The organism is Novosphingobium anseongense (assembly GCF_037482895.1).
GTDB classification, from domain to species: domain Bacteria; phylum Pseudomonadota; class Alphaproteobacteria; order Sphingomonadales; family Sphingomonadaceae; genus Novosphingobium; species Novosphingobium anseongense.
Map to the genome: position 1 here is coordinate 1,011,405 of NZ_JBBHJZ010000001.1, position 113,109 is coordinate 1,124,513.

A 113,109-nucleotide genomic window follows, 5' to 3' on the forward strand; every position below is an offset into this window, starting at 1 on the left:
TCAGCCTTATTGCCATCCACAAGCACGGCATTCCCAACGTCTTCACCGACGAGGTTCTCGCCGAAGCCCAGGAGGCGTCGAAGCTGCCGCTGTCGCAAGAGCGGCGCGAGGATCTGCGCCATCTGCCGATCGTCGCGATCGACCCTAGCGACGCGCGCGACCACGACGACGCGATCTGGGCCGAACCCGACGGCAAGGGCGGGTTCAACGCGCTCGTCGCGATCGCCGACGTCTCGTTCTACGTCCGCCCCGGCGGCAAGCTCGACGCCGAGGCGCGCAAGCGCGGCAACTCGTGCTACTTCCCCGACCGCGTCGTGCCGATGCTGCCCGAAGTGCTCTCGGCCGACGTCTGCTCCTTGCGCGCGGGCGAGGATCGCGCCGCCATGGCCTGCCACCTGTCGATCGACGCCGAGGGCAAGATCAAGGACTGGCGCTTCACCCGCGCGATCGTGCGCATCGCCGAGGTCATCGCCTACGAGGAGGCCCAGCGCCGCATCGACGAGAACGAGGCCGGCGAGAACCTCAAGAATCTATGGGCCGCCTGGGGTGCCCTGACCAAGGCGCGCAAGGAGCGCGATCCGCTGGCGCTCGACATGCCCGAACGCCGCGTCATGCTCGACGAGAACGGGCGCATCGCCGAGATCCGCCTGCGCGAGGCGCTCGACGCGCACCGTGTGGTCGAGGACTTCATGATCGCCGCCAACGTCGCCGCGGCCAAGGCGCTCGAGAGCAAGGTCGCGCCGGTCGTCTATCGCCTGCACGAGCCGCCGACGCGCGAGAAGCTGGTCGCGCTCAAGGACTATCTGTCGACTTTCGACAAGAAGCTCGCGCTGGGCCAGGTCATCACGCCGAGCCTGTTCAACCGCCTGCTCAAGGACGTCGCCGACGAGGCCGAGAAGGCGCTGATCATGGAAGCCGTGCTGCGCAGCCAGACCCAGGCCTATTACGGTCCCAAGAACCTCGGCCACTTCGGCCTGTCGCTGGGGTCCTACGCACACTTCACGTCGCCGATCCGCCGCTATGCCGACCTTCTGGTCCACCGCGCGCTGGTCGACGCCTTCGCGCTCGAGCAGCCGGCGCCCCCCAAGAGTTCTTCAGGGGGCTCCATTCCCGACACCTCGGGCCTGTCCGACCGTGACCGCTCGGACCTCGTCCGCGTCTCCGAAGCGATCAGCGCCGCCGAGCGCCGCGCGATGGAGGCCGAGCGCGAGACGATCGACCGCTATGTCGCGGCGTGGCTCTCGGCGCGCGTCGGAGAGGTCTTCGAGACGCGCATCACCGGCGTACAGAAGTTCGGCTTCTTCGCCACGATCCTCGGCCTCGGCGGCGACGGGCTCGTCCCGGTCTCGACCCTGGGCGACGAGCGTTTCTTCTACGACGAGAAGGCGCAGGTGCTCGTCGGCGAGCAGAGCCGCACGACCTATGCCATGGGCCTGCGCCTGCGACTGCGGCTGGCCGAAGCCAATCCGCTGACCGGCGCGCTCAAGTTCGAACTCGAGGAAGGCGGCTCGGCCCCGATCGAGCCGCGTGGCCGGCGTTCGGCGCCAGCGCCCAAGCGCAAGGGCGGCTTCATCGTCGGCCCGCGCGGACGCCCGGGGAACATCCGGCACCAGGGACGCAAGCGGAAATAGCGGTGGGGTAGCCGAAAGCCTCAGCTCACCCGATCAATGTCCTCGGCGCTCAGCGAGCCCGGGATGACGAACATCGGGCAGGGCAGGTGCGAGAGGTGGCTGGTAAAGTGCTGGACCAGCGGCCCCGGACCACCGTCCTTGGCGGCGCCGAGCACCAGCGCCGAAACCTCGGGATGCTCGGCCAGATAGTCGCGGACGACCTTCTCGGCTTCACCCTGGATCACGGCGATCACCGGCATGCGTCCGCTTTCCGACAGCAGGCTTCCGGCGGCCGACGTGGCCAGTGCCTCGGCGCGCGATCGCGCTTCTTCCTCGATCGTCGCCTGGACGCCGGCGAAGGCGTTGAACGGTTGCGGTGCGACCACGGCGACCAGATGCACGGTACCGTCGGTCTTCGCCGCGCGGCGCGACGCAAAGCGCAGCGCGCTTAGCGCTTCCTCGCTCTCATCGATCACCACCAGATAGACGCGCATTCTAATAGCCCCCGCGGGTTCTCGATATCCGCCATAGCGACGATCTGTGCAAGGACCTTGCCCTGTCCTGGCATTTTGGCCAAGGACAGGACGAAGCATCGCCGAGGACCTCCCCACATGCCGATCGAGATCAAGATGCCCGCGTTGTCGCCGACGATGGAAGTCGGCAAGCTGGCCAAGTGGCTGGTCAAGGAGGGCGACACGGTCCAATCGGGCGACATCCTCGCCGAAATCGAAACCGACAAGGCGACGATGGAATTCGAAGCCGTCGACGAAGGCACGATCGCCTCGATCGCCGTGGCCGAAGGCACCGACGGGGTGAAGGTCGGCACGGTCATCGCCACCCTGACGGGCGAGGACGAGGGCGCTGCGCCCGCCGCCGAAAAGAAGTCAGAAGCGGCACAGCCCAAGGCCGCTACCGAAGAACCCAAGGCTACGGCCGAGCCGGAAAAAGCGCCCGAAGCGCCCAAGGCCGAAGCCAAGCCCGCATCCACCGCATCGCAGACCCAGGAGGGACGTATCCTCGCATCGCCACTCGCCAAGCGCCTCGCCGCCGAAAAGGGCGTAGACCTTTCCGGCCTGACCGGTAGCGGCCCGCACGGCCGCATCGTCAAGGCCGACATCGAAGGCGCCAAGGCCGGCACCGTCCAGGTTTCAGCTGGCAAGCCCGCGAACGATCAGGCCGCTGCGCCCGCCTCGAGCGCGGCGCCTGCCGCAGCGCAGGCTCCGGCCGCTGCCGCCAAGCCCGCCTCGGTCGACATGGCGCCCGAAACGCGCAAGCTGCTCGACGACCGCATCCCGCACACGGTCGAGAAGCTCTCGGGCATGCGCAAGACGATCGCCAAGCGCCTGACCGAATCGATGCAGCAGGCGCCGCACATCTATCTCACCGTCGACATCCAGCTCGACAAGCTGCTCGCGCTGCGCGCCGAACTCAACGACGCGCTCAAGAGTCAGAACGTCAAGCTCTCGGTCAACGACATGCTGATCAAGGCGCTGGGCAAGGCGCTCGTGGTCGTGCCCGAGTGCAACGTGACCTTCGCCGGCAACGAGCTGATCCGCTACAGCCGCGCCGACGTCTCGGTCGCCGTGTCGATCCCGGGCGGGCTGATCACCCCGATCGTCCAGGACGCCGACGGCCGCAGCCTCTCCTCGATCGCCACGGCGACCAAGGACCTGGCCGAGCGCGCGAAGTCGGGCAAGCTGCTGCCCAGCGAGTACCAGGGCGGCACCGCCTCGATCTCGAACATGGGCATGATGGGGATCAAGCAGTTCACCGCGGTGATCAATCCGCCGCAGTCGACCATCCTGGCGATCGGCGCGGGCGAGCAGCGCCCCTATGTGATCGACGGCGCGCTCGGCGTGGCGACGGTTATGTCCGCCACGGGCTCGTTCGACCACCGCGCGGTCGACGGCGCCGACGGCGCGCGCCTGATGGCCTCCTTCAAGGAATTCGTCGAGAAGCCGCTGGGGATGCTGGCCTAAGTGGCCGCTGCTCCCCAGTCGCCCCCGACGGCAGATCCCGTCATCCGCGTCTCGGCCATGCCGGCCGACGCCAATGCCTACGGCGACATCTTCGGCGGCTGGCTGATGAGCCTTATGGACAGTGGCGCCGGGCTCATCGCCGCGCGATATTCGCACGGGCGCGCAGTGACCGTGGCGATGGACGGCATGCAGTTCCACGCCCCGGTCAAAGTGGGCGACGAAGTTTCGGTCTACGGCAAGCTGGCCAAGGTCGGCCGCACGTCGATGGCCATCCAGATCGAGGCCTGGCGGCGTGACCGTCACCAGGAAGAGAGCATCAAGGTGACCGAGGCGGTCTTCACCTTCGTCGCGATCGACGAAGCGGGGAAACCCCGGCAGGTCAAACAGGAGAAGTAGCAACGTGTCCGATCAATACGACGTCATCGTCCTCGGTTCCGGCCCCGGCGGCTATGTCGCCGCGATCCGCGCGGCGCAGCTCGGGCTCAAGACCGCGATCGTCGAGCGCGAGCTGCTCGGCGGCATCTGCCTCAACTGGGGCTGCATCCCGACCAAGGCGCTGCTGCGCTCGGCCGAGGTGTTCCACCAGATGAAGCACGCCAAGGACTATGGCCTGGCCGCCGAGAACATCAGCGCCGACCTCGAAGCGATCGTCAAGCGCTCGCGCGGGGTCGCGGCCCAGCTCAACAAGGGCGTGACCGGGCTGATGAAGAAGAACAAGATCGACGTGCACATGGGCACGGGCAAGATCACCGGAGCGGGCAAGCTCGCGGTCGAAGCCGACGGCAAGACCACCGAGCTGTCCGCCAAGCACATCATCGTCGCCACCGGCGCGCGCGCGCGCGAGCTGCCCAAGAAGACGGGCAAAGCCGACGGCAAGCGCATCTGGACCTATCGCCACGCGATGACCCCGCCCGAGAAGCCGACCAAGCTGCTCGTCGTCGGTTCGGGCGCGATCGGCATCGAATTCGCCTCGTTCTATAACGACATCGGCGTCGACGTGACCGTGATCGAGATGATGGACCGCGTGGTCCCCGTGGAAGACGCCGACGTTTCGGCCTTCCTCGACAAGGCGCTCAAGAAGCAGGGTATCAAGATCCTGACCTCGGCCAAGCTGGAAGACATCCAGCCGGGCGCCGACTCCGTCGCGGTCAAGATCAAGGACAAGGACGGCAAGGTCACCGACGAGACCTTCAGCCACGTCATCGCCGCGATCGGCATCGTCCCCAACATCGAGAACATCGGCCTCGAGGACGTGGGCGTCGAACCCGACGAGCGCTTCAACGTCAAGGTCGATCCCTACGGCCGCACCAACGTCAAGGGCATCTGGGCGATCGGCGACGTCACCGCCGGCCCGTGGCTGGCGCACAAGGCCAGCCACGAGGGCGTCACCGCCGCCGAGGCGATCGCGCAGGAGCTGGGCAACAAGGACGTCCACCCGCACGCGCTCGACCGCCGCAACATTCCGGGCTGCACCTACTGCCACCCGCAGATCGCCAGCGTCGGCCTGACCGAGGTCAAGGCCAAGGAAGCCGGCTACGAGCTCAAGGTCGGCACTTTCCCGTTCATCGGCAACGGCAAGGCGATCGCGCTCGGCGAGCAGGAGGGTTTCGTCAAGACGGTGTTCGACGCCAAGACCGGCGAACTGCTCGGCGCGCACATGATCGGCCACGAAGTCACCGAGCTGATCCAGGGCTATGTCGTCGGCAAGACGCTCGAGACCACCGAGGCCGAGCTGATCCAGACGGTGTTCCCGCACCCGACGCTCAGCGAAATGATGCACGAGTCGGTGCTCGCCGCCTACGGCCGCGTCATCCACATGTGAGACATGGTGCCCTCCCTCGTAGCGGGGGAGGGCGCCGGTCGTTCAGCCGATCCGGCACTGCCGCACGATATGCTCGAACACGGCGACGTGGAGCGGGCTGGTGAATTCGCAGCCGACGGCCTCGTCCTGCAGCCAGCGAATTTCGGCGTTCAGTATCTCCAGCCCGGGGATGCGGATGCGCAGCGGCGTGCCGCGCTTGGCGTCGGGCATGCAGGCAATCCGGAAGCCGGCCTGGGAAATGTCGTCGAGCTGGGCGCGGGTCCACGGTCGCGCGCCCTGGCGTACCTCGCAGGACAGACTCACTTCGGCCCGCTCCGCAAAAGCGCGCGTGCAGCCGAGATCGGACGATATGGACTCGTGTTTCACCGCTGGACTCCCTCCGTCCCCGATAGCCGCCGGAGGTTTCGAAGCGGTTAGCGACTAGAGCGCCGCGACGAGGCCGATCGTATCGTGATCGAGCATCGCCTGGCTCATCCGAGCGGTATTGGCGGTGTTGACCGTCTCGGGCTGATATTTCGATTCGGTCGTCATCCAGATGAAGTGGCCATAGACGAGGAACACGCCGTACTGGTGCATCGCCTCGTCGAAGCTCGGCGGGGTCACGCCGTTGGCGGCGAGCGCGTCGAGATAGTGCCGCACCAGCGCCCCCTCCCAGTTGCGCCGATCGGCAAGGTCGATCGAGGCGGAGATATGATACGACACCTCGAGCATCGCCGGCCCGGTGCTGGCGAGCGTATCGAGGAAGCCAGGCGTCCCGTCGGTATCGATGTAGAGGTTGCCCAGGTGGATGTCGCCGTGCAGCACGCAGTGCGGCAGGGTCTTGCTGAAGGCGACGACCTTGCGCCAGGCCTCGAGCATCCAGCCATGGTCCTTGAAGCGCTCGGCCACGGCGACGCCGCGCGGCAGGCCAAGGAACCGTGCCCAGTTCGCCGGCGAGGCCTTGTCGTCGAAGAAGCCCGCCATGACCTCGAAGAAATCGACGAGATCGGCCCACTTGCCGCCGGGCTTGATCGCCGCGCTCTCCCAGGTCTTGGCATGAAAGGCCGCCAGCAGGGCCAGCCGCTGCGCGACCTGCTCGTGGCTCTGCGGCCGGGTCGCGTGGCACCATTCGACACCCTTGGCGACGAGGTCCTCCATGATGATGATGCCCTGGCGCGCTTCGGGATCGAAGTCGGCGAAGAAGCAGCGCGGGTGGGGCAGGGGCACTTCGGGATAGATGTCGCGGTAGCCGCGCACCTCGCGCAGATGCATGTGATCGAGCTTGCGCGCGTGCTCCTCGAACCCGCCCTTGACGATGATGAGCTCGGGAATGCCGGCGGCGATCGCAGCCTCGTCGCGGGTAAGCCGCAGACGGATCTTCGAGCAAGTAGTGAAAATAGTGTCGACCACCTCGGCGCCGGTGATCGTAACTCCCGGCGTGCGCTGGCGTAGCGCCCGGGTCAACCATGCGGCGGTCACCCCCTCGACCGTGACGGGCAGGGGGAAGTAGCTGGCGGCGGACATAGCCTCTCCTCGGTTCCTTGTCGCGGACGATCCTATGGATTGGCGCGCCCGAGCGCCAAGACGATCCTTGGAACGAGCGGCTTGCGCGTTCTTGCTTGGGTGTCCCCAACCTGTCGAAGCGATTCAGGCCGACGAAACATTAGGAAGCGCAGGACGTTGCTCCGATCACTAATGACCGAAGGAGATGAATGATGCCTCGGACAACAAAGACGGTCGCAAGCTTTCTCGCGCTCGCACTGCTCGGCACCACGCCGGTTCTCGCGCAGGCCAGCTGGCAGAACAACCAATCGAGCTGGCAGAACCGCGGCGGAGGCTGGGATCGCGACGCTTTTTGGCGCGATGCCCCCAGCGACCTGCGCCAGCGCGTGGAATTCCTCCAGCAGCGCATCGATACGGGCGCGCGTGACGGCTCGTTGACCCGCAGCGAGGCGCGCGACCTCAACCGCCGGCTCGATCCCATCCGCCGTGACGCCCGTCGCAGCAACCTGAACGGCTCGCGGCGCGACGCGCTGCAGGCGCGAATGGACGACATCAGCCGTCAGATCCGTTGGCAGCGCCGCGACGGCGACGACCGCTACGGCAACCGCGACGGCTACAATGACGATCGCTTCCGCACCGATTATGATGCCTCGCGCTACTATCGCGACGACGCGCGCTATCAGGAACGTCGTCTGGGCAACAACGACGAGGTCTATCGCGGTTCGGACGGACGCTATTACTGCAAGCGCAGCGACGGCACGACCGGCCTGATCGTCGGCGCGATCGGCGGCGGCGTGCTCGGCAACGTCATCGATGGCGGTCGCAACCGCGTCGGTGGTACGCTGATCGGCGGTGCGCTGGGTGCCTTGCTGGGCCGCACCGTCGACCAGAACAGCGCCAACAGCGACGTTCGCTGCCGCTGAACTTTCTTCCGTGCTATTCGAAGGCCGGCATCCTCGCGGTGCCGGCCTTTTCGTTTCGTCGCATCGCTTCAGCAAATTCTGTTGACCATCTCCTCAGCTTCCCGTTCAATCTCCCTGCAACTGGGGAGGGGCGATATGGCTGACAGGCCATGGCTTGTGATCGATCGGATCCGCCGAGGGCGCAGTTCCAGCCCGCCGGCCGGCACCTCACGACGGGGGAGGTGAGGCAGAGCCGGGCCGATGCCACTGACCGCATCCCCTCATGACTAGAGCCTTGCGCCAGATCGCAATGGCACTGTTGCTGGGCCTGGCCACATTCGCCGCCGTTACCGCTTCTATTGCCAACATCGGTTCCCATTCGTTTCCTGTCGGCTTCTGGGTGGCGAACGGCATTCCGCTCGCCGTGCTCCTGCGGACCGCGCGCGCGCGCTGGCCGTTGCTGATCGCCGCGGCCGTGGCCGGTGATTTCCTGGCGGGCTTACTCTTCCGGCCTCACGGCCTGGGGCTGAACCTGTTCTCCTGCATCAGCAACGTCGGGCAGTACCTGCTGATCGCCGCGGTGCTGCGCGCGCGGTTCGGCTCCTACTTCGATCTGCTCCACGCGCGTCAGGTCCGCTGGCTGCTCATCCTCAGCATTCCCGCGACGGTGGTGAAGGGCGCGATCCAGGTCCTGGGCGGCGTGCTCATCGCCCGTCCTTCGGCCGTGCTCGAAATACCAGTCGTCTGGTTCCTGTCCTGCATGCTCGGTCTCTTCGTGCTCTCGCTGCCGCTGCTGGCAATTGCGAGTGCACCGGCGACCCGTCAGGCGCGGTTCGATGTCCTCGGCGTGATCGTGCTCGTGGGCGTGGTCGGACTCGGCTTCGCGATCTACGGCCCGCCGGCTTTCCCGGCGCTCTATCTGCTGATGCCACCGCTCATGCTTCTCGCCTGGCGCTATGGATTGCTTGGCGCGGGGATCGGCGCGCTGGTGAACAACGTGCTCGGATGTGTGCTGGTGGTCAGCACCAGCGGCATCGCCACGCGGCTGATGGCGGCCGGCTACGACGCCAGTGGCGTCGGCATTTATCTCGGATTGTTCTATAACGCCGCAATCCTCATCAGCCTGCCGGTCGCAGTCGCCCGCGCCCAGCAGAAGTCGACCGAGGCGGCGCTGGCAGCGGCGCTGACCGCCGCCGAGCGCCGCGCCGCGCAACTGGCCGACAGCGAGGCCGCGATCCGCCGGAGCCAGGCAACCCTCCAGCAGTCGGAACAGCGCTTCCGCACCATCTTCGAGCGCGCGCCGTTGGGGATCGCGCTGGTCGATCCCGAGACCAACCGCATCCTCGACATCAACCCCAAGTTCGAGGCCATCGCGGGCTGGACGCGCGAGGCCGTGCTCGATCAGTCCTGGCCCGACATCACCGACCCCACGCTCCTGCGCGAAGAGGCCGAGAAGGCTGCGCGCATCGCCAATGGCGGGGGGCCGAGCTTTCAGATCGAGAAGTGCTACACCCGCGCGGACGGCGAAGCCGTGTGGATCAATCTCGCGGTCACCCACATCACCATGCCGGGCAGCGACACAGGCCGCTTCCTCGTAATGATCGAGGACATCAACGAACGCAAGGCGCTGCAACAGCAGATCCATGCCGTGCAACGACTGGAAGCCGTGGGCCAGCTCACCGGGGGCATCGCGCACGATTTCAACAACCTGCTGACTGTGATGATCGGCAGCAGCGAGGCGCTGGCGGACGAACTCGAAGATCCCGAACAACGCGAACTGGCACGACTCATCCTCGACACGGCCGAGCGCGCCGGCGAACTGACCCGCGGTCTCCTCGCCTTCGCCCGCCGCCAGCCGCTCTCGCCGGGCGCTTTCGACGTCAACCGTCTGCTCGAGAACTGCGAGCCGCTGATCCGACGGACGCTCGGCGCCAATCTCGCGTTCTCGATCGACACGGCTCCGGGCGCCGGCACGATCTTCGCCGATCGCGCCCAGACCGAAGCCGCGGTCCTCAACCTCTGCCTCAATGCCCGCGACGCCATGCCCGACGGCGGACGCCTGACCGTGACGACCGGCCGGACCGTGCTCGACGACGAATTCGTCCGCACCCATTCGGGAGCGCCGACCGGCGATTTCGTCATCATCTGCGTGAAGGACACCGGTACGGGGATCCCGCCCGAGGTGCTCGATCGCATCTTCGAGCCGTTCTTCACCACCAAGGAAGCGGGCCGCGGCACCGGCCTGGGGCTGAGTATGGTCTATGGCTTCGTCCAGCAGTCGCACGGCTATATCGACGTGGAGACGCGCGAAGGCGAGGGTACCACCTTCTCGCTCTACCTGCCGGTCGCGCATACCCGGGCGTCCGCCGAGGATGCGGCCGCGCCCGATGCGATCCGCGGCGGCACCGAGACGGTGCTCGTGGTCGAGGACGACGGCATCGTCCGTCGCCACGTGTGCAACCAGCTTCGCGGGCTCGGCTACGATGTCATCGAGGCCGAGGACGGCGCCGACGCGCTCGCCGTGCTCGAGCGCCAGCCGGCGATCTCGCTGCTGTTCACGGACGTCATGATGCCGGGGGGGATCAGCGGGATCGAACTGGCCGACAGTGCGCGGACTCTTCTGCCGCAGCTGAGCGTGCTGTTTTCCTCGGGCTATTCGGACGAAGTGCTCAGCGAATCCGGCCATGCGATCGACCGCACCACGCTTCTGCCCAAGCCTTATTCGCGGCGAGATCTGGCCGAAAAGATCCGCGAAGCCATCGACAAGGCCGTCTGATTTTCGGTCACCCCGTCCTGCCGGCGGGAAATTGGCAAGCCCGCTCGATTGTGGCACAAACCGATTCATGAACCTGGTGGTAACCATGACACCCGAGGCCTTGCCCGAAGCGACCAGCATCAGCCTGAGCCTGCCCGAGACCATGTCCTTCGAGGAGTGGGAAGCGGTCGGCGCCGAACTCGCCAACCGCGCCAAGAAGCTCAACTGGTGGATCGGCGACTGGTGGGCCGCCGGGCATCATCGCTACGGCGACCGTGCGCGGCTCGCGGCGCGCGGGCTGTTCGGCAAGGAGTTCAAGACGCTCGCCAACATTGCCAGCGTCTGCCGCGCTTTCGAGCCCGATCGCCGGCGCGAGCAACTCAGCTGGTCGCACCATGCCGAGGCGGCGGCACTTTCGCCCAACGCCGCCGACATGCTGCTCGACCTGGCCGAGCGCGACAAGATGTCGAAGGCGCAGGTCCGCGCCGCGGTCACGACGATCCGCGGCGGCTCGGCGGCACGATCGGCGTCGGCCGAGCTCGCCGGTCTCTACCGCGCCTACAACCGCCTCTCGCCCGAACTGCGCATGGAGGCCGCGCGCGCCTTCGCCGCTTTCGCCGAGAGCGGCGACGAGATCGATCCCGATACGGGCCATGCGAGAGCCGAGCCGGAGCCCGAACCGATGGTCGATGCGGCGTTCGAGACCGCAGCCGAGCCGGCGCCCGAGTTCGCGCCACCGGCGGCGGCAGACGTGATCCTGGATCACGATGCCATCGCCGCACGCACCGTGCCCGAGGAACCGTCGGAAGATGCGCAAGCGCCGGACGAAGACGTGCTCGACCTGTCGCTCGATGCGGCCGACATGATCGTGATGCCGCTGGCCGAAACCGATTCCATCCCGCCGGCCGCCGATGACTGGGATGCCCCCGACGCGTTCGCCCCCCCGGCCAGTCCTTCCGGCGAAGCCCCGGCGGCAACGTCCCCCCTCGATTTCGCAGACAGCGGTTCGGTCCTCGATCTCGACGAACTCGCCGCCGACCCCGAAGCGCCGCGCGACCTGGTCCTCGAGGAAGAAACCGCATCGGCCGGCGCATCCGAGGCAGTGCTCGTGCTCGAAGGCACGGCCGAAGCGCCGCACGACGGCTACGACGCCTTCGCATCACCGGCGACGGTCGAAACCGCACCGCTCGCGGGAGTTTCGGAAGCCGTGCTCGATCTCGAAGCGCTTGGCGTGCCGCTGCCCGATCATGCGCCCGAGCCCGTGCTCGACCTGGCGAGACTCGACGCGGGCGACGGCGTACTCGATCTCGGCGGCATGACGCAGGACCGGCCCGAACCGGTGCTCGATCTCGGAGAGACCGCGAAGACCGACGAGGACGCGGAATTCTCGCCGCCCCGCTGATCGAGCGGGTCTGGCGGACAGGGTGGGATTCGAACCCACGGTGAGCTTCCACCCACGGCGGTTTTCAAGACCGCTGCCTTAAACCACTCGGCCACCTGTCCTTGCATTTCGGCGCATAGCCGGAATGCGGCAAAGCGCAAGCCACCCGGCGCGATGGCGCGACCGACCGTCGCATCGGATCGGCTTTCGACAGCTGATCGGCCTGCCCGGCATTCACAAGCCCCGGGGCCTGTGCAACAGTCGGCGGCGATGACCCTGCGCCGTTTGTATTCTATCGCCGCCTCGCTCGCGCTCGCCCTGTCCGCCGGCTCGCCGGCCGTCGCGCAGAACGCCGGCGATGCTGGCTTCCAGGCCTATCTGCAACTCCTGGCGGCGCGTGCCCGCGCCGAAGGCGTGAGCGAACCGACGATCGCGCGGATGACCGCGGGGCTGACCGTCAACCCGCGCGTCGTCCAACTCGACCGCGCGCAGCCGGGTGGACCACCATCGGCCCGGCCTTCGCCTTTCGCGCCCTATCGTCGCACCCATGTCGATGCGGGCCGGATCGGCGCGGGACGCGCAATGTTGCAGCAGGTCTCGGGCCTCCTGCCGCGGATCGAGGCGACCTATGGCGTACCCGGCAAGATGCTGCTGTCGATCTGGGGCCACGAGACGCATTACGGCTCCTATACCGGCGATTTCGATCTGGCGCGTTCGCTGGCGACGCTCGCCTACGAAGGTCGCCGCCGCGATCTCTTCGCCGGCGAATTCATCGCCGTGCTCAAGATGGCCGACCGCGGCGTTCCGCGTGATCGGCTCAAGGGCTCCTGGGCCGGCGCCTTCGGGAACCCGCAGTTCCTGCCCAGCGTCTATCTGACCACCGCGGTCGACGGCGATGGCGACGGCCGTCCCGACATCTGGTCGAGCCGCGCCGATACCCTGGCCTCGATCGCCAACTATTTCCGCAAGGCCGGCTGGCGCACGGGCGAGCCCTGGGGCGTCAGCGCCGCGATCCCCGCGAGCTTCGACTGGACGCAGGTCAGCAATCGCCTCGTCTCGCCGACCTGCCCCGCAGTCTATGCGCGCCATTCGGCTTGGAAGACCGTCGCCGAATGGCGTCGGCTGGGGGTAACGCCGGTCGGCGCGATCGGCGACCAGACGCTCGCCGCGCTGTTCCAGCCCGACGGCCCCGGCACGCCCTCGTGGCTGTTAACCGGGAATTATAGGGTCATCCTCCAGTACAACTGCTCGAATTACTACGCTTTGTCGGTGGGGTTGCTAGCAGATGAGATCGCCCGTTAACCATGCGCTTCCGCTGGCCCTCGTCGCGGCGCTCGCCGGTGGCGTGGCCGCCTACGCCAAGCAGAGCCCCGCGCCGGTTCCGGTCAGCGGCCCCGCGGCAGACTATCCCGTCGTCGTCGGCGATCCGTTCCAGGTCGGCGGCGCGACCTTTACCCCCGAAGACCGCCTGAACTACGATGCGGTCGGCTATGCCGACGTGGGCGCCGCAGGCGGCACGGGCATCTCGGCCGCGCACAAGACGCTGCCGCTGCCCAGCTATATAGAAGTCACCTCGCTCGAGAGCGGCAAGACCATTCTCGTGCGCGCCGAACGTCGCGGACCGATGAACGACCGGCTGATCGAGCTCTCGCCCGGCGCCGCCGCGCAGCTCGGCCTCGCCGGCAGCGCGCGCCCCGCCGTGCGCGTGCGCCGCGTCAATCCGCCCGAACAGGAACGCGCGATGCTGCGTTCGGGCGGCCGCGCACCGGAGCGGATGGAGACTCCCAAGGGCCTGCTCGACGCACTGAACCGCAAGCTCGCCGCGGGCACGAACGCGCTTTCGCCCAAGCCGGCGGTGGCGCCGGCCAGCGCGACCCCGGCTCCAGCCGCAACGGCCACGCCGCGTTCGGCTCCGAGTGCCACGCCGCGTCCGCTCCCAAGCGCCGCGCCGAAGCCGAGCCCGACGCCGAAACCGAGCCCAACCCCCAAACCCACCGCGACGCCCGCGCCGGCGGCTCCGGCTCCCGCGCCGACGACAGCCGCCGCGCCGCGCCCGGCCGCGACAGGTTCGCAGATCGTCCAGGTCGCGGCCTTCTCCACGCAGGACCGCGCCAATGCCGCCGCTGCCAAGCTCGGCGGCCAGGTCAGCCCGGCCGGCCGTGTCTGGCGTGTCCGCCTCGGCCCCTTCGCAACGCGGGCACAAGCCGATGCCGCGCTGGCGAAGGCCAAGGGCGCGGGGTATAGCGATGCTCGAATCCAGCGCGCCGACTGATTGACTGCAATCGCGCCGCGCGGGAGATCGTGCACCGGAGCGTGATTGTTGCGAAGATCCCTGGCCATGTTGCTCGTTCCGGCGCTGATCGCGATGCCGGCGGCTGCGAGGATACCGACGCCGCCCGAAGAACTGGCCAATATTCCGGTCGCCCTGTTGGTCGACATGAATTCGGGTCGCACGCTCTACGCACGCCAGCAAGACCTGCGCTTCGTGCCCGCCTCGATGGCCAAGGTGATGACCGCCTATGTCGCCTTCGAGGAAATGGCCGCCAGTCGGCTCCCATCTGACCGCCAATTCGCCGTGAGCGATGCCACCGCGCGCCAGTGGAATGGCCGCGGTACATCGATGTATCTGAAAGGCGGAGATCAGATCACCGTCGATGCCTTGCTCCATGGCGTCGCCACGGCTTCGGCCAACGATGCTTCGGTGGTTCTTGCCGAAAGCCACGCGGGCGACGTGCCGCGCTGGTGCGCGCTGATGAATCGCGCTGCGCAGACGCTTGGCATGAGCGGTAGCCATTTCGCCACGCCAAACGGTTGGCCCGACAAGGGCGCGACCCATGTCACCGCACGCGATCTCGTCACGCTCGGCGAAGCGACGATCACGCGACATCCCGATCTATACCGCCGCTACTTCGGCCAGAAGCGGATGACCTGGAACGGAGTCGAACTCACAAGCCACGATCCTACCGTCGGGGTGGTCCGCGGCGCCGACGGCATCAAGACCGGGCACACCAACGAAGCCGGCTACAATTTCCTCGGCTCGGCCGAGCGCGATGGCCGCCGCCTGATCATGGTGGTCGCCGGCGCGAAGAGCGAAGCCGAGCGGGCGAAGGCCTCGCGCGCGCTGCTCGAATGGGGTTTTTCCGAATGGCACGATCGCCCGCTGTTCGCCAAGGGCGCATCCGTCGGCAAGGCCGTGGTCCAGGCCGGCGACGCGCGCGATGTCCCGCTGGTCACCTCGCGTGCGCTCGCAGCCACCCTGCAGAAAGGTGAGAGCGGGCCCATTTCGCTGACCGTCCACTACCGCGGTCCGCTCGTCGCGCCGATCGCCAAGGGTGTGCAGGTCGCCGAGCTCGAAATCCGCGCCGGTAACGCGCCGCCAAGCCGCCTGCCGCTCTACGCCGCTGTCTCGGTGGACAAGGCTGGGCCGCTTGACCGGCTGGTGAACGGTGTCATGGGACTGTTCTCATGATCGCAGGCAAATTCATCGCGCTCGAAGGCGGGGAAGGGGTGGGCAAGTCGACCCAGACCCGGCTGCTCGCTGATGCCTTGCGTGCACGCGGCATCGAAGTCGTCGTCACACGCGAGCCCGGTGGCACGCCGGGCGCCGAGATCATCCGCGGCCTGCTGCTCGGGCTCGACGGCGAGGGCTGGAACCCGCGCGCCGAGGCGTTGCTTTTCGCTGCCGCGCGCTCGGATCATGTCGAACGCCTGATCCGCCCGGCCTTGTCCCGCGGACAATGGGTCATCTGCGATCGTTTCCTGGATTCGAGCCGCGCCTATCAGGGCGGCGGCAGCGGTCTGTCCGATGAAGACATCGGCGAATTGCACCGGATCGGCAGTCAGGGACTGTTGCCGGACCTGACCCTGCTGCTCGAAGCACCGCCCGCGGTCGTCGAAGCCCGCCTGTCCGCGCGCGACACCGGCGGCAGCGACCGGATCGGCGGGCGCGAGCCCGCCTATCACGCGCGCGTCGCACAGGCCTTCGCCCAATTCGCCGAGAGCGAGCCCGCGCGCTTCGCCCGGATCGACGCCGCGGGCAGCGCCGATCAGGCCCATGCCGCGGTCCTGTCCGCACTGTCTCCTCTGTTGTCCGCCTTATGACACCACGGGACAGCGGGCTTTTGGGCCATGACGGCGCCTGGCGCGAATGGACAGCCGCGCTCGAATCCACGCGCATGCACCACGGCTGGATCCTCGCCGGACCCAAAGGTCTGGGGAAGGGCATGTTCGCTCGCGCGGCGGCGCGCGCGCTCGTTGCCGAGCCCGGAGTGCACCAGCCCGAGGGCGCGCATCCCGACATCCTGCTGCTCGATCCGCTGCCCGCAAACGACGACGAGGAGAAGAAGCGCGACGAGGGCAAGCCCTACCAGACCAAGCGCAACATCTCGGTCGACCAGATCCGCCGCATGCAGAGCCGGCTCGTCACGCGCCCGACCCTGGGCAGCCGCCGCGCGGTGATCATCGATCCGGCCGACGGGCTCGAGAAGGCCTCGGTCAACGCGCTGCTCAAGAGCCTCGAGGAGCCGCCGGCCGGCACCTATTTCCTGCTGGTGACGCATCAGCCGGGCCGTTTGCTGCCGACGGTGCGCTCGCGCTGCCGGATTCTGCGGTTTCCCGCACTCGACGCCGCCCAGGTCGACGCCGTGCTGCGCCGCGAGGAGCCTGCAGCCGACAGCGCCACGCGCGCCGCCGCGGTCGCCGCCGCCGCCGGCTCGCCAGGTGCGGCGCTGGCCTTCGTCGGGCGCGATCTCGGCCCGTTGCACGGGCTGATGCAGCGGATCATGCGCGAGGGCGATCCCGGTTTCACCTTGCGCGGCGCGCTTTCGGAAGCGATCGGCGCGCGGCCGGACCGCGATCGCGTGCTCGCCACGCTCGATCTGGCGCGCGCGACCCTGGCCGAAGACCTCGCCTCGGCGCCGCGCCCGCGCCAGCTCAAGCTGATCGCCGCGCACGAGGCGGTCACCCGGCTCGCGGGTCAGGCGCCGACCTACAATTTCGACCCAGGCCTGCTTATCATGGAGATTGGCGGGTTGCTGGCCTCGGCCGCCGTGCCTAGAGAGGCGGCAACCTGAAAACTTGAGAGATCGCACGCGCCCCATGGCCGAACCCTATTACCTGACGACCGCCATCAGCTATCCCAACGGCAAGCCGCACATCGGCCACGCCTACGAGGCGATCGCGGCCGACGTCATGGCCCGGTTCAAGCGTGCGCAGGGTTTCGATGTCCGTTTCCAGACCGGTACCGACGAGCACGGCCTCAAGATGGCGCAGAAGGCGCGCGACCTGGGCATTACCCCCAAGGCGCTGGCTGATGAAATGTCCCAGCATTTCATCGACATGTGCAATTGCCTCGCGGTGTCATACGATGTCTTCCTGCGCACCAGCGAAGACCGTCATCACAAGGCCAGCCAGGCACTGTGGCAGCGCATGGAAGCCAGCGGCGACCTCTATCTCGACCGCTACGAGGGCTGGTACTCGGTCCGCGACGAGGCCTATTACGACGAGAGCGAACTGACCGCAGGGGAAGGGGGCGAGAAGTTGTCTCCCCAAGGCACCCCGGTCGAGTGGACCGTCGAGGAATCCTGGTTCTTCCGTCTCTCGAAGTACGCCGACCGGCTGCTCGCGCTCTACGACGACAATCCTGCGTTCCTGCTGCCCGACAGCCGCCGCAACGAGGTCGCGCGCTTCGTCGAAGGCGGACTGCGCGATCTTTCGGTCTCGCGCACGAGCTTCGACTGGGGCGTCAAGGTGCCCGGCAGCGACGGCCACGTCATGTACGTCTGGGTCGACGCGCTGACCAACTATCTGACAGGCCTCGGTTTTCCCGATGACACCGCGGACATGGCCAAATGGTGGCCGGCCGACCTGCACCTGATCGGCAAGGACATCGTCCGCTTCCACGCGGTCTACTGGCCGGCCTTCCTGTGGAGCGCCGGGCTCGAGCTGCCCAGGCAGGTCTTCGGTCACGGCTTCCTGCTCAACCGCGGCCTGAAGGAATCGAAGTCGCTCGGCAACGTCACCGACCCGGTCGAACTGGCCGAGCGCTACGGTGTCGACACCTTGCGCTACTTCCTCCTGCGCGAGGTCGCCTTCGGCCAGGACGGCTCCTATTCGCCCGAGGCGATCGTCACGCGCGCCAATGCCGAGCTGGCCAACTCCTTCGGCAACCTGGCGCAACGCTCGCTGTCGATGATCTTCAAGAACCTCGACGGCCAGTTGCGCGCCGATTGCGAAGTTGCGCCTGCCGATCAGGCCCTTGCAGAGGCGGTGCAGGGCGGAATCACCGCGTTGCAGACCCATTTCGATGCGCTTGCGTTCAGCGATGGCCTGGAAGCCTGGATGAAGGCCGTTTTTGCCTGTAATCAGTACGTTGACGAGCAGGCGCCGTGGACTTTGCGCAAGACCGATCCCGCGCGCATGGCCGCCGTGCTGATGACGCTGTTCCGCTGCGTGCGCGACCTGGCCATCGCCGTGCGGCCCGTCGTGCCAGCCTCGGCGGACAAGTTGCTCGACCAGATAGGCGTCGCTGCGGACCGGCGCGACTTCGCGGCGCTGGCCAATTCCGCCTGGTTTGCCGATCTCGTCGCGAGCGGCTTCGTGGTCTCGCAACCGGTCGGCGTGTTCCCGCGGCTCGAACTGCCAGCCGAAGACGCCTGATGCTGATCGATTCGCACTGCCATCTCGAATACAAGGGCCTCGTCGAGGACCAGGCGGGCGTCATCGCGCGCGCCAGGGAGGCCGGAATCGGCGGTTTCCTCAACATCTCGACGCGCCAGCGCGAATGGGACCAGGTGATCGCCACGGCCGCGCGTGAGACCAATGTATGGGCCAGCGTCGGCATCCATCCGCACGAAGCCGACGCCCACGCCGATCTCGGCGCTACGGCGCTGCTCGAGGCCGCGGCGCATCCCAAGGTCGTCGCCATCGGCGAGACCGGGCTCGACTACTATTACGACCATTCGGACCGTGAAACCCAGCAGGGACTGTTCCGCACACACATCGGCGTCGCGCGCGAAACCGGGCTGCCGCTGATCGTGCACACGCGCGACGCCGAAGACGACACCGCGCGGATCCTGGCTGAGGAGATGGAGCAGGGGGCCTTTCCCGCGCTGATCCACTGCTTCACGGCCTCGGCCCATTTCGCGCAACTTGTGCTCGACCTCGGGCTCTACATCTCGCTTTCGGGCATCGTCACCTTCAAGAACGCCAAGGACCTCCAGGAGGTCGCCGCAAAACTTCCCGCCGGCAGGATCCTCGTCGAAACCGACGCGCCGTTCCTCGCGCCGATCCCGCATCGCGGCCAGACCTGCGAGCCGGCTTTCACGGCCGACACCGCGCGCTTCGTCGCCAAGTTGCGCGGCGAGGACCCCGCGGAACTGGCCGAAAACACGACGCGCAACTTCTTCGAACTGTTCTCCAAGGCGAAGTTGAGCGAGGTTGCGCCGTGAAGTTGCGCATGCTCGGCTGCGGGACTTCGACCGGCGTGCCGAGGGTCGGCGACGTGCCCGGAGGCGATTGGGGGCTCTGCGACCCGAACGAGCCCAAGAACCGCCGCACACGCGTTTCGATCGTCGTCGAGAGCAACGACGGCCGCCGGATTCTCATCGACACGTCACCCGATCTGCGGGCGCAACTTCTAGCCAACGGCATCGAGAAGCTCGACGCGGTGTTCTGGACGCACGACCATGCCGATCACGTCCACGGCATCGATGACCTGCGGCCGATGCGCTATGGCCGCGGTGGGCCGCTGCTCGGCTATGCCGCCGACGAAACCGTGCGGCGGCTGCGCCAGCGCTTCTCCTACGTCTTCGCCGGAGAGCACGGCTATCCGACGATCGTCGAGCTCGACAACCTCAGCCGCCTGCGCATGTGCGTCGGCTTTGGCGTCTCGTTCTGCCAGATGCCGCACGGGCCGGCGCAGTCGACCGCCTATCGCTTCGAGGCCGACGGCGCCTCGATCGGCTATGCCACCGATTTCAGCGCGGTCACCGCCGAGATGGTCGCGCTGTTCGATCGCTGCGACATCCTGGTGATCGACTGCCTGCGCCGCGAACCGCATCCGACGCACGCGCACCTGGGCATGGCGCTCGAACTGGCCGAGGCCGCGCGCGTGCGCCGCGCGGTTATGACGCATCTCGACAAGTCGATGGACTATGCCGAGCTGAGCCGCGAAGTGCCGCCGTATGTGGAGGTCGGCTACGACGGGCTGGAGCTCTCGGCATGACCGCGGGCCTGGTCGTGATGCTGCTCAGCGCCACGGCCGCCTTGTTCCTGGCCGTGCGCGGCTTGCAATCGCGTGGGCTTAGCTTCGAGAACAAGGCCGTGATGGCCGTGGTCTGGATCGCGATCATCACCGCGCTGGCTTTCATCCTCGGGCGTTTCGCGGCATGACCCCTGCGAGGGCGCCGTTTGTCCAGCCTCAATTTAACATAATATATATTATCATTCCAACATGACCCAGAACCCGCAAACTCCCCTCGACCGCCTGCTCGGCATCATGGCGCGGCTGCGCGATCCGGTGAAGGGCTGCGAGTGGGATCGCGCCCAGGACTTCGCCTCGATCGCGCCCTATACGATCGAGGAAGCCTACGAGGTCGCGGACGCAATCCAACGCCAGGACCTGCGCGCGTTGCGCGACGAACTCGGCGATCTGCTGCTCCAGGTCGTATTCCACGCGCGCATGGCCGAGGAAGCCGGACACTTTGCCTTTCAGGACGTGGCTGCGGCGATTGCCGGCAAGCTCGAAGCACGCCATCCACACATCTTCGGCGATGCCGCCGACGACGGCCAGACGCAGAAGCGCCGCTGGGAGGAATTGAAGGCCGCGGAACGCGCAGCCCAAGGTGCGACGAGCGCGCTCGATGGTGTTGCCATGGCACTGCCGGCGCTTATGCGAGCGGAGAAGCTTCAGAAACGAGCTGCGAGGGTCGGCTTCGACTGGCCCGATCCCGCCGGTCCGGCAGCCAAGGTCGTCGAGGAGATGTCCGAACTCGCCGAAGCCGATGAAAGTTCCCGCCAGCAGGAAGCTGGCGACCTTCTGTTTGCCGCGGTCAATCTCGTACGCGCCTATGGCATCCCGCCGGAGGATGCGCTGCGCGACGCCACTGACAAATTCGAGCGTCGGTTTCGCGCGATGGAAATGATTGCCAAGGCGCGCGGCGAGGATTTCGCCGAGATGAAACTCGATCGGCAGGAAGATCTATGGACCATCGTGAAGGCGCAAGAACGGCAAAAATAGAAATCGAACGACTCGAGCAGCAAATCACCACGCCCAATAGGCTTTAAAATCGCCCCAGAGGCACTCTGCAGCGCCAACAGACCTTAAACCGCACTCGCCCAGCCAAGCGCTCGTCACGGCGCCTCACAGGGCCCCTACAGGCGAGAGTACCGCCCCATCTCGCGTGGCGAAAGTCTCACCTTGACACGGATCGAGGGACCCTCCTCCGCCTCACCGGCGGAATCTTCGGCCAGAACCTCGCCATGAGCATGCAGCCAGGCGAGCCTCTGCCCTTCCCCGGCGGGAAGCACGAAGCTGTAAGTCTGGGCGTCGGACGTCAACAGGCGGCTGACGGTCTCGAGCAGGTCGTCGCAGCCCTCCCCGGTCAGCGCCGAGACCGGAACGATCGCTTCTTCGGACTCGTGAGCCATGATCTCCCGGAGCTCCTCGGCGCGATCTGGGGCGAGCAGGTCCCACTTGTTCCAGACCTCGACGATCGGCACGCGCAGCGCCTCGGGATCTTCCTGCTCTATCAGGCCAAGATCGGTCAGAACGGCGAGCACCTGATGCTTCTGCGCCTCGGTGTCAGGGTTGGCGATGTCGCGGACATGCAGGATCACGTCGGCGCCGGTCACTTCCTCGAGCGTCGCGCGGAACGCCGCGACGAGCTGGGTCGGGAGATCCGAGATGAAACCCACGGTGTCCGACAGAATGGCCTTGTCGAGACCGGGCAGCCGCACCGCGCGCATCGTCGGGTCAAGCGTGGCGAACAGCAGGTTTTCGGCCATCACCGAGGCGCCCGTCAGGCGGTTGAACAAGGTGGATTTACCGGCGTTGGTATAGCCGACCAGCGCGACCACGGGCCAGGGCGCCTTTTCGCGACGGTCGCGGTGAAGGCCGCGCGTGCGACGGACCTGGTCCAACTCGCGGCGCAACTTGCCCATGCGGTCGCGGATCATGCGGCGATCGGCCTCGATCTGCGTCTCGCCCGGCCCGCCAAGGAAGCCGAAACCGCCGCGCTGGCGCTCGAGGTGGGTCCACGAGCGCACGAGCCGACCGGCCTGGTAGTCGAGATGCGCGAGTTCGACTTGGAGCCGGCCTTCGGCGGTCGCTGCGCGCTCGCCGAAGATTTCGAGGATCAGCCCCGTGCGGTCGATGACCTTGCGCTTCAGCTTTTCCTCGAGGTTGCGCTGCTGGATCGCGGTCAGCGCGCCGTCGACGATGACCAGTTCGGCCTCGGACTGCGTACAGGCGATCGCGATGTTGCCGACCTGGCCTTCGCCGAACAGCGTGGCGGCACGCGCTTCGCGGATCGGGATGATGAAGGCGTCGACCACTTCGATACCGATCGCGGCGGCAAGGCCCTTGCCCTCTTCGAGCCGGGCCTCGGCATCCTGCGCCGGGCCCGAAACCCCGGTGCGCCCGCGGAATTGCGGGCAGACGACGACCGCCCGCGCGCCGCGGGTAACCTCGCCTTTCAGGTCCTCTTGTCCCATGGGTTTCTGCGAGGTCAGCCCTCGTCGTCCTCGTCGTTTTCACCGGTCAGATCGACCGGCGTGACCGGCTGGATCGTCGAGACCGCGTGCTTGTAAGCGAGCTGGACGTAGCCTTCGCGCTCAAGCAGCATGCAGAACAGGTCATAGGCGGCGACGCGGCCCTGGAGCATGACGCCGTTGACCAGGAACATGGTCACCTGCACGCCCGCATTGCGGATGCTCGACAGGAATACGTCCTGAAGCAGCCGCTGCTTCTTGCTGCCATCGGCACCCGCGCCGAACTGACGCGCGTCGATCGGCGTCGACGGCATGATCGTAGAGATCGCGTGCTTGTAAACGAGCTGCGACTGACCGTCGCGGCGAAGCAGGATCGAGAAGTTGTCGAACCAGGTGACGATGCCCTGGAGCTTGACGCCCTTGACCAGGAACATGGTGACCGGGGTCTTGTTCTTGCGCAGCAGGTTCAGGAACTGGTCCTGCAGGTTCTGCCCCTTACCGTTCCCGCTGGCGGGAACAACCGGCTGTTCCGACGCGGGCGGCGTCGGCTTAGGGCGCGCGGAAAGCGTACGTCCTGTCATCACTTTCTCCTTTTCTTGGCGGCCGCTTATGCGGTCCGCAATCTGGTCCGGCTTGCTGCCGGACCGTTACTGAGACGGAATTCGTAGACTTTTGCTGCGACTGCGTAAACGCCAAAGATTGCAGCCGCGCTACGCCCTCAGATCACGCGGTCATATCCTCGTCCTCGAACGCGCCTTCCCGCCGTTCGGCCATGCCGAGCAGCTTCAGTTTGCGATGCAGCGCAGAACGCTCCATGCCGATGAACGCGGCGGTCTTCGAGATGTTGCCTGAAAAACGCCGGATCTGGACCTTGAGATATTCGCGCTCGAAGGTCTCGCGCGCCTCGCGCAAGGGCACGCCCATCATCGCCGACATCAGCGAGTCGCTCTGCAGCCGCCCGCTGAGGATTTCCGGCGGCAACATGTTGGACTCGATCCGGTCGAGCTTGTCGCGGGGCGTCAGGATGATCGTGCGCTCGACCACATTGCGCAATTGCCGCACGTTTCCGGGCCATTCGTAGGCCTGGAGGGCGGTCATGGCCTCTGCGGTGATCTCAGGCGGCATCACACCCTGCTCGTTGGCGTAGCGCGCAAAAAAGTGGTTCACGAGGCCGGGGATGTCGTCGCGCCGCTCGGATAGCGCCGGAACCGTGACGGGAACGACGTTGAGCCGGTAGAACAGGTCTTCCCGGAAGCGCCTCTCGGCGATCTCGCGCTCGAGATTGCGCGAGGTCGAGGACACCACCCGCACGTCGACGCGAAGCTGCCGGTGGCCGCCCACCCGCACGAAGGCCTGCTCGGTCAAAACCCGCAGAATCCGGGCCTGTGTCGAGAGCGGCATGTCGGCCACCTCGTCGAGATAGAGTGTTCCGCCATCGGCCATTTCCAGCAATCCGGGGCGCACCAGACTGCCGTCGGTCTCCTCGCCGAACAGCTCCTGCTCGAAGCGTTCGGGCGTGATCCGCGCCGAATTGACGCTGACGAAGGCATTGCCGGCGCGCGGGCTCCAGGCGTGGAGCATGCGGGCTGCCACCTCCTTGCCGACGCCGGCCGGCCCGGTGATCAGCAGACGGCTGCCGGTGTTGGCGACGCGCTTGAGCGTGGCGCGCACCTGATTGATCGCCGACGAGTTGCCGGTGAACTCCTCGACGTTCGAGAAATCCTGGCGCAACCGCGCGTTTTCGCGCCGAAGCCGCTCAGTTTCCGTAGCCTTTCCAACGAGATGCAGCAGGCGCTCGGCCTCGAAGGGCTTTTCGATGAAATCGACCGCGCCGCGGCTGATCGCGGCCACGGCGGTATCGATGTTGCCGTGGCCCGAGAAGATGATCACCGGCAGATCAGGCTCGCGCACCTTGAGCGCGTCGAGCACTTCGAGCCCGTCCATGGCGCTGCCATGCAGCCAGACGTCGAGCAGCACCAGCGACGGACGCCGCTCGTCGACCGCGTCGAGCGCGGACTGGCTGTCGCCGGCGGTGCGGCAATCGTAGCCTTCATCGCTGAGCACGCCGGCGACGAGCTCGCGAATGTCGCGTTCGTCGTCGACGATCAGGATATCGAGCGCCATGATTCCTCCAAGTGCTTGTAAATATTCATTCTGCCGCCTCCGATCCGCGCCGCTGGGCCAGCGGATCGCAAGCAAATCTCATCGTCACGCGAGTGCCCCCACCCCCTTCGATCGCGGTGAAGCTCATGTCGCCGCCATGCTCTTCGACGATCTTGTTGACGATCGCGAGGCCGAGACCTGTCCCCTTCTCGCGCGTGGTCACATAGGGCTCGATGATCCGCTCGCGATCCTGTGGCAAGCCGATGCCGTTGTCCTCGATCGCCACGACGACTGTCTCGCGGACATTCGCCATGGTAACCGCGATCATGCCCCGGAAATCGGCGCTTTCGGCCTTGGCCTTGGCTTCGATCGCCTCGACGGCGTTCTTGAGGACATTGGTCATCGCCTGACCGAACTGGTGGCGATCGCAGGCGATGGTGGTGATCGCGTCTTCCGCCGAAAAGCGGAAATCGATGTCCGGCCGCGACACTTCCTGGAGGAACAGCGCCTGCCGCGCGAGGGCGACCGGATCCTCGGAGCGGAAAACCGGCTTGGGCAGCCGCGCGAAGGACGAAAACTCGTCGACCATCTTCCGCAGATCGCCGACTTGGCGGATGATCGTGGCGGTGAGTTCCTCGAACAGCGGCCGATCGGTCTCGATCTGCTTGCCATAGCGGCGATTGAGCCGCTCGGTGGCGAGCTGGATCGGCGTCAACGGGTTCTTGATCTCGTGGGCGATGCGCCGAGCGACGTCGGACCAAGCGGCCTGGCGCTGATCGAGCAACTGGCGGGTGATGTCCTCGAAAGTGACCACGGGGCCGCGCGCGTCGCGGCTGACCTTGACCGCGAGAGTCAGCAGGTCGCCGCCCTTGGCGTACTGGATGATACCGCTGGACAGCTCCGATTCCACGACGCTTGCGAGCTGCGGGGCGATTTCGGCCAGCGAAAGCCCCAGCGGGCCGGGCGCGGCACTTTCGAACAGCAGCTTCTGCGCCGTGCTGTTCATCAGCAGCACGTTCCCGGCCTCGTCGAGCGCGACGATACCCGCCGTGACCGATTCCAGCACGGCCTCCATGAAGGCGCGACGTTCCTGGAGCTGCTCGTTGGCCGACACGAGATCCTGCGTCTGCCGCTCGATCTGCGCGCTCATGCGGTTGAACGCGCGGTTGAGCAGGCCGATCTCGTCGGGACCGGTGCGCCCCTCGACGCGCAGCGCATAATTGCCCGCCCCCACGCGTCTGGCCGCGTCCACGAGTTCGTAGAGCGGCTTCACCTGGCGATCGGCGAAACGCAGCCCGAACCAGATCGAAAGCCCCACGAGCGCTAGCGATGCCCCGAACAGCGCGACGTTGAAGCGCAACTGGAGCACCCTCGCCCGGCTCGTCAGCACCTCGTAGGCGCGCACGATGTTCTGCGCGCGTTGTCCCTGGGTAAATGCCAACAAATCCGAGCTTCTGGCCGTGTAGAGATAGATCCCGGCGCGCCTGTCTATCGGTGTCACAGCCTCGATCTTGTTGGCGTTGGCGTTGATCACCATCGCTTCGCCGCCATCGATCCGACGCAGCACGTCGGGGCTGATGCGCGGACGCTGGTTGTTGCCTTCGGGATCGACGATCGCGGCGGTGCGCAGTTCGCCGTCAGCACCTTTCTGGACGATGGCGGACTCGTTGAGCTTCCGGTTGACCACCTGATACGAATAAAATTCCGCAAACGTGCGGCTGGCGGTGGATTCGGCGCTGAGGAAGACGCGCATATCCTCGGCCATGGCCACCGATTCGTAGCCGACATCGCGCTGCGTCTGCTCGTAATAGCCGCGTGCGAGCTTGTTGGCGTTTTCGAGCAAGCCGCGCGAATTGTCAGAAAACCAGAATTCGACGCCCGATTGGAACAGCCAGGAGGCAAAGACGACGACGAGAAGCGTCGGCACGGCGGCTATGAGCGAGAAAATGAAGACCAGACGCACGTGCATGCGCCCGGTACCGCCGATCGTCTCTGCGGCCCGTCTGAGGGCCATACGGCGGCCGATCAGCACCAGAATGGCCATGGCGGGCACCAAAGTGCCGATCAAAAGCGTCGCCGTCAGATCCGACGGCAGCAATTGCCCCTTTTTCGCCTGGGATTCCAAGGCGATCCAGGTCGTCACGGTCATGATGAGGAATGCGACGACCGAAACGACTTCCATCACCGCGAAGAAGTTCGCGCGGCGCGCTGCGACCTGGGCACGCCGCCACAGACGCTGCCAAGGCCGATTGCGCGAGGATGGTTCGGCGGTCATCGTTGCAACCTTACAACACTACTGTTGCCCCGCGGCAAGAGTGTTTTCCACCGATGGGGCGCAAACGCCGACCGGATCAGCCGCGCCGGGCGAATTCTTCGGGATCGAGGGCCAGTTCGCCGAGCCGCTTGCGCAAGGTGTTGCGATTGATGCCGAGTTGCTGCGCTGCGCGGACCTGATTGCCACCGGTTTCCCGCAGAATTTCCGCAAAAAGCGGGCGTTCGAAAGCGGCCAGCGCGGCGTCGTAGACGGTTCCTGACACCGGGCGTACTTCGGCGAGCCAACGACTGACCGCGGTGTCAATCGCATCGCCCTCGCCCGGCTCGGCTGGCGCGGGACGCATCTGATCGAGCAGCGGTTTGAGATTGGCGGCGTCGATCGTGTCCTCGCGCGCCAACAGCGCCAGGCGATATACGAAATTGCGCAGTTCCCGGACGTTTCCGCGCCACGACTGACGGCTGAGCAGATCGGCGGCGTCGCCCGACAGTTGGCGGCGGGGCAGCCCTTCGGTAGCAGCGGCCTTGAGGAAATGCCGCGCCAGGGCCGGAATGTCGTCGGTCCGTTCGCGCAGCGCGGGTAAGGTGATCGGGACGACGTTGAGCCGATAATAGAGATCCTCGCGAAACTGGCCTGCGGCGATCAGCGGTTCGAGATCCTTGTTGGTGGCCGCAACGATGCGGGCGTCGACCTTGACCTCCTCGCGGCCGCCGACGCGGCGTATCGAGCCTGACTGCAGCGCGCGCAGCAGCCGCGTCTGCGCCTGCATCGGCATATCGCCGATCTCGTCGAGAAACAGCGTGCCGCCCTCAGCTTGTTCGAACTTGCCGAGATGACGCGCCACGGCGCCGGTGAAAGCGCCCTTTTCGTGGCCGAAAAGCTCGGATTCGATGAGTTCGGCGGGAATCGCGGCGGTGTTGACCGCGACGAAAGGCCCATCGCGACGACCGCCCAGTTGGTGGATCGCCTCGGCCACCAATTCCTTGCCCGTGCCGGATTCGCCGAGGATCAATACGGTCAGGTCGTTGCGCAGGACCCGCGTGATCATGCGATAAACGGTCTGCATCGCCGCACTGCGGCCCACCAGAGGCAGCCCCTCGCCGATCGCAGCATCCTCGACGCTTTCGGGGGAAGCCGCCCCTGCACCGACCGCCTGACGGACGGTCCGCGCGAGTTCGTCGATGTCGAAAGGCTTGGGGAAATATTCGAAAGCGCCCGTGTCGCTGGCACGCACCGCCGTATCGAGCGTGTTCTGCGCCGACAGAATGATGATCGGCATGGCGGGGAAGCGCTCGTGGACCGCACCCAGCGTTTCGATCCCGTCGCCGTCCGGCAGCATGACATCGGTGACAAGCGCCGAAAACCGGTGCTCGGCAAGCAAATTGTCGCGTGCGCCAATCGTCTCGCAGTGCACAACCTCGAAACCCTCGGCCTCGAGCGCGGCGGTGATGACGATCGCGATCGAGGCATCGTCCTCGACGAGCAGAACGGTCATTTGCCCTCACCTCCCTCGCGGTTCATGCTCTCTCGACGCCTACCACGCGGCTCGCTGGCCAGCGGCAGATGCAGGCGGAAGTGCGTCCAGCCCTTGGCATCGTCGCGTTCGTGGCTGATCCGGCCGTTCATGTCGCGCACGAGCTTGCGCACCAGCGCCAGGCCCAACCCCTGCCCCGTCTTTTTCGTGGTCACAAAGGGATCGAAGATGTGTTCGCGCATTGCCGGATCGACGCCCGGGCCGTTGTCGCTGACACGCAGCTCGATAGGCAGCCGCACGGGCTTGCCCGAATGGCTCGAATGGAGCTGGAGACCGCTGGCGAAGCGTGTCCGGACGATGACCCGCGGCTTGGCCGCGCCACTCGAGGCTTCCCGCGCGTTCGCGATCAGGTTGATCAGCACCTGGACCAGGCCGTCGGGCGAGCCGAGCACGGGCGGCAGCGAGGGGTCGAATTCCTCCTCGATCCGCGCGCCCTTCCCTCCGGCAGCATCCATGACGGCCACGGCGCGCCGCGCTGCCTCGTGGAGATTGCAGGGCTCGACCGGCGCCAAAGTTTGGCGACTAAGCGTCTGCATTTCATCGATAAGCTTGGCGATCCGATCGACCTCATCGGCGATCAGCGTGGTCAGGGCGCGCTCCTTGTCGCCGACCTTGCGGCCCAGCAACTGCGCCGCACCGCGGATTCCCGCGAGCGGATTCTTGATTTCGTGGGCGAGGATCTCGGGCGCGCGCAGAACGGTATTGTCGGCGCCGCCTGCCGCCTCGCCCAGAGCTTCGGCATTGGTGTCGTGCAAGGTCACCATCTGCCAGCCCGGCTCATCGACGATCGGGGTGACCGTGACGTCCAATTGTCGCGAGCCATGTCCCGGGACAACGACGTTGACCTCGCGCGCAGAAACCGGTGTCTCGCTGTCGTTTATGCGGGTTACGAGGTGCGGCTCGAAATCGAGCAGGTCGGTCAGGCAGCGGCCGACCAGACGGCGCAGGCTCTGGCCGAAGAATTGCTCGGCTGCGGGATTCGCCGCGGCGATCTCGAGCCCCGGCGCCAGCATGACGATCGCCAGCGGCAGGCTCGCGAGCTGGCGATAGGCGTCCGGCGCCCCTCCGACGAGCGCCTCGTTAGGGCTCATGCCGCCTGTTGCTGGACGAGGGGGCGATCGAGCAGCGGGCCGTAGAATTCTCCGAGCATGCGCACGACCTCGGCCGCGTCGTCGACGAAGTTGACCTTGTTGCGGAATTCAGCCGAACCCGGCAGGCCCTTCGTGTACCAGCCGAGGTGCTTGCGCGCCATCTTGACGCCCGTGTCGGCGCCATAGTGCGCGAGCATTCCCTCGTAGTGCTCGAGGATCAGTGCGTACTGTTCCGCCAGCGTCGGGTCGGCCACCGCAGCGCCCGTCCGCAGCCAATGCATGACCTGGCCGAGCAGCCAGGGTTTGCCGTAGGCGCCCCGCCCGATCATCAGCCCGTCGGCGCCCGACTGGTCGAGCGCCCTGGCGGCGTCCTCGATCGTGCAGATGTCGCCGTTGACGATCACCGGCAGCGAGACCGCATCCTTGACCTTGCGCACGAAGGCCCAGTCGGCCTCGCCCTTGTACATCTGGTTGCGCGTGCGACCGTGGACCGTGATCAGCTTGGCGCCCAGATCCTGCGCGATATGCGCGAGTTCGGGGGCGTTGAGGCTGTCGTGGCACCAACCCATGCGCATCTTGACCGTGACCGGCACCGACACGGCCTTGACCGTCGCCTCGATCAGTCGCGTCGCCAGCGGCAGATCGCGCATCAGCGCCGAGCCGGCGTCGCCGCTGGTCACCTTGCGCACGGGGCATCCCATGTTGATGTCGATGATCGCGGCGCCCTTCTGCTCGGAAAGCTTGGCGGCCTCGGCCATCTCGTTCGGGGTGCAGCCGACGAGCTGCATCGACACGGGCTCTTCGATCGCGTCCCAGGCGGCCTTCTGGATCGACTGGCGCGTCTCGCGGATGGCCGCGGGCGAGGCGATCATCTCGGTCACGTTGAGCCCCGAGCCGAAGCGCCGCACGAGCTTGCGGAACGGCAGATCGGTGACGCCAGTCATCGGCGCCAGGATCACCGGGCAATCGACGGTGACGGGACCGACCGAAATCGGCTTCAGAACGGGCGGTGTCGGGAGCAAAGCGTGTACCTGCCTAAAAAACAGGCAGCACATAGGGAATTGCTCTCGCCGCGGCAAGCCTCTACCCGCCGGCCATGTCCGCAAGCGAGGAATTCCGCCCCACAGCTGCCGTGGTCGTCGCCGCCGGCGCCGGGCTGCGTGCGGGTCAGCCACTCCGCAAGCAGTTCGCGCCCTGGCGCGGCAAGCCGGTGGTTCGCCATTCGGTCGAGGCCCTTCTGGCGGCCAATGTCTCGCCCGTCGTGGTCGTGATTCCTCAGAATGCCGAAGAACAGGCTGAAACCGCGCTGGCCGGGCTCGACGTCCTACTGGTAACCGGGGGACAGACGCGACAGGAATCGGTGCGGCTCGGGCTCGAGGCGCTCGAAGCCGCCGATCCCGCGCTTGTCCTCATCCATGACGCCGCGCGGCCACAGCTAAAAGCCCCGGTCATCGGGCGTTTGCGGGAAGCCCTGGCCGATCACGCAGGCGCCATTCCCGTCTTGTCCGTGGTGGACAGTCTCACCCATGTCTCTGGTGTCATGATGGGACAGCCCGCCGATCGCGACGCCGTGCGGCGGGTGCAGACTCCGCAGGCCTTCCGCTATCCCGACATCCTCGCCGCGCACCGATCGTGGACCGGCGCGCCCGATGCCGGCGACGATGCGCAGGTCGCCCAGGCTGCGGGTATTGCCATCACGCTGGTCGAAGGAGACGAAGCCCTGCACAAGCTGACCTTTGCCTCGGACTTCCCGACCAGCCTCCCACCGGTACGGATCGGCACGGGTTACGACGTCCACCGCCTGGAAGACGGCGAGGCGCTGTGGCTCAACGGCATTCGTATCGATCACCACCAGGGGCTCGCCGGCCACAGCGACGCCGACGTCGCGATCCACGCGCTCGTCGATGCTCTGCTCGGCGCGATCGGCGCTGGGGATATCGGCCAGCACTTCCCGCCAAGCGATCCGCAATGGCGCGGGGTCTCGTCCGACCGATTCCTGGCCCATGCCGTCTCGCTCGTCGGCGAAGCGGGCTACGCGGTGGGCAATGTCGACGTTACCATCATATGCGAAGCGCCGAAGATCGGGCCCCATCGCGAGCCGATGCGCGCGCGGCTGGCCGAATTGCTCGGCGTTGACATCGGCGCGGTAAGCGTCAAGGCCACGACGACCGAGAAGCTCGGCTTCACCGGCCGCGGCGAAGGGATTGCCGCGCAGGCGGTCGCCTGCCTCGTGCGAATGGAAGGATGATCCCGATGCGTCGTTTCACAGCCATCGCCGCAGCCGCGCTGACACTGACGCCCGCGCTCGCGCAGGCGGCAGAGCCGCCCTGCCTCTCGCCGGGCGAGTTCACCGCCCTCGCCGAATATGCCCTGCCGAGCATGATCAACGGCACGACCCAGCGTTGCACCTCGACGCTCGGCGCCAATGCCTATCTGCCACGACAGGGCGCGCAGCTCGCACAGCGCTATGCCGAGCGCCGGCCCGCAGCCTGGCCCCGTGCCAAGGCGGCCTTCCTCAAGCTGAGCCCGACGATCAACCCGCAGGCCGACGAACTGATCCGCACGATGCCCGACGCCTCACTGCAGCAGATGCTCGATCCGCTGCTTGCCGGCATGGTCAGCCAGCAGGTCCCGCTCGACCGCTGCGGATCGATCGACCGGCTGATCGGCCTGCTTGCGCCGCTGCCCGCGCAAAACACTGCCGAACTGATCGCACTCGCGGTCGGGCTCGGCGCGAAGAGCGGACGTGCCAAGCTCGGCGCGATCAACATCTGCGCCGCCTGATCGCCGGAACGCACGTCATGTATCGCCATGCTCGTCCGCTCATCGCGGCCCTTGCGCTGATTTCGACGGCTTCGGCCCAGGCTGCGCCGGCCCCCGCCTGCATAGCGCCGGCGGAGATGCGCGGGATGATCGGCTATTTTCTGCCTGAGGTGATCACGGAAGTGACCAGCAACTGCGCAGCACACCTGCCGACCGATGCCTATCTGCGCGCGGGACTGCCACGCCTCTCTAGCCAGCTTTCCGATGCGAAGACGCGCAACTGGCCCATCGCCAAGGCCGCCTTTCTCAAGATGAGCCGCGGCAGCGCCGACGAGAAGCGGTTCGCCAGCCTTTCGGACAGGGCCCTGCGGCCTATCGTCGACGCGGCAATGAGCGAGAAGATGAAGATTTCGATCAGCCCCGCGTCCTGCGGCGAGGTCAACGACATCACCGAGGCACTCGCTCCGCTCAATGCGGAGCAGACGGTCAACCTGCTCGCGACGATCCTGAGCGCCGTCGCACGCAAGGATAGCAAGATGCGCAGCTGCCCGCGGGAGACACTATGATGAGCGACAGCCTGCTTCCCGACGACATCGTCGAACTCGCACGCCGGGTGGTGGCCGAAAACGTGGCCGCCGGCCGCACGGTCGCGTTGGCCGAGAGCTGCACCGGTGGACTGGTCAGCGCCGCGATCACCGAGATCGCCGGCTCGTCTGCCGTGCTCGACCGCGGCTTCGTAACCTATTCGAACGAGTCCAAGCGCGAGACGCTGGGCGTCGCCGGCGACATTCTCGACACCTTCGGCGCGGTCTCGGTCGCGACCGCCTGGGCCATGGCCCAGGGTGCGCTCAAGCACTCTGGCGCCGACGTCGCCGTGGCGATCAGCGGCATCGCCGGCCCCGACGGCGGCAGCGAGATGAAGCCGGTAGGTACCGTGGCCTTCGCGCGCGCGGTGCGCGGCAGCGAGGAGGTCAACGCCGAGGAACGCCAGCTCGACGGATCGAGCCGTGCCGCGGTGCGCCGCCAGGCGACGATCGTCGCGCTCGAACTGCTGTTGCCCGAGCCGCCGACCGAAAAGTAGTGAATTTACGTAAGGGTCAGGCGGCGCTGGTCGTGCCGGCGTCGCCGTAGAGCACGGCTGCTCGCGTCTCGAAGGCGGCGACCATCTTGCGGAAGGCACGGTCGAGGTACTGGCCGGCCAGCTTCTCGAACAGCGCGTTGCGGAAGGTGAACTGCACCGAGAAATCGACCTCGCACTCGCTCGGCCCCAGCGCGCGGAACTGCCAGCGGTTGTCGAGATCGCGCAAAGGCCCGTCTATATAATGCACGCGCAGTTCGCCAGGACGGTTCTTCTCGACGCGCGAGGTGAACTTCTCGCGGATCGCCGAGAAGCCGATCAGCATGTCGGCGACCATCTCGGTGCCGTCGTCCGAGCGCACCCGCGTCGCCATGATCCACGGCAGGAATTCGGGATAGCGCCCGACGTCGGCGACGAGATCGAACATCTGCTCCGCGCTGTAGGGGAGCTGCCGGACTTCGTGAATGCCGGGCATCAGACGATACGCGTCTTGGCCAGTTGCGCTTCGCGCGCGGCGCGCATCTGGCGGAAATCGTCGCCCGCGTGATAGCTCGATCGGGTGAGCGGGCTGGCCGCCACCTGGAGGAAGCCCTTCGAACGGGCGATCGCGCCATAGGCACCGAAGGCCTGCGGCGTGACGAATTCCATGACCTTGGCGTGACGCTGGGTCGGCTGCAGGTACTGGCCCATCGTCAGGAAGTCGATGTCGGCGCAGCGCATGTCGTCCATGACCTGGTGAACCTCGAGCCGCTCCTCGCCGAGCCCGAGCATGACGCCGGACTTGGTGAAGATCGACGGATCATGGCGCTTGACCTGCTCGAGCAGCCGCAGCGAGGCATAGTAGCGCGCACCCGGGCGGATCGTCGGATAGAGCCGCGGTACGGTCTCGAGGTTGTGGTTGTAGACGTCGGGGCGCGCGGTGACGATCGCCTCGACCGCCCGCTCCATCTTGTTGCGGAAGTCTGGCGTCAGAATCTCGATCGTGGTGCTCGGCGTCATGCGACGCAGCGCCTCGATCACCTTGACGAACTGGCTGGCGCCACCGTCGGGCAGATCGTCGCGATCGACCGAGGTGATGACGATATGCTCGAGCCCCATCTTGGCCGCGGCTTCTGCAACGTGCTCGGGCTCGCTGGCATCGACCTTGCGCGGCATGCCGGTCTTGACGTTGCAGAAGGCGCAGGCGCGCGTGCAGACGTCGCCCAGGATCATCACCGTGGCGTGCTTCTTGGTCCAGCACTCGCCGATGTTCGGACAGGCGGCTTCCTCGCAGACCGTGTTTAGGCCCAGATCGCGCATGAGCTGGCGCGTTTCGCCATAGCCTTTGGAGGTCGGGGCCTTGACGCGGATCCAGTCGGGCTTGCGCTGGCGTTCGGGCTGCCCATCGGGTCGCTGCGGGGGGACGCTGGAGAGGTCGTTCATCGCGCCCCAGATAGGGCCTTGTGCGCCCCCTTGCCAGTGGCAAAGTTCAGTACCAATAGGCGAAACATGACCCAGCACACCACACCCGAGCTCGCCCACCTGATCGACGGCTATCGGCGCTTCCGCCAGACCGGCTGGGCGCGGCGACGCGAACGCTGGGATCAGCTCAGCCAGTCGCAGGAACCGCAGGTGATGGTCATCGCCTGTTCGGACAGCCGCGTCGATCCCGCGCAGATCTTCGACGTGGACCCTGGCGAGATCTTCGTCGTGCGCAATGTCGCCGCGCTGGTGCCGCCGTTCGAAACCAGCCCCGGCATCCACGGCGTCTCGGCCGCGCTCGAATTCGCGGTGCAGGTGCTCAAGGTCAAAGAGATCGTGGTCATGGGCCACGGCATGTGCGGCGGCTGCAAGGCCGCGCTGAACCAGAGCCTGCGCGGCGCCCCGCGCGGCGAAGGCGGCTTCATCGCCGACTGGATCGGCCTGTTCGACGAAGCGCGCGATGAAGTCGCCGCGCAATACGGCACCGAGGGCCGCGACGCCGAACGCGCGATGGAACAGGCGGGCGTCAAGGTCAGCCTGGCCAACCTGCGCAGCTTCCCCTGCGTGCGCAAGGGCGAGCGCGAAGGCACGCTCAAGCTGCGCGGCGCCTTCTTCGCGATCTCGGACGGCCAGCTCCACGTGCTCGACGAGGCGGCCGGGACCTTCGCACCGGTCGAATAGGCCCCTCGCCGACGCCCGATAGCGGCAAGGCAACAACGAAAAAGGGCGACGGTTTCCCGTCGCCCTTTCTTTTTGCGGTCTGGCGCAGAGCTTACTGTGCGGTGGCGACCGGCGCGGCGGCCCCGCCCTTCGAAGCGGCATAGGCCGACCACAACTGCGCGATCGGCTTGCGCGGTCCCTGCACCTTGGCGAAGGTCGCCTGGGCTTCGGCCGTCTTGCCCAGATCGGTCTGGGCGATACCCAGACGCGTGAGCACGCGGTTCGGGTCGGCCGGCGACTTGGCCAGCGCGATCGTATAGAAGGCCTCGGCCTTGGCAGCGTCGGCATAGCTGAGGAACGTGTCCGCCGTGGCGTTGACACTCACCGCCGATGCGTTTGCCGCACGGGCCTCGCGTTCGTACTGCGGTAGCCTGGCCCGGTCGGCCGAAGCCGCGGCGTTGGCGATCTGCCGGTATTCGGCAACGTCGCCCGCGCCGATCTTACCCGATGCGATACCGGCCTCGATCACCTTGAGCACTTCGCCCGGAAGCGCACGCGCATCGGCGTTCTCGATGTATTCGAGATAGTCGTTGCGCGTCGTCATCGCCCCGGAGCGCGACATCAGGCGCATCAGGTCGAGGTTCTCCTGCTTCTGGTAGCTCGAGAGCTGGCGCACCACGTTGATCGAATTGCTCCAGGCACCCGCCGAGGGATAGTAGCGCACGAGCTCGATCGCGAGCTCGGTCGCCGGGGCGGCCTGCTTCGTGTCATAGGCGGCTTGCAGCGCGGTACGGATCGAGGTTTCGCTCGGCTTGGTGCCGGCGGCCTTGGCCGCAGCGATGTCGCGCTGCGCCATCTGCAGCGGTGCCGCGGTGTTGCCCGTGCGCTTGTAGGCATCGGCCAGCACGCGATCGAGCAGGCCCTGCTGGTCCTGATAGCCCGAGGCCTTGGCTGGCTCGAGATACTTAACCGCGCCGGCATAGTCCTGCTTCTGGTAGGCGGTGACGCCGGCGAGAAACTGGACCTGTCCGGCCATCGCCGGCTGGAGCACACCGCTGTCGATCATCAGGACCAGGCCCTGATGCTGAAGTGCGATGTCTTCGGTGAGCACGCCATAGGTGCGCGTCATCTCGCCGAGCTTGAGCTTGTCACCGGGGGTCGAGGCGGCGGCGGCAGCGGCATCGAGCTTGGCTTTGGCCCCGCCGAGCTCGGTATCGAGCTGCGCGACCGCAGCGGCCTTGGCCTGGGCGTTGGTGCCCGCGGCCTTGACTGCCTGCGCGCCAGCCGGCGGCGTCTTCGCAGCGTCGGCCAGCGTCTTGTCGAGCGCGGCAGCCGCGGCGGCGAAGGGCTTGGAGAATTCGATCTTCGGCCCCGATGGCTCGGTCTTCTTGGCGGCCAGAGCCGGCTGCGCGACGAAGGCGCCGGCCGAAACGCCCAGCGTCAGCGCGAGGCCGAGTGCAGTGCGCGAGAACAGAGTGCCACGTTTCGCGGTGGTGTTCCGGATCATCTTCACGTCTCTCCTTGAAAGCAGCAGCGGGGGGAGGAGGTCCGCCGCACCTGTGTGAAACTTCCGCCTGCGCTGATGACGTCGAAACGTCGGCTTGGCAACCGGTCTGCCGCTAGCGGGATACCGCTGAACGGCGATTTAATCCCATTTGTCTCATCCGTTCATATTCAGCGCGGGAGGTGTGGAAAACCCCGCATTCGCGGGACCTCGACGTACGCTTCGGCTGGCATTCCCCCACCCCTTCGCCTAGGGCCGTGCGATGACATTTCCCGGCAACAAAGCAAGCTAACCCGGCGTGAGCGAAGACAGCCAGATTCCGGAGAACCCACACCCCCTGGGTGAGTTCCAGCGCGTCGACATCGTCGACGAAATGAAGACCAGCTATCTCGACTACGCGATGAGCGTGATCGTCAGCCGCGCGCTGCCCGACGTGCGCGACGGTCTCAAGCCGGTCCACCGCCGCATCCTGTTCGCCAGCCAGGAAGGCGGCATGGTCGCCGGCCGGCCCTATCGCAAGTCGGCGAAGATCGTCGGCGACGTGATGGGCAACTATCACCCGCACGGCGACAGCGCGATCTACGACGCCTTGGCGCGCATGACCCAGGACTGGTCGCTGCGCGTGCCGCTGATCGACGGCCAGGGCAACTTCGGCTCGATGGATCCCGATCCGCCGGCCTCGATGCGTTACACCGAGGCGCGCTTGGCGCGCGTCGCCAACATGCTGCTCGACGATCTCGACAAGGATACGGTCGACTTCATCGACAACTACGACGGTTCGCGCCAGGAGCCGACCGTCCTGCCCGCACGGTTCCCGAACCTGCTGGTCAACGGCGCCGGCGGCATCGCCGTCGGCATGGCGACCAACATTCCGCCGCACAACCTCGGCGAGGTGATCGACGGCTGCTTCGCCATGCTGGACAACCCGGCGATCACCACCGACGAACTGATCGAGATCATCCCGGGCCCGGACTTCCCGACCGCGCCGCTGATCCTCGGCACCGCCGGCGCACGCTCGGCCTACAACACCGGCCGAGGCTCGATCATCCAGCGCTGCCGCCACGAGATCGAGGAAGGCCGCGGCGATCGCCGTTCGATCGTGTTGACCTCGATCCCTTATCAGGTCGGCAAGTCGGGCCTGGTCGAGAAGATCGCCGAAGCCGCCAAGGACAAGCGGATCGAGGGCGTTTCCGACATCCGCGACGAATCGAGCCGCCTCGGCGTGCGCGTGGTCGTCGAACTGAAGCGCGACGCCACGCCCGAAGTGGTGCTCAACCAGCTCTGGCGGCACACGCCGGCGCAGTCGTCGTTCCCGGCGAACATGCTGGCGATCCGCGGCGGTCGTCCCGAGACACTGGCGCTGCGCGACATCATCCAGGCGTTCATCACCTTCCGCGAGGAGGTGATCACCCGCCGCACCAAGTTCGAGCTCAACAAGGCGCGCGACCGTGCGCACATCTTGCTCGGTCTCGTCGTTGCGGTGACCAACCTCGACGAGGTGGTGAAGATCATCCGCGGTTCGTCGAACCCGGCCGCGGCGCGCGCCGCGCTGCTTTCACGCGAATGGCCGATCGGCGAGATCGCCCAGTATATCCGCCTGGTCGAGGCGATCGAACCCGACGCCGAGCAGGAGGGCGGTACTTATCGCCTCTCCGAAGTCCAGGTGAAGTCGATCCTCGACCTGCGCCTCCACCGCCTGACCGCGCTCGGCCGCGACGAGATCGGCGGCGAGCTCGAAGAGCTGGCCATCGCGATCCGTGGTTATCTGGAGATCCTGGCCGATCGCGTGAAGCTCTATGCCGTGATGCGCGAAGAGCTCGTCGCGGTGCGCGCGGCCTTCGCCACGCCACGCCTGTCCGAAATCGTCCCCGCCGCCGACGGCATCGACGACGAGGACCTGATCGAGCGCGAGGAGATGGTCGTGACCATCACGCTCGACGGCTATATCAAGCGCACCACGCTCTCGACCTTCCGCGCGCAGAACCGTGGCGGCAAGGGCCGCGCCGGCATGGCGACCAAGGACGAGGACGCCGTGGGGACGATGTTCGTCACCTCGACGCACACGCCCGTGCTGTTCTTCTCGACCGCGGGCAAGGTCTATCGCCTCAAGGTCTGGCGCCTTCCCGAAGGCGGGCCGACCACGCGCGGCCGCCCGATCGTCAACCTGCTGCCCGCGCTCGACAAGGACGAGACGATCGCAACGGTGCTGCCGCTGCCCGAAGATGAAAGCGAATGGGGCAAGCTCAACGTCGTCTTCGCGACGGCCAAGGGCAACGTCCGCCGCAACTCGATGGACGCCTTCGCCAATATCCCGTCGAACGGCAAGTTCGCCATGCGCTTCGAAGACGATTCGGCCGATCGCCTGATCGGCGTCGCGCTGCTCGAGCCCGGTGACGACGTGCTGCTGGCGAGCCGCCAGGGCAAGGCGATCCGCTTCTCGGGCGAGGACGTCCGCGAATTCCAGAGCCGCACCTCGACCGGCGTGCGTGGCATGGCGCTCAAGGGCGACGACGAGGTCATCTCGCTGTCGATCCTCCACCGTGTCGGTGTGACCGACCAGGAAGAGCGCGAGGACTATCTGCGCTTCGCGCCGTGGAAGGGCGAGAAGGACGGCGAACCGACGATGAGCGCCGAACGTCATGCCGAACTCGCCGAACGCGAGCAGTTCGTCCTCACGGTCTGCGCCAACGGTTACGGCAAGCTGTCCTCGGCCTACGAGTATCGCCGGACCGGTCGCGGCGGCCAGGGCATTACCAACATCGACAACATCGGCCGCAACGGTCCGGTCGTCGCGAGCTTCCCGGCGAGCCGGGCCGACCAGTTGATGCTGGTGACCGACCAGGCCAAGCTGATCCGTCTCGGCCTCGACAGCCTGCGCGTCATCGGCCGCGGCTCTGCCGGCGTGAGGCTGTTCAACGTCGCCGACCAGGAACATGTGGTCAGCGCCGTGCGCCTCGACGAACAGGAAGAGCCCGAGAACGTCGCCGAGGAAATGGTCGCCGACGAGATCGCCGGCCTGACCGAGACCACACCGGTCGAGGATCAACCGGTCCGCGACCAGGACATCGGTGACGAGCCGGAGCAATGAGCACGAAGCCCGCCGTCGCCTATAAGGTTCTGACCGCCGATCAGATGGCGGCCCTGGAAGGCGACGGCAGTTTCGCGGGCGCACCGGTGGATGTGGCCGACGGCTATATCCACCTCTCGACCGCCGACCAGCTCGACGAAACCGTGGCCAAGCACTTCGCCGGCCAGAGCGAATTACAGGTTGCTGCCGTCGACCTGCCGGTGCTCGGCGAGGCCGTGGTCTGGGAACCCTCGCGCGGTGGCGCGCTCTTCCCGCACATCTACGCCGCACTGCCGCTCTCGGCGGTGATCGCCTATGGCCCGCTCGAGCGCGACGAGGCCGGCAAGGTGAAGCTGCCGGTGGCGGGCTAGGCGCTCCGGCGCTAAGGGCCCATCCATGACTCATGACGTTCATATCATCGGCGGCGGGCTCGCCGGCAGCGAGGCTGCGTGGCAGCTCGCCAAGCGCGGGCTGCGCGTACGGCTTTCGGAAATGCGCGGGACCGGCGAACGGAGCCCCGCGCACCAGACCGATGCTCTCGCCGAACTCGTCTGCTCGAACTCGTTCCGCTCGGACGATTCCGACAAGAACGCGGTCGGCCTGCTCCATCACGAGATGCGCCAGTGCGATTCGCTGATCATGGCCGCGGCGGCGAAGGCGCAAGTACCCGCGGGCTCCGCACTCGCGGTCGATCGCGACGTGTTCTCTGCCGAGGTCGAGGCCGCCCTCGCCGCGCAACCAACCCTGGAGATCGTGCGTGAGCGGATCGATCGCCTGCCCGAATCCGGCCTCACCCTCGTCGCCACCGGACCGCTGACCGCAGAGGCGCTCGCCGGCTCGATCGGCCAGGCCACCGGCGCCGACAGCCTCGCCTTCTTCGATGCCATCGCGCCGATCGTCTATCGCGATTCGATCGACATGGACGTCTGCTGGATGGCCGCGCGCTGGGACAAGGGCGGCAAGGACTACATCAACTGCCCGATGACCAAGGAGCAGTACCTGGCCTTCCATGCCGGCTTGATCGCAGGCGAGAAGACCGAGTTCAAGGAATGGGAGGCGAACACCCCCTACTTCGACGGCTGCATGCCGATCGAGGTCATGGCCTCGCGCGGGATCGAAACCCTGCGCTTCGGTCCTATGAAGCCCGTCGGCCTGGACAACCCGCATAGCGCCACGCCGGAGTTTCCGAACGGGCGCTGGCCCCATGCCGTGGTCCAGCTCCGCCAGGACAACAAGCTCGGCACGATCTGGAACATGGTCGGCTTCCAGACCAAGCTCAAGCATGCCGAGCAGGTCCGCCTGTTCCGCACGATCCCCGGGCTCGAGAACGCCGAGTTCGCGCGGCTCGGCGGGCTGCACCGCAACACCTTCCTCAATTCGCCCGAACTGCTCGACCGCCAGTTGCGCCTGAAGACTGCGCCGCACGTGCGTTTCGCCGGACAGATCACCGGCTGCGAAGGCTATGTCGAGAGCTCGGCCGTCGGCCTGCTCGCCGGGCTGATGACCGCGGCCGAGATCGCCGGCCAGGACTGGCAGGCCCCGCCGCGCACGACGGCGATGGGCGCGCTGCTCGCGCATATCACCGGCGATGCCGAGGCGGATTCGTACCAGCCGATGAACGTCAACTTCGGGCTGTTCCCGCCGGTCGGCCCCGAGGTGAAGAAGAAGGGCCGCAAGGAAGCCTATACGGCGCGGGCCAAGGCCGACATGCAGGCCTATCTGACCTCGGCCTAAACTTCGGAATCGGTATCTTCGCCGTCTTCGGGCGGCGGGAGCGCGTGCCGGGCCGGGCGAGCGGCGGGCCGGCACTGGCATTTCGGCTCGGCCGCGGGCTTTGGCCGGGTCGCGACGAATTCACCGCGGTCGAGCTTCTGGTCGCGGTTGCGATCGGCGGCATGGAAGCGATCCGAGGTCTTCACCGCCCACTCCTCGAAGCTCAGCAGATTGTTGCCATCCTTGTCGAGCGCGCGGAACATGGCGGCGCGCGGGATCAGCATCTCGACGCGTGTGACGACGGCGTTGCGGTCGCGGTCGATGCGGTTGAAGCGGCGTTCCTCGCGGGTAAACTCGTCAGCCTCGGGCGGCGGGGCGCCGCGCAGGCCCTTGCCGTCGACAGTGGGCAGCGCCTCGGCCGCGGTGCTGCTGGCGAGTGCGGCGCCGGGCGGCGGCGCGCCGCGTTCGGTGGCGGCCCTGCCCTGCCACCAGAACACGCCAGCCGCAGTCAGCAGCAAGGCGGCGAGAGCCCCGACAAGGATGCGGTTCATGGCGAAGTCCCCCTTCGGACGCCGACATTAGAACCATTTCACGGCGGAGTAATCAGCGGGTGCTTCCGAAACCGCGCAATCAGCGCCCGAGCAGACCGAGCCGCAGCGCGGTAAGCAGCGCGGCCGGCGTCTGCCCGTCGCGCCCCTTGGCCGCCAGTCCGTGCAACACGGTCAGCGGACGCAAAGCGCGCGCAACGCGCGGAGGCTTGCCTTCCATGGCCAGCAGCGACCGCGCCTTTTCCTGCTCCTCGGGATGCGCGACATGCGCGGCGAGATCGGCGAGCGCCCACTGCCGACCGAGTTGGAGCGCGGGCGCGGGATCGGCGCCGAGCACCCGCGCGAGCCCGGCGAAGGCCGCGCCGCGACCGTTCGCGAAGGCCAGCAGATCGGCCGCCGGCAAAGGCGCCGGGCCGGTAAGGTATTCCCAGCCGTTGACGAGTTCGACCGCGGCATGATGCCCGCCATTCCAGGACTTGAGCAAGGCCAGCAACGGTTCGCCGCGCGGCCATTGCGCGGCATCGATCTGCAACTGCTCGCGCCACCATGCCAGGCGCAGTTGCGCTAGCGAGGGCTCGTGCGAATTGCGGACGATACCGGCCAACCGCTGGTCGAGCACCAGCAGCGCCAGGGTCGGCTCGCGCGCAGCCGCCGGCGCATAGGCCAGTGCCAGGCGCTGCAACGGCGGCAGCGCCCCGACCAGACCTTCCGCGCCGCTCACGGCCTCAGCGATAGGTGACCTGCTTGACCGCGGCGACGATCTTGTCGGTATTTATCAGCGCGGCCTTCTCGAGGTTGGCGGCATAGGGCAGCGGCACGTCCTCGTTGCAGACGCGCAGCACCGGCGCGTCGAGATCGTCGAAGCCCTTCTCCATGCAGACCGCGATCACTTCCGACGCGATCGAGCAGACGGGGAAGCCTTCCTCGGCGACGACCAGGCGGTTGGTCTTCTTGAGGCTGGTCAGGATCGCGTCTGTGTCGAGCGGGCGTAGGGTGCGCAGATCGATCACTTCGACGTCGACGCCCTCACCGGCAAGCTGCTCGGCGGCTTCGAGCGCGAGGCCGACGCCGATCGAGTAGGACACGATCGTCACATCCTTGCCCTCGCGCACGATCCGCGCCTTGCCGATCGGCAGGACGTGATCGTCGAGTTCGGGCAGTTCGAACGAACGACCGTAGACAAGCTCGTTCTCGAGGAAGACTACGGGGTCTTCCGAACGGATCGCCGCCTTGAGCAGGCCCTTGGCGTCCGAAGCGTCATAAGGCGCGATCACGACGAGGCCGGGAACCGAGGCATACCAAGGGCCGTAGTTCTGGCTGTGCTGCGCGCCGACGCGGGCCGCCGCGCCGTTGGGACCGCGGAACACGACCGGGCAGCGCATCTGGCCACCCGACATGTAGTTGGTCTTGGCCGCCGAGTTGATGATGTGGTCGATCGCCTGCATCGCGAAGTTGAAGGTCATGAACTCGACGATCGGGCGCAGGCCGCCCATCGCCGCGCCCGTACCGATACCGGCGAAGCCGTATTCGGTGATCGGCGTGTCGATCACCCGCTTGGGGCCGAATTCCTCGAGCAGCCCCTGGGTCACCTTGTAGGCGCCCTGGTACTCGGCCACTTCCTCGCCGATCACGAAGACGCGGTCGTCGCGGCGCATTTCCTCGGCCATGGCGTCGCGCAGGGCCTCGCGGACGGTGGCGCTCTTCATGTTGGTGCCCGAACGGATCGCGGGATCCTGCGCGGGCTTGGCATCGCTGGCGAGCTGCGCGGTGCCCGTCTCGGCCTTCTTCGGCGCTTCGGCCTCGGCGGGCTTGGCCTCAGCCTCGGGCTCCTCATCCTTGGACTCAACCGCAGGCTTTTCCTCGGACTTGCTTGCGGCGGGTGCCGGCGTTTCCTCGCCCTCGCCCTGGATCAGCGCGATGACCGTGCCGACCTTCACCCCATCGGTGCCCTCGGCGACCACGATCTTACCGACCGTGCCTTCGTCGACCGCCTCGAATTCCATCGTCGCCTTGTCGGTCTCGATCTCGGCGAGGATATCGCCCGATTTGACCTCGTCGCCTTCCTTGACGAGCCACTTGGCCAGCTTGCCCTCTTCCATCGTGGGCGAGAGCGCGGGCATCTTCAGTTCGATCGCCATCAGTAGCGCTCCACCAGAACGTCGGTGTAGAGTTCGGACGCCTCGGGCTCGGGCGAATTCTCGGCGAAGTCGGCGCTTTCGGAGACGGCCGCGCGGATGCGCTTGTCGATGTCCTTGAGCTTGTCCTCGGAGATCCCGCGCGCGATCAGCTCCTTCTTGGCGCCCTCGATCGGGTCGGACTTCTCGCGGACCTCGTTCACTTCCTCGCGCGTGCGGTACTTGGCCGGATCCGACATCGAGTGGCCGCGATAGCGATAGGTGTTGAGCTCCATCAGCACCGGACCGTTGCCCTGGCGGACATAGTCGAGCGCGATCTCCGCTGCCTGGCGCACTTCGAGCACGTCCATGCCGTTGACGTCCATGCCGGGGATGCGGAAGGCCGTGCCGCGACGGTAGAACTCGGTTTCGGCCGAGCCGCGCTTGACCGCAGTGCCCATGGCATAGCCGTTGTTCTCGATCACGAAGATGATCGGCAGCTTCCACAGCGAAGCCATGTTGAAGCTCTCGTAGACCTGGCCCTGGTTGGCCGCGCCGTCACCGAAATAGGCGAGGCAGACGCCGCCGTCCTCGCGGTACTTGTGCGCGAAGGCGAGGCCCGCACCGAGCGAGACCTGCGCGCCGACGATGCCGTGGCCGCCGTAGAAGCGATGCTCGACGCTGAACATGTGCATCGAGCCGCCCTTGCCGCGCGAGATGCCCGAATGGCGCCCTGTCAGCTCGGCCATGATGACCTTGGGATCGATGCCATAGGCGAGCATGTGCCCGTGATCGCGGTAGCCGGTGATCACCGAGTCCTTGCTACTGTCGAGTGCCGACTGGAGCCCGACCGCAACGGCTTCCTGGCCGATGTAGAGATGGCAGAAGCCGCCGATCAGGCCGAGGCCGTAGAGCTGGCCGGCACGCTCCTCGAAGCGGCGGATCAGCAGCATCTGTTCGTAGAACGCGAGCAGCTCCTCGTCGCTCGCCTGGTAGCGCTTCTCGTTGCCGTGCGCTTCCTGAAGGCTGCGCAGCGTGAAGTTATCGTCGCCGGCTTCGACGAAGGCCGGTTCAGCCTTCTTCGCCGGCGCGGCACGGCGCTTGGTCGCAGCGGTGCCGCTTTTCACGGCGCTGCTCTTGGCAGCGGCGACGGTGCCGCTTTTGGCAGGTTTGGCCAATTGCTGTCCCTTCTGGCAGATTCGCGATTGGATATAAGCACAACGTCGCCGTGGCGATAGGCACGGCGCGATAGGATCAGCACCAAGGCAATAACATCGCGAACGCCGTCAGCGGATCAGCATCACCATTTCATCCGGATGCGCAACGTTAAGATTGCTGCGCAGCAGTTCGCCGGCAAGATCGGGGTCCATGTTACGCGGATCGAGCAGTGCGACACGGTTGCGCAGTTCGTCCCGCTCCTTGGTCAGGACCACCACTTCGGCGCGACGCTCTGCCAGAAGGCGCTGGTTCTCGGCCCATGCGAGCACGCCGCTGGGCCCGGCCAGCGAATAGCCCGCCATGATCAGCAGACACACGAGCGCGCCGCCCTGCACCAGTCTTTCCCGGGCGAGTTTCGGTTCGGTGCGCGTTTTCTTGATCATGATTAACAGAATCACAGTTGATTCGCCGGTTCAAGCGGTTTTCGACAGTTCGTTCAAGGACTTCACGGGAAATCGTTCTTTCCTCCGCGAAGATGGCTGCGGATAACCCTCCAACGGCCTTTCCGCGCTGCCTGCAAGGCTGGACGACCGCTTCGCGAAATGTCAGACCTCCGCGCCGATGGTGCCCCTCGGGACCCCCCGCCGGAGCAGCCGAACGACGGGAAGGATGGACGATGGGCAAGTTTCTGATGGTGGTCACGAGCAGCGCCAGGGAAGGCCGCGATGCCGACTTCAACGCGTGGTACGACGGAACGCACCTCAACGAGATTTGCGCCCTGCCCGGCGTGACCGCCGGCCGCCGCTTCGACGCCATTCCCGTCACGCCGCATCCGCAGCCTGCCCCCTACCTCGCGATCTACGAGATCGAGGCCGAAGATCCCGCTTCGGTCCTGGCTGAAATGATGCGCCGTTCGGAAGCCGGCGAGATGTCGATGTCGGATGCCGTCGACGCGGAAAACGCGAAGATATGGATGTATCGGCAGCATTGATCGCTGCACTGCGGCATTCGACCGATAGGCAGGGCGCTTCGTCATCGCAGCGCTCGCGGTCGCGGAACGCTTCGGTCATATCGGCGCTTCAGCGGGTGCTGGACAGGAGTGCCAATGCTCTGGATTGAGGGTAACAACGATCGGTCGCCGGGATATGAATCCGGCGCTGGGCTATGCATGACCGCATCGGAGCAGATGTATTTTCTCGGCGCGCCGCTGGCTCACGTGCTCCACTATGAGGACGAATTGCGCGACGACCGGTTACGTCGTGCGACGAGCCGACCCATGCGCGCAGAACGCTCGCCTAACCGCGCTGACCGGCCTGGGCCAGATCGAAACTTTCCTGCATTCGCAGCAGCCATTCCGAACTGACCCCAAACGCTTCTTCCAGACGCACTGCACTGACGTGATCGAGCGGCCGCACACCGTGCAACAAGGCCGTGAGATGTTCGCGGGTGAAGCCGAGATGGTGGGCCAGTTCGATCAGGTCGACGCCATAAGGCTCGACGATCGCCGTGCGGAACCAGTCTCCCGGATGTAGCGCCAGCGATATCTCGGGCTCGATCATAGGTTCTCGTCTCCGCCCCGATACCGGCATTAGCCGGTCCACACCATCGCGACAACTCGAGGAGGAACTGGTGCGCCCGACAGGATTCGAACCTGTGGCCCCCAGATTAGGAATCTGATGCTCTATCCTGCTGAGCTACGGGCGCGCCGTGGCGCGTGTTAGACGGGCGGCACGCGCAAGGCAATCCGGTGCGGCCTGATGGCTCAGTTGGCTTCGCCGGGCGGCGCCACCGGGAAGGGTAGCGGCGCGACCTCGATGCCCTCGTCCGCCAGCGCCTCGGCCTCTTCGCGGGTGGCCTGGCCGTGAATGATCTCGGCGTCACGCTCGCCATAGTGCATGGCGCGCGATTCCTCGGCGAACTTGTCGCCGACCCAGCGCGAATCCTTGAGCGCTTCGGCCTGCATGGCGTGAAGCGCATGCATCAGTTTGATTGCCTCGGCGGGCATCGGTGCCTTGGTCATCGGCTGGGCGGGGGACGATGCGACCGGCACCGGCGCGAGCTGGTTGCCCTTCCGCCCGAGGTTCGGCGCCATGGGTGACTTGATGACCTCGGCCGAACCGCATTCGGGACAAGAGACCAGTCCGCGTTCCTGCTGTGCGACGAAATCGCCCGAAGAGCCGAACCACCCCTCGAAACGGTGGCCCGCCTCGCGGCATTGGAGATCGAACACAATCATGACAGAGGCCTAAATGGCGATATCGCGACGGTTGGCAAGGCTTGGAAGCTGCGCGCGTACGTCGGCGATCCGCTCGGCATGGAGTTCGGCGAAACCGATGCCGGCTTCGGCCTCGCCCAGATCGAGCAGAACCTCGCCCCAGGGATCGATGACCAGGCTGTGGCCGTAAGTCGCTCGGCCGTCCTCGTGCTGCCCGACCTGGGCCGCAGCGACGACATAGGCGCTGGCCTCGACCGCGCGGGCGCGCTGGAGCAGGTGCCAGTGCGCCTTGCCCGTGGGCACGGTGAAAGCCGCAGGAATCGCGATCACGTCGCAGCGCGCATTGCCCAGCGCCTCGAACAGCGCGGGGAAGCGGATGTCGTAACAGATCGCCAGGCCGAGCCGGCCAAGCGGCGTCTCGACGGTCACCACCGCGTCGCCCGCGACATAGGCGTTCGATTCCCGCCACGACTCGCCCGTCGCCAGGTCAACGTCGAACATGTGGATCTTGTCATAGCGCGCGACGATCTCGCCGCTGCCGTCGATCACGAAACTGCGATTGGCCCAGCGGCCGTCCTCGCGCAGGATCGCCAGCGAGCCGATCGTCACCCAGATGCCCGACTTGGCCGCCGCCTCGCGCACGGCGGCAAGCACGCGATCCTCGCCCTCGGCGACGATCTTGCCGACCGCGCGCTTGCGATCGCGATCGATCAGCCCCGACATCTCGGGCGTGAACAGCATCTTCACCGCGCTGGCCCTGGCGGTGTCGAACGCCTTGACGATTGTACGGGCATTAACCTCGGGATCGATGCCCGAAGTCATCTGCAGAACGGCGATGCGCTTCAAAGGCCGAGCACCGGGTCGAGCTTGCCCTGGCGGTCGAGCGCCGAGATGTCGTCGAAGCCGCCATAGGCGACGTCGTCGACCAGCACCTGCGGCACGGTCATCGCACCGGGCACGCGTTCGCGCATCTCGTCGCGCTTCGGGCCGCCCATGGTGATGTCGTATTCGGTATAGGCCAGGCCCTTGCCGTCGAGCAGCTGCTTGGCGGCGACGCAATAGGGGCAACCCCACTTGGTGTAGATTTCAATTTTCGGTGCGGACATCGGCAGACCTCTCGAAACGGCCCTCTTGAAAGGGAGGCGCGCTATCATATCTCCAAACGCTGTCATGCGCCGCTCTGGGCAGGACACGCATCTCGAGGAAGCGCCGCTTTCGGGCTTCCCTTTGGAAAATTGCTCAAGCGAGGATTTGTGCCATGAACCGTTTCGACTTCACCCCCTATCGCCGCTCGATGGTCGGCTTCGACCGCCTGTTCGACCTGCTCGAGAAGCAGGGCCAGGGTGGTGACGACAAGTACCCCCCGTTCAACATCGAGCGCCGCGGCGACGAGGCCTATCGCATCACCCTCGCCGTCGCCGGCTTCAAACCCAACGAAATCGACATCACCGCGCAGCAGAACCTGCTCGTCGTCCAGGGCCGCAAGGCCGCCGATGAACAAAGCGGACAGTTCCTGCACGTCGGCATCGCCCAGCGCGCTTTCGATCGCCGCTTCGAACTGGCCGACTACGTGCGCGTCGACGCCGCGAATCTCGAGGACGGCCTGCTGGTGATCGACCTCGTGCGCGAAGTGCCCGAGGCGATGAAGCCGAAGAAGATCGCGATCGGCGGACAGAAGCCGCTGTCGATCGTGGAGACCGGCACCAAGGACGATGCGACCGACCAGGCCGCCTAAGTCATCGTAATGTTTTGAGGATTTGGGGGCGAGCCCGGGATTGGCCCGCCCCCGCGACGCTTTCACGCCGCCCTAGCCCCCATGTGATCGTCCGGGTCGCTGATGACGATCACCCGAAGGCAAGTTTCTTCAGGCCGTAGCCAGCACCTCGAGAACGAGGCATCGCTGTCGGTGCTTTGCTATTGCCTGCGAGAGGCAATTAGCAAAAAATCCTTACAAGAGGTTAGTTCAAAAGTGCACTTAGCCCCAGGTGGGACTTCCATTCGTCGCTAGACAAGGCGCGCCTGTCGCAAAGCCGCCTCGACGAAGCCGGCAAAGAGCGGATGCGGATCGAACGGCTTGCTCTTGAGTTCGGGATGGAATTGCACGCCGACGAACCACGGATGGTCGGGCCGCTCGACGATCTCGGGCAAAAGCCCGTCGGGTGACATGCCCGAAAATACCAGACCGCCCTGCTCGAGCGCTTCGCGATAGGCGCCGTTCACCTCGTAACGGTGACGGTGGCGCTCGGAGATCGTGGTCGCACCATAGATCGAGGCGACGCGGCTATTGCCCGCGAGTTTCGCCTCATAGGCGCCCAGCCGCATCGTGCCGCCAAGGTCGCCGCCCGCAGCGCGGGTCTGCTGGCCTTCAGGGCTCATCCATTCGGTGATGATGCCGACCACGGGCTCCTTGGTCTCGCCGAATTCGGTCGACGAGGCCTCGGCTATGCCCGCGGTGTTCCGCGCACCCTCGATGCAGGCCATCTGCATGCCCAGGCAGATGCCGAAGAACGGCACCTGATGTTCGCGTGCAAAGCGGACCGAGGCGATCTTGCCCTCGCTGCCGCGCTCGCCGAAGCCGCCGGGCACGAGAATGCCATGCATCGGCTCGAGCAGCGCGGCGATCTCGGCATCGCCTTTCTCGAACAGCTCGGCGTCGATCCAGCGGATGTTGACCTTGACGCGGTTGGCCATGCCACCATGGGTCAGCGCCTCGTTAAGCGACTTGTAGGCATCGGGGAGACCGACGTACTTGCCGACCACACCAATGGTCACCTCGCCCTCGGGGTTCAGGTGACGGTCGACGATGTCTTCCCAGCGCGACAGAACCGGCGCGACCGAGTCCAGGCCGAAGTGACGCAGGACTTCGGCGTCGAGGCCCTCGGCATGATACTGCAGCGGCACCGAGTAGATGCTGGGCGCGTCGAGCGCTGGAATCACCGCTTCCTTGCGCACGTTGCAGAACAGCGCGATCTTGGCGCGATCGCTGTCGGGCAGCGGCTTCTCGCAACGGCACAGCAGGATATCGGGCTGAACGCCGAGACCCGCCAGCTCGCGCACCGAATGCTGCGTCGGCTTGGTCTTCAGCTCGCCAGCGGCGGCGATGTAAGGCACCAGCGTGACATGGACCGCACAGGTCCGCTCGCGGCCGAGCTCGTTGCGCAGCTGGCGCAGCGCCTCGACGAAAGGCAGGCCCTCGATGTCGCCGACAGTGCCGCCGATCTCGCAGAGGATGAAGTCGAGTCCGTCTTCGTCAGCCAGGGCGAAGGCCTTGATCTCGTCGGTGACATGCGGGACGACCTGGACGGTCGCACCGAGGTAGTCGCCACGGCGCTCCTTGGCGATGATGTCGCGATAGATGCGGCCCGAGGTGATGTTGTCCGACTGCTGAGCCGAAACGCCGGTGAACCGCTCGTAGTGGCCCAGATCGAGGTCGGTCTCGGCGCCGTCGTCGGTCACGTAGACCTCGCCGTGCTGGTAGGGACTCATCGTCCCCGGATCGACGTTCAGATAGGGGTCGAACTTGCGGATGCGGACGCGGAAACCGCGTGCCTGCAGCAGAGCCGCGAGGCTCGCCGCCATGAGACCCTTGCCGAGCGAGGAGACCACGCCGCCGGTGATGAAAATATACCGCGCCATGGGAATTGAGCCTTAGTGGGTAGTGGGGGGGAAGAGCAAGCGCGCTGCGGCCAGCCGGCTGCAGGAATCCACAGCTAGCCGACCGCGACCCGCTCGAAACGGGTCAGCGCTGTCTCGATACGACCTTGTGATTACTTCTTGGCAGCGTCCGCCAGCGGATCGTTCGCCGCAGGCGAAGGGGCCGCGACCGGCGCCGGAGCGCCGGGCTGCGCCGCGCCGGCGAGCGGATCGACCGGTGCCGGGGCCACAGGGGCGCTGCGATCGAGCGAAGTGTCGATCTTGCGACCCGACGAGCCACCGGCAGCCATCGCCGCGAGGACGATGCTGAGCAGGACGAACAGCGTCGCCAGGATTGCGGTCGAGCGCGTCAGGAAGTCGGCCGCACCGCGCGCCGACATGAAGCCCGAGGGGCTGCCGCCGACGCCGAGCCCGCCGCCTTCTGAGCGCTGCATCAGAATCACGCCGACGAGTGCCGCCGCGATCAGGGCCTGAACGACCGTAAGGAAGATGATGATCGACATGCTATCCGGATATCATGAAAGAAGCTGGCGCGCATCTAGGGGCTAGAGCGCCCGGGCGCAACCCGCGCGCACTGCCATTCCAACGTCTCCCGGGGTTCACGCCTGCTCGGCCAGCGCCGCGGCGGCACCGATGATCGCGGTGAAGGCCTCGGCCGTAAGGCTCGCCCCGCCGACCAGCGCCCCTCCGACCTCATCGGCCGCCAACAGCTCCGAGGCATTGCCGGCATTGACCGAGCCGCCGTAGAGAATGCGCACGGCCGCGCCGGCCTCGCCATAGGTCGCGGTCAGCTTCTCGCGAATCGCACGGTGCATCGCACCGACATCGCCGACCGAAGGCACGCGGCCCGTGCCGATCGCCCAGACCGGCTCATAGGCCACCGACAGCTTCGCCGCCGCCTCCTCGCCCTGCGGCAGCGAGCCGGCGAGTTGATCGGTCACCACCGTTTCGGCGCTTCCCGAATCCCGTTCGGCCTCGGTCTCGCCGACGCAGAGGATGACGCCGAGACCCGCAGCTTGGGCAGCCTCGGCCTTGTCGCGAACCAGTTGGTTGGTCTCGCCGTGGAGCGCGCGGCGCTCGCTGTGACCGACGATGACGAAATCGGCGCCGGCATCGGCCAGCAGCGCGGCCGAGACGTCGCCGGTGAAGGCACCACTGGCCTGGACGTGACAGTCCTGCCCGCCCACACCGATGTCCGATGCGGCTTCGCGCATGGCGTTCACCAGGGTGAACGGCGGCGCCAGCGCGACCTGCACGCCAGGAAACCGGCTCGCAGCGCGATCGATCGCGCGCGCTTCGGCGAGCATCGCCCGCGTGCCGTTCATTTTCCAGTTACCGACGATGTAAGGCAGACCAGCCATTAAATTCCCTCATTGCGGACCGAATCTCTTGCGATAGGCCGCCTATCTTCAGGCGCAGCTATTCCAGCGGCGTCGCGCTTGTCAAAAGCCTATGTTGCAAAGCCCACAGCGCTGCGGCGAGCGGGCATTGCGGGAATGCCGATTGCCTCCTAAAGGCAGCCAACCCGGCTCGGAAGGACCCTTCCGGGCGCTTTGACAAGCGGTTGCCCCATGCTGCAGTTCTTCCGAAATTTCATCACGTCCAAGTACGGCGCGGTTTTCGCCCTGCTGTTCCTGGGGCTGATCGCCTTCGCTTTTGCCGCGGGAGACATCGCCGGCTTTCGCAATACCGGCGGCGGTGGGGACAAGGTCGCCACGGTCGGCCGGCAGAAGCTCGCCGCCAGCGATCTCAATCAGGCGGTGAGCAACGCGCTCGAAAACATGCGCCAGCAGAACCCGCGCCTGTCGATGAAGGGCTTCGTCGCCCAAGGCGGAATCGAACGCGTGCTCGACGACATGATCGATCGGACAGCGCTGTCGGTCTTCGGAAGCCGCCACGGCATCGTCGCGAGCGATCGCCTGGTGGATAGCGAGATCACCAAGATCCCCGCCTTCCGTGGCCTCGACGGCAAGTTCAGCGAAACCACCTTCCGCCAGCTCCTGGCCCAGCGCGGCATCAGCGAGAAGCTGGTCCGCGACGATCTGGCCCAGGGCCTGATCGCGCGCCAGATCCTGCAGCCCGCCTCGTTCGGCGCGATCGTCCCGCGCGAACTCGCGACGCGCTACACCGCGCTGCTCCAGGAAACGCGCAACGGCGCGATCGCCCTGCTGCCCGCGCCGCTGTTCGCGCCCAAGACTCCGCCGACGGACAAGGAACTGGCAGACTTCTACGCCAGCCACCGCAACCAGTTCATCCGCCCCGAGCGCCGCGTGATCCGCTATGCGACCTTCGGCGACGAAGCGCTCAAGAACCTGGCAGCGCCCAGCGACGCCGAGATCGCAGCGTTCTACAACAGCAACAAGGCACAGTACGCGGCCACCGAGGCGCGCATCCTCACTCAGTTGGTCCTGCCGACAGAGGCCGCCGCGCGCGCCGTCGCGGCCGAAGTGGCCAAGGGCAAGACGCTCAAGGCCGCCGCTTCGGAAAAGGGCCTGTCGGCCGGCGAACTGCCGCCGACCAACAAGGCCGATCTCGCCCGCACGAGCAGCTCGGCAGTCGCCGACGCGGCCTTTGCCGCCGCCGAAGGCTCGCTCGCAGCCCCCGCGCGCAGCACGATCGGCTGGCATCTGATCCACGTCGACCGCGTCGACGCACGGCCCGCCCGCACGCTCGACCAGGTGCGCGGCGAGATCGTCCCGCAGCTCGCAGCCGCCAAGCGCCGCGCCGCGCTGGGTGACCTGACCGCACGGCTCGAAGAGGAATTCGACAAGGGCGGCAACCTGGCCGATGCAGCCAAGGAGCTGGGCCTCACGATCCAGACCACGCCGGCGCTGACCGCCGACGGCAAGTCCTACGTCAATCCGAGCGAGGCCCTGCCGCCGGTGCTCGCACGCATCACCTCGGCCGCCTTTGCGATGGAGAAGGAAAACGAGCCGCAGGTGGCAGAGGCCGAGGCCAACAAGACCTTCGTCGTGTTCGACGTCAGCGACATCGCCGCGTCGGCCGCCGCGCCGCTGGCCGAAATCAAGACCGACGTCGCCACGGCCTTCCTGATCGAGCGCGGTTCGAGCGCGGCGAAGGCCGCTGCCGAAAAGCTGCTCGCCGAAACCAAGAAGGGCGTCCCGCTGGCCCAGGCGGTCGCCAATCTCAAGCTGGCGATCCCGCCGGTGCAGACGATCGCCATGAACCGCCAGCAACTCACGCAGAACGGTCAGCGCCCGCCGCCGCCGCTCGTGCTGCTGTTCTCGATGGCCAAGGGCACGACCAAGCTGCTGCCGGCCGACGGCAACCGCGGCTGGTTCGTCGTCTCGCTCAAGGATATCGTCACGCCGCCGCCGGCCGCCAGCGCGACGCTGATCCCGGCGGCACAGCGCGAGCTGGGTCAGCTCGTCGGCAACGAATGTGCCGAGAGCCTGCGCCGTGCGATCCGCGCCGAAGTGAAGGTCGAGCGCGACGAGGCTGCGATCAAGGCGCTGCGCAACCAGCTCAACGGCAGCAACTGACGCCAGCCATGTCTACCTCGTCTGGCCGTCTCGAGAACTGGAACACCGCCGCCACCGCGCTCGCCGAAGGCAAGCCCGCGCTCGTCTGGCGCCGGCTGATCGCCGATACCGAGACGCCGGTAGGCGCCGCGGTGAAGCTGATCGAGCCGGGCCGCGGTGACTTCCTGCTCGAATCGGTCGAGGGCGGCGCGGTGCGCGGGCGCTACAGCCTGCTTGGGCTCGATCCCGACCTCGTGTTCCGCGCGACCGGGCATGCCTGCGAGATCAACCGCCAATGGCAGGGTGATCGCGCAGCTTTCGCCCCACTCGCCGGTGACGCACTGTCCGAACTGCGCGGCCTGGTCGAGACCTGCCGCATCGACGTTCCGGCCGCACTGCCGCCCGCGCTCGCCTGCCTCGTCGGCTATTTCGGCTACGAGACCATCGGCCTGGTCGAGAAGTTGCCGCGGGCGCCGCAGAGCGCGCTCGAGCTGCCGGACATGCTGTTCGTGCGGCCAACCCTGATCCTTGTGTTCGACCGCCTGAGCGACGCGCTGTTCTGCGTCGCGCCGGTCTGGCCGTCAGACGCCGCGCCCGAGCGCGCGCTGGACCAGGCGCAGGAGCGGATCGACGCTGCGCTGCATCGCTTGGCCAGCGCTGCCCCCGCAGCGATCACCGACGCGACCTTGCCCGAGCCTGCCCTGACGCCGACCCTGGCCGAAGGCGCCTATCGCTCGATGGTGCTGCGCGCGAAGGACTACATCGAGGCCGGCGACATCTTCCAGGTCGTTCTCGCGCAGCGCTTCACCACGCCGTTCACCCTGCCGCCGCTCGCGCTCTATCGCGCGCTGCGCCGGGTGAACCCCTCGCCGTTCCTTTACTTCCTCGACCTGCCCGGCTTCGCCGCGGTCGGTTCGAGCCCCGAGATCCTCGTGCGCGTGCGCGACGGCGACGTGACGATCCGGCCGATCGCCGGCACTCGCCCGCGCGGCAAGACGCCCGAGGAGGATCGCGCCAACGAAGCCAGCCTGCTCGCCGATCCCAAGGAGCGCGCCGAGCACCTGATGCTGCTCGACCTCGGCCGCAACGACGTCGGCCGCGTCGCCAGCGCCGGCAGCGTCAAGGTGACCGAGAGCTACACGATCGAGCGCTACAGCCACGTCATGCACATCGTCTCGAACGTCGAGGGCAAGCTCGACACGAGCAAGCACGATGCGATCGACGCGGTCTTCGCGGGCTTTCCCGCGGGCACGGTCAGCGGCGCGCCCAAGGTCCGCGCCTGCCAGGTCATCGCCGAGCTCGAGCCCGAGACGCGCGGCGCCTATGCCGGCGGCGTCGGCTATTTCGCGCCCGACGGCTCGGTCGACAGTTGCATCGTTCTCCGCACGGGCATCGTCAAGGACGGGGTGCTCCACGTCCAGGCCGGCGCCGGCATAGTCGCGGATTCGGATCCCGAATACGAACAGCGCGAGTGCGAGGCCAAGGCCGGAGCGCTGATCGCCGCCGCGCGCGAGGCCGTGCGCGTGGCCAGCGAGGCGGGGTTCGGGCAGTAGGCCTAACCTGCGTCGGCGCGTCCTTCGCTCGACCACCGTTCTTTCAAGGTCTCGATCGCCTTGACCCGCGTCTCGCGCGCGGCCTTGGTTTCGACCGGCGCGATCACAGCGACCTTGCGGCCGTGCGACGTGATCTCGACCCGCTCGCCGTGCTCGACCGCGCGCAGCAGCTTGGAGAAGGAGCGGTTCGCTTCGGTAGCGGTCACGGTCCTGGTCTTCATTGGCAACAGTCTATCGCAATCCCCACATTTGCCCAATCGAGTATTTCAGCGAGGCAGTTCCCCTCGCCCGTCCAACTCGCTAAGGCCCGCGCATGATCCTCGTCATCGACAACTACGACAGCTTCACCTGGAACCTGGTCCATTACCTGATGGAACTGGGCGCGCAGGTCGACGTCGTGCGCAACGATGCGCTGTCCGCCGGCCAGGCGATCTCGAGCGGCGCCGCAGGCTTCCTCATCTCACCGGGTCCCTGCACGCCGAACGAAGCCGGGATCAGCCTCGATCTCGTCCAGGCCGCGGCCGACGCCGGCAAGCCGCTGCTCGGCGTGTGCCTCGGTCACCAGTCGATCGGCCAGGCCTTCGGTGGCAAGGTCGTGCGCGGCGGGCTGATGCACGGCAAGACGTCGCAGGTTAGCCATGACGGCACGGGCCTCTTTGCCGGCCTGCCCTCGCCCTTTACCGCGACACGCTATCACTCGCTGGTCGTCGAGGACATTCCCGCCGACCTCGTGGTCAATGCCCGCTCGGACGACGGCCACGTCATGGGCTTCCGCCACGCGCGCCTGCCGATCCACGGCGTCCAGTTCCACCCCGAATCCATCGCCACCGAACACGGCCACGCGATGCTCGCCAACTTCCTCGCGCTCTGCGGGATCGACGCGCGCCTCCCCGCATGACCCGGCTGCCCGACGTCATCGCGCCGCTCGCCGAGGACGAGGCGGAAGCCGCCTTCGCCGCCATGCTCGACGGCAAGGTGGCCGACGAGGACATCGCCCGTTTCCTCGTCGCGCTGTCCGACCGCGGCGAGACCGCCAGCGAGATCGCCGGCGCGGCCCGTGCCATGCGCGCGCGGGTGATCCCGATCGCGGCCCCCGCAAATGCCATCGACGTCTGCGGCACGGGCGGCGACGGCCACCACACGCTGAACGTCTCGACCGCGGTCGCGCTGGTCGTCGCCGCCTGCGGCGTGCCCGTGGCGAAACACGGCAACCGTGCCGCCTCGTCGAAGGCCGGCGCCGCCGACACGCTCGAAGCGCTCGGCCTTGATCTCGACCGCGCCGCCGAGACCGCCGAAGCAACGCTCGCTGACTTCGGCATCTGCTTCCTTTTCGCGGCCAAGCATCACCCGACTTCGGCGCGGATCATGCCGATCCGCAAGGCCCTGGGCCGGCGCACGATCTTCAACCTGATGGGCCCGTTGGCCAATCCCGCCGGGGTCTCGCGCCAACTCGTCGGCATCGCGCGCCCGGCTTATGTGCCGATCTACGCCGAGGCGCTGGCTCGGCTCGGCACCGACCGCAGCTTCGTGATCTCGGGCGACGAGGGCCTCGACGAGCTCAGCCTCGCCGGCGGCAACGAGATCGCCGCGGTCGGCTCGACCGGTTTCGTCATGCAGCGCGTGACCGCCGCTGATGCCGGCCTGCCTGCCGCGCCCGTCGAGGCGATCCGCGGCGGCGATCCGCAATACAACGCCGAGGCGTTGCGCCGCCTGCTCATGGGCGAAGAAGGCCCCTACCGCGACGCGGTCCTGCTCAACGCCGCAGGCGCGCTGATCGTCGCCGGCGAGGTCGAGGGCTGGCGCGAGGGCGTGGAGGAAGCCGCCGAGGCCATCGACAAGGGTCTCGCAAAATCGCTGCTCGACTGCTGGATCGCGACGACGAAATGACCGACAAACTCACCGAAATCTGCGACACCAAGCGCGGCGAAGTCGCGGCGCGCAAAGCTCTGGCCTCGCTCGCCGATCTCGATGCGCGCGCAGCCTCGCAGTCCGCGCCGCGCGGTTTCCGCGCCGCGCTCGAAACCAAGGCCGCGAACGGCTTCGCGCTGATCGCCGAAATCAAGAAAGCTTCACCCTCCAAGGGATTGATCCGCGAAGACTTCCAACCCGCAGATCATGCCCGCGCCTATCAGACCGGTGGCGCCGCCTGCCTCTCGGTCCTGACCGACGCGCCCTATTTCCAGGGTCACGAAGACTATCTGATCGCCGCCCGGAATGCCTGCGATCTGCCGGTATTGCGCAAGGATTTCATGGTCGATCCCTGGCAGGTCGCCGAAGCCCGATCGATCGGCGCCGACGCGATCCTGATCATCGTCGCAGCGCTGAGCGATGCGCAGATGACCGAAATCGAAGCGGCCGCGCTCGAACGCGGCATGGATGTTCTCGTTGAAGTTCACAACGAAGATGAAGTTGCGCGCGCTACTTCGCTGAAATCCCGTCTGATTGGCGTCAACAACCGCGATCTCAAGCGCTTCATCACCGACATCGGCACGACCGAACGCCTCGCCCCGCTGATGCCCGAAGGCACCCTGCTCGTGAGCGAAAGCGGCATCAACAGCCACGCCGACCTTCTCCGCCTCGCCCCCTGCGGCGCGCGGACCTTTCTCGTCGGCGAGAGCCTGATGCGCCAGGCCGATGTCGCCGCGGCGACGCGAGCCTTGCTTGAGGGTTGATGCGCATTTGTTCTTGCGCCGCGCACGGCACCTTGCTTCGCTGCGCGCACGATGACCGATAGCACCAAGCTCACCCATCTCGACGAACACGGCCATGCGCGCATGGTCGATGTCGGCGGCAAGGCAGAAACCCAGCGCGTGGCAGTGGCCTCGGGCCGGATTCGCATGTCGTCCCAAGCGCTCGCAGCGATCCGCCAGGGCGAAGTGCCCAAGGGCGACGTCATCGCCGCGGCGCGTATTGCGGGGATCATGGCGGCGAAGAAGACCGGCGAACTGATCCCGCTCTGTCACCCGCTGGCGCTCGATGCCGTGACGCTCGACTTCGCTTTCGAGGATGACGGTGTCCGTGCCACCGCCACGGCCTCGCTGACGGCCAAGACCGGCGTGGAAATGGAAGCCCTGACAGCGACTTCGATCGCACTCCTCACGATCTACGACATGGCCAAGGCGATCGACAAAGGCATGATCATCGACCAGGTTCGCCTGATCGAGAAGCGCGGCGGCAAGTCGGGCGACTGGCGGGCAGCCGACCTGTGAAGCCACCGCCGCTGCCGCTCGAGGAAGCCCAGGCGCGCCTGCTCGCGCTGGCGACGCCGTTGCCGATCGAGCGCGTCGACGTCGACAGTGCGTTGGGCCGCTATCTCGCCGAACCCGTCGGCGCCCGGCGTACCCATCCGGCGACCGATCTCTCGGCGATGGACGGCTATGCCGTAGCTGCCGGCGACATGGCCGGCCCCTGGCAGGTGATCGGCGAAAGCGCCGCGGGCCATCCGTTCGCGGGCGAAGTCCGCCGCGGCGGCGCCGCGCGCATCTCGACCGGCGCGGTGATGCCCGCCGGCGCGAGCGCGGTGATCCTCCAGGAGGACATTGCGCGCGAAGGCGACCGCATCACCTTGACCGGTGAAGCACCCATCCCGGCGGACAAGCACATCCGCCGCAGCGGGCTCGATTTCGCGCTCGGCACAGAGGTACTGACCGCGGGCCTGCATATCGGCCCGGCCCAGGCGGCGCTCGCGATTTCCGCTGGGCATAGCCATGTCGCCGTGCGCCGTCGGCCGCGCATCGTCGTGCTCGACAGCGGCGACGAGCTCGCGGTCGACCTCGAAAGCTGCGCGCCGCACCAGGTTCCGGCCAGCAACGGCGTCATGCTATCGGCGATGGCGCGCGCGCTGTCATGCGACGTCGAGCGTGTGGGCCCAGTACCCGATTCGATGGAGGCCATGGCGGAAGCGCTCGACCGCGCGGCCGAGGCCGACGTCGTCGTCACCAGCGGCGGCGCTTCGGTCGGCGATCACGACCTCGTTCGCCCGGCCCTGCTCGCCTGGGGTGCCGAACTCGACTTCTGGCGCGTCGCGATCAAGCCGGGCAAGCCGATCCTCGTCGCTACCCGGGGCAAGCAGATCATCCTCGGACTACCCGGCAATCCGGTGTCGAGCCACGTCACCGCCTATTTGTTCCTGCTACCGCTGCTGCGCGCGCTGCTCGGCGCTGCCCAGCCGTTGCCGCGGCGGATTCGCACCCGTTTGGCAGCCCCCATGCGTGCCGGCGGAGCGCGGCGCGAATTCCTGCGCGCGGTGTGGGATGGCGAAAGCGTGACACCGCAGGCGATCCAGGACAGCGGTGCGATAGCCCCGCTCGCCGCCAGTAACGCACTGATCGACCGCGCCGCTCATGAACCCGCTGGAGAGACTGGCGACACGGTCACGGCCTACTTGCTGGAGAATGGCGGAATTGCTTGACGGCACTCGAATCGTTTCTTAATTGTTCCGCATTCGTTCACTGAACTTCCGCCTATTTGAGCTTCAAGGGGAGACTGCAGGATGCTGACGCGCAAGCAGCACGAGTTGATCCGCTTCATCCAGACCCGCCTCGAAGAGAGCGGCGTTTCCCCCTCGTTCGAGGAAATGAAGGAAGCGCTCGATCTCAAGTCGAAGTCGGGCGTGCACCGGCTGATCTCGGCGCTCGAGGAGCGCGGCTTCATCCGCCGCCTGCCCAACCGTGCCCGCGCGCTCGAAGTGCTCAAGCAGCCCGAGGACGTGACGACCGCCAAGACCACGACCCGCGCCGCAGCCAACAGCAACTCCGCGCTGACCGCACTCAAGCCCGCGGCCCCGGCGCCGCGGCCCGAGCCGGCGAACGACGTCATCGAGATCCCGCTCCACGGCCGCATCGCTGCAGGCGTGCCGATCGAGGCGCTCGAAGGCCAGTCGATGCTGCCCGTTCCTGCCGCGCTGCTCGGCCCCGGCGAGCACTATGCGCTCGAGGTCTCGGGCGACTCGATGATCGAGGCAGGCATTCTCGACGGCGACTTCGCGCTGATCCGCCGCACCAATTCCGCGCGCGACGGCGAGATCGTGGTGGCGCTGATCCACGGCGAGGAAGCGACGCTCAAGTACCTTCATCATGAGAAGGGCCTGGTCCGTCTCGATCCGGCGAACTCGGCCTACGAGCCGCAGATCTATCGCGATGGCGAAGTCGAGGTTCAGGGCAAGCTGGCGGGACTGCTGCGGCGGTATCACTGATGGGGAACGGCGGCCTGCCGCCGCCTCATCGATAATTCTCGAAGCACCCTTCTCCAGGCACTCTATCCGATCGTCACCCGTGCGAAGGCAGGGGGCCATCTAAGGGCGCCTCGACGCACCCTCCGTTTCAGGACGGGAGCTTGGCTGGGTCCCTACATTTTCAGGGGCGACAAGGATTGCAGGCAAAGCTTTGGCGGCTTGAGTTTCGCCACGCCCGCTTGCGGGCCGGACCCACGGCCGATCTTCCGGCTTGCGCCACCAGCCGTGCTCGCCCTGCGTTTCGACGACCGTGGTCACGCGCCGCTCCGCCAGATCGATCGCCAGTCCACCGGTCCGCTCCAGCGTCCGTCGGTCGGCCTTGAGCCAGGCCGGACGGCAGCTGCGCGGCAGCCAGCGGTCGGAAATTACGATATCGACGCGGTCGCAGGCGGCCACCAGTTGCCGCTCGGCCACCCGGTCACGCCCGCGGCCGATCAGCAGATGCCATTCGCGCCCGGCCCGCGGCAGCGTGACCGCGCAGAAGTCGCGATTGCAGCGCGCGCCCGGCCATTGCTCGAGCAGCCGCAGTTCGCCGTCCATGCCCGAGAGTTCGGTGAGGTTGTCGCGAACGAATTCGCTCTTCTGTTCGCGCAGGACCAGCAGCCCGCCGCCGTCCACTCCCGTGATGCCGACATGACGCCCGTCGCCCGAGACCAGAATGTCGGGCGGGCGCAGGAAAGCGAGTGACACTGTCGCGACCAGCACCGGTGCCAACCCCCACAGCCGCAGGTGCCCGCGCCACAGCGCCAGCCAGAGCCCGCCCGCAACGAACAGCGCGATCGCGCCACGCCCCATGGCGGGCATGGTCGTCACCGCGCCGGGCTGCGCCGCGACCCAGTGCGCGAGCGCGAGCATCACGTCGATCGACTGCCCAGTGAGCCACCAGGCCGGCGCGCCGAGACCGGCGAGATCGAGCACCAGCGCCAAGAAGATCAGCGGCATCGTCACCACGGTCGTCAGCGGGATCGCGACGACATTAGCGAGAGCGCCGTAGACGCCGGCGCGGTGGAAGTGGAACAGGCCGAGCGGCATGATCGCCAGTTCGATCACCACGCCCGTGACGAGCAGCATCGCCAGGTTGCGCGCCAGCCGCGTATACCAGCCCTCCTCGCGCGGCGCGAGGAATGCCCTCACCGGCGCCGCGCCGTGCAGCGCAACGATCGCGATCACCGCAACGAAGCTCATCTGGAAGCTCGGGCCGACCACGGCCTCGGGCCAGAACAACAGGACGAAGAAGGCTGCCACCGCGACCATCCGCATCGACAGCGGCTCTCGGCCCAGCGCCAGCGCCACGAGTACCAGCACCGCGCCAATGCACGAGCGTACGGTCGGAACCTCGGCCCCGGTCAGCAAGGTGTAAAAAATGCCCGCACCCGCACCGGCTCCCGCTGCGAAAAGCGGCAGCCGGACGCGCAGCGCCAGCCAGGGCCAGAGCGCGAACAGACGCAGGGCGATCAGGTAGACCGCCGCGACCACGGCGCTCACGTGCAGCCCGCTGATCGACAGCAGGTGGCTGAGCCCGGCGTCGCGCATCGCTTCGTCGTCGGCCTTGGAAATCGCACCGCGGTCACCGCTGGCGAAAGCGGTTGCGATCGCGCCAGCCGAGCCATCGAGCCGGCTGCGGACATGCGCGGACAGCCGCGCCTGGGCCCGTTCGAGCCAGCCGCCGCCCGATCCGCGTTCGATCACGGTCACCGTGCCCAGTACCGAACCCGTCGCCGCGATTCCGGAGAACCAGGCGGTGCGCGCGAAATCGTAGGCGCCCGGCAGCATCGGCGGTGCCGGCGGCATCAGCCGCGCTCTCAGCCGTATCCGCGCGCCCGAACTCAGGTCCTGTCGATCCTCGGCGAGCGGCAACGACACGCGCACGCGGATCGCGCGCCCGGTCTCAGGCTCGCGCGTCGCCAGCAACAGGCGTACCCGGTCCTCGGCGGGGCGCGGTTCGCGGTCGAGCACCAAGGCAGAGAGTTCGGTCACCAGCGGCCGTTCGATCGGCCGCGCACCGACCAGTTCGGACTTGCTCCAGACCACGGCGCAACCCGCCGCGATCAGCAGGGCGAGCGCGATCATTGCCAGCCGCAGATAGGGAAAGCGTCCGTCGCGCGCGAAGCCCGCCAGGCTTGCCATGGTCAGCGCGCCGCAGGTGGCGAGCAGGGCCAGCCACTGCCACGCGTTCGCCAGCAGGAACCAGAGCGCGATGCCGGCCGCGAAGGCCACGGCCAGCCAGGGACCGCGTTCGAACCCGGCCGTGCCAAGAAATCGCTCGACCGCGTCGGGCACGCTGGACAAGCCGCTTCGGCTGCGCCAAGGGCGATGTTGCAGTGCAGCGCCCCGGGCGAGGTCGCCCTTCGACTCCGGGGCCGTTTCGTCAGAGACAGCGGCACTCTCGAGCATGCAAGAGTTTGGGCAGGAAGGAGCGAAGATGGCAAGCGCTAGCGGCAAGGACGCACGGACGGTCGTTACCCGTTTCGCGCCCTCGCCCACCGGCTATCTCCACATCGGCGGCGCGCGCACCGCGCTGTTCAATTGGCTGTTCGCCCGCCATCACGGCGGCAAGTATCTGCTTCGCATCGAAGACACCGACCGCGCCCGTTCGACCGAGCCCGCGATCGAGGCGATTTTCGACGGCCTGCGCTGGCTCGGCCTCGACGGCGACGAGCCCGCCACGTTCCAGTTCGCCCGGTCCGAGCGCCACGCCGAAGTCGCGCAGACGCTGCTCGATTCCGGTCACGCCTATCGCTGCTACCTGACGCCCGAAGAGCTGGCCGCGCGCCGCGAGCAGGCCCAGGCCGAGCGTCGCCCCTTCCGCATCGACAGCGAATGGCGCGATGCCGATCCTGCCACCGCGCCCGCCGGCGCCCCTTCGGTCGTGCGCATTAAGGCCCCTCGCGAAGGCGAGACCGTGATCGAGGACCTGGTCCAGGGCAGCGTCACGGTCAGCAATGCCGAGATCGATGATTTCGTGCTGCTCCGCTCGGACGGCACGCCGACCTACATGCTCGCGGTCGTCGTCGACGATCACGACATGGGCGTCACCCACGTCATCCGCGGCGACGACCATCTCAACAACGCCTTCCGCCAGCTTTCGATCATCCACGGCATGGGTTGGGACGTACCCATCTATGCCCACGTGCCGCTGATCCACGGCTCGGACGGCGCCAAGCTCTCGAAGCGCCACGGCGCGCTGGGCGTCGACGCCTATCGCGACGAGCTCGGTCTGCTGCCCGAGGCGCTGTTCAACTATCTGCTGCGCCTCGGCTGGGGCCACGGCGACGAGGAGATCATCAGCCGCGAGCAGGCCGTCGAGTGGTTCGACATCGACCATGTCGGCAAGAGCCCCTCGCGCTTCGACACGGCCAAGCTGCTCAACCTCAACGGCCACTACATCCGCGAGGCCGACGACGCGCGCCTCGCCGAACTGGTCGGCGCCAAGCTCGCCGAAAAGGTTGGGGGCACGCCCGATCTCGCGCTGCTGGCGCGCGCCATGCCGGTGCTCAAGGTCCGCGCGAAGGACCTCAACGAGCTCGCGGCCAACGCGGTGTTTCTCTTCGCGCAGCGTCCGCTGACGCTCGATGCGAAGGCCGAAGCGCTGCTGACGCCCGAGGCGCGCGCGCTTCTGGCCCGCATTCAGGACCGCCTGCTGGCCGAAAACGGCTGGACAAGCGAAGGCCTCGAAGCCAGTCTCAAGGCGATGGCCGAAGAGATCGGCCTGGGCCTCGGCAAGCTCGCCCAGCCGCTGCGCGCGGCTCTGACGGGACAGACGACGTCACCGGGCATTTTCGATGTTCTCACATTGCTCGGTCGGGAAGAAAGCCTGGCGCGCATCGCCGCCCAGGCCGCGCCGGCCGAAGCAGAATAAATCTGAGGAGTAAGGCACTTGGGCAATCAAGCTAAACTGAGCACCGACGGCAAGGATTTCGACTATCCGGTCCTGAGCGGCTCGATCGGTCCGGACGTGATCGATATCCGCAAGCTCTATGGCCAGACGGGCAAGTTCACCTATGACCCGGGCTTCACCTCGACGGCGAGCTGCGAAAGCGCGCTCACCTACATCGACGGTGACGAAGGCGTTCTGCTCCACCGCGGCTATCCGATCGGCCAGCTCGCCGAGAACAGCTCGTTCATGGAAGTCAGCTATCTGCTGCTGAACGGCGAACTGCCTTCGGCCCAGGAACTGTCGGACTTCGATCGCACGATCACGCGCCACACGATGCTGCACGAGCAGCTGATGAGCTTCTACAAGGGTTTCCGCCGCGACGCGCACCCGATGGCCATCATGTGCGGCGTGGTCGGCGCACTTTCAGCGTTCTACCACGATTCGACCGACATCTCGGACCCGACGCATCGCAAGATCAGCTCGCACCGCCTGATCGCGAAGATGCCGACGATCGCCGCGGCCGCCTACAAGTATTCGGTCGGCCAGCCGATGCTCTATCCCGACAACTCGCTGAGCTACACGGGCAACTTCCTGCGCATGACCTTCGGCGTGCCCGCGGAAGAGTACGAGGTGATCCCGGCGGTCGAAAAGGCGATGGACCGCATCTTCATCCTCCACGCCGACCACGAGCAGAACGCCTCGACCTCGACCGTGCGTCTCGCCGGTTCGTCGGGCGCCAATCCCTTCGCCTGCATCGCGGCCGGTATCGCCTGCCTCTGGGGCCCGGCGCACGGCGGCGCCAACGAGGCGGCGCTTGAGATGCTCAAGGAAATCGGCACCCCCGACAAGATCCCCGAGTACATCGCCCGCGCCAAGGACAAGAACGATCCGTTCCGCCTGATGGGCTTCGGCCACCGCGTCTACAAGAACTACGATCCGCGCGCGACGGTCATGCAGCAGACCGTGCGCGAGGTGTTCGACGCGCTCAAGGTCAACGATCCGCTGTTCGAGACGGCAATGCGCCTCGAAGAGATCGCCCTCAGCGATCCCTACTTCATCGAGAAGAAGCTGTTCCCGAACGTCGATTTCTATTCGGGCATCATCCTCTCGGCGATCGGCTTCCCGACCACGATGTTCACCGTGCTCTTCGCACTCGCCCGCACGGTCGGCTGGGTCGCGCAGTGGAACGAAATGATCAGCGATCCCGGCCAGAAGATCGGTCGTCCGCGTCAGCTCTACACCGGCCCGGCGCAGCGCGACTACATCCCGGTCGACAAGCGCTAAGCCGATCGGCGCAGGCCAAGTTCAAGCCCTCCGTCGCCGCGCGACGGGGGGCTTTTTCTTTTGCGAAGCTAGTTCTGGGAACCGTCCGGCGCGGCCGGAAGGTCGAGGATGAAGCGGGCGCCCTGCCCCGATGCGCTCTCGACGCTGAGTTCGCCGCCCATGGCGCGCGCCAGCCGGCGCGAGATGTAGAGCCCTAGGCCCGAGCCGCCGTCGCCGCTGCGGCCGAGCCGCTCGAACTTCTCGAAGATGCGGCCCTGGTCCGCTTCGGACAGCCCCGGCCCCTGATCGCAGACGACCACGCGTACGCGGCCCGGGCCGGCATCGATCGAATCCTCGAGCCGAATCCAGACCTGCGAATCCTCGGGCGAGTAGCGGATCGCATTGGTCACGAGGTTGATCAGAACCTGCAGCACGCGACGGAATTCGGCCACGGCGGGGAGGCTTTCGCCGGGGCGCGGTGCGTCGAGCGCGATGCGCTTCTCTCGCGCCCGAACGCCGAGGATACCCGCGGCCTGGCGGGCGACGTCGGCGAGGTCGATGCGATCGGGTGCGGTCGAGAAGTCGTCGGCCTCGACCACTTCGAGATCGGTCAGATCCTCGATCAGCGCCAGCAGATGTTGCCCCGCGGAAGCGATGTCCGCGGCATAGTTGGCATAGTCGTCCGAAATCGGACCCGCGAGACGCGAATGGATCGTCTCGGCATTGGCGATGATCCGCGCGATCGGCTGACGCAGGACCGGCGCGACGTCGCGGCCGAGCAGGCGATGACGCACTGCCGAGCCTTTGGCATCGGGCTCGGGCGGCAATGCCGGCAGTTCGGGCGAAACCAGACAGAGCTCGAAGCCCGCAGGCTCGCGACCGGGGCCGGCTTGCGGAAACAGGCTCGCACGCCAGCGTCGCGACGATCCCGGCACCTCGACGTCGGCGCCATCGAGCAGGCGCCAGTGCAGCGGCTGCGAATGGCTGTTGCCGGCAATCGTGATGAAGTCGGTCCAGGGGCGGCCGAAGCCGGCTTCCATGGCTGCGGCCAGGGCGACGAGATCGGGAGCTTCCGCCTCGACCGTCAACACGCGCTGACCGGCATCGAGACGTGCGGTCAATTCGGCGACGTGGCGGTCGATCTCGCCACGACGCTCGTCGATCTCGGCAGGGTCTTCGGCGGCGAGCGGCGTCGCATGCCAGTTGCGCAGCAGGATCTCGCAGCCGGCATCGGTGCCGGGCAGTGGCTCGACCTCGACCCAGGCGGTGATTGCGCTGGCACCGTCCTGCGCCTGGATCGTCCGCGCGAGCTTGAGACCGTAGCGGCGCGCCTTGCGCACGACTTCGAGCAAAGCCGGAACCGCGATCGTACCCGGCAATTCGCCGCCGCAGCGCAGTTGCAAGGCCGCGATGGCCTTGTCGGCCGATACCAGCATGTCGGCGCCGTCGCTGATCGCGCGGAGCGGTGCGGGAAGTCCTCCGGACACGGTCAGTGTCCTGCCCCGGCGATCAGCGCTGCGGCGCGATCGGGCGCGAGCCGGTCGATGCCCTCGGGCAGTTCGGCGTCGGGATCGAGCGCAAGCAGTTGTTCCTCGATCGCCTCGGGCTTGAGCCCCGCGGCGCAGAGCGCGAGCGCGAGACGCGTGCGCTGCGTCTCGCTCGTGGCGAGCGTCGCGAGATCGCGGTCCTGCCGCGCCGATGCGGCGAGCGCGGTGAGGAAGATGGCAGCTCCGGCGTGGTGCAACGACAGCGCCGCCACGGCACCGGCACCCATGCCCGTCACCAGCCGCGACAACAGGCCGAGCCGGCTGCGCGCCTCGTCATAGTCGGCGCGGATCGCGACTTCGGCAGCGGCAACGCGCTGATCGGCCTCGGCGGTACCGCCGGCCACGCCCCGCAAGGCCACGAGCGCCAGATGGAGCAGATCGCCCGGCAGTTCAGCGAGCGCCAGCCGCATGCGCCGCTGCGCCTGACCGAACCGGGCCTGGGCGGCGAGAAATTTCATGGCCAGCGCCGCCGTCGTCTCATCGGACGAGGCGACGAGCGCCTGGAGCAGCGGCGAGAGCACGGGATCGAGCGCGAGCCGCGCCTGGAGCAGCTCGGTCAGGTGCCATTCGAGCACCAGCGCGTGAACGTGCCTGAGGAAGGCAGGATTGTCGGTGAGAGCAAGGGTCAGCGCCGCGACATCGCCCTCACCACCCTCGATACGGGCCAGCAGTTGTCGCGCGACGTCGCCGATCATCCCACGCACACGCGCGAGAATGGCGTCTCCGAAAAGACCGCTGTCGTCGCTGGCCAGCAAATGACGCAGCACCGGCGCGACCGTGCCGAGCACGACGTCGCCCTGATCGAGCGCACCGCGCAGGCGCGATTCCACCGGATCCGTCGCTCGGGGAGTGGCCGCCGCATCGCTCATGAGCCCGCTATAGCCGTCCATGGTTAAGCCCGTGTTATCTGCGGTTTGCCGGCCGAAAGCAGCAAAGCGGCCAAGGCGAGCAGCATCGCTAGCACCTGCACGGCATCGATCAGGACACCGAAGAAGGCGGCCAACGCCAGGATCAGGGCCAGCAGAGCGCGATCCTCTAGCCAGGCGATCCAGCCACGCAGCAGCACGCGCGGCAGCAGACGGGCCAGGGCAATCAGGATGAACGGCGGAAACACGTGCGCCAGCAGCGAATCCCACGGGGGCAACGGCGCGCTCCAGACGATCACCACGATCAGTTCCAGGTCGAGCAGCCAGCCAAGCACGGTCTCCCCAGAAATCGGCGCCTTGCCGAGCTTGAGCGAATCGTGTTCGACCCTTTCGAGCAGTCCCGAAGCCCGGCGCAACGTCCAGGCGACCGCGCAGAGCACGAGCGCTATTCCCGAATAGGTGAACCAGCCCGCGCCGAGTGCCAGCAGCATGATCGCCACGGCGCCCAGGGCCACCAGTCCCCAGCCGCTGCCGGCATGCAGCAGCGACGGCCCGATCGCCAATACGCCGAGCCGCGACAGCATGATGCCCGGGGTCGGCATTTCGCCTTCGCCCATGTGCAGGCGGATCCAGGCGTCCTCGATCTCGTGCGCTTCCCCCTCGTCGTGAACGAGCTTCCAGCGCGCGCCCTCGCGCGCCGTCGCGGGCACGAGTTGCATGGCCACGCCCGACTGGAGGGCAATGCGCGTCAATGCCGAAGGAATGTCGAAGTCCGCGGGCAGATCGCCCAGCGCTTCGACCAGGCGGCCGGGGATGCGCATGGCGCCTGCGGCCGAATGGTTGATGTCGATCCGTTCGAAACCGGCGGCAAGACCGGACTCGATCGGCTGGACCAGGACCGAATGCCCCTGTTCGAGCAGGGCGATCGCCTCTTGCGGCGCGGCGAGCAGGCCTTCGGTGAAGACGATCAACTCGTCGTTGGCCGTGACGAGCCCGGCCAGCGCACGTGGCCCGGGAATGACGTGCAGGCGAACCCCGGCTTTCTCGGCATCCTGCTGAAGCGCGATAAGCGGCGGCGTGACTTCGCGCGCGATGCAGACCACGCGCTGGCATTCGAGCGCCAGGGCTATGCCGAGCTGATGCCGCGCCAGCGTCGCTCCGCCGACGTGAAGGAACGCGCGCGGCGCGCTCTGCCCCGTCCCTGCGGGTTCGATCATGGCAAGCAGGGCGACGCGCAGCGGGCTTCTCCGGGCAGTTACGGAGGTTCTAGGCAAAGCCTGGGCGGGTGCCAAGCGCGCGTTGCCGCGGCTGCGTTCTAGACTGGCACGGGCTCGATCGGCACGGGCGAGCCTGGCGGAATGTCAGGCGGCGGCGAACTCGTCGAGGAAGGTCTGAATCCGGCGCACGGCAACGGGATCACCCGGCGCGGTGTCGATCGCCTGGTCGGCCAGGACCATGAGCCTTTCGGCGTTGAAGCTGGCAGCCAGGCCCTTGAGACGAAGCGCGGCGATCTGCCAGTTGCCGTCACAGCGCGCGCGGCGCAGCAGGTCGAGCTGGTGGGTCAGGCTCTCGACGAAGGCCACGCGCAGCTCCGCGAAAAGCGCGGGATCGTTACCCGCCGCAGCGGCCAGAGTGGCATCGAGGGTTCCCGCTTCGTAAGCCATCCACAGAAGCCTAGGGCCACAGGGTTAAGGTGGGGTTTATCCTGTGCATAACCGTGGTATTCAGGGAGAATGGCCGGGGAAACACGCATCATCGCCTTCGACGCTTCGAGCGCAAAAACGCCCGACGCGGAAATTCTGCTGACCGAGGAAGCCGCGGAAAGCGCGGCGCCCGAGCCGGCGGATACGAGCTGGGACGATACCGACCCTGTAGAGCGCCCGCGTTTCCGCTGGGTACTTCCGGCAATCGGCGTCGCGCTCCTGATCGGCTGGACCGGTTATTTCGGATGGGCCGTCAGCGAACGCCTGACCGTGCGACTGGCTCCGAGCGAGGCGATCGCGCTGCTCCGCGACTGGGCCGTTCCGGTCCTGCTGATCGCCGTCGCCGCGCTCGTCCTGCTGCGCAACAGCCGCAGCGAGGCCCTGCGCTTCGGCGATGCGGCGCGCGTGCTCTCGCAGGAATCGGCGCTGCTCGAGACGCGGCTGTCGACGGTCAATCGCGAGCTCAGCCTCGCGCGTGAATTCATCGCCGCGCAATCGCGCGATCTCGAGACCTTGGGCCGCCTCGCCGCCGATCGCCTCTCGACCGAGGCCGACCGCCTCCAGGGCCTGATCCACGACAACCATGCGCGGGTCGAGACGATCGGCACGGTCAGCTCGGCCGCGCTCGACAACATGGAGAAGCTGCGCGGCCAGCTGCCGGTGATCGCCAGCTCGGCCAAGGACGTCACCAACAACATCGGCAATGCCGGCCGGACCGCCCACGGCCAGCTCCAGGAGATGATCAACGGCTTCAAGAAACTGAACGAGTTCGGCCAGGCCAGCGAGCGGCAGGTCCACGTCCTGCGCGGTCTCGTCGACGAGACCATCTCGGAATTCTCGCAGCATGCCGATCAGTTCGCCAATCTCACCGCCGCGCGCTTCAGCGAGTTCCGCGATCGCGGCGCCGAGTTCCGCACCCAGCTCGACAGTCACGAGGTCGAGGCCCTCGCCGCGATCCGCACGCGCGCTTCGGCCATGGCCGAAGAGCTCGAGCAGACCCGTCAGCGGCTCGACGGCGAGGAGGCCGAGAGCCTGACCTCGATGCGCGCGCGTCTGACCGCCTTGCGCGACGAGGGCAATGCCATTGCCCGCGCCTTGCGCGAGGGCGAGAGCCGCGCGCTCGAAGGCTGGGAAGCCAGCATCGCGCGGATGCGCGAGGAGCTGAACGGCGCGCTGACCGAGCTTCAGCAGGCAGAGATCGACGCGATCGAGGCCCGCCAGGCCCGCACCGGCGCGATCCGCGAGGAGCTCGACAAACTCGAAGCCCAGACGCTGGACCAGGCCTCGCGCTTCGCCGCCGAGCTCGACAAGCGCCAGGCCGAGACCATCGCCGCCGAAGACGCCGCCGCCACGCGCCTGCGCGAGCATCTGGCTGCGCTAGACTTCCTCGCCGCCTCGAGCCGCGAACGCCACGGCGAGATCGATGCCGCCGCCACGGCGGACTTGCGCGAACGCGTGGCGGCCCTCGATGCCGAGATCGCCGACCGTCACGCGCGGCAGGAAACCCTGGAGAAGCAGGCGGCCGATCGCCTGCGCCAGAACCTCGCCGCAATCGACATGGAGATGGCCGAGCGTCTCACGCGGCAGGAAGAGCACGGCGCGACGGTTCTTGCCCAAGGCCGGGCAATCACGGCCCAGCTCACCGAATTCGAGAGCCGTACCGCCGAGATCGTCGCCCACGGCGAGGCTGCGCAATCCTCGATCGGCGATAGCCTGCGCACGCTCGGTGAACGTCTCGGCGAAAGCCGCACCGCACTGGCAGGCACCGATCGCGACATCGCCGCCCTGACCGACAGCAGCGTGCGCCTGCTCGAACTGATCCAGGCGAGCGTCAAACACAGCCGAGACGAGCTCCCCCGCGTGCTCGGAGGCGGCGAGGCTCAGCTTTCCGGGCTGGAGGCGCGGATGACCGCGCTGCGCGAGGCGGCACAGGAAACCGATGCGCGCGGCATGAACATCGCCGATACGATCGAAGCAGCCAACGCCAATCTCCAGCGCACCTATGCCGAACTCGCGCGATTGCAGCAGGAGCTCGAACAGGCCGGCTCGCTCCACGGCGAAACGCTGGCGACTTTGCGCGAACAGCTTGCGGCGATCGCCAGCCAATCGACGCATCTCGCCCACGAGACGCGCATACAGCTCGCGTTCGCGCTCGATTCGCTTGCGGACTCGACCCAGAAGGCCATCGCGGGCTTCGGCGAGAGCGGCGCCACCACCGTGTCCGCCCTCGCCCGCCAACTCGGCAGCGAGAGCGCGGCCGCGATCGAGCAGGCCATGCGCACCAGCGCCGAAGAGACCACCGGCCAGCTCGAGCGCGCCGTCGCCCAGGCGGCAGCCGTCGGCCGCGAGGCAGCGGTCCAGCTGCGCGATCAGCTCGGCAAGGTCAACGATCTGGCCGCCAATCTCGAGAGCCGCGTCGCGCATGCCCGACAGCGGGCGGAAGAGCAGGTCGACAACGACTTCACCCGCCGCGTCGCGCTGATCACGGAGTCGCTCAATTCGAACTCGATCGACATCGCCAAGGCGCTCTCGACCGACGTCGCCGATACCGCCTGGACCGCCTATCTGCGCGGCGACCGCGGCATCTTCACGCGGCGCGCGGTGAGCCTGATCGACAATGTCGAAGCCAAGGCCATCGTGCAGATCTACGAGCGCGACCGCGAATTCCACGATCACGTCAGCCGATACATCCACGATTTCGAAGCGATGCTGCGCCAGGTGCTCTCGGCCCGCGACGGTCAGGCGCTGGGCGTGACGCTACTGTCGTCCGACATGGGCAAGCTCTACGTCACCCTTGCCCAGGCAATCGAGCGCCTGCGGAGCTAGTTCCGGCGCCAACATCTTGGCACGAGCTTGCGCCTCAGACCTTCGCGGCCTCCGGCGGTTCGCCAAACAGGTTCAGGTCGCCGGGGACGATCCAACCGTTGACGTAGTTGGCGTAATACATCCCGCAGAGCACGAGCGCGAGCACCGAGGCGCGCAGCGCGATACGCCTCGCATCGAAGTTGGCCGGGGCGCTGTCGGCCTGGCCCGGGGTCTTCTCGATCCCAGCCTCGTCGTGGGTGCGAATGCCGAAGGGCATGACGATGAAAGCGCTGAACACCCAGAACAGCACGTAAATGGCGATGATGGAGGTCAGTTTCATGATCAGTCGTCGAGCAGCAGCACTTGTACCTGGGGCTTCTTGCCCGACCAGCGCGTCGCGGCGCGGCGCGCGGCGAGCCGGGCGGCTTCGATCCGCGCCTCGCGGTCCTGCGCGACTTTGCCCTTGAGCTTGCCGAGCGCCTGCGCGACGTCCTCGCGCGCTTCCTCGCAGAAGGCGTCATAGTCTTCGTCGAGCGGCAGGCCGACGCCGGCGATCTCGATGCGGCTGCCGGCGATGGCGACGGTCAAGAACCCGTTGTGCGCCAGGCGGCGGCGCATGACCATGGCCTCGCCATCGGCCGGAGCGATGATGTCGCCATCGAGGATGAGACGGCCCGCGCGAACCTCGCCGAACTTGCCCGGCTTGCCCGGCGCGAGGCGGACGAGATCGCCGTTCTTCTGATTGATCGCCTTGGGTATGCCGCAGGCCAGGCCGAAGCGCGACTGCTCGCGCATGTGGCGGATCTCGCCGTGGACCGGAATCAGGATTTCGGGCCGCAGCCAGCCATAGAGCGCCTGCAGATCGGGTCGCCCCGGATGGCCCGAGACGTGGATCGGGCTCTGGCGATCGGTGACGATCTCGATGTCGCGCTCGGCCAGACGGTTCTGGATGCGGCCGATGGCGATCTCATTGCCCGGGATCTGGCGGCTGGAGAACAGCACGACGTCACCGGCTTCGAGCGAAAGCTGGTGGTTGCCTTCGGCCATCCGCGACATCGCGGCGCGCGGCTCACCCTGGCCGCCGGTCGCGACGATCAGCACTTCGCCGCGTGGCAGATCCATGGCCCGGCCAAAATCGACCGTCTCGGGCAGGTGCTCGAGATAGCCGCTGGCCTGGCTGGCGCCGATCATCCGGTCGAGCGAGCGCCCGGCGACGCAGAGCTTGCGCCCGGTCGCGCGCGCGACCTCGCCCAGGGTCTGGAGCCGCGCGACATTCGACGCGAAGGTCGTGACCACCACCCGGCGGCCTTTGTGCTTGGCCACTTCCTCGAGCAGTCCGCGGTAGACCTCGCCCTCGGACCCCGAATTCTCGGGATTGAACACGTTGGTCGAATCGCAGACCAGCGCGAGCACACCGGTGTCACCGATCGCGCAGAGTTCCTCGGCGGTCGTCGGCACGCCGATCTGCGGGTCCTCGTCGATCTTCCAGTCACCGGTGTGGAAGATGCGCCCATAGGGCGTATCGACGATCACGGCGTTGCCTTCGGCGATCGAATGCGCGAGCGGTACGTATTGAACGGTGAAATGGCCGAGCTCGAACGGCTCGAGATGGTCGATCACGCGCAGATCGACCTTGCCGAGCAGCCCCGCCTCTTCGAGCTTGGCCGCGACGAGCTTGGCGGTGAACGGCGTCGCGTAGAACGGCACGCCGAGTTCTTCGGCAAAATAGGGCACCGCGCCGATGTGATCCTCGTGCGCGTGGGTCAGGACGATGCCCACGAGATCGGCCTTGCGATCCTCGATGAATTCGAGATCGGCGAAGACCAGGTCGACGCCCGGATACTCCTGGCCGCTGAAGGTCATGCCGAGGTCGACCATCAGCCACTTGCCGTCGCAGCCATAGAGATTGACGTTCATGCCAATCTCACCCGAGCCGCCGAGGGCACAGAAGATCAGTTCGTTACCGGGTTTCACTTGATTGGGTTTCCTTGGGCCGCAGCCCTTTCCGCCAGCAGAGCCAGCCCGTCGAGCGTGAGGTCCGCGTCGACCGCATCGAAAATGTCCGTCACTTCGTCGAACAGCACGGCAAGGCCGCCGGTCGCGATGACCTTGGCCGGACGGCCGATCTGTTCGCGCATGCGCGCGATCAGCCCTTCCATCATAGCGACGTAGCCCCAGAACACGCCGATCAGCATAGCGTCTTCGGTATTGGTGCCGATCACGCTCTTGCTGTCGGGTACGCGAATGGCGATGCGCGGCAGCATGGCCGTGTTCCCCACCAGCGCGTCAAGCGAGAGGTTGATGCCCGGCGCGATGATGCCGCCCTTGTAGGCGCCGTGAAAATCGATGACGTCGAAGGTCGTCGCCGTGCCGAAATCGACGACGATCAGGTCGCCCGGATACTTGGCGTGGGCGGCGATCGCATTGACCGCACGGTCGGCGCCGACCGAACTCGGCTGATCGACGTCGAGATCGATGCCGTAGTCCGCGGCGCCCTGCCCTGCGATAAGCGGCTCGACGAAGAAGTAATTGCTCGCCAGGACCTGGATGTTGTGGAGCGCGCGGGGGACGACGGTGCAGACGATGATCTGCGTGATCTCCTCGCGCTTGATGCCGCGGATCTCGAGGAGCTGCATCAGCCAGACCGCATATTCGTCGCCGGTGCGGCGCGGATCGGTGGCGATGCGCCAGCGCGCCTTGAGCTTGCTGCCCTCGAACAGCGCGAAGACGACGTTGGTATTACCGGCGTCGATGGCGAGCAGCATGAAGAGCTCCTTACGAGTCCGGGGTCAGGCGAACTTCGCCCGCATGGATGGCACGCGTCCGCCCGTCGGCCAAGCGCAGCAGCAGGGCGCCGTCTTCGGCGAGCCCGGCAAACGCACCGATCAGACCCTCTTCCCCGGGCTCGCCGACGGTGAGAGGGGTTCCGAGCGGATGCGCTGCGGCGAGCCAGCGCTGTACGATCGGCGCCAGGCCGAAATTGCGCCAGCGCTCGAGTTCGGCCGCGAATTCTCGTGCGAGATCGGCAGCGAAGGCATCGCGATCGACGCCCTGCAGCGCCACCGTCTCGCGATCCGGAACTTCGGGCGCCTGGGCAAGGTTGACGCCGACGCCGATGATGACGCTGTCGTTGACGCGCTCCAGCAGGATACCCGCCAATTTAGCCCGGCCGATCAGCAGATCGTTGGGCCATTTCAATGTGGCCGAAAGCCCGTCGTTCAGCAGCGGCGTCACCGCTTCGTGCACGGCCAGGCCGACGAGCAGCGCGAGCGAAGCGGGCTCGGGATCGCCGAAGCGCAGATGCACCACGGTAGAGCCCATGAAATTGCCCGCGCCGTCTAACCATTCGCGGCCTTGCCGCCCCTTGCCAGCGGTCTGGCGGTCCGCAACCAGCCAGTCGCCCTCCGCGACGCTCTCGCTAGCGCGCAGGCGCGCGGCGAGGTCTGCGTTGGTCGATCCGGTTTCGGCTAGGGTGTGGATCACACCGCTGCGAACAGTGCGGCGGCCGCGGTGTCGGCCAGGTGACCCAGGCACTTGGTCAGCAGGTAGCCCAGCGGCGAGATGAACAGCGCGCAGACCGCGAGCAGGGCCTGGTGCGCCCAGTCGCTACGGCCGACCGCTTTGCCCGTCGGTTCGTCGAAGTACATGACCTTGACGATCTTAAGGTAATAGAACGCGCCGATCACCGAAGCGGCGATACCGATCGCGGCCAGCGGCACGAGGCCCGCCTGGACTGCGGCCTGGAAGACCACGAACTTGCCCCAGAAGCCGAACAGCGGCGGAATGCCCGCAAGGCTGAACATGACCATGGCGAGTGCGGCGGCGAGCACCTTGCGGTCGCGCGAGAGGCCGGCGATGTCGGAAATTGCCTCGACCTGGTTGCCCTCGGCATCCTTGAGCATCAGCACGGCGACGAAACCGCCGATCGTCATCGCCACGTAGATCGCCAGATAGACGAGCATCGCCGAAGCGCCCTCGACCGTGCCGGCAGCGAGGCCGATGAGGATGAAGCCGACGTTGTTGATCGACGAATAGGCCATCAGGCGCTTGATATTCTTCTGACCGATGGCGCCGAGCGCGCCGACGACGATCGAGGCCAGCGCCGCGAAGATCACGATCTGGCGCCAGGCATCGGCCTGCGAACCGAAGGCGTCGAGCGAGACGCGCATCGTCAGCGCCAGCGCCGCCACCTTGGGTGCCGTCGCGAAGAAGGTGGTAACCGGGGTTGGCGCGCCTTCGTAGACGTCGGGCGTCCACATGTGGAACGGCACCGCCGAGATCTTGAAGGCCAGGCCCGCGAGCACGAAGACCACGCCGAACAGCGCGCCGGTCGACAGACCGCCGCCCAGAGCGGCGCTGATGCCCGAGAAGTTGGTCGTGCCCGTGAAGCCGTAGGTCAGGCTCATGCCGAACAGCAGGATGCCGCTGGCCAGAGCGCCGAGCACGAAATACTTGAGGCCGGCTTCGGCCGAACGCTCGTCGTTGCGCAGGATCGAGGCGAGCACATAGGAGGCCAGCGAGGCCATCTCGAGGCCGATGTAGAGCGTCAGCAGATCGGTGGCCGAGACCATGATCCCGCCGCCGAGCGCGGCGAAGAGCACCAGGATCGGATATTCGGCCCGCATCCCGCCCGCGCGTTCGAAGAACTGCGGCGCGATCATCAGCGAGGCACCGGCGGCGCCATAGATCAGCAGCTTGGCGAAGCTGGCGAAGGCGTCGGCGCGGAACTGGCCGAAGAAGGCGTAGGTATCGGGGCCCGAGGCGCCGGCGCAGAGCGCGGGCGCGACGAGGAAGGCAGCGCCGACGAGCGCGGCGACCGTCAGGATCGAGATCAGGCGGCTCGCCTTGTCACCGCTCCAGGCGGCGACGAGCAGCAGGATCAGGCCGGCGACGCTCAGCAGTTCTTCGGGCGCAACCAGGCGCAGCGAGTGGGACCAGTCCATCAGTGGTGCGCCCCCTCGTGCGCGGATTCATCGGTTTTGGGTTGTGCCTTCGCGACCGCGACCTTGGCATCGCCGGCGGGCTTGGCCCGGGCGATACGCGCGTCGAGCGCGGCGATGTCCTGGCGCATCGGCGCGAGGAAGCTTTCGGGATAGACGCCCATCCACAGCACGGCCGCGGCGATCGGCGCCATCATCAGCCACTCGCGCAGGTCGATATCCTTCATGGCGGCGGCATCGGCGTTCTTCTGCTCGCCGAAGATGACCCGGCGATAGAGGTAGAGCATATAGGCCGCCCCCAGGATGATGCCCGTCGTCGCGACCAGCGCGACCCAGCTCGAGACCTGGTAGATGCCCGCGAGGCTGAGGAATTCGCCGACGAAGCCCGAGGTGCCCGGCAGGCCGACCGATGCCATCGTGAACAGCATCATGAACAGCGCGTAGTAGGGCATGTTGACCGCAAGGCCGCCGTAACGGTCGATCTCACGCGTGTGCAGGCGATCGTAGATCACGCCGACGCCGAGGAACAGCGCGCCCGAGACCAGGCCGTGGCTGAGCATGACGACCATCGCGCCTTCGAGACCTTGCACGTTGAACGAGAACAGGCCGATCGTGACGATCGCCATGTGCGCGACCGACGAATAGGCGATCAGCTTCTTCATGTCGTGCTGGACCAGCGCGATCAGCGAGGTGACCACGACCGCGACCATCGACAGCCAGTAGACCAGCCAGGCGAACTGGGCCGAAGCCTCGGGGAACATCGGCAGCGCGAAGCGGATGAAGCCGTAGCCGCCCATCTTGAGCAGCACGCCGGCTAGGATCACCGAGCCCGCGGTCGGCGCCTGGACGTGCGCGGCCGGAAGCCAGGTATGAACCGGCCACATCGGCATCTTCACCGCGAAGCTCGCGAAGAAGGCCAGCCACAGCCAGGTCTGCGCCTGCGGGGCGAAGTCGTAGGCCATCAAGGTCGGGATGTCGGTGGTGCCCGCCTCGTTCACCATCCACAGCATCGCGATCAGCATCAGGACCGAGCCGAGCAGCGTGTAGAGGAAGAACTTGTACGACGCGTAGATGCGATCGGCGCCACCCCAGATACCGATGATCAGGTACATCGGGATCAGGCCGGCTTCGAAGAAGATGTAGAACAGGTAGAGATCCTGCGCGGTGAACACGCCGATGATCAGCACTTCGACCAGCAGGAAGGCGGCGTTGTATTCGCCGACGCGCTTCTCGATCGAGTTCCACCCCGCGCCGATGCAGACCGGCATGAGGAAGACCGTCAGCATGATCAGCATCAGGGCAATGCCGTCGATGCCGAGCGCCCAGTTGAAGCCGGCGAAGAGCTCGACCTTTTCCTGGAACTGCCACTGCGCGCCGCCGACGTCGTAGTTGGCCCAGAGCAGGACGCCGAGCGCGAAATCGATCAGGGTCGCGATCAGCGCGATCGAACGCGCCGCCTTGGCTTCGACCAGAAGGCAGGCCACCGCGCCGACGAGCGGCACGAGCAGCATGAGCGATAGGATGGGAAAACCGTTCATTGCCTCAATGCGCCCCGAAACCTGCGATTGCCCAGCTGATCGCGCCGACAAGGCCGAGCAGCATCACCAGCGCATAGCTGTAGAGATAACCCGACTGGACCTTCTGCGCGTAGGTCGAGCTCTTGGCCACGACCCAGGCCGCGCCATCGGGACCCAGTCGATCGACGATGCCGATGTCCACCTGCTTCCAGAACACCTTGCCGAGCCAGAAGGCCGGGCGGACGAACAGGAAGTTGTAGAGCTCGTCGAAGAACCACTTGTTGTAGACGAACTTGTGCAGCGCGCCGAACTGGCCGACGAAGGTCGCCGGGAAGCTCGGGTTCTTCAAGTAGGCATACCAGGCGGTCAGCAGACCGATGGTCATGACCGTGAACGGCGCCCACTTAACCCAGGTTGGCACTTCGTGCATCGCGTGGATCAGGTGCTCGCTGAACACGAGGCTGCCCTTCCAGAACTCGCCATCGCCTTCGCTGATGAACGAATGGTGGAACAGGAAGCCGGCGAAGACCGCGCCCAGGCTCAGGACGATGAGCGGGATCAGCATCGGCAGCGGGCTCTCGTGCGGGTGATAGCCCGCCGTGCCGTCGCCGTGATCTTCATGACCGTGCGCGTGGTCGTCGTGACCGTGTGCGTCGTGCGCATGGGCCTGTTCGGTCGCCTCGCCCGAGTGTTCGTCGGACGGGTGATCGTCATGGCCATGGCCGTGCGCGTCGTGGACCGCGTGCTGGATGTGCTCCGAACCGGCCCAGCGCGGCTTGCCGAAGAAGGTCAGGAAGGCCAGGCGCCACGAATAGAAGCTGGTCATCAGCGCGGCGCTGATACCCATCCAGAACGCGAAGGTGCCGAGTTCCTTGCCCGAACCGAAGGCCGCCTCGAGGATCGCGTCCTTCGAATAGAAGCCCGCGAAGCCCAGGGTGCCGGCAATGCCGACGCCGGTGATCGCCAGGGTGCCGAGCGTCATCGCCCAGAAGGTGATCGGGATGTGCTTACGCAGGCCGCCGTAGAAGCGCATGTCCTGCTCGTGGTGCATCGCGTGGATCACCGAGCCGGCGCCGAGGAACAGCAGCGCCTTGAAGAAGGCGTGCGTGAACAGGTGGAACATGGCAGCGCCATAGGCACCCGAACCCGCCGCGAAGAACATGTAGCCGAGCTGCGAGCAGGTCGAATAGGCGATGACGCGCTTGATGTCCCACTGCGTCGTGCCGACGGTGGCGGCGAAGAAGCAGGTGGCGGCGCCGACGAAGGTAACGACGCCGAGCGCGGTCGGGCTCGTCTCGAACAGCGGCGACAGACGGCAGACCATGAAGACGCCGGCGGTGACCATGGTCGCCGCGTGGATCAGCGCCGACACCGGGGTCGGGCCTTCCATCGCGTCGGGAAGCCAGGTGTGCAGGCCGAGCTGCGCCGACTTGCCCATCGCACCGATGAACAGGAGGATGCAGAGCACGGTCATCGTGTCGAAGCGGTGGCCGAGGAAGCCGATCGTCGAGCCGGCCATGCCGGGCGCGGCGTCGAGGATCGCCGGGATCGAGATCGTGCCGAACACCAGGTAGACGCCGAAGATGCCCATCATGAAGCCGAGGTCACCGACGCGGTTGACGACGAAGGCCTTGATCGCGGCGGCGCCGGCCGAGGGCTTCTTGAACCAGAAGCCGATCAGCAGATACGAGGCCAGGCCCACGCCTTCCCAACCGAAGAACATCTGCACGAGGTTGTCCGCCGTCACGAGCATGAGCATCGCGAAGGTGAACAGCGACAGATAGGCGAAGAACCGCGGCTGATCCGGATCCTCCTCCATATAGCCCCAGCTATAGAGGTGGACGAGCGCCGAGACGCTGGTGATGACGACGAGCATGACCGCGGTCAACGTGTCGACGCGCAGCGCCCAGTCGAAGCTCATGGTGCCCGACTGTACCCAATGCAGCACGGGCGTGACGCTGGCTTCGGCGGTCCCACTCAGGAAGCCGAGGAAGATCGGCCAGGACAGCGCGCAGGAGACGAACAGCGCGCCGGTCGTGATCGACTTGACGACGGTGTTGCCCAGCATGCGGTTGCCGAGCCCGCCGACGATGGCGGCCAGCAGCGGCAGGAAGACGATGAAGAGGATCGAATGCACCGGTTTACCCCTTCATCCGGTTGACGTCGTCGACCGCGATCGTGCCGCGGCCGCGGAAGTAGATGACCAGGATCGCAAGGCCGATGGCGGCTTCGCCGGCCGCCACGGTCAGCACGAACATCGCGAAGATCTGGCCGGTCAGGTCCTGCAGGAAGGCGCTGAACGCGACGAAGTTGATGTTCACAGCCAGCAGGATCAGCTCGATCGCCATGAGGATGACGATGACGTTCTTGCGGTTGAGGAAGATGCCGAGGACGCCGAGCACGAACAGGATCGAGCTGACGACGACATAGTGTTCGATGCCGATCACAGCTGAACCCCCTTGCCCACTTCGGGTTTCACATTGACCGTCGCTTCATCGGGACGGCGGGCGATCTGGCGGCCGATGTTCTGGCCGCGCGTGTCGCTGCGCTGGCGGTGCGTCAGGACGATCGCGCCGATCATCGCGACGAGCAGGATGACGCCGGCTGCCTCGAACAGGAACAGGTAGCGGCCATAGAGCAGCGCGCCGATCGCCTTGATATTGCTGACTCCCACCGCCGTCGCGGCCGAACCGTCGGGCGTGCCGAGGTGCAGCGCGCCGGCACGGAAGGCGCCGATGCCGAGGACGATCTCGCAGAGCAGGACCACCGCGACGAGCATGCCGAGCGGGAAGTTCTTGACGAAGCCCGCACGCAGCTCAGCGAAGTCGATGTCCAGCATCATGACGACGAAGAGGAACAGCACGGCGACCGCGCCGACATAGACGATGACGAGCAGCATCGCGATGAACTCGGCGCCGACCAGGACCATGAGGCCCGCGGCGTTGAAGAACGCCAGGATCAGCCAGAGCACCGAGTGCACGGGATTGCGCGCCAGGATCGTGATCGCGCCCGAGGCGACGACCAGAGTGGCGAACAGGTAAAAGGCGATTGTGTGGATCATGATCTGTGCCCCGCCGGCGCCCTATCGATACGGCGCATCGGCTTCAAGGTTCGCGGCGATGGCCCGCTCCCACTTGTCCCCGTTCGCCAGCAGCTTGGCCTTGTCGTAGAGCAGCTCTTCGCGCGTTTCGGTCGCGTATTCGAAGTTCGGCCCCTCGACCACGGCATCGACCGGGCAGGCTTCCTGACAGAAGCCGCAGTAGATGCACTTGGTCATGTCGATGTCGTAGCGCGTCGTGCGGCGGCTGCCGTCGGCGCGCGGCTCGGCTTCGATCGTGATCGCCTGTGCCGGGCAGATCGCCTCGCACAGCTTGCAGGCGATGCAGCGTTCCTCGCCGTTCGGATAGCGCCGCAGCGCATGCTCGCCGCGGAAGCGGGGCGAGAGCGGGTTCTTCTCGAACGGATAGTTGATCGTCGCCTTGGGCTTGAAGAAATACTTCAAGGTCAGCCAGTGCGCCTTGACGAACTCCCAGAGGGTGAACGCCTTGATGATTTGAGCGACGCTCATCAGCCGTACCTCGTGAACATCAGATAGCCGCTGACCAGCACGACGAAGCCGAGGCTGACGGGCAGGAACACCTTCCAGCCCAGGCGCATCAGTTGGTCGTAGCGATAGCGGGGAACGGTCGCCTTCACCCAGGAGAAGACGAAGAAGAAGAACAGGATCTTCGCGAGCAGCCAGACGAAGCCGGGCACGACGTAGAGGAACGGCAGGTCGAGCGGCGGCAGGTAGCCGCCGAAGAACAGCACCGCGTTCAAGGTGCACATCAGCAGGACGTTGGCGTACTCGCCGAGCCAGTAGAGCGCGAAGGCCATCGACGAATATTCGGTCTGATAGCCGGCGACGAGCTCGGACTCGGCCTCGGTCAGGTCGAACGGCGCGCGCGCGGTTTCGGCCATGCCCGAGATCAGGAACATCACCCACATCGGGAACAGCAGCGGGTTGAAGGCATAGCCGTTCAGGATCCCGAAGACGTGGCCCTTCTGGTCGGCGACGATCTCGTTGAGGTTGAAGCTACCCGCCCAGAGCACGACGCAGATCAGGATGAAGCCGATCGAGACCTCGTAGGAGATCATCTGCGCCGAGGCGCGCATCGCCGAGAAGAACGGGTACTTCGAGTTCGACGCCCAGCCCGCGATGACGACGCCGTAGACGCCGAGCGAGGAGATCGCGAGCACGTAGAGCAGGCCGACGTTGATGTCCGCCAGCACCGCGCCCGAATTGAACGGGATCACCGCCCAGGCCATCAGCGCGACCGTGAAGGTGATGATCGGCGCGATCAGGAACAGCACCTTGTTCGACGCCGAGGGGACGATGGTTTCCTGGAGGAAGACCTTGAGACCGTCGGCGAAGCTCTGCAGCAGGCCGAAGGGGCCGACCACGTTGGGGCCGCGACGCAGCGCCATGGCCGCCCAGATCTTGCGGTCGGCATAGATGATCATCGCCACGCCAAGCATCAGCGGCAGCGCGATCAGCAGGATGCCGGCGATCGTCGAGACGAACCACGCCCACTCGTAGGACATGCCGAGCGATTGGAAGAAAGCGGTCATTCCGCGGCCTCCGCGAAGTCTTCCCCGTGGAGCAGTTCGGCCGAGCAGCGCTGCATCACCTCGCTGGCGCGGGCGATCGGGTTGGTCAGGTAGAAGTCCTTGATCGGATAGCCGAACGCGCCTTCCGCGGAACCGCCGCCCGCAGGCAGCGAACCGTAGTCGGCGAGGTCTTCGACACCCAGCGCCGGAACTTCGGCGACCATCGCCGCACGCAGTTCGTCGAAGCTGTCGAAGCCTACCACGACACCCAGGGCATCGGCCAGCGCGCGCAGGATCGTCCAGTCCTCACGCGCGTCGCCGGGGGCGAAGACCGCCTTTTCGGCGAACTGCACGCGGCCTTCGGTGTTGACGTAAGTGCCGGCCTTTTCGGTGTAGGCGGCCGCGGGCAGGACGATGTCCGCGGCATGCGCGCCCTTGTCGCCGTGGTGGCCGACATAGACGACGATCGAGTCCGAGAACCTGGCGAAGTCCATCTCGTCGGCGCCGAGCGAGAAGACCAGCTTGGGCTTGGCCGCGACGAGGTCGGCGATGCCGCCCTTCTGCGCGAAGCCCAGCATCAGCCCACCCATGCGCGCGGCGGCGAGGTGCAGCACGTTGAAGCCGTTCCAGCCATCACGGACGAGGTTGAACTGGCCAACGAGGCCCAGGCCCGCGCCGAGCGCGCCCTTGGCCAGAGCCGCACCGCCGAGGATGACCGCGGGACGCTCCGCATTCGACAGGGCTTCCGAAACATGCGCCGGCAGATTGCCGAGCACCGACAGGTCCTCGCCGAGGAACTCGCCGCCGAAGGTGGTTTCCCATTCCTGGCCGACGAGGAAGACCTTGGCGCCCTTCTTGACCGCCTTGCGCAGGCGGACGTTCACCAGCGGCGCTTCCCAGCGGACGTTGCTGCCCACGATCAGGATCGCGTCGGCGGTCTCGATGCCGGCGAAGGTCGAATTGAAGTTCACTGCGGCGAGGCTGGACACGTCATAGTCCATGCCCGTCTGGCGGCCTTCGAGCAGGGTCGAGCCCAGCGCGCCGAGCAACTTCTTGGCGGCGAACTGCGTCTCGCAGTCGAGCAGGTCTCCCGCAACCGCGGCAACGCTCGCACCCGGCTTGACCTTGGCGATCGCGGCGAAAGCCTCGTCCCAGGTTGCGGCGACGAGCTTGCCGTCACGGCGGATCCACGGGCGGTCGAGCCGGCGCTTGGTCAGGCCGTCGACCTGGTAGCGCGCCTTGTCGGAGATCCACTCCTCGTTCACGTCATCGTTGATCCGCGGCAGCACGCGCAGGACCTCGCGGCCGCGACTGTCGATGCGGATATTGGCGCCGGTCGCGTCGGAAACGTCGATGCCGAGCGTCTTCTTGAGCTCCCAGGGCCGCGCCTCGAAGGCGTAGGGCTTGGAGGTCAGCGCGCCGACCGGGCAGAGGTCGATCACGTTGGCCGACATCTCGTGATGCGCGGCCTTCTCCAGATAGGTCGTGATCTGCATGGACTCGCCGCGATAGAGCGCGCCGATCTCGTCCACGCCGGCCACTTCCTCGGAGAAGCGCACGCAGCGGGTGCAGTGGATGCAGCGCGTCATCGTCGTCTTGATGAGCGGGCCCATGTACTTTTCGGTGACCGCGCGCTTGTGCTCGTCATAGCGCGAGGCGCCGCGGCCATAGGCGACCGACTGGTCCTGCAGGTCGCATTCGCCGCCCTGGTCGCAGATCGGACAGTCGAGCGGGTGGTTGATGAGGAGGAACTCCATCACCCCTTCGCGCGCCTTCTTGACCATCTCGCTGTCGGTGCGGATGTTCTGGCCCTCGGCAGCGGGCAGCGCGCAAGACGCCTGCGGCTTCGGCGGCCCGGGGGCGACCTCGACCAGGCACATGCGGCAGTTGCCGGCGATGCTCAGCCGCTCGTGATAGCAGAAGCGGGGGATTTCCTTGCCGGCCAGCTCGCAGGCCTGCAGGACGGTGGCGCCCTGCGGAACTTCGAGTTCGACGCCGTCTACGGTTACCTTAGGCATTACTCAGCAGCCTCGCGTACGTTGTCGGCAATCCGGCGCTCGAGCTCGGGGCGGAAGTGCTTGATCAGACCCTGAATCGGCCAGGCGGCCGCGTCGCCCAGCGCGCAGATCGTGTGACCTTCGACCTGCTTGGTCACCTGCTGCAGCATGTCGATTTCCTCGACCGCGGCATCGCCGGTGCGCAGGCGCTCCATGATGCGCCACATCCAGCCCGTGCCTTCGCGGCAGGGCGTGCACTGGCCGCAGGACTCGTGCTTGTAGAAGTAGGACAGGCGCGAAATGGCGCGGACGATGTCGGTCGACTTGTCCATGACGATGACCGCGGCCGTGCCCAGGCCCGATCCGACCGCCTTGCAGCCGTCGAAGTCCATAGGCACGTCGATCATCTCGTGGCCCGGCACCAGCGGCACCGAGGAACCGCCGGGGATCACCGCCAGCAGGTTGTCCCACCCGCCGCGGATGCCGCCGCAGTGCTTTTCGATCAGCTCGCGGAAGGGGATGCTCATCTCCTCCTCGACGACGCAGGGCTTGTTCACGTGGCCCGAGATCTGGAAGAGCTTGGTGCCCTTGTTGTTCTCGCGGCCGAAGCTCGAGAACCAGCTCGCACCACGACGCAGGATCGTCGGCGCGACGGCGATGGATTCGACGTTGTTGACCGTGGTCGGGCAGCCATAGAGGCCTGCACCGGCCGGGAACGGCGGCTTGAGGCGCGGCTGGCCCTTCTTGCCTTCGAGGCTTTCGATCATCGCGGTCTCTTCGCCGCAGATGTAGGCGCCGGCGCCGCGGTGGACGAAGACGTCGAAGTCATAGCCCGAACCGCAGGCGTTCTTGCCCAGCAGACCGGCGGCATAGGCCTCGTCGCGCGCCGCGAACATCGTCTCGGCCTCGCGGATGTATTCGCCGCGGATGTAGATGTAGGCCGCGCGCGCACCCATCGCGAAGCCCGCGACCAGCGCGCCTTCGAGCAGCTTGTGCGGATCGTGGCGGATGATCTCGCGATCCTTGCACGAGCCCGGCTCGGACTCGTCGGCATTGATCACCAGGAAGCCGGGACGCGCCGGGTTCGGCTCCTTGGGCATGAACGACCACTTCATGCCGGTGGGGAAGCCCGCACCGCCACGGCCGCGCAGGCCCGAGTCCTTCATCTCCTGGATGATGCCGTCACGGCCCTTTTCGAGGAGAGCCTTGGTGTTGTCCCAGTCGCCGCGCTTCTGCGCCGCGCCGAGGTTCCACGGCTGGTAGCCGTAGAGGTTGGTGAAGATGCGATCCTTGTCGGCGAGTGCCATGGTTTACCACTCCCCTCGGTAATCGTGATTTTCGGAGACCATCTGCTTGAGCGTCGACAGCGCGCCAACCGGCTCGACCGTGTGACGGCCGGGCTCCTGCGTTCCCGCCTTGGGCTCGCGGCCCGCGGCCAACTCGTCGAGCACGAAGTTCAGGCGCTCGGCCGTGAGGTCCTCGTAGTTGTCGTCGTTGATCTGGACCATCGGCGCCGAAGCGCAGTTGCCCATGCATTCGACCTCGGTAAGCGTCCACAGGCCGTCGGCGCTGTTGTGGCCCTTGCTCATGCCGCGCGCCTTGCAGGCGGTCAGCAGGTCGTCCGAACCGCGCAGCATGCACGGCGTCGTACCGCAGACCTGAACGTGGAAGCGGCCGACGGGCACGAGGTTGTACATCGTGTAGAACGAGGCGACCTCGACCACGCGGATCACCGGCATGTCGAGTTCCCTGGCGATGAACTCCATCACCGGGATCGGCAGCCAGCCCTGCGTCTGCGTCTCGGCGCCGATCTGGCGCTGGGCGAGATCGAGCAGCGGCATCACGGCCGAGCGCTGGCGCCCTTCGGGATAGCGCGCAATGATGCCGGGCACCTTGGCGGCGTTGTCCGCGTTCCAGGTCCAGGCGCCCCAGCGTGCGCGCAGTTCGGGGGTATCGGGTTCGAGATGACGATCAGCCATGACGGCGACCCCGCTTCAGCCAGAGATCCTGGGCATAGAGGAACAGCTCGAAGCCGCAGATCGCCGCGGCCAGCATCGGCAGCGTCTGGCTGGGCTCGGCCCCGCCCCAAAGCGCGCCGAAATAGCCGAGCACGAGCAGGACGCCGGTTACGGCAGCCCAGACGCGCAGGGAATCCAGGAGGGAAATTGGCTTCAACGGACGAACTCCACGCGGGCGCACTTGTCACCCTCGAACGTATAGATGGCGACGACTTCGAACGGCTCGACCGGCGGCGAACCGTCGGTCGACGGGCCGCGGGTCACATATTCGCGGAACAGGACGTAGTTGCCGATTTCCTGTTTCTCGCGGATTTCCGCTTTGTTTTCGGGCCAGACGGCGAAGGCCTTGGCCAGGCCCGAGCGCGTGCCTTCCTTGCCCTCGCGCACGACAGCACCGCGGTAGGTGGCTTCGCAGGCGTCATCGGTCATGTAGGACACGTAGGTGTCCACATCCTGCGCGTTGTAGGCGGCGATCATCGCCTCTGCCTTAGCCAGGTTGCTCAACGGTCGCACTCCCCGAACACCACGTCGATAGCGCCGATGATGGCGGTGACGTCGGGCAGCATGTGACCCTTGCTCATGAATTCCATGGCTTGGAGGTGCGAGAACGCCGTCGGGCGGATCTTGCAGCGGTAGGGCTTGTTGGTGCCGTCGGCGACGAGGTAGACGCCGAACTCGCCCTTGGGGCTCTCGGTCGCGACGTAGACCTCGCCCGCCGGGACGTGGAAGCCTTCGGTGTAGAGCTTGAAGTGGTGGATCAGCGCTTCCATCGACTGCTTCATCTCGCCGCGTTTGGGCGGGACGACCTTGCGGTCGGTCGAGGCGATCTCACCGTTGGGCATTTCGGCCAGGCACTGCTTCATGATCTTGGCCGACTGGCGCACTTCCTCGACACGGACCATGAACCGGTCGTAGCAGTCGCCGCGCGTACCGACCGGGATCGCGAAGTCCATACGGTCGTAGACGTCGTAGGGCTGGCTCTTGCGCAGGTCCCAGGCGATGCCCGAACCGCGGATCATCGGGCCCGAGAAGCCCCACTTGAGCGCGTCTTCCTTCGAGACGATGGCGATGTCGACATTGCGCTGCTTGAAGATGCGGTTGTCGACGACGAGGCTCATCGCGTCCTCGAACAGCTCGGGCAGGCGCGTGTCGAGCCAGTCGGCGATGTCGGTCAGCAGCTTGAGCGGCACGTCCTGGTGAACCCCGCCCGGGCGGAACCAGGCCGAGTGCATGCGCGCGCCCGAGGCGCGCTCGAAGAAGTTCAGGCAGTCCTCGCGGATCTCGAACAGCCACAGGTTCGGCGTCATCGCGCCGACGTCCATGACGTGCGAGCCCAGGTTGAGCATGTGGTTGCAGATGCGCGTCAGCTCGGCGAACAGCACGCGCAGGTATTGCGCGCGCAACGGCACCTCGAGGTTCAGCAGCTTCTCGATGGCGAGCACGTAGGAGTGCTCCATCGCCAGCGGCGAGCAGTAGTCGAGCCGGTCGAAGTAGGGCAGCGCCTGGAGATAGGTCTTGTGCTCGATCAGCTTCTCGGTGCCGCGGTGCAGCAGGCCGACGTGCGGATCGACGCGTTCGATGATCTCGCCGTCGAGCTCGAGCACCAGGCGCAGCACGCCGTGCGCGGCCGGGTGCTGCGGACCGAAGTTGATCGTGTAGTTCGAGATGACCTCGTCGCCGGTGGTCGGCGAGGTTTCAAGCTGGACGCTCATGATCAGGAACCCTCGGGCGTCTTCTTCGCGCGCGGCTTGCGGGCGGGTTTGGACTCGGTCGGCGCGGGCGCTTCGGGGGCCTTGCCGGCATCCTTGGCGGCGGGCGCGCCGGCGCTCTGCTTGTCGGCAGCCGCTTCGTTGGCCTTGACCCCGGCGCCGGTGTCGGCCGGCTTGTCGGTGGTCTTGGGCGTTTCGACCTTGGGCGCCGCGGGCGGCGGTGCGGCCGGAGCCGGTGCGGCAGGCGCCTTCTCGTCGCCGGGCAGCACGTAGTCGGCCCCTTCCCACGGGCTCATGAAATCGAACGAGCGCAGGTCCTGCGCAAGCTGGACCGGTTCGTAGACGACGCGCTTGTCCTCTTCGGAGTAGCGCAGCTCGACATAGCCGGTCAGCGGGAAGTCCTTGCGGAACGGATGCCCCTCGAAACCGTAGTCGGTAAGGATACGGCGCAGGTCGGTATTGCCCGAGAAGATCACGCCGTAGAGGTCGAAGACCTCGCGTTCGAGCCAGCCCGCGACCGGCCACAGGGTCGTGACGGTCGGCACCGGGGTGCTCTCTGCGGCGTTGACCTTGACCAGCAGGCGGTGGTTCTTGGTCACCGACAGCAGCATGTAGACGACTTCGAAGCGCTCGGATCGCGACGGATAGTCGACCCCGGCGATTTCCATCAGCTGCTGGTATTCGTGCTCGTCGCGCAGCAGACGCAGCGCGTCCTCGATGCGGTCGCGCGCGATCGTCAGGACGATCTCGCCATATTCCTCACGGCCCGCGACGAGCTTGTCGCCGAGCGCCTGGGTCAGAGCCTCGAGCACGCCTTCGTTCGACGCGATCTTGGGAGCGGAATGCAGTACCGTCATTGCCCTGCCCTCACCGCTCTACCGTGCCGACGCGGCGGATCTTCCGCTGCAGCTGCATCACCCCATAGAGCAGCGCCTCGGCGGTCGGCGGACAGCCGGGGACATAGATGTCCACGGGCACGATCCGATCGCAGCCGCGCACGACGCTGTAGCTGTAGTGGTAATAGCCGCCGCCGTTGGCGCAGGAGCCCATCGAGATGACGTACTTGGGGTCCGACATCTGGTCGTAGACCTTGCGCAGCGCCGGGGCCATCTTGTTGCACAGCGTACCGGCGACGATCATGACGTCCGACTGGCGCGGAGAAGCGCGCGGCGCGGCACCGAAGCGCTCCATGTCGTAGCGCGGCATGTTGACGTGGATCATCTCGACCGCGCAGCAGGCGAGGCCGAAGGTCATCCACCACAGCGAGCCCGTGCGGGCCCACTGGAACAGCTCCTCGGTGGTGGTGATCAGGAAGCCCTTGTCGGAAACTTCCTGGTTGAGACCGTTGAAGAACGACTGGTCGGGCGGCGTAATCGCCTGCCCGCCCGAAACGCTAAGCGGATTACCCGCAGTGTCGACGAGCGTGCTCATTCCCAGTCCAGAGCTCCCTTCTTCCATGCATAGGCGAGACCGATGGCCAGTTCGCCCAGGAAGACCATCATGGTGATCCAGCCGGGCCAGCCGGTCATGTCGAGCGACACGGCCCAGGGGAACAGAAACGCCGCTTCGAGATCGAAGATGATGAACAGGATCGCGACGAGGTAGAAGCGCACGTCGAACTGGCTGCGCGGGTCTTCGAAAGCGGGGAAACCGCACTCGTACTCGCTCAGCTTCTCGGCGTTCGGGTTATGCGCGCCAGTCAGACGGGCGACGCCCATCGGCAGGAAGACAAAGGCCGAAGACAGCCCCAGCGCGATGATCAGGAAGATCAGGATCGGCAGATATTGGGATAGATCGACCACGTTCTGACTCGGTTAAGGAGTTGAATGAAGCGCGCCCTAGTCCCCCGCTCGGCGAGGCGCAAGGGTAGGATGCTTGCTGCGAACGGCTCTCAAGTTGCAATCTGAAACTTAATAGGCATATGCGAAGATGACGCTTTCCGCCCAAGCGACGGATTGCCATTACCGCAGTGCAACATTATGCGACCGGGCAGAATTGTCCAACGCCATTCGATTAGGCCCCTAAGAGAGAGAACGCCGCCATGGCCCAGATTTCCGCCTCAGATCCGATCGTCGTCCTGTCCTACGCGCGTACGCCCATGGGCGGCCTGGCGGGTGCCTTCGCCGACGTCTCGGCGACCGACCTCGGCGCCACCGCGGTCAAGGCGGCGATCGAGCGCGCCGGTGTCGACGGCGCCGACGTCGAGCGGATCTACATGGGCTGCGTGCTGCCCGCGGGCCTCGGCCAGTCGCCCGCCCGCCAGGTCGCGCTCAAGGCCGGCCTGCCGCTCTCGGTCGAGGCGAGCACGGTCAACAAGGTCTGCGGCTCGGGCATGCAGACGGTGATCATGGGTGCCGAAGCCCTCGCCTCGGGCACGATCGACCTGCTCGTCGCCGGCGGCATGGAATCGATGACCAACGCGCCCTACCTGCTCAAGAAGCACCGCGGCGGCGCGCGCGCCGGTCACGACACCGCCTATGACCACATGTTCCTCGACGGTCTCGAAGACGCCTACGAGGGCGGCTCGATGGGCTCCTATGCCCAGGCCGTCGCCGACGAGTACCAGCTGACCCGCGAGGCCCAGGACGCCTATTCGATCGAGTCGCTGCGTCGCGCTCAGGAAGCCATCTCGACCGGCGCCTTCGCCAGCGAGATCGTCCCCGTGACGGTCAAGACCCGCGGCGGCGACGTCGTGGTCGACACCGACGAGCAGCCCGGCAAGGGCAAGCCCGAGAAGATCCCGACCCTGAAGCCCGCCTTCGCCAAGGACGGCACGATCACCGCCGCGACCTCGAGCTCGATCTCGGACGGCGCCGCCGCCGTGGTCCTGACGCGCGAGAGCGTCGCCAAGGCCAAAGGCCTGACGCCGGTGGCCAAGGTCGTCGCGGTCTCGGCCCACGCGCACGAGCCGCAGCGTTTCCCGACCACGCCGATCAAGGCGATCCCGAAGGTTCTGGAACAGGCCGGCTGGCAACTCTCGGACGTCGATCTGTTCGAGATCAACGAAGCCTTCGCCTGCGTCGCCATGTTCGCGATGCACGACCTCGGCATCCCGCACGAGAAGATCAACGTGCACGGCGGCGCCACAGCGCTCGGCCACCCGATCGGTGCCTCGGGCACGCGCATCATCACCACCCTGATCGGCGCACTCAAGCACAAGGGCCTCAAGCGCGGCGTCGCGACGCTGTGCATCGGCGGCGGCGAAGCCACCGCGGTGGCGGTCGAGCTGGTTTGATTTGATTTAGTAGCGTCGTCCCCGCGAAAGCGGGGATCACTGGCCACGGAGTTCGAACGGCTAGCGATCCCGGATCAAGTCCGGGACGACGCCTTCGCTTAACTTACGGCTCGCCCGTACCCCAAAGCCGCTCCTGCTGTACGAAGCCCGCATGACCGGTATCGACCTCGAGCCGGCACCAGCCCTCCTCGCAATCGCCGAGCCGGCCGCTGACGCCGGGTTCGACCTGCCACAGCAGCTTGGCGTCGCTCGCCGCCTTCTCGCGCATTTCGGCCATGCCCTTGCCCTTCACGATCGCACCGCGATCGCGCTTGAGGAAGCGCGCGAGCATCCAGCCGCGCGCGCCGTCGGGATCCTGGACCAGCCGCCAGCCCTCCATGCGCCGCAGCACCTTCATCGGCAGGCCGGGACGGTGATAGACCCAGGCGATGCGATAGGTCTCGGCCGGGCCGACGCGCAGGTTCACCTCGCTCGCGCGCAGCGAGGCCCAGTAGGGCACCTCCTCGTCATCGGCGGCCAGCGCCGGAGTCGCAACGGAAAGGAGTGCCAGGGCAGCGAAGGACCGGAAGATCGAAGACATAGGACGCCCCTTAGACCCGGCAGACACAACGCTTCAAGGGCACTCCTGATCCCCGAGAACAGCCACCGCGCTTGACCTCGCCAGCCAGTCCGGCACATTGCGCGAACACCATGACCGTCGTCACCGAAACACCGCTCGCCCAACGCGTCGCCGGCAGGCCACGCGTCATCGTCACGCGCCGCCTCCTGCCCGAGACCGAGGCGCGCATGGACGAACTGTTCGACGTCACACACAACTTCGACGACGTGCCCATGAGCCGCGACGCGCTGGTCGCCGCCATGCGCGAATGCGACGTCCTCGTGCCCACGGTCACCGACCGGATCGACGGCGCGATGATTGCCGAGGCCGGCGATCGCCTGGGCCTGTTCGCCAATTTCGGCGCGGGAGTCGATCACATCGATCTCGCCGCCGCCCGCGCGCGCCGGATCGTCGTCACCAACACCCCGTCGGTCTTCACCGACGATACGGCCGACATGGCCATGGCGCTGATCATCAGCGTGCCGCGCCGTTTTCCCGAGGGATCGCGGATGCTGCTCGACGGCAAGTGGACCGGCTGGGGGCCCTCGAACTTCCTCGGCTCAAGCCTGGGCGGCAAGCGCCTGGCCATCATCGGCATGGGACGCATCGGCCAGGCCGTAGCCCACCGTGCGCGCGGCTTCGGGCTCGAGGTGGTCTACCACAACCGCCACCGCCTGCCGCCGGCGATCGAGAACATGCTCGGCGCGCGCTATGAGCCCGATCTCGACCGGCTGATCGCCGATGCGGACATCCTGACTCTGCACTGCCCGGCCAGCACCGACGCGCACCACCTGCTCGACGCCAAGCGCATAGCCCTGATGAAGTCCAGCGCCTGCGTGATCAACACCGCGCGCGGCGACATCATCGACGAGGAAGCGCTGATAGAGGCGCTCCAGAACGGCCGCATCGCCGGCGCTGGCCTCGACGTCTACGCGCGCGAGCCCACGGTCGATCCGCGGTTGCTCGCCCTGCCCAACGTCGTGCTGATGCCGCACCTCGGCAGCGCCACGGTCGAGGGCCGCGGCGCCGCGGGCCTGCGCCTGATCGCCAACATCCGCTTCTGGATCGACGGCCACCGTCCGCCCGATCAGGTGCTCGAGGGCTGGGCGTAAAATCGGACAGATACTCCTCCACCGGGGAGGTGGCAGCCCGCAGGACTGACGGAGGGCGTGCAGCCGAACGCGAACGCGCCTGTGCTTCCCCCCCTCCACCACCCGCTGCACGGGCGGTCCCCCTCCCCCGATGGGGAGGATCGGATTGTTGAAAGCCCCGCCGCTGCGCCTTGTTTGTTAACGCGATAATGTTCTAGACGCCCCCTCGGAGGATACGCGGTTCCGGTTACGACGCAGGAGCCGCGAAGCAGGGGGTTGCTTGAAATGCGGAAACACTTCGCGCTGTCGGTCGCTGCCTTGGCGGCTACCACGCCCACCCTGGCGCTCGCCCAGGACGTGGCGACGCCCGATAGCGGCGACACCGCCTGGATTCTCACCTCGTCCGCGCTCGTCCTGCTGATGACCCTGCCTGGCCTAGGCCTCTTCTACGGCGGGCTGGTGCGCGCCAAGAACTTCCTCGCCGTGCTGATCCAGTGTGGCGCGATCGCCGCGATCGCATCGCTGCTGTGGATCGTCGTCGGCTATACCCTCGCCTTCGGCGAAGTGACCAATGGCTGGCTCGGCTCGGGCAATGCCTGGATGCTGATCGATCTCGGCCAGGTTCGCGCGAACACGACGATCCCCGAGAGCACCTTCGCGATGTTCCAGCTCTGCTTTGCCGCGATCACCCCCGCGCTGATGGCGGGCGCCTGGGTCGATCGCGCGCGCTTCGGCTGGGTCGTCGGTTTCTGCGCACTGTGGAGCCTCGTGGTCTATGCGCCGGCGGCGCACTGGATCTGGGGCGGCGGCTGGCTGGCTTCGGGCCTGGGCACACTCGATTTTGCCGGCGGCATTGTCGTCCACACCACGGCCGGCGTCTCGGCATTGATCGCTGCTCTGCTGCTCGGCAAGCGCCAGGGCTTCCCCAAAACCTTGATGCTGCCGCACAGCCCCGCACTCACGATGGCCGGCGCCGGCCTGCTCTGGGTCGGCTGGTTCGGTTTCAACGGCGGCTCGGCGCTGACCGCTGGTGAAGGTGCTGCCAGCGCGATCATCGCCACCCACGCTGCGGCCTGCACCGCGGCCCTCGCCTGGCTCGCCATCGAGCGCGTCAGCGTCGGCAAGCCCACCACGGTCGGCTTCGCCACCGGCGCAATTGCCGGCCTCGCCACGGTGACCCCGGCCGCGGGCTATATCTCCCCCGGTGCCGCGATCGTCTTCGGCATCGTCGCTAGCTGCGTCTGCTATCCGATGATCCAGGTCATCAAGCACAAGCTCAAGATCGACGATTCGCTCGACGTCTTCGCGGTCCATGGCGTCGGCGGCATCGTCGGGTCGATCCTGCTGGCGGTGTTCATCTCGCAGGATTTCGGCGGCGTCGGCTATGCCGAGGGCATGTCGATGGGCAGCCAACTCGTCGCCCAGCTCGCCGGCGTCGGCGTTGTCGCACTGTGGTCCGCGATCGTCTCGGCGATCCTCGCGGTCATGGTCTCGATCGTCCTGCCGATGCGCGTGACCGACGAAGAGGAATACGAAGGCCTCGACATCACCAGCCACGGCGAGCGCGCCTACGAATTCGACTGATCGCGCCCAGCGTTCCAGACTCCCAGGCTTGCCACCGCGCGCACCGTCATGCGACGCGGTGGCTAACCCTGGGAGAGGAACGATGGCGCTGACCAGCGAAGTGGCCGACCACTTCAACCTCAAGAAGGACGACGATCTCTACTGGAGCGAAAGCTCGTGGTTCTCGTGGGCGATCCCCGAGCGCAAGATCAACGGCTTCTTCTACAACCACTTCCGCCCCAACATGAACTGCATGCTGGCTGGCCCGGCGATGTGGGACGCGAGCACGCCGCACGCCTGGGACTTCCCCTTCTTCGACTGGCAGGCGATGCGGCCGCTGCCCCAGGGACGGTTTGGGATCGACTACGACAAGTACGATTTCATGACCGACTTCTCGTTCGGCATCCGGATGCTCGAACCGCTGAAGCGCTATCAGCTGCTATACGATGCCAACGGCTTCACGCTCGATCTCGTGTTCGAGGCCGTCGCCGAACCGCACGCGATCGGCAGCCGCGAGGACCACGGCTTCGACGGCGCCTACAAGCTCCATTTCGAGCAGCCCGGACGGATCAAAGGCAAAGTCGTGCTCGAAGGCGAGACCTATGCGGTCGACACCTTCTCGATCCGCGACGGTTCGCACGGCCGCCGCAACCTCGAGAAGTGCACGCCTGGCGGCTACCTGTGGTCGACCGCCGACGCGCAGACCGGCTTTCACATGATGGCGGTCGACGCCAACCAGAGCCGCGATACGGTCTCGGTCGGCGGCTATCTGATGCGCGACGGCGTGGTCTCGTCGCTGGCCCAAGGCACGCGACGCGTGCTCGAACGCGAAGGGCCGCGCGTGACAGCGGTCGAGGTGATCGCCACGGACCAGCTCGGGCGCAAGCTTCACGCCATGGGCCGTTCGGTCTGCCATGCCGAGGTGGTCCTGTTCCCCGACCGCGGCATGTGGTGGCAGCAATATGCCTGGGACTACGATGGCCACACGGGAGCGGTGGGCGAAGACCAGGAATACTACGGCCTCCAGGACTATCGCCTCTGGCACCGCGCCGGGCCCGAGGCCTGGGCGAAACGGTGACGAAACTCGTCATCGTCACCGGTACGACGGGCAGCGGCAAGACGACGACCTGCAAGGAATTCGTCGCGCAGGCCGACGACCTCTGGCTTCACTTCGGCGTCGACACGATGCTGGGCACACTCGTGCCGCGCAAGTTCGTCGATGGCGGCGCGCGCAGCGGCGAGAGCCTGCACATGGCGCCCGACGATCCGGCCGATCCCGAGGGCCCGGCGCATATGGACTTCGGCCGTCAGGGCGGCCGGTTGATCGACACCTACCATCGCATGGTGCGCGCCGCGGTGGAGAACGGCGAGCGCGTGATCCTCGATCACGTCGCCACGACCGATCCGCCGATCCTGCCCAATCTGGTCGCGCATTTCCGCGACCTGCCGAGCCTGTTCGTCGCGCTCAAGCCGCCGCAGGACATTCTCGGCACACGGATCGCGGGCCGCATCGCCGAGGTCGAGAAGGTGCTCGGACCGGAACAGGCCGCGCGCAACAACGAGGGTACGCGCCGCGCCTCGGCCTTCGTCGCGCGCGAGATATTCCGCCACGACTGCTTCGACATGGTGCTCGACACGGGCGCGCTGTCACCGGCCGAAGTGGCGAGGGCGATCCTCGATCGTGTCGAGAACGGTCCGCCGGGCGATGCGCTGGCGCGGCTGGCCTGACTTCAGAATCAGGCCGTCAGCCAGCCCCGCTTCGCCGCCAGGTTCGTGAACCAGATCGAGAACACGCCGACCCCGGCGATGAACAGCGGGAACGGGAGCACCTCTCCCACGCCCTTGTGGGCGATCAGGTCGGTCGCCGTGAAGGCATAGCCGAACATGACGACGACCGCGACGAGCGATATCCAGAACAGCGTCGCCGCCAGCCGCTTGCGCAGCAGCAGGGCCAGGCCGCCGAGCAGGCCGCCGAAGGTCGCGACGGCGTAGACCCAGTTGTACCAGACCGGCAGCGCCGCGTAGTAATTGCGCGACCACTCGTCGACCGACCCCATGGCCTCGGCACCGAGCCTGATCTGCATAACGCAGGCCACGCAGCCCATCGCTTCCCACAGCACCAGCACGATCGTCACGATCCAGAACCAGACTGGTAATTTGGCCGAACCCGTCATTGCGCCCTCCCCCGATTGCGAACGCCCCGAACCTGCGCCCCCGGCCTGGCGAGCGCAAGCCCGCCGCCTAGCCGCCGCGCAGCAGTTGCACGCCCCAGTCGCGCTCGAACAGGTAGAGCAGCACCCGCGCCGCCTCGCCGCGCTCGCCGGTCAGGCCGCCGTCGCGCTCGATCAGCAGCCGCGCATCATCGTGCGCCACGGGAAGCAGGCGCTGGATCTGCTCGAGCGTCGCCACGCGGAACGGCGTATCGCCCGACTGCTTGGTGCCCAGCAGTTCGCCGCCGCCGCGCAGGCGCAGATCTTCCTCGGCCAGGCGGAAGCCGTCCTGCGTCTCGCGCATCAAGGACAGACGCTCGCGCGCGGTCTCCGATAGCCCCCCGCCGCGCAGCAGCAGGCACGTCGACTTCTCGGTGCCGCGACCAACGCGGCCGCGCAGCTGGTGGAGCTGCGCGAGGCCGAAACGCTCGGCCTGCTCGATCACCATGAGGTTCGAATTGGGCACGTCGACGCCGACCTCGATCACCGTCGTCGCCACCAAAAGCTTCGCCTCGCCACGCGCGAAGCGTTCCATCGCCGCGTCCTTGACCTCGGGCCTGAGCTGGCCGTGGACGAGGACGACGTCCTGCTCGCCGAAATGGTCGCGCAGTTCGGCATAGCGCGCCTCGGCGGCAGCGAGATCGTCGGTCTCGCTCTCGCGCACCATCGGGCAGACCCAATAGGCCTGGCCGCCGCCCGCGAGATGCCGCGACACCGCTTCGACGACGTCGCCCATCCGTTCGATCGCGACGACGCGCGTGTCGATCGCCTGACGGCCGGGCGGCATCTCGTCGAGCTTCGACACCTCCATCTCGCCGTACTGCGCCAGGGTCAGCGTGCGCGGGATCGGCGTGGCGGTCATCGCCAGGCAGTGCGGTGTGCGCTTGCCCTTTTGAGTCAGCATCAGGCGCTGGCCGACACCGAAACGGTGCTGCTCGTCGATCACCACCATGGCGAGGTGCTTGTAGCTTACGGCGTCCTGGAAGATCGCGTGCGTGCCCACGACGATATCGATCGAGCCGTCCATCAGCCCCATCAGGATCGACTCGCGCGCCTTGCCCTTGTCGCGCCCGGTCAGCAGCGCAATCTCGACGCCCGTGCCAGAGAGCATCTTGCTCAAGGTCGCGTGGTGCTGGCGCGCGAGGATTTCGGTCGGCGCGAGCAGCGCAGCCTGGGCCCCCGCCTCGACCGCGATCAGCATCGATTCGAGCGCGACCACGGTCTTGCCCGAGCCGACATCGCCCTGGAGCAGCCGCAGCATCGGCGCTGCCTGGGCGAGATCGCCCTCGACCTCGGCGATCGAACGCTTCTGCGCGCCGGTCAGCCCGAAGGGCAGCGACAGCTTGGCACGCAGGCGGCCATCGCCCTGCAGCGGCGTGCCCCTTTGCGCACGATTGGCGTTCTTCACCAGCATCAGCGCCAGCGAATTGGCCAGCAGTTCGTCATAGGCGAGCCGCTCGCGCGCCGGCTTGTTCTCGTCCTCGTGCGCCGCGAGCAGCGCATCGCGCCAGGCGGGCCATTTCTCGCGCTCGAGCAGGTTCGGCTCGATCCATTCGGGCAGGTCGGTCAGCGCCGCGAGCCCCTGCTGAACCAGCGCGCCGAGCCGGCCTTGCGTGAGCCCCTCGGACAGCGGATAGATCGGCTCGCAGATCTGGCCGAGCCCGGCGGTCTCCTCGGAGACGTGATCGGGATGCACGATCTGCAGCATCTGCCCATACTGGTCGAGCCGGCCGGCGATCCAGCGCGTCTCGCCGAGCGGCAGCTGCTTCTTGGCCCAACCACCATTGCGCCCGAAGAAGGTCAGCGAGACGACGTTACCCGCGGCATCGGCGGCGAGCACGCGGAAGGGCCCACGCCCGGCCGAGCTGCGGTAGTCGTTGGGCGTCAGCGCGATGACGATGTTCTCGCCGACCGTCGCCTCGTCGAGGTTCGCCACCACGCGCCGCTGCACGAAGCGGTCGGGCAGATGATAGGCCAGGTCCTTGACGCGCAGCAGCCCGAGCTTGTCGAGCGGCTTGGCCATCTGCGGGCCGACGCCTTTGAGGCCGGCGGTTTCGGCGAAGAGGGGATTGAGCCGGTCGGGACGCATCGGCGACCCTTAGCGGCGCTTGTCCGGACGGCCAAGTTCCCCTACCGGCGCGCCATGACCTCTGACCGCCACGCCGCGCGCCTCGGGCGCATCAAGTTCCGCGCCTGGCACCGCGGCACGCGCGAGGCCGACTATATGATCGGCTGCTTCTTCGACCGCTTCCACACCGAATGGAACGAGGCCGAGATCGCCTGGTTCGAGGCGCTGCTCGACGAGGAAGACCACGACCTGCTCGCCTGGGCCCTGGGCACCGAGCCCGTGCCCGAACGCTATGTCGGCGCGCTGATGGCGCGGATGCAGCAGCTCGACTACGTCGACATCCCGCGCTGAAGCGTCACGAATGCGTGACGTCGTAAACGGTCACCTTGCTCCACAGGTGCTCGTGCTCGGCGATGAACTTCTGGTGCAGCGGATGCACCTGATAGATACCCTCGTCCTCAACGCTGTCGAAGGTGAGAATCTCCGACACGCCATAGGACGTGTCGACCACTTCGCGATCGCCCGTCGGCGCGGGCACGCCCACCACGAGCGAACGCACGGTCTCGATCGCAGCCAATCCGCGCACGCCCGCGATCAGGGTGTCGCGGTCCTCGATCGAATCGGGGTTTTTCAGCCGGAAGAACACCGCGTGCGTGATCATGTCGTCCCTTTCGTGAGCGAATTCGCGCCGGGATAGATGCCCCCTGCGAGACCAGCAAGACGGCCGGACTTGGAACGGAACAAATACACGGCTAGGGCCCTTCCGCTGCCATGCCCGATTTCTCCCAGATCCTCTCCGCCAAGACCCCGCTCACGCTCGCCTCGGTGGCGCGCGGCGCACAACCGCTCGTCATGGCCGACCTCGCGCGGGCGGCAAAAGGGCGTGCCGTCTTCGTCGCACCCGACGATGCCGCGATGCGCGCCGTCGCCGACGCGGCGGGCTTCTTCGCGCCGGAGCTCGACGTCGTCGAGTTTCCCGCCTGGGACTGTCTGCCCTACGACCGATCGAGCCCCGCGCTCTCGGTTTCGGCACGCCGCCTCGCCGCGCTGCACCGGCTCCAGGGCAAGCCCAAAGGCCCGCAGCTCCTTGTCACGACGATCAACGCGCTGCTCCAGCGCGTCGTCACGCCGTTCCGCATCCGCGAATCGGTCCGCCTGCTCAAGCCGGGCATGGAGATCGGCCGCGAGAGCCTGATCGCGCTGCTCCAGCGCCAGGGCTATTCGCGCACCGACACCGTCGTCGACGCCGGCGAATATGCCGTGCGCGGCTCGATCTTCGACATCTTCCCCTCGGGACTCGAACAAGGCCTCCGGCTCGATTTCTTCGGCGACGAGCTCGAGACGCTGCGCCTGTTCGATCCCAACACCCAGCGTTCGACCGGCACGGTAGAGGAGCACTTGCTGCTGCCTGCCAGCGAGGCGCTGCTCGACGAGGACAGCGTCAAGCGCTTCCGCGGCCGCTACCGCGAGCTGTTCGGCGCCAATGCCACAGCCGACCCGCTCTACCAGGCGGTCAGCGACGGCCGCCGCCTCGCGGGCATGGAGCACTGGCTACCGCTGTTCGAGGACCGGCTGGTCACCCTGTTCGACCACCTCGCGGCCGACGACCTCATCGTCATCGACGCCTCGGCCCAAGGCGCGGCCGACGAACGCCTGACCGACATTGCCGACTACTTCACCGCGCGCACCGACACGAGCGGCAAGGCACCGGGCTCCTACCGCCCGCTCAAGCCCGATGCGCTCTACCTGACGCGCGAAGAGATCGACGGCCAGCTCGCCGGCTGGCCCGTGCACAAGGCCGACATCTTTGCCCAGCCCGCAAGCGCCAAGGCGGTCGACTTCGGCTTTACCAGTGGCCGCGACTTCGCACCTGAGCGGGCGCGTGGGGACAACGTCTACGAAGCCGCCGCCAAACACCTCCAGACCGTAACAAAGTCCGGCCGCAAATCTTTGATCGCAGCCTATTCTGTTGGCAGCCGCGCGCGCATCGCGTCGATCATCGGCGAGGCCGGCAAGGTCGAACCGGCGCTCGCCGATTCGTGGCAGGAAGCACTGGGCCTGGCCGCCAGGGGCCGTCCCGTCGCGCTGGTCCTGCCGCTCGAAACCGGCTTCGCCAACGACGAGATCGACCTCGTCACCGAGCAGGACATCCTGGGCGACCGCCTGGTCCGCCGCAAGAAGCGCAAGAAGGATGCCGACGCCTTCCTGGCCGAACTCTCGGCGCTCACGCCGGGCGATCTCGTCGTCCACATGGACCACGGCATCGGCAAGTACGAAGGCCTGCAGTCGATCCCGGTTGGCAAGAGCCCGCACGACTGCGTGATGCTGACCTATGCCGGCGGCGACAAGCTCTACATCCCGGTCGAGAACATCGACGTCCTCTCGCGCTACGGCAGCGGCGAAGAAGGCGCGGCGCTCGACAAGCTGGGCGGCGAGGCCTGGCAACGGCGCAAGGCGCGGCTCAAGGAGCGCATCCGCGAGATCGCGCACGAGCTGCTCAAGACCGCAGCCAAGCGCGCGCTGCGCCAGGCGCCCGCACTGCTGCCCGACCAGGCCAGCTACGACCAGTTCGTCGATCGCTTCCCCTGGGAAGAAACCGACGATCAGGAACACGCGATCGCCGACGTTCTCGGCGATCTCGCCGCGGGCCGGCCGATGGACCGGCTGGTCTGCGGCGACGTCGGCTTCGGCAAGACCGAGGTCGCGCTACGCGCGGCTTTCGTCGCGGCCATGGCCGGCCAGCAGGTCGCGGTCGTCGCGCCGACCACCCTGCTCGCCCGCCAGCACTACAAGGGCTTCTCGGAGCGCTTCGCCGGCTTCCCGCTCGAAGTCGGCCGCCTCTCGCGCCTCGTGCCGGAGAAGGAGGCCAAGGAAACGCGCGCGGGACTCACCGCGGGCACGATCGACGTCGTCGTCGGCACCCATGCGCTGCTGTCGAAGACCGTCTCGTTCAAGGACCTGGGTCTCGTCATCGTCGACGAGGAGCAGCGCTTCGGGGTCAACCACAAGGAAAAGCTCAAGCAGCTGCGCAACGACGTCCACGTCCTGACGCTGACCGCGACGCCGATCCCGCGCACCCTGCAGATGGCGATGAGCGGCCTGCGCGAGCTCTCGACCATCCAGACCCCGCCGGTCGACCGTCTGGCGGTGCGCACCTACGTGATGGAATGGGACGAGATGGTGATGCGCGAAGCCTTGCTTCGCGAGCATCACCGCGGCGGCCAGAGCTTCATCGTCGTGCCGCGGATCACCGACATGGCCGAGATCGAGGACTGGCTGCACAAGGCCGTGCCCGAGGTGAAGTACATCTCGGCCCACGGCCAGATGGGCGCCGGCGAGGTCGAGGAGCGGATGAGCGCCTTCTACGAGGGCAAGTACGACGTGCTGCTCTCGACCACGATCGTCGAGAGCGGGATCGACATTCCCAGCGCCAACACGATCATCATCCACCGCGCCGACCGCTTCGGCCTGGCCCAGCTCTACCAGCTGCGCGGCCGCGTCGGCCGGGCCAAGCTGCGCGCCTATGCCTACCTGACCACACCGGCCGACAAGGCCTTGTCAGAAGTCGCCGAGAAGCGCTTGAAAGTGCTCGGAGATCTCGATTCTCTGGGCGCCGGTTTCCAGCTCGCCAGCCACGATCTCGACATCCGCGGCGCGGGCAACCTGCTCGGCGACGAGCAGTCGGGCCATATCCGCGAGGTCGGCTTTGAGCTCTACCAGTCGATGCTCGAGGACGCGATCCTCGCGGCCAAGGCCGGCGACATGGGACTCGAGCGCGAACGCCAGGCGCTGAGCCCGCAGATCACCGTCGACGCGCCGATCATGATCCCTGAGGATTACGTGCCCGACCTCGCCGTCCGCATGGCGCTCTACCGCCGCCTCAACGATGCCGAGGACCAGCAGGAGATCGAAAGCCTCTCGGCCGAGATGATCGACCGCTTCGGCCCGCTGCCTTCGGCCACGGCGAATCTGGTCAAGCTGATCGAGATCAAGCGCCAGGCGATCGAGGCGCACATCGCCAAGATCGACGTCGGTGCGAAGGGCTCGCTGGTCTCGTTCCACAACGACCAGTTCCCCGATCCCGCCGGGCTGATCGCCTATGCCGCGCGGCTCGAAGGTACGGTCAAGCTGCGCCCCGACAGCAAGCTGGTGATCACGCGCGTATGGGGCGATCCCAAGTCGCGGCTGCATGGGCTGGCACAGTTGACCAAGGGCCTGGCGCAGATCGCGAGGAAGGCCGCGGGCTGAAGCATTCGTGCTTCCCGCGAAAGCGGGGACCGCTATCGGTCTACGCCGGGATCCCGGTGAAGCATGGCCAGGGTTTCCCGCATCTACGGAGATGGCGGCGGGATCACGTAGATCCAACCGTCTCCGATCCGCTCCAGTCGACCGTCTGTCTTGGTAAAGCCCTGCTGTCGAAGGCGCGCGCTGACATGTTCAGCGTCGGGTCGCTGATTGAAAGCGTGTTCGGCCCAGATCACCGTCGGGCACTTTTCGGCTATTGCCCGCGACGATGCAGGCGCGAGTTCGAAGCCGTGGGCGCGCGCGACCCATCGATAAGCGTAAGGAAAGACCGCGCGATTTTCGACCGGGGGCAACAGCTGCGTGTTTTTGTTCCAGTATTCATCGACATGCACAATCACGCCCGGGCAGCGGCCGGTAATCTGGGCAATCTTCACCGCAGTTCCATTCCAACTCGGCGATTTCAGAGTCTGCTGCAAACTGGCGTAGATCGCGAACAGCGAGCCGATGATCATCACGCCATCGATCAGTGTCGCGATCGACGCAGAGACGCGTTTGGTCACTGTCGCTACGCCGATCGCCAGGATCATCGCGATCGGCGGATGGAGGCTGACGAGATAGCGGTCGATGACGAACGGGCGTTGTAGATGCGCGATGATCAAGACAATTACCGCGAGAACGACGCCAACACCGAGCGTAGCTGTCAACCAGGCGAAATCGGACAGTCGGCGCTCCTTGACCGTTTGCCATCCGAGCATCGCCAGTCCGCAGCTTGCAACCGCAGTCAGAGGCCAATTTGCGGTGAGGTTGGCAATGATTTCGAGCCTGATCGTCCAACGCGCTTCACCGGCACTCGACTGTATCCAGAAATTCTGCGTGTTACGGGCTATCGTGCCGTATTGCAGCGCCGTCGTTACTAAGAACGGCGCAGACGCGATAGCGCCCACCGCCGCCAGTTCCTTGGCGCCGCGCCAGTCCCGCGTCATCAACATGCGCAAACCGAACGCCGCGCTTACCGCGCCGACAATCATGGTCGCGGCCAGATGCACCGAAAACGAAACTGCGAGCGCGACACCCAGGAATGCGAGCGCCCCGCGCGATCGGGGCGATTGTCCTGGCCGCGCCAGTTCGGACAGCGCCGCCACCGCGATTGCCGCGGCGACATAGGCGAGGAAATTGGATCGCAACTCGCTGACCCGACCGATCATCGGCAGATAGCCGGCGAGAGCGATGACATAGGGGACCGCAAGCGGTCGCAGCGCCGGTCTGACGCGGCAGAGAACGAATAGAGCGCCACCGCCGACCAGAGCGATGCCCAGGTTCAATATGCGCCTCAGAACGAACGGGTCGCCCAGAAAGTTCGTAGCCCAAGCCAGGAAATAGAAGAGCGGAGGGTGATTGTCGCGCATCCAGACCGGCCAGAGCGCGAAGAAGCCAGGCCCAGGGCGCGTGACGTAATGCGTGTAAAATTCATCGTACCACGGACCGCGGCAGATCAGCGCCAAAGTCATCGCGGCAAACAGTGCCACCACGAGAAATGCGAAGGCCCATGCGCGGACGGTTTGTGCACGAATCATGGCACAGCTGTATTCGGGCCGAGTTAAGATGCGATTTTCCAGGTTTATCAGCCCGCGAGCTGACAGAACTCGTCCAGGCTCATCGGCGCGGCGCGCAGGAAGCCCTGATAGAAATCGCAGCCCTCGCGGACGATCAGGTCGCGCTGGGCCTCGTCCTCGATGCCCTCGGCGATGACCTTGAGCGAAAGCGCGCGGGCCATGGCGACGATCGCGCGCAGCACGGCGAGATCGCGCGGATCGTCCTCGATCCCATCGACCATCGAGCGGTCGAGCTTGAGATAGTCGAGCGGCAGCAGTTTGAGATAGCGGAAGTTGCAGAAGCCCGCGCCGAAGTCGTCGAGCGCGACGCGTATGCCTTCGGCCGAGATGCGGCCCAAAGTCTTCGCTGCGGCGTGGATGTCGCTGAGCAGCACCTGCTCGGTCACTTCGAGCGTCAGCCGGTCGGGCGGAAAGCCGCTCTCGTGTACGATCCCCAGCAGGGTATCGGCATAGGAGATCGCCGCGAGATCGGCGGGGGTGACATTGAGCGAGAGCCGCAGGCCCGGCGGCCAGTCCTTCGCCGCCGCGAGCGCACGCCTGGCGATATGACGCGACAGCGGCGCGACGTGATCGCTGCGCTCGGCGACGCCGAACAGCGCCGCGGCACCGATGCGGCCGAGCAACGGATGTCGCCAGCGCGCAAGCGCCTCGGCCCCGGTCAGCAGGTCGTCGGCGTCGAACTGCGGCTGGAAGAGGATCTCGATCTCGTCGCGATCGATGGCCACGAGCAGATCGGCCTCGAGCTGCGCGGCGGTGCGGCCCGGCAGCACCGATTCGCCGTCGGCCCAGGCGATGCGCCCGCCTTGGAGCCGCCGACTGCCGAGCGTGTGGCCGAGCCGGTCGAGCAGCGATTCGACGGTGTCGTCGGCCAGCGCGCGCAGCAGCGCGAGCCGCGGCGAGAGCCGCAGTGCGCCCGCAGCCGCAGGGATCGACTGCGAAACCAGGTCGGCGAGCTGCTCGGCGAAGAGCTGCCAGCGCTCGCGGCTGCAGGCCTCGTTCGCCGCCAGCAGGAAATTGCCGCCGCTGCCGCGCGCGACCAGCCAAGGGCCGTCGAGCTCGTTCTCGGCGAAACGGCAGATGCGCCCGCCCACCTCGGCCAGGGCCGCATCGCCTGCGCTGGCGCCGTAGGCTAGGTTGACCGCGTCGAACCGGCGCAGCCCCAACAGCAGCGTATGGACGCGCGCCGCCTCGCCCCGCGCGGCCGCCTGGGTCAGCCAGTCTTCGATCCGCCCGCGGACCGTATCGATTGCCGGAAGCCCGGTCACGGCATCACGCGGCGCGTCGCGATCGAGGGAACTCGGCTCATTCATCGGATGACACTAGCCGGAAGCCCTTGCCAAAGCATTCAAATTACCACAGCTCCCCTCGCGAACGGGATTTTGGAGTAGTTTGGCGTGGCCACGGACAAGAAGCTGGCGCTGATCGTCTCGGACAGCATCAAGGCGCAGGAAGGCGCCGAGACGCTGCGCAAGGCGCACGATTGGGTCAAGCCCGCCGATGCCGATGTCTTCGTCGTCCTCGGCGGTGACGGCTTCCTGCTGCACGTGCTGCACGAAATGCTCGACAAGGGCCGCCTGCGCCCCTGCTACGGCGTCAACCTGGGCACGGTCGGCTTCCTGATGAACCGCAACGGCACCAAGCGCACGATCGCAGAACGCATCGGCCGCGCGCGTGAGATCGCCGTTCACCCGCTCGAGATGCGCGCGACGACGCAGGACGGGCAGGAGTTCAGCTATTACGCGATCAACGAGGTCTCGCTGCTGCGCGAAACGCGCCAGACCGCCAAGCTGGAGGTCAAGATCAACGGCAAGGTGCGCATGGCCGAGCTCGCGGGCGACGGCGTGCTGGTCTCGACCCCCGCCGGCTCGACCGCCTACAACCTCTCGGCCAACGGGCCGATCCTGCCGCTGGGCTGCAACATGCTCGCGCTGACGCCGATCAGCCCGTTCCGCCCGCGCCGCTGGAAGGGCGCGATCCTGCCCGACAGCGCCGAGGTCGAATTCCGCGTACGCGAGCCTGCCAAGCGCCCGGTTTCGGCGGTTGCCGACCAGAAGGAAGTGCGCGACGTGCGCGACGTGCGCATCTGCACCGCGCGCGACCGCGAACTCACCCTGCTGTTCGATCCCGGCGCCAGCCTCGAGGAGCGCATTTTCGCCGAGCAATTCCAGGCTTAGGCGCAAAAAAACAGTTTTTGTCGTTGGGGTGACTTGCCAAAGTTTTCGGCGCTGTTATAGGCGCACCCCTGCCCGAGAGGGCTGCTCCCTGATAGCTCAGCGGTAGAGTAGGTGACTGTTAATCACTTGGTCGTAGGTTCGAATCCTACTCAGGGAGCCAAATTTTCCGCTTCGCCGGAAATATCCGCCGCATAGACTGGTGCGGAACGCTCTTCAGCCACAGACGTTGACCTCGCAGGAGGTTGCCATGGCCGATCTGCAGCATACACAGCCCCAAACCAGCGCCGCGCGTCGCGAACTCGACGGGCTTACCGCGCAATTCCGCACGCGGGCCGAGGCCGAACTGGCGGTCGAGCATCTCGCGCAGGAATACGGGATCGATCCCGCCTTCATCTATGTCGAACCCGTGGCCGACGAGAACAGCGCCGGCACGCAAGCCAGCGGGGGTGACCACGCCTCTGGCCTCCCCAGTCACGCCGAGCGTCCCGACGCCCCGCTCAATGGGGCGATTCAGCTCACCGTCCCCGTCCACCACGACAACCTGTTGAGCGTGACGACGGCATTGCGCGAAACCGGCGCTCAGTTGATCGAAGTCTTCTAGCGGTCCAGCCCATGAAAAAGGCCGGCGCCCTTGCGGGAGCCGGCCTCTGCCAAGCTGTTTTGCCGCTTAGTGCGCAGGCGCGGACGGCGTGCCGCTGGGAGCAGGCGTCGCCGTGTCGGTCGGCGCGGGAACTGCGGCCGCAGGCGCGCTGTCGATCGCAGCGGCAGTCAGGTCAGCCGAGTCCTGGGTCGGGGTGGCATTGGCATTGGCCGTCTCGCTTCCGCAAGCAGAGAGGCTCATACCCATGGCTGCCAGGGCGATGATCGTTGCGCCCTTGATTACTTTCGTCATCGAAACTCCTTTCAATCGCACGCGCCCTCGCGCGCCGGAGGGGGTCCGGCATCCGCATCACGCGGGCACGCTGCCTCGGGCGTTAACTAAGCGCCAAGCCGCTGTAAACGGCCGATCGACCGCTTGATCGCAACCGCACAACGGCTCGCAGCCCGTGCCGGTGACAAAAAACACAGCCGCGGCGTGCGTCCGCTCACCGCGGCTCGGCAGCCGAAAGCCCATAAGGAACTCATGGAGACCGCCCGCCCCGGCGGAAACGAGATCGGAGACCCACCATGACCCTCACCGCCCGCAAGCTGTTCGGATCGGTCGGCGTTCAGGCCCCCGCGCAGACCGCGGCCGAAACCATCAGCCCCGAATATGGCGCCTGGTACGCCCAGCAGATGGCGCGCTCCTACGCCGCGAGCCGCAGCGCGCAAACCGTGATCCGGCTGTTTCGCGAAACACCGGGCGAAGAACTGCCGCTAGCAGCCTGACGCGAAAGCCTTCCCGCCACGAAGGCAGGAAGGCCGAGAGGTCAGCCCGCCACGCCGTGGCAGTGCTTGTACTTCTTGCCCGAACCGCAGGGGCACGGCGCGTTGCGGTTGAGGTTCTGGTCGGCATAGGGATCCTCGCCCGGGCGCACGCCCGCATCGATGATCGCACTGGCCGCGCCGCCACCGCCGAACACGGGAATCGCGCTGACTTCGCTGCCGGCCTCGGGCGTGAAGAACGGATCGATATGGCCCGTCAGGAAATCGGGCAGTTCGGGCAGGTCCATTTCAGCGGGTTGCGAGAACTGCAGTTCGCTTGTGGTCAGGATGCGCGTCACGTCTTCGCGGATCGCTTCGAGCATCTTCTCGAACAGACCGAAGGCTTCCTGCTTGTACTCGTTGATCGGCGTCTTCTGCGCATAGGCGCGCAGGAACACGACCTGGCGCAGCGCGTCGAGCGTTGCGAGGTGCTCTTTCCAATGCTGGTCGAGACGGTCGAGCAGCACACTCTTCTCGACCTGACGCCACACGGTCTCGTCGTTGGCCGCGATCTTGTCGGCCATCTTGGCGTCGGCGAGGGCCGAGAGGCGTTCCTCGATCAGTTCGGGATCGACGCCGTCTTCCTCGAGCCAGTCCTCGATCGGCAGGTCGAGCGCCAGCACGTCCTGTACGCGCGCCTTGAGCCCCTCGATGTCCCAGTGCTCGGGATAGGAGCCCGCCGGGCAGGCGTCGGCGACGATCGCATTGACCGTGTCGTTGCGCATGTCGACGACGACGTCGTCGACCGTATCTGCATCCATGATGTCGGCGCGCTGTTCGTAGATGACCTTGCGCTGGTCGTTCATCACGTCGTCGTATTCCACGACCTGCTTGCGCACGTCGTAGTTGCGCGCCTCGACCTTCTTCTGCGCGGTCTCGATCGCCTTCGACAGCCACTTCGAACCGATCGCCTCGCCATCGGCGAGGTTGTTGTTCATCATCTTGGCGAACAGCGTGTCCGGCCCGAAGATGCGCAGCAGGTCGTCCTCGAGGCAGAGGTAGAACTTCGACAGGCCCGGGTCACCCTGACGGCCCGAACGGCCGCGCAGCTGGTTATCGATGCGGCGGCTCTCGTGACGCTCGGTACCAATCACGCAGAGACCGCCGGCGGCTAGCACCTGCTGCTTCTGTTCGGCGACCTCGGCCTTGATCCGGGCGACCGCGGAATCGCGCTCGGGCCCTTCGGCCAGATCCTTCAACTCGTCCTCGACGCGGAACTCGACATTGCCGCCAAGCTGGATGTCTGTGCCGCGGCCGGCCATGTTGGTGGCGATCGTCACGGCGCCGAGGCGGCCAGCCTGGGCAACGATATGGGCTTCCATCTCGTGGAAGCGCGCGTTGAGGACGTTGTGCTTGACGCCTTCCTTCTGAAGGAAGTCGGACAGCAGCTCGGACTTCTCGATCGAGACCGTGCCGACGAGCACCGGCTGGCCGCTGTCGTACTTCGTGCGGATCAGCTTGGCGATGGCGGCGAACTTGTCGAGCGTGTTCTTGTAGAACTCGTCTTCCTCGTCGATGCGCTGCACGGGCACGTTCGTCGGGATCGTGACGACGTTCATCTTGTAGATGTCGAAGAATTCGGGCGCCTCGGTCGCGGCCGTGCCGGTCATGCCCGCGAGCTTGGGGTACATGCGGAAATAGTTCTGGAAGGTGATCGAGGCCATCGTCTGGTTCTCGGGCTCGATCTTGACGCCCTCCTTGGCCTCGACCGCCTGGTGCAGGCCGTTCGACCAGCGGCGGCCGTCCATCATGCGGCCGGTGAACTCGTCGATGATGACGACCTTCTCGTCCTTGACGATGTAGTCGATGTCGCGCTTGAACATGACGATCGCCTTGAGCGCCTGGTCGAGGTGATGGACGACCTGTGTGTTCTCGATGTCGTAGAGGTTCGAGCCTTCGAGCATGCCCGCGGCCTCGAACATGCGCTCGACCTTCTCGACGCCGTCCTCGGTCAGGACGATGGATTTCTGCTTCTCGTCGGCCTCGTAGTCTTCGGGGACGAGTTGCTTAACCACCGCGTCGACCTGCATGTAGAGCTCGGACTTGTCGTCCGTCGGCCCCGAAATGATCAGCGGCGTGCGCGCCTCGTCGATCAGGATCGAGTCGACCTCGTCGATCAGCGCGAAGTTGAAGGGGCGGTGCACCATCTGCCCGCGCTCGTGCTTCATGTTGTCGCGCAGGTAATCGAAGCCGAGTTCGTTGTTGGTGGCATAGGTGATGTCGCACCAATAG

General features: G+C 66.7%; 107 protein-coding genes and 3 tRNA genes (2 of these 110 running past the window's edge). 49 read left to right on the forward strand and 61 right to left on the reverse strand.

Annotated elements, in window-relative coordinates; all coding sequences use genetic code 11:
• Nucleotides 1–1,631, forward strand: the 3' portion of a protein-coding gene (locus tag WG901_RS04880; RefSeq protein ID WP_339585884.1) for a ribonuclease R family protein. 664 nt of this gene lie to the left of the window's left edge; only the last 1,631 of its 2,295 coding nucleotides appear in the window; its start codon lies beyond the left edge, outside the window; it ends in the stop codon at nt 1,629–1,631.
• A 20-nt stretch (nt 1,632–1,651) separates the two neighbouring features.
• Here the strand turns inward: WG901_RS04880 and WG901_RS04885 are convergent, their stop codons facing one another.
• A complete protein-coding gene (locus WG901_RS04885; protein ID WP_339585885.1) occupies nt 1,652–2,104 on the reverse strand; it encodes a universal stress protein in 453 nt (150 codons plus the stop codon).
• Nucleotides 2,105–2,221: 117 nt separating this feature from the next.
• Between WG901_RS04885 and WG901_RS04890 the strand changes: the two genes are divergently transcribed.
• The 3 genes from WG901_RS04890 to lpdA are packed head-to-tail and all read left to right on the forward strand — an operon-like array spanning nt 2,222 to nt 5,411.
• The gene (locus WG901_RS04890) at nt 2,222–3,589 is read left to right on the forward strand and encodes a pyruvate dehydrogenase complex dihydrolipoamide acetyltransferase (protein WP_339585886.1); all 1,368 of its coding nucleotides are present in this window, start codon (nt 2,222–2,224) and stop codon (nt 3,587–3,589) included.
• A 57-nt stretch (nt 3,590–3,646) separates the two neighbouring features.
• The gene (locus tag WG901_RS04895; protein WP_339586646.1) at nt 3,647–3,985 is read left to right on the forward strand and encodes an acyl-CoA thioesterase; all 339 of its coding nucleotides are present in this window, start codon (nt 3,647–3,649) and stop codon (nt 3,983–3,985) included.
• Between the two features lie 4 nt (nt 3,986–3,989).
• Nucleotides 3,990–5,411, forward strand: a complete 1,422-nt coding sequence (lpdA, locus tag WG901_RS04900; RefSeq protein WP_339585887.1) for a dihydrolipoyl dehydrogenase — start codon at nt 3,990–3,992, stop codon at nt 5,409–5,411.
• A gap of 42 nt (nt 5,412–5,453) precedes the next feature.
• On the opposite strand, the gene WG901_RS04905 is transcribed toward lpdA, so the two are convergent.
• Both WG901_RS04905 and WG901_RS04910 read right to left on the reverse strand, forming a co-directional pair.
• Nucleotides 5,454–5,777 carry a PilZ domain-containing protein gene (locus WG901_RS04905; protein ID WP_339585888.1) on the reverse strand — a complete coding sequence of 108 codons (324 nt, stop codon included), beginning with the start codon at nt 5,775–5,777 and terminating at the stop codon, nt 5,454–5,456.
• Nucleotides 5,778–5,831: 54 nt separating this feature from the next.
• The gene (locus WG901_RS04910; protein WP_339585889.1) at nt 5,832–6,914 is read right to left on the reverse strand and encodes a phosphotransferase family protein; all 1,083 of its coding nucleotides are present in this window, start codon (nt 6,912–6,914) and stop codon (nt 5,832–5,834) included.
• A 191-nt stretch (nt 6,915–7,105) separates the two neighbouring features.
• Between WG901_RS04910 and WG901_RS04915 the strand changes: the two genes are divergently transcribed.
• The 3 genes from WG901_RS04915 (at nt 7,106) to WG901_RS04925 (ending at nt 11,952) form a co-directional block, all read left to right on the forward strand.
• Nucleotides 7,106–7,816, forward strand: coding sequence for a glycine zipper 2TM domain-containing protein (locus WG901_RS04915; protein ID WP_339585890.1), 711 nt, complete (start codon nt 7,106–7,108; stop codon nt 7,814–7,816).
• A gap of 289 nt (nt 7,817–8,105) precedes the next feature.
• Nucleotides 8,106–10,571 carry an ATP-binding protein gene (locus WG901_RS04920; protein ID WP_339585891.1) on the forward strand — a complete coding sequence of 822 codons (2,466 nt, stop codon included), beginning with the start codon at nt 8,106–8,108 and terminating at the stop codon, nt 10,569–10,571.
• 67 nt (nt 10,572–10,638) lie between these two features.
• The gene (locus WG901_RS04925; protein ID WP_339585892.1) at nt 10,639–11,952 is read left to right on the forward strand and encodes a hypothetical protein; all 1,314 of its coding nucleotides are present in this window, start codon (nt 10,639–10,641) and stop codon (nt 11,950–11,952) included.
• Between the two features lie 11 nt (nt 11,953–11,963).
• Here WG901_RS04925 and WG901_RS04930 read toward each other — a convergent pair.
• Nucleotides 11,964–12,053 (reverse strand) — tRNA-Ser (locus tag WG901_RS04930).
• 148 nt (nt 12,054–12,201) lie between these two features.
• Here WG901_RS04930 and WG901_RS04935 point away from each other — a divergent pair.
• The 10 genes from WG901_RS04935 (at nt 12,202) to mazG (ending at nt 21,169) form a co-directional block, all read left to right on the forward strand.
• Nucleotides 12,202–13,233: a lytic murein transglycosylase gene (locus WG901_RS04935; protein ID WP_339585893.1), complete on the forward strand. Its 1,032-nt coding sequence runs from the start codon at nt 12,202–12,204 to the stop codon at nt 13,231–13,233.
• Entirely contained in the window at nt 13,217–14,203 is a 987-nt protein-coding gene (locus WG901_RS04940) for an SPOR domain-containing protein (protein WP_339585894.1), read from the forward strand. The genes WG901_RS04935 and WG901_RS04940 overlap by 17 nt, the downstream gene beginning before the upstream one ends.
• Before the next feature lie 66 nt (nt 14,204–14,269).
• Nucleotides 14,270–15,400 carry a D-alanyl-D-alanine carboxypeptidase family protein gene (locus WG901_RS04945; protein WP_339585895.1) on the forward strand — a complete coding sequence of 377 codons (1,131 nt, stop codon included), beginning with the start codon at nt 14,270–14,272 and terminating at the stop codon, nt 15,398–15,400.
• A complete protein-coding gene (gene tmk / locus WG901_RS04950; RefSeq protein ID WP_339585896.1) occupies nt 15,397–16,032 on the forward strand; it encodes a dTMP kinase in 636 nt (211 codons plus the stop codon). The genes WG901_RS04945 and tmk overlap by 4 nt, the downstream gene beginning before the upstream one ends.
• The gene (locus tag WG901_RS04955) at nt 16,029–17,003 is read left to right on the forward strand and encodes a DNA polymerase III subunit delta' (protein ID WP_339585897.1); all 975 of its coding nucleotides are present in this window, start codon (nt 16,029–16,031) and stop codon (nt 17,001–17,003) included. Before tmk ends, WG901_RS04955 begins: the two co-directional genes overlap by 4 nt.
• A 25-nt stretch (nt 17,004–17,028) precedes the next feature.
• A complete protein-coding gene (metG, locus tag WG901_RS04960; protein WP_339585898.1) occupies nt 17,029–18,588 on the forward strand; it encodes a methionine--tRNA ligase in 1,560 nt (519 codons plus the stop codon).
• On the forward strand, nt 18,588–19,379 hold the full coding sequence (locus tag WG901_RS04965) for a TatD family hydrolase (protein ID WP_339585899.1): 792 nt from the start codon (nt 18,588–18,590) through the stop codon (nt 19,377–19,379). The genes metG and WG901_RS04965 overlap by 1 nt, the downstream gene beginning before the upstream one ends.
• Entirely contained in the window at nt 19,376–20,155 is a 780-nt protein-coding gene (locus WG901_RS04970; RefSeq protein ID WP_339585900.1) for an MBL fold metallo-hydrolase, read from the forward strand. Before WG901_RS04965 ends, WG901_RS04970 begins: the two co-directional genes overlap by 4 nt.
• On the forward strand, nt 20,152–20,322 hold the full coding sequence (locus WG901_RS04975; RefSeq protein ID WP_339585901.1) for a hypothetical protein: 171 nt from the start codon (nt 20,152–20,154) through the stop codon (nt 20,320–20,322). Before WG901_RS04970 ends, WG901_RS04975 begins: the two co-directional genes overlap by 4 nt.
• A 61-nt stretch (nt 20,323–20,383) precedes the next feature.
• Complete coding sequence (mazG, locus tag WG901_RS04980; RefSeq protein ID WP_339585902.1) at nt 20,384–21,169, forward strand: nucleoside triphosphate pyrophosphohydrolase; 786 nt, start codon at nt 20,384–20,386, stop codon at nt 21,167–21,169.
• 134 nt (nt 21,170–21,303) lie between these two features.
• Here mazG and hflX read toward each other — a convergent pair whose 3' ends face one another.
• The 7 genes from hflX to dusB form a co-directional block, all read right to left on the reverse strand.
• Nucleotides 21,304–22,644 carry a GTPase HflX gene (gene hflX, locus WG901_RS04985; RefSeq protein ID WP_339585903.1) on the reverse strand — a complete coding sequence of 447 codons (1,341 nt, stop codon included), beginning with the start codon at nt 22,642–22,644 and terminating at the stop codon, nt 21,304–21,306.
• A 14-nt stretch (nt 22,645–22,658) separates the two neighbouring features.
• Entirely contained in the window at nt 22,659–23,222 is a 564-nt protein-coding gene (hfq, locus tag WG901_RS04990) for an RNA chaperone Hfq (RefSeq protein WP_339585904.1), read from the reverse strand.
• A gap of 142 nt (nt 23,223–23,364) precedes the next feature.
• Nucleotides 23,365–24,765, reverse strand: a complete 1,401-nt coding sequence (gene ntrX, locus WG901_RS04995) for a nitrogen assimilation response regulator NtrX (RefSeq protein WP_339585905.1) — start codon at nt 24,763–24,765, stop codon at nt 23,365–23,367.
• A gap of 25 nt (nt 24,766–24,790) precedes the next feature.
• A complete protein-coding gene (locus WG901_RS05000) occupies nt 24,791–27,019 on the reverse strand; it encodes a sensor histidine kinase (protein ID WP_339585906.1) in 2,229 nt (742 codons plus the stop codon).
• A 76-nt stretch (nt 27,020–27,095) separates the two neighbouring features.
• On the reverse strand, nt 27,096–28,511 hold the full coding sequence (locus WG901_RS05005; protein ID WP_339585907.1) for a sigma-54-dependent transcriptional regulator: 1,416 nt from the start codon (nt 28,509–28,511) through the stop codon (nt 27,096–27,098).
• Nucleotides 28,508–29,641, reverse strand: coding sequence for a two-component system sensor histidine kinase NtrB (locus WG901_RS05010; RefSeq protein WP_339585908.1), 1,134 nt, complete (start codon nt 29,639–29,641; stop codon nt 28,508–28,510). Before WG901_RS05010 ends, WG901_RS05005 begins: the two co-directional genes overlap by 4 nt.
• Complete coding sequence (dusB, locus tag WG901_RS05015; RefSeq protein ID WP_339585909.1) at nt 29,638–30,663, reverse strand: tRNA dihydrouridine synthase DusB; 1,026 nt, start codon at nt 30,661–30,663, stop codon at nt 29,638–29,640. The genes WG901_RS05010 and dusB overlap by 4 nt, the downstream gene beginning before the upstream one ends.
• 74 nt (nt 30,664–30,737) lie before the next feature.
• On the opposite strand from dusB, the gene WG901_RS05020 reads away from it, so the two are divergent.
• The 4 genes from WG901_RS05020 (at nt 30,738) to WG901_RS05035 (ending at nt 33,485) form a co-directional block, all read left to right on the forward strand.
• Entirely contained in the window at nt 30,738–31,889 is a 1,152-nt protein-coding gene (locus tag WG901_RS05020; protein ID WP_339585910.1) for a bifunctional 2-C-methyl-D-erythritol 4-phosphate cytidylyltransferase/2-C-methyl-D-erythritol 2,4-cyclodiphosphate synthase, read from the forward strand.
• A gap of 5 nt (nt 31,890–31,894) precedes the next feature.
• The gene (locus WG901_RS05025; RefSeq protein WP_339585911.1) at nt 31,895–32,425 is read left to right on the forward strand and encodes a hypothetical protein; all 531 of its coding nucleotides are present in this window, start codon (nt 31,895–31,897) and stop codon (nt 32,423–32,425) included.
• A 125-nt stretch (nt 32,426–32,550) separates the two neighbouring features.
• The gene (locus WG901_RS05030) at nt 32,551–32,970 is read left to right on the forward strand and encodes a hypothetical protein (protein WP_339585912.1); all 420 of its coding nucleotides are present in this window, start codon (nt 32,551–32,553) and stop codon (nt 32,968–32,970) included.
• Complete coding sequence (locus WG901_RS05035; protein WP_339585913.1) at nt 32,970–33,485, forward strand: CinA family protein; 516 nt, start codon at nt 32,970–32,972, stop codon at nt 33,483–33,485. The genes WG901_RS05030 and WG901_RS05035 overlap by 1 nt, the downstream gene beginning before the upstream one ends.
• A gap of 16 nt (nt 33,486–33,501) precedes the next feature.
• Here WG901_RS05035 and WG901_RS05040 read toward each other — a convergent pair whose 3' ends face one another.
• Nucleotides 33,502–33,957, reverse strand: coding sequence for a type II toxin-antitoxin system RatA family toxin (locus tag WG901_RS05040; RefSeq protein WP_339585914.1), 456 nt, complete (start codon nt 33,955–33,957; stop codon nt 33,502–33,504).
• On the reverse strand, nt 33,957–34,904 hold the full coding sequence (lipA, locus tag WG901_RS05045) for a lipoyl synthase (RefSeq protein ID WP_339585915.1): 948 nt from the start codon (nt 34,902–34,904) through the stop codon (nt 33,957–33,959). The genes WG901_RS05040 and lipA overlap by 1 nt, the downstream gene beginning before the upstream one ends.
• 66 nt (nt 34,905–34,970) lie before the next feature.
• On the opposite strand from lipA, the gene WG901_RS05050 reads away from it, so the two are divergent.
• Nucleotides 34,971–35,624, forward strand: a complete 654-nt coding sequence (locus tag WG901_RS05050) for a carbonic anhydrase (RefSeq protein WP_339585916.1) — start codon at nt 34,971–34,973, stop codon at nt 35,622–35,624.
• 91 nt (nt 35,625–35,715) lie between these two features.
• Here the strand turns inward: WG901_RS05050 and WG901_RS05055 are convergent, their stop codons facing one another.
• Nucleotides 35,716–37,110 (reverse strand): hypothetical protein, encoded by a 1,395-nt coding sequence (locus WG901_RS05055; RefSeq protein ID WP_339586647.1) that lies wholly within the window; start codon nt 37,108–37,110, stop codon nt 35,716–35,718.
• A 295-nt stretch (nt 37,111–37,405) separates the two neighbouring features.
• On the opposite strand from WG901_RS05055, the gene gyrA reads away from it, so the two are divergent.
• From gyrA to trmFO, 3 genes are read left to right on the forward strand one after another with little or no spacing between them, the layout of a single operon-like run.
• Nucleotides 37,406–40,195, forward strand: a complete 2,790-nt coding sequence (gene gyrA, locus WG901_RS05060) for a DNA gyrase subunit A (RefSeq protein ID WP_339585917.1) — start codon at nt 37,406–37,408, stop codon at nt 40,193–40,195.
• Nucleotides 40,192–40,545, forward strand: a complete 354-nt coding sequence (locus WG901_RS05065; protein WP_339585918.1) for a DUF952 domain-containing protein — start codon at nt 40,192–40,194, stop codon at nt 40,543–40,545. The genes gyrA and WG901_RS05065 overlap by 4 nt, the downstream gene beginning before the upstream one ends.
• 25 nt (nt 40,546–40,570) lie before the next feature.
• Nucleotides 40,571–41,908: a methylenetetrahydrofolate--tRNA-(uracil(54)-C(5))-methyltransferase (FADH(2)-oxidizing) TrmFO gene (gene trmFO, locus WG901_RS05070; RefSeq protein WP_339585919.1), complete on the forward strand. Its 1,338-nt coding sequence runs from the start codon at nt 40,571–40,573 to the stop codon at nt 41,906–41,908.
• Here the strand turns inward: trmFO and WG901_RS05075 are convergent.
• The 5 genes from WG901_RS05075 to WG901_RS05095 all read right to left on the reverse strand — a co-directional run bounded on the left by WG901_RS05075 (nt 41,905) and on the right by WG901_RS05095 (nt 46,150).
• Nucleotides 41,905–42,438 (reverse strand): EF-hand domain-containing protein, encoded by a 534-nt coding sequence (locus WG901_RS05075; RefSeq protein ID WP_339585920.1) that lies wholly within the window; start codon nt 42,436–42,438, stop codon nt 41,905–41,907. The two genes, trmFO and WG901_RS05075, sit on opposite strands and share 4 nt — an antisense overlap.
• Nucleotides 42,439–42,517: 79 nt before the next feature.
• On the reverse strand, nt 42,518–43,156 hold the full coding sequence (locus WG901_RS05080) for a hypothetical protein (RefSeq protein WP_339585921.1): 639 nt from the start codon (nt 43,154–43,156) through the stop codon (nt 42,518–42,520).
• 4 nt (nt 43,157–43,160) lie between these two features.
• Nucleotides 43,161–44,573, reverse strand: coding sequence for a pyruvate dehydrogenase complex E1 component subunit beta (locus WG901_RS05085; RefSeq protein WP_339585922.1), 1,413 nt, complete (start codon nt 44,571–44,573; stop codon nt 43,161–43,163).
• On the reverse strand, nt 44,573–45,583 hold the full coding sequence (gene pdhA, locus WG901_RS05090; protein ID WP_339586648.1) for a pyruvate dehydrogenase (acetyl-transferring) E1 component subunit alpha: 1,011 nt from the start codon (nt 45,581–45,583) through the stop codon (nt 44,573–44,575). The genes WG901_RS05085 and pdhA overlap by 1 nt, the downstream gene beginning before the upstream one ends.
• Before the next feature lie 252 nt (nt 45,584–45,835).
• Nucleotides 45,836–46,150 carry an FtsB family cell division protein gene (locus tag WG901_RS05095; RefSeq protein ID WP_339585923.1) on the reverse strand — a complete coding sequence of 105 codons (315 nt, stop codon included), beginning with the start codon at nt 46,148–46,150 and terminating at the stop codon, nt 45,836–45,838.
• Between the two features lie 233 nt (nt 46,151–46,383).
• Between WG901_RS05095 and WG901_RS05100 the strand changes: the two genes are divergently transcribed.
• Entirely contained in the window at nt 46,384–46,698 is a 315-nt protein-coding gene (locus WG901_RS05100; protein ID WP_339585924.1) for a hypothetical protein, read from the forward strand.
• 304 nt (nt 46,699–47,002) lie between these two features.
• On the opposite strand, the gene WG901_RS05105 is transcribed toward WG901_RS05100, so the two are convergent.
• The 5 genes from WG901_RS05105 to grxC all read right to left on the reverse strand — a co-directional run bounded on the left by WG901_RS05105 (nt 47,003) and on the right by grxC (nt 49,028).
• On the reverse strand, nt 47,003–47,266 hold the full coding sequence (locus WG901_RS05105; RefSeq protein WP_339585925.1) for a HigA family addiction module antitoxin: 264 nt from the start codon (nt 47,264–47,266) through the stop codon (nt 47,003–47,005).
• 68 nt (nt 47,267–47,334) lie between these two features.
• Nucleotides 47,335–47,411 (reverse strand) — tRNA-Arg (locus WG901_RS05110).
• A gap of 58 nt (nt 47,412–47,469) precedes the next feature.
• Nucleotides 47,470–47,943 (reverse strand): DUF1178 family protein, encoded by a 474-nt coding sequence (locus WG901_RS05115; protein WP_339585926.1) that lies wholly within the window; start codon nt 47,941–47,943, stop codon nt 47,470–47,472.
• 9 nt (nt 47,944–47,952) lie between these two features.
• A complete protein-coding gene (locus WG901_RS05120) occupies nt 47,953–48,768 on the reverse strand; it encodes a carbon-nitrogen hydrolase family protein (RefSeq protein ID WP_339585927.1) in 816 nt (271 codons plus the stop codon).
• Nucleotides 48,765–49,028, reverse strand: coding sequence for a glutaredoxin 3 (gene grxC / locus WG901_RS05125; RefSeq protein WP_339585928.1), 264 nt, complete (start codon nt 49,026–49,028; stop codon nt 48,765–48,767). Before grxC ends, WG901_RS05120 begins: the two co-directional genes overlap by 4 nt.
• A gap of 152 nt (nt 49,029–49,180) precedes the next feature.
• On the opposite strand from grxC, the gene WG901_RS05130 reads away from it, so the two are divergent.
• Entirely contained in the window at nt 49,181–49,657 is a 477-nt protein-coding gene (locus WG901_RS05130) for an Hsp20 family protein (protein WP_339585929.1), read from the forward strand.
• A 269-nt stretch (nt 49,658–49,926) separates the two neighbouring features.
• Here WG901_RS05130 and WG901_RS05135 read toward each other — a convergent pair whose 3' ends face one another.
• The 3 genes from WG901_RS05135 to tpiA all read right to left on the reverse strand — a co-directional run bounded on the left by WG901_RS05135 (nt 49,927) and on the right by tpiA (nt 52,937).
• Nucleotides 49,927–51,558 (reverse strand): CTP synthase, encoded by a 1,632-nt coding sequence (locus WG901_RS05135; protein ID WP_339585930.1) that lies wholly within the window; start codon nt 51,556–51,558, stop codon nt 49,927–49,929.
• A 131-nt stretch (nt 51,559–51,689) separates the two neighbouring features.
• Nucleotides 51,690–52,079, reverse strand: a complete 390-nt coding sequence (secG, locus tag WG901_RS05140; protein ID WP_339585931.1) for a preprotein translocase subunit SecG — start codon at nt 52,077–52,079, stop codon at nt 51,690–51,692.
• Nucleotides 52,080–52,175: 96 nt separating this feature from the next.
• Nucleotides 52,176–52,937 (reverse strand): triose-phosphate isomerase, encoded by a 762-nt coding sequence (gene tpiA, locus WG901_RS05145; protein WP_339585932.1) that lies wholly within the window; start codon nt 52,935–52,937, stop codon nt 52,176–52,178.
• Nucleotides 52,938–53,147: 210 nt separating this feature from the next.
• On the opposite strand from tpiA, the gene WG901_RS05150 reads away from it, so the two are divergent.
• Together WG901_RS05150 and trpE are read left to right on the forward strand one after the other, a co-directional pair.
• Nucleotides 53,148–55,079 carry a peptidylprolyl isomerase gene (locus WG901_RS05150; protein ID WP_339585933.1) on the forward strand — a complete coding sequence of 644 codons (1,932 nt, stop codon included), beginning with the start codon at nt 53,148–53,150 and terminating at the stop codon, nt 55,077–55,079.
• Nucleotides 55,080–55,087: 8 nt separating this feature from the next.
• The gene (gene trpE / locus WG901_RS05155; RefSeq protein WP_339585934.1) at nt 55,088–56,611 is read left to right on the forward strand and encodes an anthranilate synthase component I; all 1,524 of its coding nucleotides are present in this window, start codon (nt 55,088–55,090) and stop codon (nt 56,609–56,611) included.
• Nucleotides 56,612–56,613: 2 nt separating this feature from the next.
• Here the strand turns inward: trpE and WG901_RS05160 are convergent, their stop codons facing one another.
• Nucleotides 56,614–56,832 (reverse strand): type II toxin-antitoxin system Phd/YefM family antitoxin, encoded by a 219-nt coding sequence (locus WG901_RS05160; RefSeq protein WP_339585935.1) that lies wholly within the window; start codon nt 56,830–56,832, stop codon nt 56,614–56,616.
• 92 nt (nt 56,833–56,924) lie between these two features.
• Between WG901_RS05160 and WG901_RS05165 the strand changes: the two genes are divergently transcribed.
• The 6 genes from WG901_RS05165 (at nt 56,925) to lexA (ending at nt 61,805) form a co-directional block, all read left to right on the forward strand.
• A complete protein-coding gene (locus tag WG901_RS05165) occupies nt 56,925–57,509 on the forward strand; it encodes an anthranilate synthase component II (protein ID WP_339585936.1) in 585 nt (194 codons plus the stop codon).
• Entirely contained in the window at nt 57,506–58,498 is a 993-nt protein-coding gene (gene trpD / locus WG901_RS05170) for an anthranilate phosphoribosyltransferase (protein WP_339585937.1), read from the forward strand. The genes WG901_RS05165 and trpD overlap by 4 nt, the downstream gene beginning before the upstream one ends.
• Complete coding sequence (gene trpC / locus WG901_RS05175; RefSeq protein ID WP_339585938.1) at nt 58,495–59,283, forward strand: indole-3-glycerol phosphate synthase TrpC; 789 nt, start codon at nt 58,495–58,497, stop codon at nt 59,281–59,283. The genes trpD and trpC overlap by 4 nt, the downstream gene beginning before the upstream one ends.
• A 51-nt stretch (nt 59,284–59,334) precedes the next feature.
• Nucleotides 59,335–59,820 (forward strand): cyclic pyranopterin monophosphate synthase MoaC, encoded by a 486-nt coding sequence (gene moaC, locus WG901_RS05180; protein WP_339585939.1) that lies wholly within the window; start codon nt 59,335–59,337, stop codon nt 59,818–59,820.
• Nucleotides 59,817–61,022: a molybdopterin molybdotransferase MoeA gene (locus WG901_RS05185; protein WP_339585940.1), complete on the forward strand. Its 1,206-nt coding sequence runs from the start codon at nt 59,817–59,819 to the stop codon at nt 61,020–61,022. The genes moaC and WG901_RS05185 overlap by 4 nt, the downstream gene beginning before the upstream one ends.
• A gap of 81 nt (nt 61,023–61,103) precedes the next feature.
• Complete coding sequence (gene lexA / locus WG901_RS05190; RefSeq protein ID WP_339585941.1) at nt 61,104–61,805, forward strand: transcriptional repressor LexA; 702 nt, start codon at nt 61,104–61,106, stop codon at nt 61,803–61,805.
• Nucleotides 61,806–61,904: 99 nt separating this feature from the next.
• On the opposite strand, the gene WG901_RS05195 is transcribed toward lexA, so the two are convergent.
• Nucleotides 61,905–64,238: a ComEC/Rec2 family competence protein gene (locus WG901_RS05195; protein WP_417602345.1), complete on the reverse strand. Its 2,334-nt coding sequence runs from the start codon at nt 64,236–64,238 to the stop codon at nt 61,905–61,907.
• A gap of 28 nt (nt 64,239–64,266) precedes the next feature.
• On the opposite strand from WG901_RS05195, the gene gltX reads away from it, so the two are divergent.
• Both gltX and WG901_RS05205 read left to right on the forward strand, forming a co-directional pair.
• Nucleotides 64,267–65,703 (forward strand): glutamate--tRNA ligase, encoded by a 1,437-nt coding sequence (gltX, locus tag WG901_RS05200; RefSeq protein ID WP_339585942.1) that lies wholly within the window; start codon nt 64,267–64,269, stop codon nt 65,701–65,703.
• A gap of 18 nt (nt 65,704–65,721) precedes the next feature.
• Nucleotides 65,722–67,005 carry a citrate synthase gene (locus WG901_RS05205; RefSeq protein WP_339585943.1) on the forward strand — a complete coding sequence of 428 codons (1,284 nt, stop codon included), beginning with the start codon at nt 65,722–65,724 and terminating at the stop codon, nt 67,003–67,005.
• A 68-nt stretch (nt 67,006–67,073) separates the two neighbouring features.
• Here the strand turns inward: WG901_RS05205 and WG901_RS05210 are convergent, their stop codons facing one another.
• From WG901_RS05210 to WG901_RS05225, 4 genes are all read right to left on the reverse strand, one after another.
• Complete coding sequence (locus WG901_RS05210; protein ID WP_339585944.1) at nt 67,074–68,471, reverse strand: sensor histidine kinase; 1,398 nt, start codon at nt 68,469–68,471, stop codon at nt 67,074–67,076.
• 2 nt (nt 68,472–68,473) lie between these two features.
• Nucleotides 68,474–69,421 carry a hypothetical protein gene (locus tag WG901_RS05215; protein ID WP_339585945.1) on the reverse strand — a complete coding sequence of 316 codons (948 nt, stop codon included), beginning with the start codon at nt 69,419–69,421 and terminating at the stop codon, nt 68,474–68,476.
• A gap of 2 nt (nt 69,422–69,423) precedes the next feature.
• Nucleotides 69,424–70,614 (reverse strand): hypothetical protein, encoded by a 1,191-nt coding sequence (locus WG901_RS05220; RefSeq protein WP_339585946.1) that lies wholly within the window; start codon nt 70,612–70,614, stop codon nt 69,424–69,426.
• A 144-nt stretch (nt 70,615–70,758) separates the two neighbouring features.
• Entirely contained in the window at nt 70,759–71,061 is a 303-nt protein-coding gene (locus WG901_RS05225) for an Hpt domain-containing protein (RefSeq protein ID WP_339585947.1), read from the reverse strand.
• A gap of 69 nt (nt 71,062–71,130) precedes the next feature.
• Between WG901_RS05225 and WG901_RS05230 the strand changes: the two genes are divergently transcribed.
• Nucleotides 71,131–73,926: a coiled-coil domain-containing protein gene (locus WG901_RS05230; protein ID WP_339585948.1), complete on the forward strand. Its 2,796-nt coding sequence runs from the start codon at nt 71,131–71,133 to the stop codon at nt 73,924–73,926.
• A gap of 34 nt (nt 73,927–73,960) precedes the next feature.
• Here the strand turns inward: WG901_RS05230 and WG901_RS05235 are convergent, their stop codons facing one another.
• The 20 genes from WG901_RS05235 to WG901_RS05330 are packed head-to-tail and all read right to left on the reverse strand — an operon-like array spanning nt 73,961 to nt 92,478.
• Nucleotides 73,961–74,245 (reverse strand): DUF1467 family protein, encoded by a 285-nt coding sequence (locus WG901_RS05235; protein WP_339585949.1) that lies wholly within the window; start codon nt 74,243–74,245, stop codon nt 73,961–73,963.
• 2 nt (nt 74,246–74,247) lie between these two features.
• Nucleotides 74,248–75,879, reverse strand: coding sequence for a ribonuclease J (locus tag WG901_RS05240; RefSeq protein WP_339585950.1), 1,632 nt, complete (start codon nt 75,877–75,879; stop codon nt 74,248–74,250).
• Complete coding sequence (locus tag WG901_RS05245) at nt 75,876–76,670, reverse strand: type III pantothenate kinase (protein WP_339585951.1); 795 nt, start codon at nt 76,668–76,670, stop codon at nt 75,876–75,878. Before WG901_RS05245 ends, WG901_RS05240 begins: the two co-directional genes overlap by 4 nt.
• Before the next feature lie 10 nt (nt 76,671–76,680).
• Nucleotides 76,681–77,388: a biotin--[acetyl-CoA-carboxylase] ligase gene (locus WG901_RS05250; RefSeq protein WP_339585952.1), complete on the reverse strand. Its 708-nt coding sequence runs from the start codon at nt 77,386–77,388 to the stop codon at nt 76,681–76,683.
• Nucleotides 77,385–78,848, reverse strand: a complete 1,464-nt coding sequence (nuoN, locus tag WG901_RS05255; RefSeq protein WP_339585953.1) for an NADH-quinone oxidoreductase subunit NuoN — start codon at nt 78,846–78,848, stop codon at nt 77,385–77,387. The genes WG901_RS05250 and nuoN overlap by 4 nt, the downstream gene beginning before the upstream one ends.
• Nucleotides 78,848–80,383: an NADH-quinone oxidoreductase subunit M gene (locus WG901_RS05260; RefSeq protein ID WP_339585954.1), complete on the reverse strand. Its 1,536-nt coding sequence runs from the start codon at nt 80,381–80,383 to the stop codon at nt 78,848–78,850. The genes nuoN and WG901_RS05260 overlap by 1 nt, the downstream gene beginning before the upstream one ends.
• 4 nt (nt 80,384–80,387) lie before the next feature.
• Complete coding sequence (gene nuoL, locus WG901_RS05265; protein ID WP_339585955.1) at nt 80,388–82,499, reverse strand: NADH-quinone oxidoreductase subunit L; 2,112 nt, start codon at nt 82,497–82,499, stop codon at nt 80,388–80,390.
• Nucleotides 82,500–82,503: 4 nt separating this feature from the next.
• Complete coding sequence (gene nuoK, locus WG901_RS05270; RefSeq protein WP_339585956.1) at nt 82,504–82,809, reverse strand: NADH-quinone oxidoreductase subunit NuoK; 306 nt, start codon at nt 82,807–82,809, stop codon at nt 82,504–82,506.
• Entirely contained in the window at nt 82,806–83,423 is a 618-nt protein-coding gene (locus WG901_RS05275) for an NADH-quinone oxidoreductase subunit J (RefSeq protein ID WP_339585957.1), read from the reverse strand. The genes nuoK and WG901_RS05275 overlap by 4 nt, the downstream gene beginning before the upstream one ends.
• A gap of 21 nt (nt 83,424–83,444) precedes the next feature.
• Nucleotides 83,445–83,930, reverse strand: coding sequence for an NADH-quinone oxidoreductase subunit NuoI (nuoI, locus tag WG901_RS05280; RefSeq protein ID WP_264443580.1), 486 nt, complete (start codon nt 83,928–83,930; stop codon nt 83,445–83,447).
• The gene (gene nuoH, locus WG901_RS05285; RefSeq protein ID WP_339585958.1) at nt 83,930–84,973 is read right to left on the reverse strand and encodes an NADH-quinone oxidoreductase subunit NuoH; all 1,044 of its coding nucleotides are present in this window, start codon (nt 84,971–84,973) and stop codon (nt 83,930–83,932) included. Before nuoH ends, nuoI begins: the two co-directional genes overlap by 1 nt.
• Nucleotides 84,970–86,970: an NADH-quinone oxidoreductase subunit NuoG gene (nuoG, locus tag WG901_RS05290; RefSeq protein WP_339585959.1), complete on the reverse strand. Its 2,001-nt coding sequence runs from the start codon at nt 86,968–86,970 to the stop codon at nt 84,970–84,972. The genes nuoH and nuoG overlap by 4 nt, the downstream gene beginning before the upstream one ends.
• Nucleotides 86,970–88,256 carry an NADH-quinone oxidoreductase subunit NuoF gene (gene nuoF / locus WG901_RS05295; protein WP_339585960.1) on the reverse strand — a complete coding sequence of 429 codons (1,287 nt, stop codon included), beginning with the start codon at nt 88,254–88,256 and terminating at the stop codon, nt 86,970–86,972. Before nuoF ends, nuoG begins: the two co-directional genes overlap by 1 nt.
• Nucleotides 88,257–88,259: 3 nt before the next feature.
• Nucleotides 88,260–88,928: a complex I 24 kDa subunit family protein gene (locus tag WG901_RS05300; protein WP_339585961.1), complete on the reverse strand. Its 669-nt coding sequence runs from the start codon at nt 88,926–88,928 to the stop codon at nt 88,260–88,262.
• Nucleotides 88,921–89,124 carry a hypothetical protein gene (locus tag WG901_RS05305; protein WP_339585962.1) on the reverse strand — a complete coding sequence of 68 codons (204 nt, stop codon included), beginning with the start codon at nt 89,122–89,124 and terminating at the stop codon, nt 88,921–88,923. Before WG901_RS05305 ends, WG901_RS05300 begins: the two co-directional genes overlap by 8 nt.
• On the reverse strand, nt 89,121–89,471 hold the full coding sequence (locus tag WG901_RS05310) for a nuclear transport factor 2 family protein (RefSeq protein WP_339585963.1): 351 nt from the start codon (nt 89,469–89,471) through the stop codon (nt 89,121–89,123). The genes WG901_RS05305 and WG901_RS05310 overlap by 4 nt, the downstream gene beginning before the upstream one ends.
• Entirely contained in the window at nt 89,468–90,679 is a 1,212-nt protein-coding gene (locus WG901_RS05315) for an NADH-quinone oxidoreductase subunit D (protein WP_339585964.1), read from the reverse strand. The genes WG901_RS05310 and WG901_RS05315 overlap by 4 nt, the downstream gene beginning before the upstream one ends.
• A 2-nt stretch (nt 90,680–90,681) precedes the next feature.
• Entirely contained in the window at nt 90,682–91,533 is an 852-nt protein-coding gene (locus WG901_RS05320) for an NADH-quinone oxidoreductase subunit C (RefSeq protein ID WP_339585965.1), read from the reverse strand.
• A 10-nt stretch (nt 91,534–91,543) separates the two neighbouring features.
• Nucleotides 91,544–92,107, reverse strand: coding sequence for a NuoB/complex I 20 kDa subunit family protein (locus tag WG901_RS05325; protein WP_339585966.1), 564 nt, complete (start codon nt 92,105–92,107; stop codon nt 91,544–91,546).
• A complete protein-coding gene (locus tag WG901_RS05330; RefSeq protein WP_264443594.1) occupies nt 92,104–92,478 on the reverse strand; it encodes an NADH-quinone oxidoreductase subunit A in 375 nt (124 codons plus the stop codon). The genes WG901_RS05325 and WG901_RS05330 overlap by 4 nt, the downstream gene beginning before the upstream one ends.
• A 239-nt stretch (nt 92,479–92,717) precedes the next feature.
• Between WG901_RS05330 and WG901_RS05335 the strand changes: the two genes are divergently transcribed.
• The gene (locus WG901_RS05335) at nt 92,718–93,911 is read left to right on the forward strand and encodes a thiolase family protein (protein WP_339585967.1); all 1,194 of its coding nucleotides are present in this window, start codon (nt 92,718–92,720) and stop codon (nt 93,909–93,911) included.
• 103 nt (nt 93,912–94,014) lie between these two features.
• On the opposite strand, the gene WG901_RS05340 is transcribed toward WG901_RS05335, so the two are convergent.
• Nucleotides 94,015–94,491 carry an SH3 domain-containing protein gene (locus WG901_RS05340; protein WP_339585968.1) on the reverse strand — a complete coding sequence of 159 codons (477 nt, stop codon included), beginning with the start codon at nt 94,489–94,491 and terminating at the stop codon, nt 94,015–94,017.
• A gap of 110 nt (nt 94,492–94,601) precedes the next feature.
• Here WG901_RS05340 and WG901_RS05345 point away from each other — a divergent pair, with 110 nt between their 5' ends.
• The 4 genes from WG901_RS05345 (at nt 94,602) to WG901_RS05360 (ending at nt 98,891) form a co-directional block, all read left to right on the forward strand.
• A complete protein-coding gene (locus tag WG901_RS05345; RefSeq protein ID WP_339585969.1) occupies nt 94,602–95,621 on the forward strand; it encodes a 2-hydroxyacid dehydrogenase in 1,020 nt (339 codons plus the stop codon).
• Nucleotides 95,622–95,885: 264 nt separating this feature from the next.
• Nucleotides 95,886–97,184, forward strand: a complete 1,299-nt coding sequence (locus WG901_RS05350) for an ammonium transporter (RefSeq protein ID WP_339585970.1) — start codon at nt 95,886–95,888, stop codon at nt 97,182–97,184.
• A gap of 82 nt (nt 97,185–97,266) precedes the next feature.
• The gene (locus WG901_RS05355) at nt 97,267–98,241 is read left to right on the forward strand and encodes a DUF7065 domain-containing protein (RefSeq protein WP_339585971.1); all 975 of its coding nucleotides are present in this window, start codon (nt 97,267–97,269) and stop codon (nt 98,239–98,241) included.
• Nucleotides 98,238–98,891 carry a phosphotransferase-like protein gene (locus WG901_RS05360; protein ID WP_339585972.1) on the forward strand — a complete coding sequence of 218 codons (654 nt, stop codon included), beginning with the start codon at nt 98,238–98,240 and terminating at the stop codon, nt 98,889–98,891. The genes WG901_RS05355 and WG901_RS05360 overlap by 4 nt, the downstream gene beginning before the upstream one ends.
• Before the next feature lie 8 nt (nt 98,892–98,899).
• Here the strand turns inward: WG901_RS05360 and WG901_RS05365 are convergent, their stop codons facing one another.
• Both WG901_RS05365 and recG read right to left on the reverse strand, forming a co-directional pair.
• Nucleotides 98,900–99,337 (reverse strand): hypothetical protein, encoded by a 438-nt coding sequence (locus WG901_RS05365; RefSeq protein WP_339585973.1) that lies wholly within the window; start codon nt 99,335–99,337, stop codon nt 98,900–98,902.
• A 67-nt stretch (nt 99,338–99,404) separates the two neighbouring features.
• A complete protein-coding gene (gene recG, locus WG901_RS05370; RefSeq protein WP_339585974.1) occupies nt 99,405–101,462 on the reverse strand; it encodes an ATP-dependent DNA helicase RecG in 2,058 nt (685 codons plus the stop codon).
• 54 nt (nt 101,463–101,516) lie between these two features.
• On the opposite strand from recG, the gene WG901_RS05375 reads away from it, so the two are divergent.
• On the forward strand, nt 101,517–101,792 hold the full coding sequence (locus WG901_RS05375) for an FAD assembly factor SdhE (RefSeq protein WP_339585975.1): 276 nt from the start codon (nt 101,517–101,519) through the stop codon (nt 101,790–101,792).
• A gap of 4 nt (nt 101,793–101,796) precedes the next feature.
• On the opposite strand, the gene WG901_RS05380 is transcribed toward WG901_RS05375, so the two are convergent.
• On the reverse strand, nt 101,797–102,102 hold the full coding sequence (locus WG901_RS05380; protein WP_339585976.1) for a Dabb family protein: 306 nt from the start codon (nt 102,100–102,102) through the stop codon (nt 101,797–101,799).
• A gap of 110 nt (nt 102,103–102,212) precedes the next feature.
• On the opposite strand from WG901_RS05380, the gene mfd reads away from it, so the two are divergent.
• Nucleotides 102,213–105,689: a transcription-repair coupling factor gene (gene mfd, locus WG901_RS05385; RefSeq protein WP_339585977.1), complete on the forward strand. Its 3,477-nt coding sequence runs from the start codon at nt 102,213–102,215 to the stop codon at nt 105,687–105,689.
• Between the two features lie 83 nt (nt 105,690–105,772).
• Here mfd and WG901_RS05390 read toward each other — a convergent pair whose 3' ends face one another.
• Nucleotides 105,773–107,260, reverse strand: coding sequence for a hypothetical protein (locus WG901_RS05390; RefSeq protein ID WP_339585978.1), 1,488 nt, complete (start codon nt 107,258–107,260; stop codon nt 105,773–105,775).
• Nucleotides 107,261–107,307: 47 nt separating this feature from the next.
• The gene (locus WG901_RS05395; RefSeq protein ID WP_339585979.1) at nt 107,308–108,609 is read right to left on the reverse strand and encodes a GGDEF domain-containing phosphodiesterase; all 1,302 of its coding nucleotides are present in this window, start codon (nt 108,607–108,609) and stop codon (nt 107,308–107,310) included.
• A gap of 84 nt (nt 108,610–108,693) precedes the next feature.
• Between WG901_RS05395 and WG901_RS05400 the strand changes: the two genes are divergently transcribed.
• The 3 genes from WG901_RS05400 to WG901_RS05410 all read left to right on the forward strand — a co-directional run bounded on the left by WG901_RS05400 (nt 108,694) and on the right by WG901_RS05410 (nt 110,074).
• Nucleotides 108,694–109,473: an NAD kinase gene (locus tag WG901_RS05400; RefSeq protein ID WP_339585980.1), complete on the forward strand. Its 780-nt coding sequence runs from the start codon at nt 108,694–108,696 to the stop codon at nt 109,471–109,473.
• An 85-nt stretch (nt 109,474–109,558) separates the two neighbouring features.
• Nucleotides 109,559–109,633, forward strand: a tRNA-Asn gene (locus WG901_RS05405).
• Nucleotides 109,634–109,720: 87 nt separating this feature from the next.
• Nucleotides 109,721–110,074, forward strand: a complete 354-nt coding sequence (locus tag WG901_RS05410) for a hypothetical protein (protein ID WP_339585981.1) — start codon at nt 109,721–109,723, stop codon at nt 110,072–110,074.
• A gap of 66 nt (nt 110,075–110,140) precedes the next feature.
• On the opposite strand, the gene WG901_RS05415 is transcribed toward WG901_RS05410, so the two are convergent.
• Complete coding sequence (locus WG901_RS05415; RefSeq protein ID WP_339585982.1) at nt 110,141–110,365, reverse strand: hypothetical protein; 225 nt, start codon at nt 110,363–110,365, stop codon at nt 110,141–110,143.
• Between the two features lie 275 nt (nt 110,366–110,640).
• Here WG901_RS05415 and WG901_RS05420 point away from each other — a divergent pair, with 275 nt between their 5' ends.
• A complete protein-coding gene (locus tag WG901_RS05420; RefSeq protein WP_339585983.1) occupies nt 110,641–110,841 on the forward strand; it encodes a hypothetical protein in 201 nt (66 codons plus the stop codon).
• A gap of 41 nt (nt 110,842–110,882) precedes the next feature.
• Here WG901_RS05420 and secA read toward each other — a convergent pair whose 3' ends face one another.
• A protein-coding gene (gene secA / locus WG901_RS05425; protein ID WP_339585984.1) for a preprotein translocase subunit SecA crosses the window boundary here: on the reverse strand, nt 110,883–113,109 show its 3' portion. The gene runs 506 nt beyond the window's last position; 2,227 of the gene's 2,733 nt are visible here — the last part of the coding sequence; its start codon lies beyond the right edge, outside the window; its stop codon occupies nt 110,883–110,885.

Coding starts and splice junctions, on each gene's coding strand:
- WG901_RS04885 (WP_339585885.1), bottom strand. CDS start 2,104: ATGCGCGTCTATCTGGTGGTGATCGATGAGAGCGAGGAAGCGCTAAGC.
- WG901_RS04890 (WP_339585886.1), top strand. CDS start 2,222: ATGCCGATCGAGATCAAGATGCCCGCGTTGTCGCCGACGATGGAAGTC.
- WG901_RS04895 (WP_339586646.1), top strand. CDS start 3,647: ATGCCGGCCGACGCCAATGCCTACGGCGACATCTTCGGCGGCTGGCTG.
- WG901_RS04910 (WP_339585889.1), bottom strand. CDS start 6,914: ATGTCCGCCGCCAGCTACTTCCCCCTGCCCGTCACGGTCGAGGGGGTG.
- WG901_RS04915 (WP_339585890.1), top strand. CDS start 7,106: ATGCCTCGGACAACAAAGACGGTCGCAAGCTTTCTCGCGCTCGCACTG.
- WG901_RS04920 (WP_339585891.1), top strand. CDS start 8,106: ATGGCACTGTTGCTGGGCCTGGCCACATTCGCCGCCGTTACCGCTTCT.
- WG901_RS04925 (WP_339585892.1), top strand. CDS start 10,639: ATGAACCTGGTGGTAACCATGACACCCGAGGCCTTGCCCGAAGCGACC.
- WG901_RS04935 (WP_339585893.1), top strand. CDS start 12,202: ATGACCCTGCGCCGTTTGTATTCTATCGCCGCCTCGCTCGCGCTCGCC.
- WG901_RS04940 (WP_339585894.1), top strand. CDS start 13,217: ATGAGATCGCCCGTTAACCATGCGCTTCCGCTGGCCCTCGTCGCGGCG.
- WG901_RS04945 (WP_339585895.1), top strand. CDS start 14,270: ATGTTGCTCGTTCCGGCGCTGATCGCGATGCCGGCGGCTGCGAGGATA.
- tmk (WP_339585896.1), top strand. CDS start 15,397: ATGATCGCAGGCAAATTCATCGCGCTCGAAGGCGGGGAAGGGGTGGGC.
- WG901_RS04955 (WP_339585897.1), top strand. CDS start 16,029: ATGACACCACGGGACAGCGGGCTTTTGGGCCATGACGGCGCCTGGCGC.
- metG (WP_339585898.1), top strand. CDS start 17,029: ATGGCCGAACCCTATTACCTGACGACCGCCATCAGCTATCCCAACGGC.
- WG901_RS04965 (WP_339585899.1), top strand. CDS start 18,588: ATGCTGATCGATTCGCACTGCCATCTCGAATACAAGGGCCTCGTCGAG.
- WG901_RS04975 (WP_339585901.1), top strand. CDS start 20,152: ATGACCGCGGGCCTGGTCGTGATGCTGCTCAGCGCCACGGCCGCCTTG.
- mazG (WP_339585902.1), top strand. CDS start 20,384: ATGACCCAGAACCCGCAAACTCCCCTCGACCGCCTGCTCGGCATCATG.
- hflX (WP_339585903.1), bottom strand. CDS start 22,644: ATGGGACAAGAGGACCTGAAAGGCGAGGTTACCCGCGGCGCGCGGGCG.
- hfq (WP_339585904.1), bottom strand. CDS start 23,222: ATGACAGGACGTACGCTTTCCGCGCGCCCTAAGCCGACGCCGCCCGCG.
- ntrX (WP_339585905.1), bottom strand. CDS start 24,765: ATGGCGCTCGATATCCTGATCGTCGACGACGAACGCGACATTCGCGAG.
- WG901_RS05000 (WP_339585906.1), bottom strand. CDS start 27,019: ATGACCGCCGAACCATCCTCGCGCAATCGGCCTTGGCAGCGTCTGTGG.
- WG901_RS05005 (WP_339585907.1), bottom strand. CDS start 28,511: ATGACCGTTCTGCTCGTCGAGGACGATGCCTCGATCGCGATCGTCATC.
- WG901_RS05010 (WP_339585908.1), bottom strand. CDS start 29,641: ATGAGCCCTAACGAGGCGCTCGTCGGAGGGGCGCCGGACGCCTATCGC.
- WG901_RS05020 (WP_339585910.1), top strand. CDS start 30,738: ATGTCCGCAAGCGAGGAATTCCGCCCCACAGCTGCCGTGGTCGTCGCC.
- WG901_RS05025 (WP_339585911.1), top strand. CDS start 31,895: ATGCGTCGTTTCACAGCCATCGCCGCAGCCGCGCTGACACTGACGCCC.
- WG901_RS05030 (WP_339585912.1), top strand. CDS start 32,551: ATGATCGGCTATTTTCTGCCTGAGGTGATCACGGAAGTGACCAGCAAC.
- WG901_RS05035 (WP_339585913.1), top strand. CDS start 32,970: ATGAGCGACAGCCTGCTTCCCGACGACATCGTCGAACTCGCACGCCGG.
- WG901_RS05040 (WP_339585914.1), bottom strand. CDS start 33,957: ATGCCCGGCATTCACGAAGTCCGGCAGCTCCCCTACAGCGCGGAGCAG.
- lipA (WP_339585915.1), bottom strand. CDS start 34,904: ATGAACGACCTCTCCAGCGTCCCCCCGCAGCGACCCGATGGGCAGCCC.
- WG901_RS05050 (WP_339585916.1), top strand. CDS start 34,971: ATGACCCAGCACACCACACCCGAGCTCGCCCACCTGATCGACGGCTAT.
- WG901_RS05055 (WP_339586647.1), bottom strand. CDS start 37,110: ATGATCCGGAACACCACCGCGAAACGTGGCACTCTGTTCTCGCGCACT.
- WG901_RS05065 (WP_339585918.1), top strand. CDS start 40,192: ATGAGCACGAAGCCCGCCGTCGCCTATAAGGTTCTGACCGCCGATCAG.
- trmFO (WP_339585919.1), top strand. CDS start 40,571: ATGACTCATGACGTTCATATCATCGGCGGCGGGCTCGCCGGCAGCGAG.
- WG901_RS05075 (WP_339585920.1), bottom strand. CDS start 42,438: ATGAACCGCATCCTTGTCGGGGCTCTCGCCGCCTTGCTGCTGACTGCG.
- WG901_RS05085 (WP_339585922.1), bottom strand. CDS start 44,573: ATGGCGATCGAACTGAAGATGCCCGCGCTCTCGCCCACGATGGAAGAG.
- WG901_RS05095 (WP_339585923.1), bottom strand. CDS start 46,150: ATGATCAAGAAAACGCGCACCGAACCGAAACTCGCCCGGGAAAGACTG.
- WG901_RS05100 (WP_339585924.1), top strand. CDS start 46,384: ATGGGCAAGTTTCTGATGGTGGTCACGAGCAGCGCCAGGGAAGGCCGC.
- WG901_RS05105 (WP_339585925.1), bottom strand. CDS start 47,266: ATGATCGAGCCCGAGATATCGCTGGCGCTACATCCGGGAGACTGGTTC.
- WG901_RS05115 (WP_339585926.1), bottom strand. CDS start 47,943: ATGATTGTGTTCGATCTCCAATGCCGCGAGGCGGGCCACCGTTTCGAG.
- grxC (WP_339585928.1), bottom strand. CDS start 49,028: ATGTCCGCACCGAAAATTGAAATCTACACCAAGTGGGGTTGCCCCTAT.
- WG901_RS05130 (WP_339585929.1), top strand. CDS start 49,181: ATGAACCGTTTCGACTTCACCCCCTATCGCCGCTCGATGGTCGGCTTC.
- WG901_RS05135 (WP_339585930.1), bottom strand. CDS start 51,558: ATGGCGCGGTATATTTTCATCACCGGCGGCGTGGTCTCCTCGCTCGGC.
- secG (WP_339585931.1), bottom strand. CDS start 52,079: ATGTCGATCATCATCTTCCTTACGGTCGTTCAGGCCCTGATCGCGGCG.
- tpiA (WP_339585932.1), bottom strand. CDS start 52,937: ATGGCTGGTCTGCCTTACATCGTCGGTAACTGGAAAATGAACGGCACG.
- WG901_RS05150 (WP_339585933.1), top strand. CDS start 53,148: ATGCTGCAGTTCTTCCGAAATTTCATCACGTCCAAGTACGGCGCGGTT.
- trpE (WP_339585934.1), top strand. CDS start 55,088: ATGTCTACCTCGTCTGGCCGTCTCGAGAACTGGAACACCGCCGCCACC.
- WG901_RS05160 (WP_339585935.1), bottom strand. CDS start 56,832: ATGAAGACCAGGACCGTGACCGCTACCGAAGCGAACCGCTCCTTCTCC.
- WG901_RS05165 (WP_339585936.1), top strand. CDS start 56,925: ATGATCCTCGTCATCGACAACTACGACAGCTTCACCTGGAACCTGGTC.
- trpD (WP_339585937.1), top strand. CDS start 57,506: ATGACCCGGCTGCCCGACGTCATCGCGCCGCTCGCCGAGGACGAGGCG.
- trpC (WP_339585938.1), top strand. CDS start 58,495: ATGACCGACAAACTCACCGAAATCTGCGACACCAAGCGCGGCGAAGTC.
- moaC (WP_339585939.1), top strand. CDS start 59,335: ATGACCGATAGCACCAAGCTCACCCATCTCGACGAACACGGCCATGCG.
- lexA (WP_339585941.1), top strand. CDS start 61,104: ATGCTGACGCGCAAGCAGCACGAGTTGATCCGCTTCATCCAGACCCGC.
- WG901_RS05195 (WP_417602345.1), bottom strand. CDS start 64,238: ATGCTCGAGAGTGCCGCTGTCTCTGACGAAACGGCCCCGGAGTCGAAG.
- gltX (WP_339585942.1), top strand. CDS start 64,267: ATGGCAAGCGCTAGCGGCAAGGACGCACGGACGGTCGTTACCCGTTTC.
- WG901_RS05215 (WP_339585945.1), bottom strand. CDS start 69,421: ATGGACGGCTATAGCGGGCTCATGAGCGATGCGGCGGCCACTCCCCGA.
- WG901_RS05220 (WP_339585946.1), bottom strand. CDS start 70,614: ATGATCGAACCCGCAGGGACGGGGCAGAGCGCGCCGCGCGCGTTCCTT.
- WG901_RS05225 (WP_339585947.1), bottom strand. CDS start 71,061: ATGGCTTACGAAGCGGGAACCCTCGATGCCACTCTGGCCGCTGCGGCG.
- WG901_RS05230 (WP_339585948.1), top strand. CDS start 71,131: ATGGCCGGGGAAACACGCATCATCGCCTTCGACGCTTCGAGCGCAAAA.
- WG901_RS05235 (WP_339585949.1), bottom strand. CDS start 74,245: ATGAAACTGACCTCCATCATCGCCATTTACGTGCTGTTCTGGGTGTTC.
- WG901_RS05245 (WP_339585951.1), bottom strand. CDS start 76,670: ATGCTGCTCGCCATCGACGCCGGTAATACCAACGTCGTCTTCGCGCTG.
- nuoN (WP_339585953.1), bottom strand. CDS start 78,848: ATGGACTGGTCCCACTCGCTGCGCCTGGTTGCGCCCGAAGAACTGCTG.
- WG901_RS05260 (WP_339585954.1), bottom strand. CDS start 80,383: ATGAACGGTTTTCCCATCCTATCGCTCATGCTGCTCGTGCCGCTCGTC.
- WG901_RS05275 (WP_339585957.1), bottom strand. CDS start 83,423: ATGATCCACACAATCGCCTTTTACCTGTTCGCCACTCTGGTCGTCGCC.
- nuoI (WP_264443580.1), bottom strand. CDS start 83,930: ATGAGCGTCGCTCAAATCATCAAGGCGTTCACCCTCTGGGAGTTCGTC.
- nuoH (WP_339585958.1), bottom strand. CDS start 84,973: ATGACCGCTTTCTTCCAATCGCTCGGCATGTCCTACGAGTGGGCGTGG.
- nuoG (WP_339585959.1), bottom strand. CDS start 86,970: ATGCCTAAGGTAACCGTAGACGGCGTCGAACTCGAAGTTCCGCAGGGC.
- nuoF (WP_339585960.1), bottom strand. CDS start 88,256: ATGGCACTCGCCGACAAGGATCGCATCTTCACCAACCTCTACGGCTAC.
- WG901_RS05300 (WP_339585961.1), bottom strand. CDS start 88,928: ATGGCTGATCGTCATCTCGAACCCGATACCCCCGAACTGCGCGCACGC.
- WG901_RS05315 (WP_339585964.1), bottom strand. CDS start 90,679: ATGAGCGTCCAGCTTGAAACCTCGCCGACCACCGGCGACGAGGTCATC.
- WG901_RS05320 (WP_339585965.1), bottom strand. CDS start 91,533: ATGACGGTACTGCATTCCGCTCCCAAGATCGCGTCGAACGAAGGCGTG.
- WG901_RS05325 (WP_339585966.1), bottom strand. CDS start 92,107: ATGAGCACGCTCGTCGACACTGCGGGTAATCCGCTTAGCGTTTCGGGC.
- WG901_RS05335 (WP_339585967.1), top strand. CDS start 92,718: ATGGCCCAGATTTCCGCCTCAGATCCGATCGTCGTCCTGTCCTACGCG.
- WG901_RS05340 (WP_339585968.1), bottom strand. CDS start 94,491: ATGTCTTCGATCTTCCGGTCCTTCGCTGCCCTGGCACTCCTTTCCGTT.
- WG901_RS05345 (WP_339585969.1), top strand. CDS start 94,602: ATGACCGTCGTCACCGAAACACCGCTCGCCCAACGCGTCGCCGGCAGG.
- WG901_RS05350 (WP_339585970.1), top strand. CDS start 95,886: ATGCGGAAACACTTCGCGCTGTCGGTCGCTGCCTTGGCGGCTACCACG.
- WG901_RS05355 (WP_339585971.1), top strand. CDS start 97,267: ATGGCGCTGACCAGCGAAGTGGCCGACCACTTCAACCTCAAGAAGGAC.
- WG901_RS05365 (WP_339585973.1), bottom strand. CDS start 99,337: ATGACGGGTTCGGCCAAATTACCAGTCTGGTTCTGGATCGTGACGATC.
- recG (WP_339585974.1), bottom strand. CDS start 101,462: ATGCGTCCCGACCGGCTCAATCCCCTCTTCGCCGAAACCGCCGGCCTC.
- WG901_RS05375 (WP_339585975.1), top strand. CDS start 101,517: ATGACCTCTGACCGCCACGCCGCGCGCCTCGGGCGCATCAAGTTCCGC.
- WG901_RS05380 (WP_339585976.1), bottom strand. CDS start 102,102: ATGATCACGCACGCGGTGTTCTTCCGGCTGAAAAACCCCGATTCGATC.
- mfd (WP_339585977.1), top strand. CDS start 102,213: ATGCCCGATTTCTCCCAGATCCTCTCCGCCAAGACCCCGCTCACGCTC.
- WG901_RS05390 (WP_339585978.1), bottom strand. CDS start 107,260: ATGATTCGTGCACAAACCGTCCGCGCATGGGCCTTCGCATTTCTCGTG.
- WG901_RS05395 (WP_339585979.1), bottom strand. CDS start 108,609: ATGAATGAGCCGAGTTCCCTCGATCGCGACGCGCCGCGTGATGCCGTG.
- WG901_RS05410 (WP_339585981.1), top strand. CDS start 109,721: ATGGCCGATCTGCAGCATACACAGCCCCAAACCAGCGCCGCGCGTCGC.
- WG901_RS05415 (WP_339585982.1), bottom strand. CDS start 110,365: ATGACGAAAGTAATCAAGGGCGCAACGATCATCGCCCTGGCAGCCATG.
- WG901_RS05420 (WP_339585983.1), top strand. CDS start 110,641: ATGACCCTCACCGCCCGCAAGCTGTTCGGATCGGTCGGCGTTCAGGCC.